Origin of the sequence: beta proteobacterium MWH-UniP1 (assembly GCA_036362785.1) — a bacterium.
Classification (GTDB): Bacteria; Pseudomonadota; Gammaproteobacteria; order Burkholderiales; family Burkholderiaceae_A; genus Lacustribacter.
The window spans coordinates 746165-861507 of sequence record CP143625.1; the positions used below are offsets into that span (position 1 = coordinate 746165).

The 115343-nt window shown below is 54.9% G+C and carries 105 protein-coding genes, 3 tRNA genes and 2 pseudogenes (1 of these 110 cut by a window edge); 71 read left to right on the forward strand and 39 right to left on the reverse strand.

From position 1 onward, the window contains the following. Window positions 1–797, forward strand: partial view of an exodeoxyribonuclease VII large subunit gene (xseA, locus tag AOB54_03620; GenBank protein ID WVN42476.1) — the 3' portion only. Its footprint begins 403 nt before the window's first position; only the last 797 of its 1200 coding nucleotides appear in the window; its start codon lies off the left edge, out of view; the stop codon is at window positions 795–797. Window positions 798–843: 46 nt separating this feature from the next. Further along, complete coding sequence (gene sodB / locus AOB54_03625) at window positions 844–1425, forward strand: superoxide dismutase [Fe] (protein WVN42477.1); 582 nt, start codon at window positions 844–846, stop codon at window positions 1423–1425. A gap of 107 nt (window positions 1426–1532) precedes the next feature. Here sodB and AOB54_03630 read toward each other — a convergent pair whose 3' ends face one another. Then, on the reverse strand, window positions 1533–1991 hold the full coding sequence (locus AOB54_03630; protein ID WVN42478.1) for a DUF192 domain-containing protein: 459 nt from the start codon (window positions 1989–1991) through the stop codon (window positions 1533–1535). 134 nt (window positions 1992–2125) lie between these two features. Next, window positions 2126–2308, reverse strand: coding sequence for a hypothetical protein (locus AOB54_03635; GenBank protein WVN42479.1), 183 nt, complete (start codon window positions 2306–2308; stop codon window positions 2126–2128). Window positions 2309–2468: 160 nt separating this feature from the next. Between AOB54_03635 and icd the strand changes: the two genes are divergently transcribed. Next, complete coding sequence (gene icd / locus AOB54_03640) at window positions 2469–3722, forward strand: NADP-dependent isocitrate dehydrogenase (protein WVN42480.1); 1254 nt, start codon at window positions 2469–2471, stop codon at window positions 3720–3722. A gap of 66 nt (window positions 3723–3788) precedes the next feature. On the opposite strand, the gene AOB54_03645 is transcribed toward icd, so the two are convergent. Continuing rightward, window positions 3789–3995 (reverse strand): cold-shock protein, encoded by a 207-nt coding sequence (locus AOB54_03645; GenBank protein ID WVN42481.1) that lies wholly within the window; start codon window positions 3993–3995, stop codon window positions 3789–3791. Between the two features lie 196 nt (window positions 3996–4191). On the opposite strand from AOB54_03645, the gene clpS reads away from it, so the two are divergent. The 6 genes from clpS to AOB54_03675 all read left to right on the forward strand — a co-directional run bounded on the left by clpS (window position 4192) and on the right by AOB54_03675 (window position 11892). Next, a complete protein-coding gene (clpS, locus tag AOB54_03650; protein ID WVN42482.1) occupies window positions 4192–4560 on the forward strand; it encodes an ATP-dependent Clp protease adapter ClpS in 369 nt (122 codons plus the stop codon). After that, window positions 4557–6887 carry an ATP-dependent Clp protease ATP-binding subunit ClpA gene (gene clpA / locus AOB54_03655; protein WVN42483.1) on the forward strand — a complete coding sequence of 777 codons (2331 nt, stop codon included), beginning with the start codon at window positions 4557–4559 and terminating at the stop codon, window positions 6885–6887. Before clpS ends, clpA begins: the two co-directional genes overlap by 4 nt. Before the next feature lie 161 nt (window positions 6888–7048). Next, on the forward strand, window positions 7049–7366 hold the full coding sequence (locus tag AOB54_03660; protein ID WVN42484.1) for a c-type cytochrome: 318 nt from the start codon (window positions 7049–7051) through the stop codon (window positions 7364–7366). A gap of 26 nt (window positions 7367–7392) precedes the next feature. Further along, on the forward strand, window positions 7393–8700 hold the full coding sequence (locus AOB54_03665) for an FCSD flavin-binding domain-containing protein (GenBank protein WVN42485.1): 1308 nt from the start codon (window positions 7393–7395) through the stop codon (window positions 8698–8700). Window positions 8701–8839: 139 nt separating this feature from the next. Continuing rightward, a complete protein-coding gene (tal, locus tag AOB54_03670; GenBank protein ID WVN42486.1) occupies window positions 8840–9808 on the forward strand; it encodes a transaldolase in 969 nt (322 codons plus the stop codon). Continuing rightward, a complete protein-coding gene (locus tag AOB54_03675; GenBank protein WVN42487.1) occupies window positions 9802–11892 on the forward strand; it encodes a fused MFS/spermidine synthase in 2091 nt (696 codons plus the stop codon). Before tal ends, AOB54_03675 begins: the two co-directional genes overlap by 7 nt. A gap of 90 nt (window positions 11893–11982) precedes the next feature. On the opposite strand, the gene dut is transcribed toward AOB54_03675, so the two are convergent. The 5 genes from dut to AOB54_03700 all read right to left on the reverse strand — a co-directional run bounded on the left by dut (window position 11983) and on the right by AOB54_03700 (window position 18118). Then, window positions 11983–12444 (reverse strand): dUTP diphosphatase, encoded by a 462-nt coding sequence (gene dut, locus AOB54_03680; GenBank protein WVN42488.1) that lies wholly within the window; start codon window positions 12442–12444, stop codon window positions 11983–11985. A gap of 33 nt (window positions 12445–12477) precedes the next feature. Beyond that, window positions 12478–13743 carry a bifunctional phosphopantothenoylcysteine decarboxylase/phosphopantothenate--cysteine ligase CoaBC gene (coaBC, locus tag AOB54_03685; GenBank protein WVN42489.1) on the reverse strand — a complete coding sequence of 422 codons (1266 nt, stop codon included), beginning with the start codon at window positions 13741–13743 and terminating at the stop codon, window positions 12478–12480. Window positions 13744–13763: 20 nt separating this feature from the next. Next, window positions 13764–14231 (reverse strand): signal peptidase II, encoded by a 468-nt coding sequence (gene lspA, locus AOB54_03690; GenBank protein ID WVN42490.1) that lies wholly within the window; start codon window positions 14229–14231, stop codon window positions 13764–13766. Window positions 14232–14244: 13 nt separating this feature from the next. After that, complete coding sequence (gene ileS, locus AOB54_03695) at window positions 14245–17097, reverse strand: isoleucine--tRNA ligase (GenBank protein ID WVN42755.1); 2853 nt, start codon at window positions 17095–17097, stop codon at window positions 14245–14247. A gap of 85 nt (window positions 17098–17182) precedes the next feature. Then, entirely contained in the window at window positions 17183–18118 is a 936-nt protein-coding gene (locus AOB54_03700; protein ID WVN42491.1) for a bifunctional riboflavin kinase/FAD synthetase, read from the reverse strand. A 68-nt stretch (window positions 18119–18186) separates the two neighbouring features. On the opposite strand from AOB54_03700, the gene purN reads away from it, so the two are divergent. The 3 genes from purN to AOB54_03715 all read left to right on the forward strand — a co-directional run bounded on the left by purN (window position 18187) and on the right by AOB54_03715 (window position 21358). Then, window positions 18187–18843 (forward strand): phosphoribosylglycinamide formyltransferase, encoded by a 657-nt coding sequence (gene purN / locus AOB54_03705; protein ID WVN42492.1) that lies wholly within the window; start codon window positions 18187–18189, stop codon window positions 18841–18843. After that, entirely contained in the window at window positions 18819–20171 is a 1353-nt protein-coding gene (locus AOB54_03710) for an RsmB/NOP family class I SAM-dependent RNA methyltransferase (protein ID WVN42493.1), read from the forward strand. The genes purN and AOB54_03710 overlap by 25 nt, the downstream gene beginning before the upstream one ends. A gap of 95 nt (window positions 20172–20266) precedes the next feature. Beyond that, the gene (locus AOB54_03715) at window positions 20267–21358 is read left to right on the forward strand and encodes a fatty acid desaturase (protein ID WVN42494.1); all 1092 of its coding nucleotides are present in this window, start codon (window positions 20267–20269) and stop codon (window positions 21356–21358) included. Between the two features lie 59 nt (window positions 21359–21417). Here the strand turns inward: AOB54_03715 and AOB54_03720 are convergent, their stop codons facing one another. Both AOB54_03720 and gloB read right to left on the reverse strand, forming a co-directional pair. Then, complete coding sequence (locus tag AOB54_03720) at window positions 21418–23016, reverse strand: transglycosylase SLT domain-containing protein (GenBank protein ID WVN42495.1); 1599 nt, start codon at window positions 23014–23016, stop codon at window positions 21418–21420. A gap of 9 nt (window positions 23017–23025) precedes the next feature. Further along, complete coding sequence (gene gloB, locus AOB54_03725; GenBank protein WVN42496.1) at window positions 23026–23778, reverse strand: hydroxyacylglutathione hydrolase; 753 nt, start codon at window positions 23776–23778, stop codon at window positions 23026–23028. Here gloB and AOB54_03730 point away from each other — a divergent pair. Genes AOB54_03730 through AOB54_03770 form a run of 9 tightly spaced genes read left to right on the forward strand, consistent with a single transcriptional unit; the run spans window position 23757 to window position 32345 of the window. Beyond that, window positions 23757–24587: a class I SAM-dependent methyltransferase gene (locus AOB54_03730; GenBank protein ID WVN42497.1), complete on the forward strand. Its 831-nt coding sequence runs from the start codon at window positions 23757–23759 to the stop codon at window positions 24585–24587. The two genes, gloB and AOB54_03730, sit on opposite strands and share 22 nt — an antisense overlap. Then, window positions 24580–25062, forward strand: coding sequence for a ribonuclease HI (gene rnhA / locus AOB54_03735; protein WVN42498.1), 483 nt, complete (start codon window positions 24580–24582; stop codon window positions 25060–25062). The genes AOB54_03730 and rnhA overlap by 8 nt, the downstream gene beginning before the upstream one ends. Before the next feature lie 2 nt (window positions 25063–25064). Next, window positions 25065–26255, forward strand: a complete 1191-nt coding sequence (locus AOB54_03740; protein WVN42499.1) for an efflux RND transporter periplasmic adaptor subunit — start codon at window positions 25065–25067, stop codon at window positions 26253–26255. A 9-nt stretch (window positions 26256–26264) separates the two neighbouring features. Further along, window positions 26265–29321, forward strand: a complete 3057-nt coding sequence (locus tag AOB54_03745; protein WVN42500.1) for an efflux RND transporter permease subunit — start codon at window positions 26265–26267, stop codon at window positions 29319–29321. Continuing rightward, on the forward strand, window positions 29302–29997 hold the full coding sequence (dnaQ, locus tag AOB54_03750) for a DNA polymerase III subunit epsilon (protein ID WVN42501.1): 696 nt from the start codon (window positions 29302–29304) through the stop codon (window positions 29995–29997). The genes AOB54_03745 and dnaQ overlap by 20 nt, the downstream gene beginning before the upstream one ends. A 12-nt stretch (window positions 29998–30009) precedes the next feature. Further along, a complete protein-coding gene (locus tag AOB54_03755) occupies window positions 30010–30375 on the forward strand; it encodes a hypothetical protein (GenBank protein ID WVN42502.1) in 366 nt (121 codons plus the stop codon). Window positions 30376–30390: 15 nt separating this feature from the next. Next, the gene (locus AOB54_03760; protein ID WVN42503.1) at window positions 30391–31062 is read left to right on the forward strand and encodes a hypothetical protein; all 672 of its coding nucleotides are present in this window, start codon (window positions 30391–30393) and stop codon (window positions 31060–31062) included. A 16-nt stretch (window positions 31063–31078) separates the two neighbouring features. Then, complete coding sequence (locus tag AOB54_03765; protein ID WVN42504.1) at window positions 31079–31828, forward strand: hypothetical protein; 750 nt, start codon at window positions 31079–31081, stop codon at window positions 31826–31828. Window positions 31829–31886: 58 nt separating this feature from the next. Further along, the gene (locus tag AOB54_03770; GenBank protein ID WVN42505.1) at window positions 31887–32345 is read left to right on the forward strand and encodes a BLUF domain-containing protein; all 459 of its coding nucleotides are present in this window, start codon (window positions 31887–31889) and stop codon (window positions 32343–32345) included. 54 nt (window positions 32346–32399) lie between these two features. Here AOB54_03770 and argA read toward each other — a convergent pair whose 3' ends face one another. Beyond that, window positions 32400–33773, reverse strand: a complete 1374-nt coding sequence (argA, locus tag AOB54_03775) for an amino-acid N-acetyltransferase (protein WVN42506.1) — start codon at window positions 33771–33773, stop codon at window positions 32400–32402. Window positions 33774–33794: 21 nt separating this feature from the next. On the opposite strand from argA, the gene hrpA reads away from it, so the two are divergent. Genes hrpA through AOB54_03800 form a run of 5 tightly spaced genes read left to right on the forward strand, consistent with a single transcriptional unit; the run spans window position 33795 to window position 41117 of the window. Next, on the forward strand, window positions 33795–37382 hold the full coding sequence (gene hrpA / locus AOB54_03780) for an ATP-dependent RNA helicase HrpA (GenBank protein ID WVN42507.1): 3588 nt from the start codon (window positions 33795–33797) through the stop codon (window positions 37380–37382). 28 nt (window positions 37383–37410) lie between these two features. After that, a complete protein-coding gene (locus AOB54_03785; protein WVN42508.1) occupies window positions 37411–38478 on the forward strand; it encodes a YncE family protein in 1068 nt (355 codons plus the stop codon). Beyond that, window positions 38441–39280: a polysaccharide deacetylase family protein gene (locus AOB54_03790; protein WVN42509.1), complete on the forward strand. Its 840-nt coding sequence runs from the start codon at window positions 38441–38443 to the stop codon at window positions 39278–39280. Before AOB54_03785 ends, AOB54_03790 begins: the two co-directional genes overlap by 38 nt. Beyond that, window positions 39277–40281 carry a sterol desaturase family protein gene (locus AOB54_03795; GenBank protein ID WVN42510.1) on the forward strand — a complete coding sequence of 335 codons (1005 nt, stop codon included), beginning with the start codon at window positions 39277–39279 and terminating at the stop codon, window positions 40279–40281. Before AOB54_03790 ends, AOB54_03795 begins: the two co-directional genes overlap by 4 nt. After that, complete coding sequence (locus AOB54_03800; GenBank protein WVN42511.1) at window positions 40278–41117, forward strand: molybdopterin-binding protein; 840 nt, start codon at window positions 40278–40280, stop codon at window positions 41115–41117. Before AOB54_03795 ends, AOB54_03800 begins: the two co-directional genes overlap by 4 nt. Window positions 41118–41146: 29 nt before the next feature. On the opposite strand, the gene AOB54_03805 is transcribed toward AOB54_03800, so the two are convergent. After that, window positions 41147–41677: a phasin family protein gene (locus tag AOB54_03805; GenBank protein WVN42512.1), complete on the reverse strand. Its 531-nt coding sequence runs from the start codon at window positions 41675–41677 to the stop codon at window positions 41147–41149. 88 nt (window positions 41678–41765) lie between these two features. Between AOB54_03805 and AOB54_03810 the strand changes: the two genes are divergently transcribed. Together AOB54_03810 and pbpG are read left to right on the forward strand one after the other, a co-directional pair. Beyond that, the gene (locus AOB54_03810) at window positions 41766–42662 is read left to right on the forward strand and encodes a histone deacetylase (GenBank protein ID WVN42513.1); all 897 of its coding nucleotides are present in this window, start codon (window positions 41766–41768) and stop codon (window positions 42660–42662) included. A gap of 112 nt (window positions 42663–42774) precedes the next feature. Beyond that, window positions 42775–43857: a D-alanyl-D-alanine endopeptidase gene (gene pbpG / locus AOB54_03815; GenBank protein ID WVN42514.1), complete on the forward strand. Its 1083-nt coding sequence runs from the start codon at window positions 42775–42777 to the stop codon at window positions 43855–43857. On the opposite strand, the gene AOB54_03820 is transcribed toward pbpG, so the two are convergent. Beyond that, a complete protein-coding gene (locus AOB54_03820) occupies window positions 43827–44633 on the reverse strand; it encodes an IclR family transcriptional regulator (GenBank protein WVN42515.1) in 807 nt (268 codons plus the stop codon). The two genes, pbpG and AOB54_03820, sit on opposite strands and share 31 nt — an antisense overlap. 137 nt (window positions 44634–44770) lie before the next feature. Between AOB54_03820 and AOB54_03825 the strand changes: the two genes are divergently transcribed. Together AOB54_03825 and AOB54_03830 are read left to right on the forward strand one after the other, a co-directional pair. After that, window positions 44771–45526, forward strand: a complete 756-nt coding sequence (locus AOB54_03825; protein ID WVN42516.1) for a (Fe-S)-binding protein — start codon at window positions 44771–44773, stop codon at window positions 45524–45526. Window positions 45527–45560: 34 nt separating this feature from the next. Continuing rightward, entirely contained in the window at window positions 45561–46997 is a 1437-nt protein-coding gene (locus AOB54_03830; protein WVN42517.1) for a LutB/LldF family L-lactate oxidation iron-sulfur protein, read from the forward strand. Here the strand turns inward: AOB54_03830 and AOB54_03835 are convergent. The 4 genes and pseudogenes from AOB54_03835 to AOB54_03850 all read right to left on the reverse strand — a co-directional run bounded on the left by AOB54_03835 (window position 46943) and on the right by AOB54_03850 (window position 50017). Then, window positions 46943–47983 carry a quinone-dependent dihydroorotate dehydrogenase gene (locus AOB54_03835; protein WVN42518.1) on the reverse strand — a complete coding sequence of 347 codons (1041 nt, stop codon included), beginning with the start codon at window positions 47981–47983 and terminating at the stop codon, window positions 46943–46945. The genes AOB54_03830 and AOB54_03835 overlap by 55 nt on opposite strands. A 25-nt stretch (window positions 47984–48008) precedes the next feature. After that, window positions 48009–48734: an arginyltransferase gene (locus AOB54_03840; GenBank protein WVN42519.1), complete on the reverse strand. Its 726-nt coding sequence runs from the start codon at window positions 48732–48734 to the stop codon at window positions 48009–48011. A gap of 79 nt (window positions 48735–48813) precedes the next feature. Further along, window positions 48814–49476, reverse strand: a pseudogene (gene aat / locus AOB54_03845) (leucyl/phenylalanyl-tRNA--protein transferase). Continuing rightward, window positions 49442–50017, reverse strand: a complete 576-nt coding sequence (locus AOB54_03850) for an NUDIX hydrolase (protein WVN42520.1) — start codon at window positions 50015–50017, stop codon at window positions 49442–49444. Before AOB54_03850 ends, aat begins: the two are co-directional and overlap by 35 nt. 21 nt (window positions 50018–50038) lie before the next feature. Between AOB54_03850 and AOB54_03855 the strand changes: the two genes are divergently transcribed. Together AOB54_03855 and AOB54_03860 are read left to right on the forward strand one after the other, a co-directional pair. Continuing rightward, window positions 50039–50115, forward strand: a tRNA-Met gene (locus AOB54_03855). A gap of 54 nt (window positions 50116–50169) precedes the next feature. After that, complete coding sequence (locus tag AOB54_03860; protein WVN42521.1) at window positions 50170–50496, forward strand: hypothetical protein; 327 nt, start codon at window positions 50170–50172, stop codon at window positions 50494–50496. Window positions 50497–50555: 59 nt separating this feature from the next. Here the strand turns inward: AOB54_03860 and AOB54_03865 are convergent, their stop codons facing one another. Next, on the reverse strand, window positions 50556–51422 hold the full coding sequence (locus AOB54_03865) for an EamA family transporter (protein WVN42522.1): 867 nt from the start codon (window positions 51420–51422) through the stop codon (window positions 50556–50558). Between the two features lies 1 nt (window position 51423). Continuing rightward, window positions 51424–52122 (reverse strand): dienelactone hydrolase family protein, encoded by a 699-nt coding sequence (locus AOB54_03870; GenBank protein ID WVN42523.1) that lies wholly within the window; start codon window positions 52120–52122, stop codon window positions 51424–51426. Between the two features lie 73 nt (window positions 52123–52195). Between AOB54_03870 and AOB54_03875 the strand changes: the two genes are divergently transcribed. The 6 genes from AOB54_03875 to aceA all read left to right on the forward strand — a co-directional run bounded on the left by AOB54_03875 (window position 52196) and on the right by aceA (window position 60456). Further along, window positions 52196–53320, forward strand: a complete 1125-nt coding sequence (locus AOB54_03875; protein WVN42524.1) for an efflux RND transporter periplasmic adaptor subunit — start codon at window positions 52196–52198, stop codon at window positions 53318–53320. Beyond that, window positions 53317–54003, forward strand: coding sequence for an ABC transporter ATP-binding protein (locus tag AOB54_03880; protein WVN42525.1), 687 nt, complete (start codon window positions 53317–53319; stop codon window positions 54001–54003). The genes AOB54_03875 and AOB54_03880 overlap by 4 nt, the downstream gene beginning before the upstream one ends. A 9-nt stretch (window positions 54004–54012) precedes the next feature. Continuing rightward, on the forward strand, window positions 54013–55170 hold the full coding sequence (locus AOB54_03885) for an FtsX-like permease family protein (GenBank protein ID WVN42526.1): 1158 nt from the start codon (window positions 54013–54015) through the stop codon (window positions 55168–55170). A 38-nt stretch (window positions 55171–55208) separates the two neighbouring features. After that, a complete protein-coding gene (locus AOB54_03890) occupies window positions 55209–56375 on the forward strand; it encodes an ABC transporter permease (GenBank protein ID WVN42527.1) in 1167 nt (388 codons plus the stop codon). Then, window positions 56366–58900, forward strand: a complete 2535-nt coding sequence (locus tag AOB54_03895) for an FtsX-like permease family protein (protein ID WVN42528.1) — start codon at window positions 56366–56368, stop codon at window positions 58898–58900. The genes AOB54_03890 and AOB54_03895 overlap by 10 nt, the downstream gene beginning before the upstream one ends. Before the next feature lie 233 nt (window positions 58901–59133). Continuing rightward, window positions 59134–60456, forward strand: a complete 1323-nt coding sequence (gene aceA, locus AOB54_03900) for an isocitrate lyase (GenBank protein WVN42529.1) — start codon at window positions 59134–59136, stop codon at window positions 60454–60456. Window positions 60457–60504: 48 nt separating this feature from the next. On the opposite strand, the gene rlmJ is transcribed toward aceA, so the two are convergent. After that, window positions 60505–61419: a 23S rRNA (adenine(2030)-N(6))-methyltransferase RlmJ gene (gene rlmJ, locus AOB54_03905; GenBank protein WVN42530.1), complete on the reverse strand. Its 915-nt coding sequence runs from the start codon at window positions 61417–61419 to the stop codon at window positions 60505–60507. Window positions 61420–61421: 2 nt separating this feature from the next. Further along, complete coding sequence (locus AOB54_03910) at window positions 61422–62063, reverse strand: DNA-3-methyladenine glycosylase 2 family protein (GenBank protein WVN42531.1); 642 nt, start codon at window positions 62061–62063, stop codon at window positions 61422–61424. A 115-nt stretch (window positions 62064–62178) separates the two neighbouring features. Between AOB54_03910 and aceB the strand changes: the two genes are divergently transcribed. Continuing rightward, window positions 62179–63768 (forward strand): malate synthase A, encoded by a 1590-nt coding sequence (aceB, locus tag AOB54_03915; protein ID WVN42532.1) that lies wholly within the window; start codon window positions 62179–62181, stop codon window positions 63766–63768. A gap of 103 nt (window positions 63769–63871) precedes the next feature. Here the strand turns inward: aceB and AOB54_03920 are convergent, their stop codons facing one another. The 3 genes from AOB54_03920 to cutA all read right to left on the reverse strand — a co-directional run bounded on the left by AOB54_03920 (window position 63872) and on the right by cutA (window position 65898). Continuing rightward, window positions 63872–64264, reverse strand: a complete 393-nt coding sequence (locus tag AOB54_03920; protein WVN42533.1) for a sulfur transferase domain-containing protein — start codon at window positions 64262–64264, stop codon at window positions 63872–63874. A gap of 46 nt (window positions 64265–64310) precedes the next feature. Beyond that, entirely contained in the window at window positions 64311–65312 is a 1002-nt protein-coding gene (locus tag AOB54_03925; protein WVN42534.1) for a tripartite tricarboxylate transporter substrate binding protein, read from the reverse strand. Between the two features lie 268 nt (window positions 65313–65580). Then, the gene (cutA, locus tag AOB54_03930; GenBank protein WVN42535.1) at window positions 65581–65898 is read right to left on the reverse strand and encodes a divalent-cation tolerance protein CutA; all 318 of its coding nucleotides are present in this window, start codon (window positions 65896–65898) and stop codon (window positions 65581–65583) included. A gap of 83 nt (window positions 65899–65981) precedes the next feature. Between cutA and AOB54_03935 the strand changes: the two genes are divergently transcribed. After that, a complete protein-coding gene (locus AOB54_03935; protein ID WVN42536.1) occupies window positions 65982–66491 on the forward strand; it encodes a TlpA disulfide reductase family protein in 510 nt (169 codons plus the stop codon). Between the two features lie 53 nt (window positions 66492–66544). Here AOB54_03935 and AOB54_03940 read toward each other — a convergent pair whose 3' ends face one another. Then, window positions 66545–68668: a TonB-dependent receptor gene (locus AOB54_03940; protein WVN42537.1), complete on the reverse strand. Its 2124-nt coding sequence runs from the start codon at window positions 68666–68668 to the stop codon at window positions 66545–66547. Between the two features lie 213 nt (window positions 68669–68881). On the opposite strand from AOB54_03940, the gene AOB54_03945 reads away from it, so the two are divergent. Genes AOB54_03945 through AOB54_03955 form a run of 3 tightly spaced genes read left to right on the forward strand, consistent with a single transcriptional unit; the run spans window position 68882 to window position 72038 of the window. Next, the gene (locus AOB54_03945; protein WVN42538.1) at window positions 68882–70093 is read left to right on the forward strand and encodes an efflux RND transporter periplasmic adaptor subunit; all 1212 of its coding nucleotides are present in this window, start codon (window positions 68882–68884) and stop codon (window positions 70091–70093) included. A 2-nt stretch (window positions 70094–70095) separates the two neighbouring features. Beyond that, a complete protein-coding gene (locus tag AOB54_03950) occupies window positions 70096–70818 on the forward strand; it encodes an ABC transporter ATP-binding protein (protein ID WVN42539.1) in 723 nt (240 codons plus the stop codon). After that, window positions 70815–72038, forward strand: a complete 1224-nt coding sequence (locus AOB54_03955; protein WVN42540.1) for an ABC transporter permease — start codon at window positions 70815–70817, stop codon at window positions 72036–72038. The genes AOB54_03950 and AOB54_03955 overlap by 4 nt, the downstream gene beginning before the upstream one ends. Before the next feature lie 28 nt (window positions 72039–72066). On the opposite strand, the gene AOB54_03960 is transcribed toward AOB54_03955, so the two are convergent. After that, window positions 72067–72669, reverse strand: coding sequence for a GNAT family protein (locus tag AOB54_03960; protein WVN42541.1), 603 nt, complete (start codon window positions 72667–72669; stop codon window positions 72067–72069). A gap of 51 nt (window positions 72670–72720) precedes the next feature. Then, window positions 72721–72918, reverse strand: a complete 198-nt coding sequence (locus AOB54_03965) for a hypothetical protein (protein ID WVN42542.1) — start codon at window positions 72916–72918, stop codon at window positions 72721–72723. A 162-nt stretch (window positions 72919–73080) separates the two neighbouring features. Here AOB54_03965 and AOB54_03970 point away from each other — a divergent pair, with 162 nt between their 5' ends. Together AOB54_03970 and AOB54_03975 are read left to right on the forward strand one after the other, a co-directional pair. Continuing rightward, window positions 73081–73413 carry a BrnT family toxin gene (locus AOB54_03970; GenBank protein WVN42543.1) on the forward strand — a complete coding sequence of 111 codons (333 nt, stop codon included), beginning with the start codon at window positions 73081–73083 and terminating at the stop codon, window positions 73411–73413. Further along, complete coding sequence (locus tag AOB54_03975) at window positions 73406–73699, forward strand: BrnA antitoxin family protein (GenBank protein ID WVN42544.1); 294 nt, start codon at window positions 73406–73408, stop codon at window positions 73697–73699. The genes AOB54_03970 and AOB54_03975 overlap by 8 nt, the downstream gene beginning before the upstream one ends. Window positions 73700–73800: 101 nt before the next feature. Here AOB54_03975 and AOB54_03980 read toward each other — a convergent pair. From AOB54_03980 to AOB54_03990, 3 genes are all read right to left on the reverse strand, one after another. Next, window positions 73801–73877, reverse strand: a tRNA-Arg gene (locus AOB54_03980). 61 nt (window positions 73878–73938) lie between these two features. Continuing rightward, window positions 73939–74589: a response regulator transcription factor gene (locus AOB54_03985; protein ID WVN42545.1), complete on the reverse strand. Its 651-nt coding sequence runs from the start codon at window positions 74587–74589 to the stop codon at window positions 73939–73941. After that, a complete protein-coding gene (locus AOB54_03990; GenBank protein ID WVN42546.1) occupies window positions 74586–76985 on the reverse strand; it encodes a PAS domain S-box protein in 2400 nt (799 codons plus the stop codon). Before AOB54_03990 ends, AOB54_03985 begins: the two co-directional genes overlap by 4 nt. 146 nt (window positions 76986–77131) lie before the next feature. Between AOB54_03990 and aceE the strand changes: the two genes are divergently transcribed. The 5 genes from aceE to AOB54_04015 all read left to right on the forward strand — a co-directional run bounded on the left by aceE (window position 77132) and on the right by AOB54_04015 (window position 85195). After that, entirely contained in the window at window positions 77132–79810 is a 2679-nt protein-coding gene (gene aceE / locus AOB54_03995) for a pyruvate dehydrogenase (acetyl-transferring), homodimeric type (GenBank protein ID WVN42547.1), read from the forward strand. Between the two features lie 27 nt (window positions 79811–79837). Further along, the gene (locus AOB54_04000; GenBank protein ID WVN42548.1) at window positions 79838–81235 is read left to right on the forward strand and encodes a dihydrolipoyllysine-residue acetyltransferase; all 1398 of its coding nucleotides are present in this window, start codon (window positions 79838–79840) and stop codon (window positions 81233–81235) included. Between the two features lie 17 nt (window positions 81236–81252). Beyond that, entirely contained in the window at window positions 81253–83124 is a 1872-nt protein-coding gene (lpdA, locus tag AOB54_04005) for a dihydrolipoyl dehydrogenase (GenBank protein ID WVN42549.1), read from the forward strand. A gap of 67 nt (window positions 83125–83191) precedes the next feature. Continuing rightward, entirely contained in the window at window positions 83192–83731 is a 540-nt protein-coding gene (locus AOB54_04010) for a TRAP transporter small permease subunit (GenBank protein WVN42550.1), read from the forward strand. Between the two features lie 3 nt (window positions 83732–83734). Beyond that, window positions 83735–85195, forward strand: coding sequence for a TRAP transporter large permease subunit (locus AOB54_04015; GenBank protein ID WVN42551.1), 1461 nt, complete (start codon window positions 83735–83737; stop codon window positions 85193–85195). Between the two features lie 17 nt (window positions 85196–85212). On the opposite strand, the gene dctP is transcribed toward AOB54_04015, so the two are convergent. Both dctP and argH read right to left on the reverse strand, forming a co-directional pair. Further along, window positions 85213–86301, reverse strand: coding sequence for a TRAP transporter substrate-binding protein DctP (gene dctP, locus AOB54_04020; protein WVN42552.1), 1089 nt, complete (start codon window positions 86299–86301; stop codon window positions 85213–85215). A gap of 58 nt (window positions 86302–86359) precedes the next feature. Further along, window positions 86360–87748 carry an argininosuccinate lyase gene (gene argH, locus AOB54_04025; protein ID WVN42553.1) on the reverse strand — a complete coding sequence of 463 codons (1389 nt, stop codon included), beginning with the start codon at window positions 87746–87748 and terminating at the stop codon, window positions 86360–86362. Between the two features lie 21 nt (window positions 87749–87769). Here argH and hemC point away from each other — a divergent pair, with 21 nt between their 5' ends. From hemC to AOB54_04045, 4 genes are read left to right on the forward strand one after another with little or no spacing between them, the layout of a single operon-like run. Continuing rightward, window positions 87770–88684, forward strand: coding sequence for a hydroxymethylbilane synthase (gene hemC / locus AOB54_04030; protein WVN42756.1), 915 nt, complete (start codon window positions 87770–87772; stop codon window positions 88682–88684). A gap of 16 nt (window positions 88685–88700) precedes the next feature. Then, window positions 88701–89594, forward strand: a complete 894-nt coding sequence (locus tag AOB54_04035; protein ID WVN42554.1) for a uroporphyrinogen-III synthase — start codon at window positions 88701–88703, stop codon at window positions 89592–89594. Next, window positions 89578–90552, forward strand: coding sequence for a uroporphyrinogen-III C-methyltransferase (locus AOB54_04040; protein ID WVN42555.1), 975 nt, complete (start codon window positions 89578–89580; stop codon window positions 90550–90552). The genes AOB54_04035 and AOB54_04040 overlap by 17 nt, the downstream gene beginning before the upstream one ends. Then, on the forward strand, window positions 90549–91637 hold the full coding sequence (locus tag AOB54_04045) for a heme biosynthesis HemY N-terminal domain-containing protein (GenBank protein ID WVN42556.1): 1089 nt from the start codon (window positions 90549–90551) through the stop codon (window positions 91635–91637). The genes AOB54_04040 and AOB54_04045 overlap by 4 nt, the downstream gene beginning before the upstream one ends. A 60-nt stretch (window positions 91638–91697) precedes the next feature. Here AOB54_04045 and AOB54_04050 read toward each other — a convergent pair whose 3' ends face one another. After that, window positions 91698–93749: a sodium-translocating pyrophosphatase gene (locus AOB54_04050; GenBank protein ID WVN42557.1), complete on the reverse strand. Its 2052-nt coding sequence runs from the start codon at window positions 93747–93749 to the stop codon at window positions 91698–91700. Window positions 93750–93895: 146 nt separating this feature from the next. On the opposite strand from AOB54_04050, the gene ppa reads away from it, so the two are divergent. The 3 genes from ppa to AOB54_04065 are packed head-to-tail and all read left to right on the forward strand — an operon-like array spanning window position 93896 to window position 96437. Then, entirely contained in the window at window positions 93896–94435 is a 540-nt protein-coding gene (ppa, locus tag AOB54_04055; protein WVN42558.1) for an inorganic diphosphatase, read from the forward strand. Further along, complete coding sequence (locus tag AOB54_04060; GenBank protein ID WVN42559.1) at window positions 94436–96088, forward strand: NAD+ synthase; 1653 nt, start codon at window positions 94436–94438, stop codon at window positions 96086–96088. A gap of 10 nt (window positions 96089–96098) precedes the next feature. Beyond that, window positions 96099–96437: a P-II family nitrogen regulator gene (locus tag AOB54_04065; protein WVN42560.1), complete on the forward strand. Its 339-nt coding sequence runs from the start codon at window positions 96099–96101 to the stop codon at window positions 96435–96437. Here AOB54_04065 and AOB54_04070 read toward each other — a convergent pair. Beyond that, window positions 96403–96957 (reverse strand): Smr/MutS family protein, encoded by a 555-nt coding sequence (locus AOB54_04070; GenBank protein WVN42561.1) that lies wholly within the window; start codon window positions 96955–96957, stop codon window positions 96403–96405. The two genes, AOB54_04065 and AOB54_04070, sit on opposite strands and share 35 nt — an antisense overlap. Window positions 96958–96990: 33 nt before the next feature. After that, window positions 96991–97953, reverse strand: coding sequence for a thioredoxin-disulfide reductase (trxB, locus tag AOB54_04075; protein WVN42562.1), 963 nt, complete (start codon window positions 97951–97953; stop codon window positions 96991–96993). 131 nt (window positions 97954–98084) lie between these two features. On the opposite strand from trxB, the gene AOB54_04080 reads away from it, so the two are divergent. The 12 genes and pseudogenes from AOB54_04080 (at window position 98085) to AOB54_04135 (ending at window position 111200) form a co-directional block, all read left to right on the forward strand. Beyond that, window positions 98085–100472, forward strand: coding sequence for a DNA translocase FtsK 4TM domain-containing protein (locus AOB54_04080; protein ID WVN42563.1), 2388 nt, complete (start codon window positions 98085–98087; stop codon window positions 100470–100472). Continuing rightward, window positions 100469–101137 (forward strand): outer membrane lipoprotein chaperone LolA, encoded by a 669-nt coding sequence (gene lolA, locus AOB54_04085; GenBank protein ID WVN42564.1) that lies wholly within the window; start codon window positions 100469–100471, stop codon window positions 101135–101137. The genes AOB54_04080 and lolA overlap by 4 nt, the downstream gene beginning before the upstream one ends. A gap of 43 nt (window positions 101138–101180) precedes the next feature. After that, window positions 101181–102473, forward strand: coding sequence for a replication-associated recombination protein A (locus tag AOB54_04090; protein ID WVN42565.1), 1293 nt, complete (start codon window positions 101181–101183; stop codon window positions 102471–102473). Between the two features lie 13 nt (window positions 102474–102486). Beyond that, on the forward strand, window positions 102487–103797 hold the full coding sequence (gene serS / locus AOB54_04095; GenBank protein ID WVN42566.1) for a serine--tRNA ligase: 1311 nt from the start codon (window positions 102487–102489) through the stop codon (window positions 103795–103797). 24 nt (window positions 103798–103821) lie between these two features. Next, window positions 103822–103911: transfer RNA gene (locus AOB54_04100), tRNA-Ser, on the forward strand. 76 nt (window positions 103912–103987) lie between these two features. Then, complete coding sequence (locus AOB54_04105; protein WVN42567.1) at window positions 103988–105289, forward strand: tyrosine-type recombinase/integrase; 1302 nt, start codon at window positions 103988–103990, stop codon at window positions 105287–105289. 96 nt (window positions 105290–105385) lie between these two features. Then, window positions 105386–106663 carry a DNA cytosine methyltransferase gene (locus AOB54_04110; protein WVN42568.1) on the forward strand — a complete coding sequence of 426 codons (1278 nt, stop codon included), beginning with the start codon at window positions 105386–105388 and terminating at the stop codon, window positions 106661–106663. After that, window positions 106656–107447, forward strand: a complete 792-nt coding sequence (locus tag AOB54_04115) for an endonuclease (GenBank protein WVN42569.1) — start codon at window positions 106656–106658, stop codon at window positions 107445–107447. The genes AOB54_04110 and AOB54_04115 overlap by 8 nt, the downstream gene beginning before the upstream one ends. Window positions 107448–108146: 699 nt before the next feature. After that, on the forward strand, window positions 108147–108539 hold the full coding sequence (gene mobC / locus AOB54_04120; GenBank protein ID WVN42570.1) for a plasmid mobilization relaxosome protein MobC: 393 nt from the start codon (window positions 108147–108149) through the stop codon (window positions 108537–108539). Next, entirely contained in the window at window positions 108536–109885 is a 1350-nt protein-coding gene (locus AOB54_04125; protein WVN42571.1) for a hypothetical protein, read from the forward strand. Before mobC ends, AOB54_04125 begins: the two co-directional genes overlap by 4 nt. 195 nt (window positions 109886–110080) lie before the next feature. After that, window positions 110081–110653 (forward strand): annotated as a pseudogene (locus tag AOB54_04130) (ArsA-related P-loop ATPase). Window positions 110654–110825: 172 nt separating this feature from the next. Further along, on the forward strand, window positions 110826–111200 hold the full coding sequence (locus AOB54_04135; protein ID WVN42572.1) for a hypothetical protein: 375 nt from the start codon (window positions 110826–110828) through the stop codon (window positions 111198–111200). 84 nt (window positions 111201–111284) lie between these two features. Here AOB54_04135 and AOB54_04140 read toward each other — a convergent pair whose 3' ends face one another. Beyond that, entirely contained in the window at window positions 111285–111824 is a 540-nt protein-coding gene (locus tag AOB54_04140; protein ID WVN42757.1) for a YSC84-related protein, read from the reverse strand. 225 nt (window positions 111825–112049) lie between these two features. Between AOB54_04140 and AOB54_04145 the strand changes: the two genes are divergently transcribed. Next, a complete protein-coding gene (locus tag AOB54_04145; GenBank protein ID WVN42573.1) occupies window positions 112050–113735 on the forward strand; it encodes a nitrite/sulfite reductase in 1686 nt (561 codons plus the stop codon). 6 nt (window positions 113736–113741) lie between these two features. After that, complete coding sequence (locus tag AOB54_04150) at window positions 113742–114173, forward strand: DUF934 domain-containing protein (GenBank protein ID WVN42574.1); 432 nt, start codon at window positions 113742–113744, stop codon at window positions 114171–114173. Window positions 114174–114254: 81 nt separating this feature from the next. On the opposite strand, the gene AOB54_04155 is transcribed toward AOB54_04150, so the two are convergent. The 3 genes from AOB54_04155 to AOB54_04165 all read right to left on the reverse strand — a co-directional run bounded on the left by AOB54_04155 (window position 114255) and on the right by AOB54_04165 (window position 115167). Further along, window positions 114255–114599, reverse strand: coding sequence for a hypothetical protein (locus AOB54_04155; GenBank protein ID WVN42575.1), 345 nt, complete (start codon window positions 114597–114599; stop codon window positions 114255–114257). Between the two features lie 95 nt (window positions 114600–114694). Then, a complete protein-coding gene (locus AOB54_04160) occupies window positions 114695–115012 on the reverse strand; it encodes a hypothetical protein (GenBank protein WVN42576.1) in 318 nt (105 codons plus the stop codon). Then, on the reverse strand, window positions 115009–115167 hold the full coding sequence (locus tag AOB54_04165; protein WVN42577.1) for a hypothetical protein: 159 nt from the start codon (window positions 115165–115167) through the stop codon (window positions 115009–115011). The genes AOB54_04160 and AOB54_04165 overlap by 4 nt, the downstream gene beginning before the upstream one ends. Window positions 115168–115343: the final 176 nt, after the last annotated feature.

The following is a 115343-nucleotide window of genomic DNA, read 5'->3' on the forward strand; positions in this document are numbered from 1 at the left end:
GCGTTGGCCTGGTGACCTCGCTGGGTGCGGCGGCCCTGCGCGATATCGTGGTCACGCTCACGCAAAGCGCCCCCAGGATTCGTCTGCGGCTCTATCCCTCTTTGGTCCAGGGCCAAGATGCACCGGCCATGCTGATCTCACAACTCGCGCGGGCCGATCAAGACCCAGATGTAGACGTGATTCTCTTGGCCAGGGGTGGTGGCAGCCTGGAAGATCTCTGGGCCTTTAACGATGAAGGCCTGGCGATGGCGATTGTCCAATGCCGGCACCCGGTCATCGTGGGGGTTGGCCACGAGACCGATGTCACGATCGCCGATCTGGTGGCCGACTATCGGGCGGCCACCCCAACGGCCGCAGCACAGCGAATCGCTGCGCCGGATATCGCTGCGCGCCAACGGCTTGCCGAGTTTTCGCGGGCCAATGCCGTGATGATGCGTCGTCGCTGGGAGGCGGCTCAGCAGCGGCTTGACCTGTCGGTCCAGCGGCTAAGAAGCCCATCGGAGCGTCTGCGTGAGCGTGTTCAACGGGTTGCAGCGTTGGGCCTTGCCATGCGGGCCGCCATGTCGGCCAGGGCCGCTAATGCGCGTGCGATTGCCCAGCGGCAGGCAGCACAGCTCACAGCCCTTGATCCCACTGCAATCTTGCGCCGGGGTTATGCCATGGTCTTAGATGAGACCGCCTCGGTGGTGACCGATGCTGGCCGGGTCGCAGACGATCAGGCATTAAAGGTTCAATTATCAAAAGGCCTGCTCGAAGTCCGGGTTCAGAAGCGCCATCTGCCCGACGATGCGGGATAAAATCCGTGGCTCTCTGACTGTCGGTCTACCCAAAGGATAACGATCAATGGAACACACTCTTCCCGCACTGCCTTACGCGCTTGATGCGCTTGCGCCGCACATCTCCAAAGAGACCCTGGAGTTTCACTACGGCAAGCACCATCAGACTTATGTCACCAATCTGAACAATCTGATCAAGGGTTCTGAGTTTGAGAATTCTTCGCTTGAAGAGATTGTGAAGAAATCGTCCGGTGGCGTATTCAACAACGCGGCCCAGATCTGGAATCACACGTTTTACTGGAACTCGCTTTCGCCCAAAGGTGGCGGCAAACCCTCTGGCGCCTTGGCTGCTGCGATTGATGCCAAGTGGGGTTCCTTTGATGCCTTTAAAGAAGCCTTTACCAAAAGTGCCGTCGGCAACTTTGGCTCAAGCTGGACATGGCTAGTGAAAAAAGCCGATGGCAGCTTGGATATCGTGAACACCAGCAATGCTGCAACACCCTTGACCACGGCTGACAAACCCCTGTTGACCTGTGACCTGTGGGAGCACGCTTATTACATTGATTACCGTAACCGTCGCCCTGACTATATGGGCGGCTACTGGTCTTTGGTGAACTGGGAATTCGCCGCAAAGAACTTCGGCGCCTAAGTCTTAAGGCGCTCTAAAGAAAAAGCCGCGAAGGGATCATTCGCGGCTTTTTTATTGGTGCTGTTTTGGGCGTGTCGATGACCAAAGAAACGTTGGCTTAAGGCTGTTTATTGGCGCGGCTTGATGGGCCCGCCGGTGATCGCGTCACCAACCAAGACACCGCGTTTTTTAAACCAACCTTGTTCCATTTCCAAGGCGTATTTCACAGGCTTAGCCGAACAGTGGGCCTGCTCTGAAAAGGGTGTCATGTCGGCAAAGTTCACAATCTTTCCGTCATCGGCGACAAAGGCAATAGTGAGTGGTAGCGGCGTGTTGCGCATCCAGAAACATTGCTGTTCGGCCTGCTCGAAGACAAACAACATGCCATGGCTTGGCGGCAGGGATTGCCTTCCCATCAGGCCCTTTGTTCGCTGAGCGTTGGTCTGGGCAATTTCAGCAGTGATTTGAAAAAACCGCACATGCAGTGTTTCGGTGGGAAGTGTCTGGGCCTGCAGGGGCTGGGTGGCGGCAGCCAGGGCCAATGCGGCGAGTACCAGGCGGCCAAGGAAATATTGGGGTCTTGTCATGATCCCGCTATTGTTTCTGACTTTTCAATTGTCGGGAAATCACTGGGGACAGACAATAAAAAAAGGCAGGTTTCCCTGCCTTTTTTGCCAAGCGTCCCGGCAAGGCCGGGATGACTTGAAGTAACAGTGCCAGATTACTTCTTGGCTTCTGCTTTCTTCTCGTCTTTCTTAGCTTCTGCCTTGGGAGCAGCTTTCTTCTCGTCTTTCTTAGCAGCAGGAGCAGCTTTTTTCTCTTCTGCCTTGGGGGCAGCAGGTGCTTGTGCGAAAGCAACGGTTGCGAAGGAAGCGGCGATAGCAGCAGCGATCAGTTTTTTCATGGTATTTCCTTATCGATAAGTCTTAAATGATCCCCGGGCGTGCCCGCCCAAGGGCCGGCTACGGAAATGCAGCCGACATAGGGAATAACGCGGCTGGCCCCTGGGGGTTGACGCCCACTCAGGGGTAAAATCACGAAAAATTATTAAATAGGGAGGTTTTGTGTACCAAAAGATCAAAGTGCCCAGCGTGGGCCAGAAAATCACTGTCCGCCCGGACTATTCGCTAGATGTCCCAGACAACCCCATCATCCCCTACATTGAGGGAGACGGCACGGGTGTGGACATTACCCCCGTGATGATCAAGGTGGTCGACGCGGCGGTGGCCAAGGCCTACGGCGGCAAGCGCAAGATCTCCTGGATGGAAATCTTCTGTGGCGAGAAGTCGACCAAGGTCTACGGCCCCGATGTCTGGCTGCCCGACGAGACCTTAGATGTGCTCAAAGAATATGTGGTGTCGATCAAGGGTCCCCTGACCACGCCCGTGGGCGGCGGCATCCGTTCGCTGAACGTGGCCCTGCGCCAGCAGTTGGACCTGTACGTTTGTCTGCGGCCGGTGCGTTATTTCAAAGGCGTGCCCAGCCCGGTGCGTGAGCCCGAAAAAACCGACATGGTGATCTTCCGTGAAAACTCAGAGGACATTTATGCCGGCATTGAGTATCAAGAGGGCAGTGCCGAGGCCAAAAAGCTGATCGATATTTTGATCAAAGAATTTGGCGTAAAGAAGATCCGTTTCCCGAACACGTCGGGCATCGGTATCAAGCCTGTCTCGCGCGAGGGCACTGAACGCTTGATGCGCAAGGCCGTGCAGTACGCGATTGATAACGACAAGCCTTCGGTCACCATCGTGCACAAGGGCAACATCATGAAATTCACCGAGGGTGGCTTTCGTGACTGGGCCTATGAGCTGGCCCAGAAAGAATTTGGCGCCAAGCCCATTGACGGCGGCCCATGGTGTTCGTTTAAAAACCCCAAGACCGGTAAAGAGATTGTGGTGAAAGACGCAATCGCCGATGCCTTCTTGCAGCAGATCTTGTTGCGCCCGAATGAGTACAGCGTGATTGCCACGCTGAACCTAAATGGCGACTACATCTCCGATGCACTGGCAGCCCAGGTGGGTGGTATTGGTATTGCGCCTGGCGCCAACCTGTCGGATAGCGTGGCCATGTTCGAAGCCACCCACGGTACTGCGCCGAAGTACGCTGGCAAAGACTACGTGAACCCGGGTTCCTTGATTTTGTCCGCCGAGATGATGCTGCGTCACATGGGCTGGGTCGAGGCTGCAGACTTGATCATCACGTCAATGGAAAAGGCCATCACCACCAAGAATGTGACTTACGACTTTGCCCGTTTGATGGAGGGCGCCAAGCAAGTCTCATGCTCTGGCTTTGGCGATGTCATGATCGGCCAGATGTAAAGCAGTAAAAAAAGCCAAAAAAAACCCCGATGAAATATCGGGGTTTTTTGTTACACCGTGGGGGAATTAACCCAGTGGTGTAATGTTCGATGCTTGCTTGCCTTTGGGGCCTTGCACGATATCGAACTGAACTTTTTGGCCTTCTTTCAACGAACGAAAGCCGCTCGTTGTGATTGCTGAGAAGTGCGCGAACACGTCCTCACCACCCTCATCGGGAGTGATGAAACCAAAACCTTTTGCGTCGTTAAACCACTTAACTGTACCCGTAGACATCAGTATTTCCTTAAAAAAATCGCGCACTTCTGTAACCCCAACCCTATGCCGAGGCACCACACATGCGTCAAAACAGCACCATTGCCAAAAGGCGACCAGGTTACTGTTTGCCTTTATGACTTCTCGAATATAGGGAAAAGCCTGTGGTTTGTCTACTCTCGCCAAACCTAATACATGACCGTAGAATCAAAAACCTATGAAAGTTAGATTTTCTGGCCCTTTTCGGGCCGGCCCAACAAAAAGGGACGACCCAAATCAGGGGCCGGACCGGGGCTCGACCGCCCTTTTGGAGCGCCAAGAGGCCAAGACCAAGCCGCCTCCGCTCTACCAGGTGTTGTTATTGAACGACGACTACACCCCGATGGAATTTGTGGTCGTTGTCCTGCAACAATTCTTTTCAATGGATTTAGAGAAAGCGACTCAGGTCATGCTCAAGGTGCATCGAGAGGGCCGCGGGGTGTGTGGTGTTTACACGCGAGACATTGCGGCCACCAAGGTGGAGTTGGTTAGTAGTTTCGCCCGGATGCATCAGCATCCATTGCAGTGTGTCATGGAGGAAGCATGATTTCCCAAGAACTCGAAGTAAGTCTTCATATGGCCTTTGTCGAGGCCAGACAGCAACGCCATGAATTCATCACGGTGGAACACCTGCTGCTCGCTCTGCTCGACAACCCATCGGCTGCAGAAATTTTGAAGGCTTGTGCTGCCAACGTTGACGATTTGCGCAAGGCACTCACCCAGTTCATTGCGGACAACACGCCCGTCATTCAGGGCCCAGAGGATGTGGATACCCAGCCCACGCTGGGTTTTCAGCGGGTGATCCAGCGGGCGATCATGCATGTGCAGTCCACCTCTAACGGTAAAAAAGAGGTAACTGGCGCCAATGTGCTGGTGGCGATTTTTGGTGAAAAGGATTCCCACGCAGTGTATTTCTTGCACCAGCAGGGCATCACGCGTTTAGATGTAGTGAACTTCATTGCCCATGGCATCACCAAGGCGCCACAGAGCGGTACCGAAGAGCCTGTGTCCAGTGAGCAGGCCGAGTCGGCCGCAGCCGCCAGTAGCCAGCCGCAGCAGCCCACGGCCTTGGATCAGTACACCACCAACATCAATGAGTTGGCGAAAAAGGGAAAGATCGATCCGCTGATTGGCCGCGAATACGAAGTCGAGCGCGTGATTCAGGTGCTCTGCCGTCGCCGCAAAAACAATCCGCTGTTGGTGGGCGAGGCCGGTGTTGGCAAGACCGCCATTGCAGAGGGCCTGGCGCGCCGCATTATCGACAAAGAAGTGCCCGATATTTTGGATCAGGCCACGGTCTATTCGCTGGACATGGGGGCCTTGCTGGCTGGCACCAAATACCGTGGCGACTTTGAACAGCGCTTAAAGGCGGTGTTAAAGCAGTTGAAGGCCGACCCCAATGCAGTCTTGTTTATCGACGAGATTCACACCCTGATTGGTGCAGGTTCGGCTTCAGGCGGCACGCTGGACGCATCGAATTTGTTAAAGCCTGCGCTCTCCTCGGGTGCGCTGCGCTGCATTGGCGCCACCACCTACAACGAGTACCGTGGCATTTTTGAAAAAGACCATGCGCTCTCTCGCCGCTTCCAAAAAATTGATGTGGTGGAGCCTAGCGTTGAGCAGACCGTGCAGATTCTCAAGGGCCTGAAGTCACGCTTTGAAGAGCACCATGGCGTGAAGTATTCTGCCGCTGCCTTATCCACGGCGGCAGAGTTGTCAGCCAAGTACATCAACGACCGTCACCTACCAGACAAGGCCATTGATGTGATCGATGAAGCGGGTGCCGCCCAACGCATCCTGCCCAAGAGCAAACAAAAACGCACCATTGGCAAGACCGAGATTGAAGAGATTGTTTCTAAGATTGCGCGCATTCCGCCGGCTACCGTCAATACCGATGATCGTGCGGTGCTGGCCCGTCTGGATCTGAATTTAAAGAGCGTGGTGTTTGGTCAAGATCCTGCGATCGAGGCCTTGGCTGCGGCTATCAAAATGTCGCGCTCTGGTCTGGGCAAGATTGATAAGCCAATTGGTTCGTTCTTGTTTTCTGGCCCCACTGGGGTCGGTAAGACAGAAGTGGCCAAACAGCTGGCCTATGTTTTGGGCATTGAGCTGATTCGCTTCGATATGTCCGAATACATGGAGCGCCACGCGGTGTCGCGCTTAATCGGTGCGCCCCCGGGCTATGTTGGGTTTGATCAGGGCGGCCTGCTCACGGAAGCGATTACCAAAAAACCGCATTCCGTCTTGCTGCTTGACGAAATTGAGAAGGCCCACCCGGATATCTTCAACGTGCTTCTGCAGGTCATGGACCATGGCACCTTGACGGACAACAACGGCCGCAAGGCAGACTTCCGCAACGTGATCATCATCATGACGACCAATGCGGGTGCCGAAACGCTGAATAAGCGCACGATTGGCTTCTCTAACGCCCGCGAGGCAGGTGACGAGATGGCGGACATCAAGCGCATGTTTACGCCCGAGTTCCGCAACCGCTTGGATGCCATTGTGTCCTTTAAGGCACTCGACACCGATGTGATCAAGCGCGTGGTCGATAAGTTCTTGATTGGTCTTGAGCAGCAACTGCAAGAGAAAAAAGTCGAGGTCAGCTTCTCGGAAGAGCTGCGTGATTTCTTAGCCAGAAAGGGCTTTGACCCCCAAATGGGCGCTCGGCCCATGCAGCGTCTGATTCAAGGCACCATTCGCAAGGCCTTGGCCGATGAATTGCTGTTTGGTCGTTTGGTCTCGGGAGGCCGTGTGCACATCGGTATGGATCCTGACAAAGAAGATCAGGTTTTATTGGAGTTTCCGAAAGACGATACGCCACCGCCTTCATCTGAAGGCCGCCGCAAAGACAATCCAGAATTGGTGGTCTAAGCGGTCCGCGTATCACAGCAGGTACAAAACGCCTCCTTCGGGAGGCGTTTTTGCTGCGCTGCAGGAATAATAAGCATTGCAGAAAACACGTATACGAGAGCGATTCTTTTTCTGCGAGAATCCGCATGTAGTTATAAATACACTTCCAAGGAGGAAAATCCATGCGAAAGCAAATCGCTCTCGCTGCCGCAATTGGCGCAGCGACACTGGCACTGAGCATTCCGGCTCAGGCCCAAGACTTTTCCAAGATTCGGTATCTCGCAGCGAACTGCGCCAACTGCCACGGCACGGATGGCCGCAGCGTGGGCGTTATGGAATCTCTTGCTGGCTATGACAAAGAGAAATTCGTGACCAACATGAAGGAATTCAGAAGCGGGGATAAGCCCGCCACCATCATGCACCAGCTCTCCAAGGGCTATTCCGATCAACAAATCGCTGACTTGGCCGCGTATTTCGCTGCTCAGCCTAAGAAGAAGTAATCAGGCCCAGGGATAAGGACAACAACATGACAATCGAATTTGAAAATCGCCGCAGTCTTTTAAAAGCAGGTGCTGCAGGCGTGGCAATCTCTGCAACGGCGGGCCTGGCAGGCTGTGCCACAACTGAAACCGCAAGTGCGCCTGTGAAGAAAATTGGCCGTGTCATCGTGATTGGTGGCGGTTACGGTGGCGCAACCGCAGCCAAATACATCAATGAGTGGTCGCGTGGCGCAATCGAGGTCTATCTGATCGAGCGTGAGCGCAACTTCATTTCTTGCCCCATTTCCAACTTGGTTCTGGGTGGCCATCAGTCGATGGAATTTATTACCCACTCCTATGCCAAGCTGCGTGAGCGTGGCATCATCGTGTTGAACGACGAAGTCACCGCAATTGATCCCGCCAAGAAAAAGATCTCGCTGAAAAAGATCGCCGATCTTGACTACGATCGTCTGATCGTTTCCCCTGGTATTGACTTTAATTTCCAGGCCATCAACGGTCTGGACGCAGAAGCCCAGAAAACCGTGCTGCACTCTTGGAAGGCTGGCCCACAGACCGTGGCGTTAAAAGCCCAGTTGGATGCTGTACCCAATGGCGGTGTGTATGTGATGTCGATTCCAAAGGCACCTTATCGTTGCCCCCCCGGCCCCTATGAGCGGGCCTGTCAGGTGGCCCACCTGTTTAAGAGCAAGGGCAACACCCGCAGCAAAGTGGTGATCATGGACGCCAACCCGGATATTCAATCCAAAAAAGGCTTGTTCATGAAGGCTTGGGCGGATCTGTACCCCGGCATGATCGAGTACAACCCGAACATGAACGTGACCGAGTTAGACCTGAAGGGCAAGCGTCTGTTGACCGAGACGGGCGATGCCATCAAGGGTGATGTGTTAAACGTGATTCCCCCACACCGTGCTGGTGACATTGCCCAGAAGACTGGCCTGATCACCGTGAACAACCTGTGGTGTGGTGTGGACTGGGTCACCATGGAATCTCTGGTCCATAAGAACATCCACGTGTTGGGCGATGCCACCTTCCCCGCTCCTGGCATGCCCAAGTCCGGCCACATGGCCAACCAACATGGCAAGGCCGCAGCCGCTGCCATTGTTGAACTGATGAATGGCCGCAGCCCGATTGCGCCCATGATGGCCAACACCTGCTACAGCTTCGTGGATGATAAGAACGTGGTCCACGTGGCCAGCGTCCATGCCTATGACCCCAACGACAAAACCATGAAGCCGGTGGCCGGTTCGGGTGGTGTCAGTAGCCGGTCTAGCGAAATGGAAGGCCGTTTCGCCCTGGGCTGGGCCCGCAATATCTGGGCGGATATGCTGACCTAAGGCATCTCTCGGGGGCCCCGTGGGCCGCTTAGGCGGCTCTCGACTGTGGCCTTCCGCAGCGCGCGGCGCCATAACTTCGGGCATGATTCGATTTTCGGGTCATGCCCGATTTTTTATGTCTATTTACTGAAACTCGACTATGAGCACGTCTTCATTAGCGCCAGCAGCCAATGCCCTCGAGGCCTTGAAACAGTTCACGACCGTGGTGGCCGACACCGGTAGTTTTGAATCCATACGGGCCTATCAGCCCCAAGACGCCACGACCAATCCGACACTGATTATCCGTGCCCTGGAGCTGCCGGCTTATGCCAGGATCGTGGATCAGGTCAAGGCCAGCACCAAAAGCACCAAGCTTGCCGATCGCACCCGTGGGGTGTTGGTTGCCTTCGGTACTGAGATTTTGAAAATTGTTCCTGGCCGTGTCTCGACGGAGGTGGATGCACGGCTATCGTTTGACACCGAAGCAACGATCGCCGAGGCTCAGAAAATCATTGCGGCCTACGCCGATCAGGGCATTGATAAGTCGCGGGTCTTGATCAAGATTGCGGCCACCTGGGAAGGCATTCGTGCCGTGCGTGAATTAGAAAAAGCCGGTATCGCCTGCAATGTCACGCTGATTTTTAGTCTGGTGCAGGCTGCTGCCGCAGCGGATGTGGGCGCTACCTTGATTTCCCCTTTTGTGGGCCGTATTAGTGATTGGTATAAAAAGGCGGGCACCACGTGGGATGCGCCGGCTGAAGATCCTGGCGTGCAGTCGGTTAAGAAAATTTATGCCTATCTGAAGCACCATCGGTTTCATACAGAAGTCATGGGCGCAAGCTTTAGAAACAAAGAACAGGTGCTGGCATTGGCGGGCTGTGACTTGCTTACGGTCAGCCCAGAATTGTTGGAGCAACTCAAGGCCATGGATCAAGAGGCCACCCTTGAGCGCGCACTGGATCCCGCTGCGCCTGCACAAGGCCAATCAACCGCAGCACTCAACACATCAGAGTCGCTTTTTCGTTTTGCACTGAATGAAGATGCAATGGCCGCAGAGAAACTCTCTGAAGGTATTCGGCTCTTTGTGGCCGACAGCCGGAAACTCGACGCAAAGCTGCTCGCATGCTGATCTATGCCCTGACCATTTTAGTTTCGAGTTTTCTGCTCTTTTTGGTCCAGCCGATTATTGCCAAGCAGATCATTCCCTGGTTTGGTGGGTCAGCAGCGGTGTGGACCACCTGTCTTACCTTTTTCCAACTGGTCTTGCTTGCAGGCTACGCTTATTCCGACTGGGTTCAGCGGCTGGCACCGAAAAAACAATCCACCTTACACATTGTGTTGTTGCTGGTGAGCCTTGCGGCCATGCCGATTTTGGCGGGTGAGCAGTGGAAGCCCTTGGGCGAAGAGGACCCCGTCTTTCGAATTTTGGGTTTACTTGCCGCCACCATTGGCCTGCCGTATTTCATGCTGTCTACCACGGGCCCACTGATTCAATCCTGGTTTGCCCGTGAGCAGACCAGTACTGCCGTGGCACAAAAAGCTTATCGGCTATTTGCGCTGTCGAACTTCGGTTCACTGATGGGCCTGCTGGCCTATCCGTTTGCGATCGAGACCTGGGTCACGACCAAAACCCAGGCCATGGTCTGGAGTGGTTTTTATGCAGTCTTCGTGGTGATCACCGTGGTCGTGGCGATTCGTGCCGGCCGCTCCACGCCAAGTCTGTATACGGTCAGCACGCTTGATCCAAATGCCTCGACCAGCACCAATGCGGCCGATCAGATTCATCCGCCGAAATTTGTTGATGTAGCGCTCTGGTTTTCTTTAGCAGCGCTGGCCACTATGATTTTGTTGGCGGTCTCAAACCACATCACCCAGAACATTGCCTCTATTCCTTTTCTCTGGGTCCTGCCTTTATCGCTGTACCTGTTGACCTTTGTCATTGCCTTTGAGGGCCGTCGTGGTCGGGGCTGGTATCTGCGCAACAACATGATGTTGCCGGCCATGGTGCTGGCCGCGGCGATGGCGTGGGGGTTGGTGACTGACGATGGCATTTTGAGTATTGATTACGCCATTCCGCTGTATCTGGCGGGCATGTTCTTGGTCTGTCTGTTTTGCCATGGCGAGTTGGCCCATGCCAAGCCGCATGCCCGGTATCTGACACGGTTTTATTTCATGATCGCCCTGGGCGGTGCGGTGGGTGGTTTGTTTGTCTCCACGATTGCGCCCCGTGTCTTTCCTTTTTACTGGGAGTTGCCTTTAGCGCTTCTTTTGGTCGGTGCGGCAGGGGCCTGGATTGGGCTCAAAGGATTGGTTGGTCCGCTAAAAGTAGTCTTTATTGGTGGCAGCCTGGTGAGCATGGCCGTCACGGGGCATTACGCGCGCCTGTATTACGCGGAAGCAGCAAGCGACAGCATTTATGCCTCGCGTAATTTCTACGGCACCCTGCGAATCAAGGAGCGCACACCGTTGGACACGGGGGAACCCATTCGTCGCCTGGTCCATGGTGTGATTCTTCATGGCCTGCAAGACATGAGCCCCGTGGGCCGGCAGATGCCCACCACGTATTACGGGCCTGACTCGGGTGTGGGCCTGGCCATCCATGAAATGGGCCGTCAGTCGCCGGCGGGTATTCGTGTTGGCGTGATTGGATTGGGTGTGGGAACGCTGGCCGCTTACGGTAGAAAAGGGGATCACTACCGGATGTATGAAATCAACCCCGAAGTCATCGAGGTGGCCAAACGCGAATTCACTTACATCTCAGATTCGCCTGCTGAAGTGAGCTTTGCCCTGGGGGATGCGCGATTGGTCTTAGAGCGCGAGGCTCCCAATCAGTTTGATGTTTTGGTCATTGATGCATTTTCAAGTGACTCTATTCCGATTCACTTGATCACCCGCGAGGCCCTGCAGGTCTATGGCAGACACATGAAGCCAGGCGGGGTGATTGCCTTTCACGTGACCAACCGTTATTTGAATCTGCCGCCAGTGGTGCGCCAGGTGGCCGAGCAGGCCGGCTATCAGGCCGTGTTGATTGCAGACGAAGCCGAGAGCGATACCCGTGGTCTATTGGCTTTATCCGACTGGGTCTTGGTCACCAAGAATGAAAAGTTCTTAAACGCCAAAGTGATTCAAGACCACCAGTATCCGTTTCAGACGATTTCGGGCCTGCAACTCTGGACGGACGATTTTAATAATCTCTTTAAAGTGCTGAAGTAAGCGCGCCTTGGCGTTTCGTTGATAACCCCCAGGTGTCGCTGCGTGGCTTAGCAGCGACGATCTGGGCAGGCGTTTTGAAATGTTGACGGCTTAGTTTTTGCCAGTGCTACCAAAGCCTCCGGTGCTGCGCTCGGTTTCAATCGAGAAGTCGTTCACAAAATGCAGGGCCACCTGGGCCACCGGCTGAAACATCAGCTGGGCAATACGATCGCCGGGCTGCACCACGTAGCTCTCGGTGCCATTGTTGGCCAGAATTACGCCGATCTCGCCGTGATAATCAGAATCGATCACGCCAACGCCCTGTGCCACACAAACGCCATGCTTCAGAGACAGGCCAGAGCGGGACGCCACAATGGCGACCAAGCCTGGGTCCATCATGTTGATGGCCAGACCGGTTTTAATCAGCTGTCGGCTGCCGGGTGCCAGCGTGATCGGTTCGGCAATGCAGGCCCGCAGGTCCATGGCCGCAGAACCATCGGTGGCGTAGCTGGGTGTCTCAATGGTGTTGCCAAGCAGGTCATTGACAATTTTGGCTTCGATCATTCTGCGCATAGAAAAACTCTCTAACCCGCGTTGGGCATTGGTTTAAGTGGAAGAGGGAAGTCGTTTTGAGATTTCAAAAATCAGCTCTGCCGCAAGCTGATCTTTGGTGCGGTCTGCCAATGGTGTTAAGCCATTGGCGTCGCAGAGCATGGCCTGATTACGGTCGGCGCCAAAGGTGGCTTCGCCGATATTGCCCACCAAAAGCGGCACTTGTTTGCGCGCACGTTTACTGGGCAGCAGATTTTTTAGATCGTTGTAGTCACCGCTTTCTGCGGCAAAGCCAACGCAAAAGGGCGGGTTGGGCAGCTGGGCCACATGGGCCAGGATGTCGGGGTTTTCAACCCACTCGATATCCGACAGATTGCCGCCCGTTTCTTTTTTAATTTTTCCGTTCAAGACTGATTTGGGCCGCCAATCCGCCACGGCCGCCACACCAATAAAGCAATCCGCTTGTTCTGTGTCGAGTGTCTGGCAGACAGCAGCCAACATCTCAACGGCAGTCGTGACATCTTTGCGCTGCACCTTGGCGGGTGTCTTTAGGCCAACAGGCCCTGCGATTAGGGTGACCCATGCGCCCGCCTGTGCTGCCGCCTGGGCCAATGCAAAGCCCATCTTGCCCGATGATCGGTTGGTGATGCCACGCACTGGATCAATCGGCTCAAAGGTGGGCCCAGCAGTAATCACCACATGCCGGCCTTGCAAGACACCACGGATGTTGGGCCCATCAAATGCGTGCGGTGGGGACGCCTCTTGTCCAAAACGCTCAATCATGGCGGCCAATAATTCTTGGGCTTCCAGCATGCGCCCATCGCCTGTCTCACCGCAGGCCTGTGCACCAGTGCCGGGGCCAAGCAGGGTTACGCCATCGGCACGCAGAAGATCGATATTGCGTTGGGTGGCGGGGTTTTGCCACATCTGCCGATTCATCGCCGGGGCAAGCAGCAGCGGTGTCTCGCGGGCCAGGCAGAGTGTGGTGAGCAGATCATTGGTCTGGCCGGTGGCCAGGCGCGATAGGAAGTCTGCACTTGCGGGTGCGACCAAAATGGCATCGGCCTCGCGCGATAAATCGATGTGCGGCATGCCATTGTCAGGGCCACTTTGTGGCGGTGACGACCAGGCATTGGTGTAGACCGGCCGGCCCGATAAGGCCTGAAAGGTGAGTGGGCTAACGAACTGTGTGCCGCCCTCGGTCATGACCACTTGGACGGTAGCCCCTTCATCTTGGAGTCGGCGCACCAGCTCACAGGTCTTATAGGCAGCAATGCCGCCCGTGACACCAATGACGAAATGGCGGTGGCGAAGTTTCATCTGGTCTGGTCCATGCGGGCCTATCCTCGCCGAACCCGTCGAATCTCGTCAAGAACGAAGAGTGCTGCACCCACCACGATAAAACTATCGGCAAAGTTAAAGGCAGGCCAATGCCAGCCCGAGACATGCAGATCAATGAAGTCAATCACCACGCCCCAGGTGAGCCGATCAATGGTGTTGCCAATGGCACCGGCAATAATCAGGGTTGCGGCAAAGGCAAACCAGGTCTGGGCCGCATGCCGAGACATGAGAAAGCCAAGATAAATCACGGCAGCAACGCCCAGTCCAATAAAGAACCAGCGTTGCCAGCCACCTGCGTCGGCCAGAAAACTAAATGCTGCACCACTGTTGTGGACCCGAACAATATTGAACCAAGACGTGACGGCGGTTTGCTGGCCGAGTTCGTACAGATTCACAATGGCGAGTTTCGAGAGCTGATCAAGCCCAACCAGCAAGACCGCCAGCATTAGCCAGCGGCTTGCGCTCATCTTTGCGCGGCCTCTAGGCGATGGCACGGGATTCACCTGTTCCAAAAAGATTGCTCACGCAGCGGCCACAGAGTTCAGGGTGGTTGGCATCGTGGCCAACATCGCTGCGCAAATGCCAGCACCGGGCACACTTGGGGGCGGTGAGTGGCGTGACTTGGATGCTGACCGCCTGGGGCTCGAGCCCTGCATCTGTGGACACGCTGGCCGCCGATGTGATCAGTACAAACTTCAGATCATCGCCAAGGCTTTGCAGCACGGCAGCGATCTCTTGGCCTGCTTCGATCTGCACGCCGGCCTGCAGTGACGAACCCACACGTCCTGCCTCACGTTCAACTTCAATGGCCCGCATGACGTCGGCCCGGACCTCGCGGATCTTGGTCCATTTGGCGGTGAGTTGGGCATTTTGTGATGCAGCGGGCATCTCATAAGCCGTCTGTTCAAACACCGTCTCTTTTGCGGCAGCACTATTGGGCAATGATGCGGCATGCAGAGACGACCAGGCCTCATCGGCCGTGAACGAGAGAAATGGCGAGAAGAGCCGAATCATGGATTGGGTGATATGCCACAGGGCGGTCTGGGCAGCACGGCGGGCAGGGGATGTTGCCGCACTGGTGTAGAGCCGATCTTTGAGCACATCCAGATAAAAGGCGCCCAGATCTTCCGAACAGAAATTTACCAGACGGGCGACTGCGGGATGAAAGGCATAGCGCTCATAGTCGGCCAATACTTCCTGTTGCAGATCAGCAGTCAGGGCCAGCATGTAACGATCAATTTCTAAGAGTTGATCATTGGGCAGCATGTGTTCGGCGGGCTGAAAATCACTCAGGTTGCCCAGTAAGAAACACAGTGTGTTACGCACGCGCCGATAAGACTCCACCACACGCTTTAAAATCGTGTCGGAAATCGACAGTTCACCTGAGTAATCGGTGCTGGCCACCCACAGGCGCAAGATGTCGGCGCCCATAGCGTCGGATACCTGCTGGGGCGCAATCACATTGCCCATCGATTTACTCATCTTGCGGCCCTGGCCATCCACGACAAAACCGTGGGTGAGCAATGCCTTATATGGCGGCACACCGTTCATCATGCAGCTGGTGAGCAGTGATGAGTGGAACCAGCCACGGTGTTGGTCGCCGCCTTCTAAATACAAATCCACAGGAAATGCAGACTGATTGGCATGTGAACCACGCAATACGGTTTCATGTGTGGTGCCTGAGTCAAACCAGACATCGAGTGTGTCGGGGTTTTTCACATAATCTTTGGCGTCATCACCGAGCAACTCATCTGCGGTGATCTTCTGCCAGGCCTCGATGCCTTCTTGCTCCACACGCTGAGCAATCTGCTCCAGCAGTTCTGGTGTTTTGGGGTGAAGCTCGCCGGTTTCTTTGTGAATGAAAAACGCCATGGGCACCCCCCACTGGCGCTGACGCGACAGGGTCCAGTCCGGGCGATTGGCGATCATGGCGTGGAGTCGGGCCTTGCCCCATGCGGGATAAAAGGCGGTCGCCTCGACACCGGCAAGTGCGAGTTCGCGCAGCGTTTTTCCGCCTGACTTGGGCGTGATGTCCATGCCGGCAAACCACTGGTTGGTGGCGCGAAAGATGATGGGTGATTTATGGCGCCAGCAATGCATATAGCTGTGGCCGTAGCGCTCGGAGTGCATCAGGCTTCCAACTTCGGCAAGCTTGGCCACAATTTTTGGATTGGCGTCCCAGATGGATAGGCCACCAAACAAGGGCAGGCTTGCGGCGTAGTGGCCATCGCCCATGACTGGGGTCAGGATGTCGCTGTCTTTCATGCCCGCTGCCTTGCATGACAAAAAGTCATCGACACCATAGGCCGGTGCGCAATGCACGATGCCGGTGCCTGACTCCAGGTTGACGTATTCCGCGGCCAAGGGTGCCGATGTTCTGGCAAAGCCGGCATCGGCATCAAAGAGTGGGTGTTGAAATGCAATGCCCACCAAGCTTGTGCCTGCACACTCTGCTGTAACAGTACCGGTTAGCCCCCAGGCTTTTAGGCAGGCCTCGACACGATCTTTGGCCAGTACCAACCACTGGAAGCCTTGATTCGGCGGAAATTTACGGGTGCCAGCTTCTTCGGTGACGCCAGTGATTCTCACCAGGGCGTAAGCGAATTCGGGGTGCACGTTGAGCGCCTGGTTGGCAGGCAGTGTCCAGGGGGTGGTGGTCCAGATCACCGTGGCCAATTTTCCCTCGAGTTTTGCCGCATCCACGCCAAAGGCCTTGGCAACTAATGCCCTGCTGGCTTCAGGTGCAGTAAAGGCAACATCAACGGCGGGATCTGTTTTGTCGGCGTATTCCACTTCGGCCTCTGCCAGTGCGGAGCCGCAATCAAAACACCAGTTCACGGGTTTTAATCCGCGATAGACAAAGCCTTTTTCAAGAATTTTTTTCAATGCCCGAATTTCATCGGCCTCGTTTTTGGGGGCCATGGTTTTGTAGGGCGCATCCCATTGGCCCAAGACCCCAAGGCGAATGAAATCTTTTTTCTGTTTCAGGATTTGTTCTTCGGCATAGGCGCGCGATTTCTTTTGCACTTCCTGCGTGGCTAAGCCCTTGCCAAATTGTTTTTCGATCTGAATCTCAATGGGCATGCCGTGGCAATCCCAGCCTGGCACGTAGCGGGCATCAAAGCCAGCCAGTGTCTTGGATTTCACGATCATGTCTTTCAAAATCTTATTCACCGCATGGCCAATGTGAATGTCGCCATTGGCATAGGGTGGCCCATCATGCAGAACAAAGAGTGGCCGGCCCGCCGTCTTGGCGCGAATCCTTTGATAAACCCCCTTGTCTTGCCACTGCTGGACCCAGCCGGGTTCGCGTTTGGCCAAATCGCCACGCATGGGGAAGCTGGTCTTTGGCAGATTGAGTGAGCTGTCCACGGCGGCGTTGCGGTCCGCAGCGGGTTTGTTGGAAGAGGGGCTTTGGTCAGTCGACATAGTGAGAGAAGTAGTCACGCGCCTGTCGGGCGTCGAGTTGGATTTGTTGGGTCATCGCGTGGATATCGGTGTAGCGAATTTCATCACGAAGTTTTTTGTGAAAAGTGACTTGCACGATCTTGCCGTAGGCATCGCCAGACCAATCAAAAAGATGGGCTTCCAGTAACAGTCTGCCTTGTTGCTCAACGGTGGGCCGATGGCCAAGGCTGGCCACGCCAGGGATCGGTTCTTCGGCCAGGCCCGACACACTCACCACGAATACGCCCGAAGTCACCAAGTTGTGATGAACCGGCACATTCAGCGTGGGAAAGCCAAGATTGCGGCCGAGTGCTCTGCCGTGAATCACGTGGCCAGATAAGCTGTAGGGGCGCCCCATTAATTGTTCCGCCTGCTGCAGGTCTCCTTTGGCAAGGCAGTCACGTAACAGTGAGCTGGATGCCCGCGACCCACCAACCGAGATGGTGGGCACACGGTGCACTGTCCAGCCATAACGCGCTTCAACGGATTTCAACAGTTCAAAGTTGCCCTGGCGTTTGGCACCAAAACAAAAGTCATCACCGATCACGATTACCTTGGCATTGACACCTTGGTGCAAAAACTTTTCCATAAAGTCGTTGGCACTCATGTCGGCCAGGGATCGGCGAAACCGCAGAATCCAGAGTTCGTTCACGCCAAGATCGGACAGCGCGTTGGCCTTGCCCCGCAGGCCCTGAATTTTTTTTGGTGCCTGGGCAGGAGCGAAAAATGCCTTGGGGTGGGGCTCAAACGTCACAACGGCGCTGGTGAGTTGCTGTTCGCGCGCCAGGCCCAGCGTCTGATTGATGAGTGCCTGATGGCCCATGTGAACACCGTCGAAATTTCCAATGGTGATCGCACGGCCCGAGCGGGACGCTTTCTGTGGCGAAATTCCTTGGAAAATCAGCATGTTGTCGGTGTTTTGGGGGCCGTGACGACAAACCTTGGATTATAGGGTGCCGGTAGAATGGCAAGCCTATGAAACGCCTCGTGATTCTGATTTCCGGACGTGGGTCCAACCTTGGGGCGATTCTCTCGGCCTGGCGCGCTGGCGGCTGGCCGATCGAGATCGCGGCAGTGATTTCCAATCGCCCTGATGCCGAGGGCCTGAAGCTTGCTGTGGCCCACAACATTACAACCCGTGTGGTGGATCACCAGGCGTTTGGCTCTCGCGAATCGTTTGATCAGGCGCTGGCCGCTGAGATCCAGGGGTTTCAGCCAGATCTTGTGGTTCTGGCGGGCTTTATGCGCATCTTGTCCCGGGAGTTCTGCGAGTCCTTTGCGGGCCGGCTCTTAAACATTCACCCATCACTGCTACCCGCCTTTCGGGGCATGCGGACCCACGAGCAGGCCTTGGCGGCTGGGGTGAAAGTGCATGGCTGCACGGTCCATGCGGTGACGCCCGATTTAGATCATGGGCCGATTCTGGCGCAGGCAGTCGTGCCGGTATTGGCCGGTGATGGCGCCAATACCCTCGCCACTCGCGTCTTAGAGATGGAACACATTCTGTATCCGATGGCGATTGCGGCCGTCTTATCGGGCCGTTGCCAGCTGCGGGCAAATCAATGGACAGACCTTGGCCGTGGAAATTTTTCTCATGAGTTTGCCCCATGTATCGTCCACCCAAGTCTGTAAAACGCGGCCCTATTCGGCCCTCGGCCGGTAAGCCCGCCGCCAATCAGCCCACTCGATTTGCCCAGCTGGAGCAGCTTGTCGCCGCTGTCTTGCAGCTTGATGCGCCCGCTGATCTGGTGATGTCGCGGTTTTTTAAAGAGCATCCAAAGCTTGGCTCGCGTGATAGGAATTTTTTTGCGGAATCGGCCTGGGCCGTGCTGCGCAATCGGTCCTGGTACAACCATCTGGCAAGCTCCGGCTCGGGTAGCCTGAATCGGCGCTACACGCTGCTGGCGGTTCTGGATCAGTTTGGCCTGCAGGCCTTAGAGCGTGAGCTCAATGAGCAAGAGCGCCAATGGCTGGACCATGTGGCCTTGGTGCGCTCTGCACAGATTGACCCAGTTGTAAAAGAGAGCATCCCGGATTGGCTCTTTCAGGAATGGGTGGACCAGATTGGGCAGGCCGAGGCGCTGGAATGTGCCAGGGCGATGAATCAGCCCGCACCCTTAGATCTGCGGGTCAATACCTTGTTGGCCAAGCCGGATGACGTCATCACCGATCTGAAAACACTGGGCATTGAAGGCGAGCCCATTGCCCTGATTCCAGAGGCGATTCGTCTTCAAGGCAAACCCTCTTTGCAGCGCGGTCAGGCGTTTCAAAAGGGGTGGATCGAGGTGCAGGACCTGGGCAGCCAGCTTTTGGCCAAACTTGTCGCCCCCAAAAGAGGGCAGTTCATTGTGGATTTCTGCGCCGGAGCGGGGGGTAAAACCCTGGCCATTGGTGCGGCTATGAAAAATACCGGCCGTCTTTATGCGCTGGATGTTTCGGCAACACGTCTTGCCCGGTTTAAACCGCGCCTGGTGCGAAGCGGTTTGTCGAACGTCTGGCCGTCGGCCATCAGCGGCCCCACCGATGATCGCGTGAAGCGCTTATTCGGCAAGGCCGATGCGGTCTTGGTGGATGCACCTTGCAGCGGTCTGGGCACGCTTCGGCGAAACCCCGATCTCAAATGGCGAATGTCTGCCCAGCGGGTCCATGGGTTGCTGGAGCAGCAGGCAGAAATACTCGCTGCCGCCGCCAAGCTGGTCAAACCCGAGGGCAGGCTCGTCTATGCCACCTGCAGTCCAATTGCCCGAGAAAACCAAGGGATTGTGGATGCCTTTTTAGCGGAACATCCCGAGTTTCGGCGAGTCTCATGTCAGGAAGTCTTCGCAGCCCAGCGGGTTGAACTGCCAGGCGACTGGCGGGTTTTTACTGGTCTTGGCGACTTAATGCTTTGGCCCCACCGAACCGGAACCGATGGCTTTTATGCCGCCTGTCTTGTCCGGGACATGACCGGAAAGGGCTAGCCCTGGCCCCCTTCGGGTGGGATAATCACCGGGTTTACCTTAATTAGATGCCCGAGAAACGGGCTAGGGAGTTGAATTTGGAAATTCTGTCGTCATTGTCCGCATCAGTTTGGGATTTTGTTCGTTATGGACTGACAGGCTGGGGCTGGCTAGGCATCCTTGCTTTTACCCTGGTGACTACCCACCTCACCATCATTGGGGTGACCTTGTATCTGCACCGCTGCCAGGCCCACCGGGCCCTGGAGCTTCACCCACTCGTGTCCCACCCCCTGCGGTTTTGGCTCTGGCTGGCCACCGGCATGGTGACCAAGCAGTGGGCGGCGATCCACCGCAAGCACCACGCCAAGTGCGAAACCGAAGAAGACCCCCACAGCCCGCAGACCCGTGGCATTGATAAGGTCTTGTGGCAGGGTGCTGAGCTCTATCGCGAAGCCGCCAAGGACAAAGAACTGGTGGAGCGCTACGGCCACGGCACACCAGATGACTGGATTGAGCGCAATGTCTACGCCAAGCACAGTGTCTTGGGCGTATCGATTTTATTGATCGTAGATGTATTGCTTTTTGGCGTGGTGGGCGCTGCGGTCTGGGCCGTGCAGATGGCATGGATCCCATTTCTTGCCGCTGGCGTGATCAACGGCATTGGCCACTTCTGGGGCTATCGCAACTTTAAAAGCCCGGACACCAGCACCAATGTCTCACCGATCGGCATTTTGATTGGTGGTGAGGAGCTGCATAACAACCACCATACCTTTGCCACATCCGCCAAGTTCTCGGTCAAGTGGTACGAGTTCGACATTGGCTGGTTGTATATCCGCATCTTGTCGCTGTTTGGTCTGGCCAAACCACGGGTGCCGGCTGCACTCACCGAGATGGTGATTGATCCATCGCGCAACCAGATCGACGCCGACACGATCGAGGCCGTGCTCAATCACAAATATCAGTTGATGGCGTCGTTGACCCAGGCCTTCAAAAAAGATGTTCGCCAATCTAAGGTCCAGCCGGCTTACGCGGAAAAGTGGAACGAACTATGCAAAGAGTTTGACGCCATGTGGAGTCGTCGTCACACATCGGTGGAGCATGCCGTGCACGGGCTGCAGTCTTGGTGTGCCAAGGCCGAAGCATCAGGCATTGCGGCAGCAGCGGAATTCTCGCGTCGTCTTCGTATGGTGAGCCCCCGCCGCGCCTAAATTAGACCGGTGGATGATGGGGTGCTTGTCAGCCCACAAAGAAAAACGCCCTGAAGTTCTCAGGGCGTTTTTTTCGTCGATTGTTTTCGCGGGGGGCGGGCCGGCTCGTCGGGCTCGCGGGAGGCCACCACCGTTTTCTTTCCCATATGATCGACCATCACGGTCTGAGTACGGGGGGCCCGAATTAACAGGCGTTGCCCAGCTTTGACTTCGCCTTCAAACTGCCCATTTAACTTACGGATGTTCGACGTGGTAACGCCGTAGCGTTTGGCGATTCGGGCAAGCGTGTCTTTCGATGTGACCTTGTGATACACCGCACTGATGTGCTCTTTTTCAATCACTTTCGAGCCGGTAAAGCTGGCCAGTGTGGTTTCGATGTGGGGCTCATCAATCGTGGTGTTAACTGGCGCAAGAATGGTGGTGCCGGGCAATGGCTGCGCGTTGCGTTTTAAGCTATTGGCGCGGATTAACTCTTGTGGGGTCGTGCCGCTGCGCTTGGCCACCGTGGCCAGTGTTTCTTTCGCTTTCAGCGTGTAGGGCTTCCATGTGACCAGGGGCAGGCCAGCGGCCTGGTGGGCCTGCAGGCGCTTTTGAAAACGCTCGGCACGGTCCACCGGCAAAATGATGCGATCGGTATGGCTAACGCTAATCACCGGCCGGTGGTGGGCTGGGTTTAACTCAATAAACTCTTCCACCGTCATGTCCGAAAACTTGGCGGCGAGCGCCAAATCAATCGACTCCTCTTTCTCAATCACGGCAAAAAATGGCTTGTTCGGGATGGCAGGAAGCGTCACACCATATTGACTCGGATTGGCCAGAATGTTGCGCAAGGCAATCAGCTTGGGCACATAGTTCGCCGTTTCCTTGGGCATCTTCAGGCTTTGGTAGTCAGTGGGCTTGTTGCGTTTTTTATTGGCCTTTCTGGCCCGCATGACCGCACCTTCACCCCAGTTGTAACTGGCGAGCGCTAAAAACCAGTCGTTGCCTTGAAGTTCATAGAGTTTTTGCAGATAGTCCAGCGCTGCGCGGGTGGACTCGATCACATCTCGACGTTGATCCGTCCACCAATTCTGGTTTAAGTCGTAGATGCGGCCGGTTGACGGAATGAATTGCCACAGGCCTGCTGCCTTTGCAGTGGATAAGGCCTGCGGATTAAAGGCGCTTTCCACGATGGGCAGAAGCGCCAATTCCATGGGCATTTTCCGCGATTCCAGCTCTTCAACAATGTGAAACAGATACTTGCCACCGCGATCGAGCACGCGATTGAGATATTCCGGGTTACTGACAATCCAGCGCTCGTGCTGCGTGACAAGCTTGGAATCTAATTCGGGCATGGCAAAGCCGGCCTGAATGCGTTCGACCAGGTTGGTAAACCGTGGGGTTTGCAAAATGGGTGCAGTGTTTGCACTTGGTTTTGGCGTGGTGCTGGGCAGGGAAGCTGCTGCACGTGGCGAGCCACTTGGCTTGATGGTGTCGGCCCGCGGTGCCGCTGGCGTTAGCGCTGGTGCTGGTGCAGCCTTGGGGCTGCTGCTCGCTACAGCATCTGCATTTGGAGCGATCGGGGTGCTCGGTAGATCTGGTCGCGCACTGCGATCGGGTGGGGCGACCACACAGCCGGTCAGTGCCAGTGTGGCCAAGAGAATTAGAAAATTTCGCATTGCCCCGAATTATCCGCGAAAGCTGTCTTTTTGTTTTCGCATTGTGGCAAAGGCGTCTGCATCTTTGCATCGCAAAAACGGATTGGTCTGTAGCTCCAATCCAATCGTTGACGGTACGGTGGGCTCTTGCCGCTGACGTTGAAGCTGCACGCGCTGTAATCGTTGCTGAATGGGGCTGTCGCTCGGAAAAAAATGTGCTGCGAATTTCAGATTGCCCAGCGTGTATTCATGGGCACAAAACACCAGCGTTTCTTCGGGCAGTGCAGCAAGTTTTTGCAAGGACGACCACATCTGTAACGCAGTGCCCTCAAAGAGCCGGCCACAACCGGCGGCAAACAAGGTGTCGCCACTAAAGAGTATTGGGCCGGACGGGCTTATTTCGTTGAAGTAAGCCACGTGGCCTGCGGTGTGCCCGGGGACATCCATCACCCGAAAGCTGATCCCTGTTTGGGGGAGATGGACCTGATCATTTTCTTTGACGCGATGGGTGATGCTGGGGATGGGCTCATCGCTTGGCCCAATCACTTGCACAGGCGCACTTGGGTCCGTGGCAAAGGCGTACTCGGACAGGCCCTCAACGCCGCCACAGTGATCGGCATGGTGGTGGGTGATCAAAATCGCCTCAAGCTGCAGGCCATTGGCCTGAAGGTGGGCAATCACCGGGCCCGCATCGCCTGGGTCGACCACGGTAGCGCTGGCCGTAGTCGGATTTTGGATGATCCAGATATAGTTATCCTGAAATGCCGGAACCGCAGAAATCACTCGCCAATCCTTTCCTTCACTGGGATGCCTGGAGTCAGACTCCGCTGGGCAAAAAATTGCTTGCCGAAGAGCAAGCCTGGTTAGATGCGACCCTGCAAGATGTGTTTGGCTATCACGCCGCCCAGATTAGCCCTGAGCCACTTGATGCGCTCAGAACGAATCGTATGTCATGCCGGGCAAAAATGGTCTGGCCCAAGGCTGGCGCAGCGCACCAAGTCGAATCACCAGTGCCGTGTGAACCAGAGCTTAGTCAGCAGTGCTGCTTTGTTGGTTCCACCCATGATCTTCCGTTTGCCACCGAGAGCCTGGATCTTTTGGTGCTGGCCCATACGCTCGAGGTTACCCAAGACCCGCATCATCTGCTGCGAGAAGCCCATCGGGTGCTGATTCCCGAGGGCAAGCTGGTCATCACGGGGTTTAATCCCTGGAGTCTCTGGCGGCTTCGAAAATCATGCCGATCCGTGAACCTGTTTCCGCCAGCGGGCCATCAATGGTTTTCGTTGCCGCGATTAAAAGATTGGCTCAGCCTTCTTAACTTTGATTTGGGTGCGGGTGGCGCGAGTGCTTATGGGGCCTATGTTCCGCCGCTCGATTCTGACAAGTGGCTTGATCGGATGCGTTGGATGGACCCAGCGGGCCGGCGATGGTGGCCAATGGCAGGTGGCACCTACTTTCTGATGTCGGTCAAACGCGTCCATCACATTCGTCTCATTGGGCCGAACTGGCGAGACCGAAAGGCACTTGCGGGAAGACGGGCAGCTGCTGCACCGTCGGTCCGAATTTCTCAGCAAAGGGGGGCTGATGTCTAAGCCAGCGCAAATCAACGACAAGACCGTGGTGATTCACACCGATGGCGCATGTAAGGGTAATCCCGGCCCTGGTGGCTGGGGGGCCTTGCTCGAATACGGTGGCGTTGTGAAAGAGCTGTTCGGCGGTGAGTCGGACACCACCAATAATCGGATGGAGTTGACTGCCGTGATTGAGGCCCTGCGGGCCCTAAAGCGCGACTGTGATGTGCGCGTGGTGACCGACTCCCAATATGTCCAAAAGGGCGTGGAGTCCTGGATGGACAATTGGAAGCGAAAGAATTGGAAAACCTCAGCGGGCAAGCCCGTGGCCAACCGAGATCTCTGGGAAGCCTTGGACCGGGAACTCCAGAGCCACCGGGTGGCCTGGGAGTGGGTCAAGGGCCACGACGGCCATTCGGGCAATGAGCGGGCCGACGAGCTGGCCAATCGGGGCGTTGAATCGATTACGCTATCGACCTCTCACCTGCAAAAATAACAATGAATCTCTCTTCTTTCTCAACACCCCGAGTCCTTCTGTTTGTGGTGGTCGCAGGGGGGCTGGTTGCAGCGAGTTATTTTGGCCTTCAGCTTAATTCAAAGAACCCAGCGCCCAAGGCCGCATCTGGCCCGGTCGTGGTCGAGACAGCCCAGGCCAAAGCCATTGATTTGCAAGATGCAATTACGGCAATCGGCACGCTACGTGCAGCCGAGTCGGTCGTGATCAAATCCGAGGTGTCGGGCCGAATCGAAAAGATTTCATTTGTCGATGGCTCCCGTGTGAAAAAAGGCGATCTCCTGATTGCATTCGACGCAGCGGTGCAGCGGGCCCAGGTGGATCAGGCCCGGGCCGAGCGCGATCTGGCCATTGCCAAGCTCAAGCGTACCCAGGAGCTCTTTGATAAGAAGTTTTTGTCTGCCGCTGCCTTGGATGATGCCAAGGCCACTGAGCAAATCGTGCAGGCTCGCCTGGCCCTGGCCCAGGCCAATTTTGAAAAGATGTCTCTGCGTGCCCCCTTCGATGGCGTGATCGGTATTCGTCAGGTCAGCGTGGGCGATTACATCAAAGAGGGTGTCGATCTCGTCAATGTGGAAGATGTCAGCTCGATGAAGGCTGATTTTCGGGTGCCAGAGCAGGTCTCGGGCCGGCTGCGTGTTGGCCAGTCTGTGAATCTCGAATCCGATGCGTATCCCGGCCAGCGTTTTCCCGCCAAAGTCACCGCCATTGATCCATCGGTCGATGCGGCCGGCCGTTCTGTGCTGATGCGGGCCGTGTTGAAAGATGCATCTCAGCGGCTCAAACCTGGCATGTTTGTTCGTGTGCGTTTGGTGCTAGAGACCCGACCGAATGCAATCGTGATTCCAGAAGAGTCGATCGTTACCCTGCAGGGCCGACTGATGATCTTCAAAGTAATTGATGGCATGGCGGTGTCGTCGTCAGTCAAGACAGGCCTGCGGACTGCTGTCGATGGCAAGGCTGTGGTGGAAGTGCTGGAGGGTCTGAGCGCGGGTGAGACCGTGGTGACCGCAGGCCAAATCAAAATTCGGGGCAACAACGTGCCGGTCAAGCAGGCCGAGGTGATCGGCAACGATGCCGCTATGAAGGGGCCCAACGCGACCAAAGATACCCCGACACCCGCGAAGACGGGCGAGGCTGCCAAGTCGGCTGAGCCTGCCAAGTCCTCGAAGTAAGTTAGGCCGATGGTTATCTCTGAAATCTGTATCAAGCGGCCGGTCTTTGCCACCGTGCTGTCTTTGATTTTGGTGCTCATTGGTGCGGTGTCGTACACCCGACTATCGGTGCGGGAGTACCCGCGTATTGACACGCCGGTGGTCACGGTCACCACCAGCTACACGGGTGCATCGGCCGAAGTGATCGAAACGCAGGTCACCAAGCCTTTGGAAGATTCCATTGCTGGTATTGATGCAGTCGATGTGATTACGTCGATCTCTCGGGCAGAGCAGTCACAAATCACAGTCACCTTTCGCTTAGAAAAAGATCCAGACTCGGCTGCAGCCGATGTGCGCGACCGTGTCTCGCGGGTGCGAGCCAAACTGCCACGCACGGTCGACGAACCCGTCATTGCCAAAGTCGAGGCAGATGCCAACCCAATTATCTGGCTTGCCTTTTCGAGTGCTACCCGTTCTGCGCTGGATGTGAGTGACATTGCCAATCGCATCGTGAAGCCAAGGCTTCAGGTCTTGCCGGGTGCGGCAGATGTGCGCATCAATGGCGAGCGCAAATATGCTATGCGGGTCTGGATTGATCGTGACCGCTTAGCGGGCTATGGGCTGACACCTGCCGATGTCGAGGCGGCGATTGGGCAGCAAAACATTGAACTGCCCGCAGGCCGTGTCGAGAGTCAGCGGCGAGAATTCACCGTCACGGCCAGAACTGACTTAAACAGCCCAAAGGAATTTGCCGACATTATTGTGAAGCAGGCGTCGGGCTTTCCGGTGCGGATACGGGATATTGGCCGTGTTGAAGTGGATGCAGCAAGTGTCCGCAGCAGCGTACGGTTTAATGGTGAAAGCGCTGTGGCCATTGGTGTGATCCGGCAGGCCACGGCCAATCCCTTAACACTGGCGCAGGCCGTCAGGGCCCTGGTGCCAATGCTGAATGAAGAATTGCGCGCCGAGGGCGTGCAGGTCAATATCAGTTACGACTCCACCGTTTTTATCGACCGATCCATTTCAGCAGTGTTTACCACCATCATGGAAGCGATCTTGTTGGTGGCAGTGGTGATTTTCTTTTTCCTGCGTTCGCTGCGTGCGGCCATCATCCCGCTGGTGACCATTCCTGTTTCTCTGATTGGCGCATTTACCATCATGTTGGTGGCAGGCTTTTCAATCAACACGCTCACGCTCTTGGCGCTTGTTTTGGCTATTGGCCTTGTGGTCGATGATGCCATTGTGGTTTTGGAAAATATTTATCGTCATATTGAAGACGGCATGAAGCCCATACAGGCTGCCTTCCAGGGTGCCAAAGAGATTGGCTTTGCGGTGGTGGCCATGACCTTAACGCTTGCTGCTGTCTATGCGCCGGTGGCCTTTACCACTGGCCGAATTGGCCGGCTCTTTATCGAATTCGCATTAACACTGGCCGGTGCGGTGATCGTGTCGGGATTTGTCGCGCTGACCTTGTCGCCGATGATGTGCTCGAAGTTATTGCGGCACGAGGAAAAGCATGGCCGTTTTTATAATTGGATTGAAAACTTTTTAAACGGCATGACCGAGGGTTACCGAAACGCATTGGATTGGGCGCTCAATCGACTAAAAATGGTGACCCTGGTTTTTGTGTTGGTGGCCAGCGCCAGTGGTGTGCTGTTTTCCATCATGAAGCAAGAACTCTCGCCAATAGAAGACCGCGGCGTGATTTTCACGGCCTTAAGTGGCCCCGATGGTGCTTCCCTGGATTACACCGAGGCGTATGCCAAACGCATCGAAGACATTGGCCGTTCGGTGCCCGAAATAGACCGAATTTTTGTGGTCTCAGGCAATCCAACCGTTGATCAGGCGGTGGCCTTTCTTCGCACCAAAGACTGGAACGAACGTGATCGCAAGACGTTGGACATCATCAAAGAGATTCAGCCGAAGATGGCAGCAATTCCTGGTGTATTGGCCTTTCCCAACGCCCCGCCATCACTTGGACAGTCGGCTCGCGAGCGGCCAGTGGGCTTTGTGGTGACGTCATCCGACTCGTATGAGTCGATGGCGAGAACTGTGGGCTTGATTGTGGCCGATGCCACCCGTAACCCCGGCTTTGTGGGCGTAGACACCGATCTTCGACTCAATAAGCCAGAGTTGAATATCACAGTGAATCGTGATCGTGCTGCCGATATGGGGGTGTCAATCGATGCCATTGGCCGAGCTGTCGAGACCATGATGGGTGGCCGGCAGGTGACGCGGTTTAAGCGACAGGGCGACCAATACGATGTGATTGTTCAGTTGGAAGCGACAGAGCGCAACACGCCTGATGACATCAATAAGATTTTTGTTCGCAACCGGGCCAATCAGATGGTGCCGCTTGCTGCCCTGGTGGATGTCAAGGAAACCATTGCCCCCCGTCAGTTGAATCACTTCGGCCAGCGCCGTTCGGTCACCATTTCGGCAAACCTGGCGCCCGGTTACACCCAGGGCGAGGCCCTGAAGTTTTTAGAGGCCTCGGCGGCCAAGCATTTAACTGCCGGCTATGCCACCGACTTGTCGGGTTCGATGCGCGAGTTCGTGCGGGCGTCGGGAAGTCTTGGGGTAACCTTTGTCTTGGCCTTGCTGTTTATCTATCTGGTCTTGGCGGCCCAGTTCGAATCGTTTAAAGACCCCTTGCTGATCATGTTGACCGTGCCTTTGTCGATGACTGGCGCACTTCTGGCCTTGCAAGCCACTGGCGGGACATTAAATGTCTACAGTCAGATTGGCCTGATTACCCTTGTGGGTCTCATTACCAAGCACGGCATTTTGATTGTTGAGTTCACCAATCAGTTGATGGCCCAGGGCAAGGCCCTGCGTGATGCCGTGGTGGAGGCTTCGGTGCTGCGGCTGCGCCCGATTCTGATGACCACGGGTGCCATGGTGCTGGGTGCTGTGCCGCTCGCCTTGGCCCGGGGGGCGGGTGCCGAGAGTCGTGCCCAGATCGGATGGGTGATTGTTGGCGGCATGACCTTGGGCACACTGCTAACTTTATTTGTATTGCCGGCGGTGATTCTGATTGCCGACCGTTTTAGAGCAAGGAGATTGCATGCGCCTGATCATGCTTGACACGGAGACCACCGGTCTGCGCGTGGAAGAGGGCCACCGGTTGATCGAGATTGGCTGCATTGAGTGTGTGGATCGGCGGGTGACCGAGCAACACTTCCACGTGTATATCAATCCTGAGCGTGAGATCGACGAAGGCGCCACACAGGTCCATGGCATGACGTGGGACCAGCTCAAAGACAAACCACGGTTTGCCGATATCGTCGACGACTTTTTGTCGTTTGTGCAGGGTGCACAGATTGTGATTCACAACGCCGAGTTTGATCGTGGTTTTCTCGATGAAGAACTCAAACGCATTGGCCGGCCACCCTTTGCAGAGCATGTGGATCGTATTGTCGATTCCCTGAGCCACGCACGTGATCTGCACCCGGGCCAGAGAAATTCTCTGGATGCTTTATGCCAGCGGTATGACATCAGCAATGAGCATCGGGTCCTGCACGGGGCCTTGCTCGACGCCAGGCTTTTGGCCGATGTGTATATGGCGATGACACGGGGCCAGGAGTCGTTAATCATGCTCAACGAAGACGATGCGCTTTCTGCTGACCAGGCGCCGCCCATCGATGTGAGCCGATTGATTGTTCGGCGTGCGACAGACCATGAACGGCAGGCCCATCAGGCTATTCTTGCTGACATTGACCGTGTCAGTTCTGGCAAGACCATCTGGCCGCGAGAGACATAAGGTGCAGTCCACATGAATCATTCTCTGCGTCTTTATCGGTCAGGCCTTCGTTACGACATTGCCCGTTCGTTGGTGCGTCGTGTGGTGGCCTGTCAGCAGGTGGTGTCAGTTGGTGATCGCGGTGCTTACTATGGCCTTTTCGAGGGTCTGCCTGGTCTGCTGGCTGAACCCATGGTCTGTGGCCTGGGGCCAGCTGGCATGCCGGGGCTGCCGATTGGGCCTCTAGAGCCGCCGTCTGTTGCCGTGATTGTGGGGGACTCTTCTGATTTGCCATTTGCGCTTGCGGCAGATCGGGTGGATATCTTGCCGGATGACGCGCCCGCCGATGTGTTGATCACCCCAGAGCAAGTGCACCAAGTCTTGCATCAATCCTCTTGATAACGGAATCGCGTGATGTCTTCGTCCCGACTGCTTCTTTTGCTTTCTGTCGTGTGTGCCGTCATCTCGATCACCCCGCTGGGTGATGAGTGGCAGGTATTGGTCCGGCTGGCACCCGACTGGACAGCACACCCGAATGGCTACCCCTTTGAAGCGCCGCATGAGTGGCTTGCTATGGCCATGGTGGATGCCTGGCAGGCGGCTGTGCAGGCTGCCGCCCACCGTGCCTGGCTGACAGATGCCCAGGCAGCGGCGCTCATCGCAGACGGTCTGCCCTTAAACGGTGTGCTGCAGACGGTGGCGGGCGTGAGTTTTGTCTTGGCGGCTTTTTTGTGGGCCATCGCATCGGTGCGCAGTCCGAAATCGGTACCGCTGGAAGTCGATGCGAAAGCTGCCGCGCCAGTTGGTGTTGAAGAACCTGTTATTGCTGCGGCTCAGCCCGAGCCCGTGATGGCAGCGCCTGTGGCCGTACATGTGTTGGCCCAGGCGGCGGCTGAGCCAGCGGTGGCACCCTCTGCAGTAGCACCAGTAAACACGCTTGAGAAGCGGCTTTCGGATTTGGAGTTGCAGGTTGGCAACTTGTTGCTCAACCCAAATGCGCAGCCAGTAGCGGAAGAGCTTGCAGACCTGAGTCGTGATTTGCGCGAAGTGTCTCGTGCATTGAAGTCTTCCGACTCCCATCAATAGGAAAGGCAAGATCGCGATGTCCTCGGATATGGAGCGTGCACTCGACGAGATTTTGTCTGGCGTGAATGCACTGATGCAGCAGGCACCCAAGCCGGGGGTGGCAGCGCCACCAACTTTTGCGCCTGTTCAACAAAAAACCGACCTAGCCCCCCCAATGTCGGTGTCGCTGCAGGCCGAACAGTTTGGGGCACTGTTGGCTTTGCTGGCCACACTCGAATCCAACGAAGAAGGCAGCCCTGTGGCGTCGGTGGCCTCTCGGCTGATCGGCCAGTTGCTGCTGACCCGATGTGTTCGCATGGACGAGATTTCCACAGATTTTGGTGAAATTACTGTCTCGCCCGTAATTTTTCCCGCATTTCAAACTCTGTCAGATCTCGGTGCAATATGGGCCGCTACCGATGCGGACAGCCTGTTGTGGCGGATGGATCAGGTCAATGTTGCGAAAGCGCAAATTTCTTTAAGAAAATTTTCATCGGTGATTTGTCCAGAGCAAATCAACGGCGTCTTGCATTGGCGGCTACCCAGGCTTCCTGAGCGAAGCCCGTTAAATTGGATCAAAGCGCCAGGCCATGGCGCTTCATCACAGCTTATTCGCGCTGAGCAGGTTGCAGTGATTGACCAAGACAGGCGCGGCAAAAAACTCTCCACCATTGTCTGGTCCGGCCAGCACGGCTTTGTCCCAGACTGGTGGTGTGGTTTGGCTTTTTATCAGGGCCAGTGGCGGCCCGTGTTGCACTGGGCGGCAGCGCTTTTGCCAAATTCGTAATTGCTTTTCAAAGCTAACGGCCATACTCTGAAGGTGTAGTAATTCTTTTGGAGTTGGCGTGACCCCCTTATCGACCATTGTTTACCACAGCAAGGCCTCTGTTGATTTCACAGAGTTAGATCTCTTGTACTTGCTGGCGGGCTCTCGCGCACGCAATCGTGATGAGGGCGTGACCGGTATCTTGGTCTATGACCGTGGTGCATTTTTCCAGTGGATCGAGGGGCCGAATCTCCCGCTGCAGCGTGTTTGGAATTCGATTCGTAAAGACCCACGGCATCACGATATTCAGGTCTTGGCCGACACATCCATTCCTATTCGTTTGTTCCAAGATTGGCACATGCAGTTTGCCCACCGCGACTGCAAGGCCGCCGATCATATCGAGGGGTTGATTCAGACATCGGATCAGGTCATGGATCGACTGCACGAATCGCCCAATGAAGCGCCAATGATTCTTGCTGAGTTCAGCGAGATCGGTGGCGGGCCGTTTTCACGACTCTTCGCTCCGAAAAACAAATAGCCAGGGCTTGGCGCTTGGGCAACCCATTGCAGCAGCGCTAGGCTTGGGTTGCGCTTACAGCCGTTTGATCAGAACTTGAGATTTTCTGGCCCAGTCATAGGCCTCTTTGCGCATGGTGGGCAACTGATCCACATTGCCCAAGGTAAAACCGCGTTTTAAAAACCAGTGGGCGGTTCTGGTGGTGAGCACAAAGAGTGTTTTGATACCGGCATGCCGCGCCTGTTGTTCCACACTTTTTAATAGCCGCTCACCGTCACCTGCGCCCTGGGTTTCAGGCCGCACCATCAGGCAGGCCAGCTCGGCCATGTCCGACTTTGGAAACGAATACAAGGCAGCGCAGCCGAAAATCACGCCGTCGTGTTCGATGACCGTAAACCGATCAATATCCCGTTCAATCTTGGCGCGGCCTCGTGTCACAAAGGTTCCGTCGGCCTCGAGTGGTTCAATCAGCGAGACAATCGCTGCCACATCGTCAATGGTGGCCGGCCGCAAAGCCTCGAGTGTTTCTTCCACGACCATTGCGCCAATGCCGTCATGGGTAAAGAGTTCAAGCAGTAGTGCGCCGTCACGTTCAAACGGAATGATGTGGGCCCGTTCAACTCCACCTTTGCAGGCACGCAGCGCATGTTGCAGTGTGAATGTGGCATCGGCATGAAGGCTGCCCCGTGCGATCAGCGCCTCGGCATCGTCTTCCGAGATTTCGGCAATGCGTTCGCCATCTCTGCTGGGAACACCAGTCTCTTCGGCCATGAAAATTAATTTGTCGGCATCTAGGCTAGCCGCAACGCTTGCGGCCACATCTTCCATGGCCAGATTGAAGACCTCTCCGGTTGGCGAAAAACCAAGCGGGGAAAGTAGCACCAATGCACCGCTATTGAGGGCATGCCGGATGGCCTCGGTTTCAATCTTGCGAACAATGCCGGTGTGTTCAAAATCAACACCATTGACAATACCAACGGGCCGGGCGGTGACAAAGTTGCCGCTGATCAACCGAATGCGAGCATTGCCCATCGGCGTGTTAGGCAGGCCTGCTGAAAACGCAGCCTCGATATCCAGACGCAATTCCCCCGAGGCCTCTTTGGCGCATTCCAGAGATGGCTTGTCGGTGATCCGCATGCCATCGACATAGCGGCTTTCCAGCTGGCGCAAGGTGAGCTGTTCGGCGACCTGTGGCCGGCTGCCGTGGACCAAGACGATGCGCATGCCCATGGCGGCAAGAAGTGCCACATCGTGGGCCAGGCTCTCTAATCGGTCGGCCTTCACCAATTCGCCGGGAAAGCCAATGACAAAGGTCTTGTTCCGAAAGGCATGGATATAGGGTGCGACGGATCGCAGCCAAGACACGAAGTCGACGGATTCCACGGAGACCCCCGACGATTCACTCGGGGCGGAAGCTGCGGGCACACGGCCAAGGGCTTTAGGGTTCATCGGCTGATTATAATTTTCTTGATGCAGATTGCGTTCCCTGAATCACTTCCTGTCAGCGCCCGTCGCGATGACATTGCGCTGGCCATACGGAATCACCAGGTGGTGATCGTTTGTGGGGAGACCGGCTCTGGCAAGACGACACAGCTGCCCAAGATTGCGCTTACCCTGGGCCGGGGGGCGGGCGGCAAGACCATCGCCCACACACAGCCCAGGCGGCTTGCAGCCGTCACCGTGGCCAAACGCATCGCCCAGGAGCTGGGCACCGAGTGTGGTGACAGTGACCAGGCCATGGTGGGCTATCAGATTCGATTCAATGACAAATCCCGGCCGGGCATGCCGATCAAACTCATGACGGATGGCATTTTGCTGAGCCAGACCCAGGCCGATCCCATGTTGTCTGCTTACGACACTGTGATCGTTGACGAGGCCCATGAGCGCAGTCTGAACATTGATTTTCTGCTGGGTTATCTCAAAAACCTATTGCCCAAACGGCCAGATTTACGTGTGGTGATCACTTCCGCAACAATTGATGCGGAACGTTTCGCCCGGCACTTTGGCAGCCCAGATCGGCCGGCGCCTGTGATTGAAGTCTCGGGCCGACTCTATCCCGTAGAGGTCCGCTGGCGCCCGCCCTTGTCTACCGACCAGGACTTGGTCGAGACCGTGGTGGCGGGCATTGAAGAATGTGAGCGAGATTGGAGTGGTCAGGGGCCTGGCGATATTCTGGTGTTTTTGCCGGGTGAGCGCGAGATCAAGGCTGTGGCCGATGAGCTCCGTGCGCGTCCCGCCCAGAGTCTATTGGCGCGTTCCGGCAAGCAGGCCCAAGAGGTGCTGCCGTTGTATGCACGGCTATCTCAGGCCGATCAGGACCGGGTCTTTCGCCGGTCGGGCCGCAGGCGCATTGTGTTGGCCACCAATGTGGCCGAGACATCACTTACCGTGCCCGATATTCGCTATGTGGTGGACAGTGGTCTGGCCCGTGTCAAACGCTATCGCTACAAAGGCAAGGTCGAGCAGTTGCAGATCGAAGCCATTCCCCAGGCTCAGGCCAATCAGCGCATGGGCCGATGTGGCCGTGTCGCCGATGGGGTCTGCATTCGCTTGTACGAGGAATCAGATTTTCTAACCCGCCCGCCATTTGCCGATCCAGAAATTCACCGCAGTTCGTTGGCGGCCGTGATGCTGCGAATGAAGGCATTGGGCTTGCCGGACATTCGCGCTTTTCCGTTTATTGATCCGCCTTCGGGTAAGGCCGTTGCTGATGGCCTGGTGGTCTTGCGCGAGCTGCATGCCATTGATGCGGCTGGCCATTTAACCGACATTGGCAAAACACTGGCCCGCTTTCCCATTGATCCAAAGATCGGTCGGATGTTGGTGGCCGCACGTCAGCACGGCTGCCTGACAGAAATCTTGGTCATTGCCGCGTTTTTGTCGGTGCAAGATCCACGTGATCGGCCCGAGGCCCAGGCGGGATCTGCCGATCGGGCCCACAGTAAATATGCCGACCCCAAGAGCGAGTTTTTATCAATTCTCAAACTCTGGGCGTATGTCAAAAATCTGTTCGATGCCAAAGAATCCAACCGAAAATTTGATCAGGCCTTGCGTGCAGAATTTTTATCGCCCTTGCGGGTGCGTGAGTGGCGTGAGGTCCATCAGCAATTAACGGAGTGGGTACACGAGTTTCGGTGGAAGGCCAATGGGCAGCCTGCCAACGACACGATGATTCACCTATCTATTTTGTCGGGACTGCTTTCGAATATCGGCTGCAAGTCCGCCGATGAGCCGATTTGGTTGGGCTGTCATGACGTGAAGTTTTTAATCTGGCCGGGTTCATTGCTTGCCAAGAAGGCGCCTCGCTGGCTGATGGCCGCCGAGCAGGTGGAGACTTCCCGATTGTTTGCAAGAACCATTGCCGCAATCGAGCCAGAGTGGGTTGAGCAGGCCGCAAGCCACATTCTGAAAAAAAGCCATGCCGAGCCCCATTGGGAAAAAAAGTCTGGCCGCGTGATTGGTTATGAACGGGCCACACTCTATGGATTAACGGTCTATCAGCGCCGAAAAGTCTCATGGGCGCAGTTGGGGGTCAATCAGCGCCAAGAAGCGCGAGAGATTTTTATTCGCGAGGCCTTGGTCGAAGGCGATTGGGAATGCCCCCACCGATTCTTTGCGGTGAATAAAAAACGCATTCGCGAAGTGGAGCTTTTAGAACACAAGGCAAGACGGCCCGACATCTTGGTGGACGAGACCCTGCTCTTTGCTTTTTACGATCAAAATATTCCCGAGCATGTGTTTGATGCGCAGAGCTTTGGTGACTGGTATACCGAAGCGGTACGACAGCAACCCGAACTCTTGTGCCTTCAAAAAGAAGACCTGATGCGTCACGAGGCTGCCGGCATCACCACAGATCAATTTCCAAAGCAGATGACCCTGCCAGTGGCTGGCCAGCCCCAGACATTTGCGCTGGAGTACCACTTTGATCCGGGGGATGCCCGAGACGGCGTCACGATACTCGTGCCTTTGGATCGACTTGCCGATCTGGATCCGATTGCTTTGGATTGGCTGGTGCCGGGCATGCGCAAAGAAAAAGTCTTGGCCCTTTTAAAAAGTCTTCCGCAAAAGATCCGCCGGCATTGTGTGCCACTCCCCGATTACGCGGCGGGTTTTTGTGATCGCTGGCGTGACAAGGCCGGCAGCATTGCGCTGATCCCGGCATTGATTGAGGACATCTCGCTTGAGACCGGTATTGCAGCCAAGCGTGATGACTTTAAGCTTGATGGCATTAGCCCCCATTGCCGCTTCAACATTCGTGTGGTGGATCCCCATGGCAGGCGTTTGGCCGAAGGCCGGGACTTAGAACCCTTGCGCGAGTCCTTGGGGGTGGTGTCGGCGCATGAGCAGGCCGCCGCGGGCCAGCCTGGCCGTGAGCAGTGGTTAGAGCAATTTGCGGCTGGCACCAAAGAGGCCCTAAAGGCGCTAGAAAAAGAGTTGCACGCTCGGCGTGAAATCGGCCTGCAATTCACGCCGTTTGGGGGCCATGAGCAGCTGATGGCCCAGGTCAAAGCCGTCACCCTGACCCGAGTCTTTCTTGTCAATGGATTGCCAACAGATCAGGCTGAATTCGATGATCGCTTGGCCAAGGGCCGATCGCGGGTGCTGCTTCTTGGCCAAGAGGTGCTTCGACAGGCCGCGGCCATCTTGGCGGAATACACCGTGGTCCAGAAAAAGCTTCCCACCATCCGAAGCTTTTCTTCAAGCCATGCGGATATTGAGCAGCAGCTTGGCCGGCTCATGCCAAAGGATTTTCTGGTGGCGATACCGGCTGAGCGGCTGGGACATCTGCCACGTTATCTCAAGGCGATTGCCGTGCGGATCGATAAATGCCGGGCCGATCCGGCCCGGGATCAGCGCTGGCAGCAAGAATACGCCGGCGTGGCGGCGCCCTTTTGGCGCTGGGCGGCCCAGTCCAAGGGGGGGTGGTCCGATCGCATGCAGGAATTTCGCTGGATGCTGGAAGAGCTGCGGGTGGCACTTTTTGCCCAGGAACTGAAAACACCCATGCCCATGTCCGTCAAACGGCTGCAAAAATCATGGGCTAGTCTGCAGGATTAGGCCTATAAATACAAAGATAATGCCCACCATGAGTACACCCAATTTATCGCGCCGCCATTGGTTGGCGGCCTCTGCATCGGTCTCGGCGATCAGCGCGTTAGCGCCGGCATCTGCGGTCTACGCACAGACCACCACTGCCAAACCGGCGCCCCCCAAAGCTGGGGTCCGTTACCCCATCATCGTGTTGAACTCAAAAGATGCAGATATCTCGCTGATTGATGCCACGAGCCACCAAGTCATTGGCCAGGTACCAACAGGCAAAGAGCCGCACCATTTGTACCCAACGCCAGACAACCGACATGTCTTGGTGGCCAATGCGGTGTCAGACACCTTGACGGTGATTGATCCACTTACGGGCAAGGTGGAAGATTCGATTCCGAATATTGTGGACCCATATCACTTGGGTTTTTCGCCGGACCAGTCACTCTTTGTGACCTGCGCCAACCGACTTGATCACGTGGATGTCTATCGTCGAGTGGGCGGTGCAGACAAATTGGCGCTCAAGAATGTTGCGCGTTTTAATCTTGCGAAAACGCCAAGCCATTTGATTTTTTCTGAAGACAGCAAGGTGGTGTATTGCACCCTGCAAGATTCCCACGAACTCGTTGCCATTGACCTGGTAAAACTTGCTGTCATGTGGCGTTTTAAAACCGGGCGACTGCCGGCAGGAGTGGCCATTTCCCCAGACTCCAAAACATTGTTTGTGGGTTGCATGGGTGAAAACTATGTGCAGGTGATTGATCCCCGCCCTGGCCACAAAGACGGCCCGCGCAGCATCGCCAACCTGGTCACCGGTGAGGGCGCCCACGCCTTTCGCAATCAGGGCAACAAACGCCATCTCTGGGTGTCGAATCGGGTCGCCAACACGATTTCGAAAATTGATATGAGCACACTGAAGATCGAGTCTTCAATTCCGGTTCCGGGCGGACCAGACTGCATGGACATTCATGCGTCGGGCAAGCAGCTCTGGGTGACCCAGCGTTGGACACGCTCGGTATCCATTGTCGATCTTGATCAGTCAAAGGTGGTCAAGCGTATTCTGGTGGGCCGCTCCCCTCATGGTGTCTACCTTCATGATCGGGCTGGGTTGGTATAGCGCCATGGCGATTGCGCGCCAGACTGGCGTAAGTGTGGCTTTAGCCTTGGCGGTGGTGTCGGCATTGTTGCCCAGCAGCGCTTTGGCCAAAACAAATTCGGCAGAGTGCGCCAAGCCGCTTTATCTCACGCTCGATACTGGCGGCATGCAGAGCGCTGAGTTAATTGCTGGCATCTTAAAAAAGCACGATGTCAAGGCCACTTTTTTTCTGGCCAATGAGAAGACTTTTCGTGGGGATTTTGTACTGGATGACTCTTGGGCAGCCTATTGGCGATCCAGAGTGCAAGAGGGGCATGCCTTTGGCAGTCACACCTGGCGCCATGGCCGCATTCTGAAATCAGAAGATGGCCGTATTCGTTATCGGCCGCAGTTTGGTGAGTCGGCGGGCCGCACACTGGCTTTATCGACAGCCGAGTTCTGTGCCGAACTCTCTCGTGTCGGTGATCAGTTCAAAGCCATGACCAACCGATCACTCGATCCGATCTGGCGTGCGCCTGGCGGACACACCACCGCTGCATCAGTATCGGCGGCAAGCGCTTGCGGTTATGCCCATGTGCATTGGAGCCCGGCCGGGTTTCTGGGCGATGAGCTCTCAAGTGAGACCCACCCCAATGCCTTGTTGCTAAAAAAGGCGCTGGCATCGATTCGCCCCGGCGATGTGTTGGTGGCCCACCTGGGGATTTGGTCGCGCAAAGAGGCATACGCCCCAACACTAGACCCGCTGATTGCTGGTTTGAAAGAAAAAGGATTTTGTTTCAAAACGATCACGGCAGCCGGGCCTAATGAGAAGATTCCCCGATGATTGATTTTTTAATTGGTTTATTTGCGCAGACGCACACAGCCCTGTTCGAGGCTGCCGTGATTCCAATGCTGTCGATGCTTGGCCTAGAGGCCTATATTGAAAACGCCTTTGATTTCACTGAATGGTTTTTGATCGGTGTGTTAGAGGTGACATTTTTGGCGCTGGTCTTGCTGCCGTTGGAGCGCCTGTTTCCCGCGGAGCGCCGCGGCCCGGGCAACCCCGGCGATCAGGCGAGAATCGATGTGGCCTACACCCTGCTGCATCGGCTCGGGGCCTTTGCTGTTTTTGTGTTCGCGGTGATGCAGCCGCTGGTCCTGAGTCTGAAAGATAGTCTGCGAAGCTGGGGCGTTCCAAGCCTGGAGTTAGACGCGGTGTTGGGCATTGCCTATTCACCGTTGCTGGCAGCTTTTGTCTATTTGCTCATTCTGGATTTTGTCGATTACTGGATGCATCGCGGCCAGCATCGTTGGAACTGGTGGTGGGCGCTTCATGCGGTCCATCATTCACAGCGGCGCATGACCCTGTGGACGGACAATCGCAACCATCTGGTTGACGATCTCATGCGCGATGCGGCCTTGGCGTTTATTGCGATTTTGATTGGTGTGGCACCGGGCCAGTTTCTTGGTTTCGTGGTCTTAACCCGGGTCTGGCAGAGCCTGCAGCATGCCAATATTGGTATTGCATTTCCAAACTGGCTTGCGCACACACTGGTCTCGCCTGGTTTTCATCGTTTGCACCATGGCATTGGTGTTGGCCACGAGGGGCCAGCGCGGGGTGTGAATTTTGCCGTGATCTTTCCCATCTGGGATTGGCTCTTTGGCACCGCCGATTGGTCTGCAGACCGGCGGTTGGCCAAAGGCGACACGCTAGAGGCCACTGGCATTCGTGATCAAGAGCAGGGCGTGAATTACGGCCGTGGCTTTTGGGAACAGCAGTGGGTGGGGCTTCAGAATCTGGGCCGCGCAGTGGTGAATGGGTTTCGTGGAAAGTCGATGTCATGAGCGGTGGTGAAAAGCGCAGCCGAAACTTTGGACTCTTTATTTTTGGCGATGAAATTCTGTCGGGCAAACGGCAAGATCGGCATTTCGCGCAGGTGAAATCAATTCTTGGCGCGCGCGGGCTCGCGCTGTCTTGGGTGAGTTACCTGGGCGATGATCGTGAGCGCTGTGTGCAGGCCATGCAGCAGTCTTTTGCATCTGGGGATGTGGTCTTTAGTTGTGGCGGCATTGGGTCCACGCCAGATGACCATACCCGTCAGGCCGCGGCCCAGGCACTTGGTGTGCCCTTGGCATTGCATCCGCAGGCCGAGGCCCTGATACGCGAGCGCGCTGCCGATACCGGCCAACCCGCCACACCAGAGCGGCTGCAGATGGGCGAGTTTCCGGTTGGGGCCAATATCATTCCCAATCCGTACAACAAGATTCCTGGCTTTTCGATTCAGGAGCATTATTTTGTGCCTGGCTTCCCGGTGATGGCCTGGCCCATGATCGAATGGGTGCTTGAGACCCATTATCGGGATTGCTTTCGGTCAGCGGCAGAGTTCGATCATTCCATGGTCGTTCACCATCTCTACGAGGCCGCCGTGACACCGCTGATGCGATCCCTTGCAGAGAAATATCCGCAACTCAAAATCTACAGCCTGCCTTCTGCAGGGGAAGACGGTAAACCCAAGCATGTCGAGCTTGGGTTGAAGGCATACGCGGATGCGGCCGCTGAACAAGAGGAGGGCGGCGAAATTCAGCCGCCAGAGAGTTTGCTGCAGGCCTACGAAGAATTTCGTCAGGGTGTTTTGGCGCTCCAAGGGGTGATTGTCGAGGAGCGCCAGGCCAGTCGCTGAGGCGACTGGCGCTGGACTGCAGGCGGGGTTTAGCCTTTTTTCTGAGTGGCGTCGGCGGCGGCCTTCATATTGCGCTCAGCCATCTCCACGACTTGGCGTGCGGCCTTATTCGCTGTTTCGTAGGCAGAGTTGGCTGCCGTGAGCGATGATTTCATCATGGCAATCACTGCCTCGGAGCCCGCTGGCGCGGTCTTTGCAAACTCATCTAAGGCATCGATAAGTTTTTTGTTTGCATCGGCAATCTGCGCATCGACCAAGCGCTGAACTTCGCTGCTGGTCTGTGTGGCGATGTCGTAAATGGTGCGGGAATAGGCCAGGGCCTGCTCAGTATTGGGCGTGGCCATGTCTTTGTTCAGATTGACCATGTCCTGGGCATCTTTCACACTCATCAAGGCCTTGAACTTTTCTGCGGTCTCTTGCAGTGATGTTCGGGCGGCATTGAGCTGCAGATCCACCATTTTCTCCACGCCCTCAAATGCCTTATGCGAGAGCTTCATCATGGCGTCTAGGTTTTCTTTTTGAGCAGCGCTCAGGCTTTCGGGTGTTGGGTAGAGTCCCACGGTACATCCTCCTTTTGGCTTTTATTTTTTAAACTGCAATTTTGTGCAACATACGCGCTTCCCAAGAAAAAGAGAAGCCGCCTGTCCCATGCAAGTATTTTATAGCGATCGATTCGTATTACCGCTACCTTCGGCCCATCGTTTTCCCATGGAGAAGTATCGGCTCTTGCGTGAGCGTGTTTCACAAGAGCTTCGTGGTGTCGACCTGCGGGAGCCCGAAGCCGCGTCCGACTCGGTCTTGGCACTGGTGCACACGCCCGACTATATCCGCAGGCTTTCTCAGGGTGATCTGTCCCACAAAGAAATGCAGAAAATTGGGTTTCCCTGGTCACCAGAGATGGTCGAGCGATCCAGGCGCTCGACCGGCGCCACGATCATGGCCTGCCGTGCCGCGCTTACCGATGGGGCCTCGGTCAATCTTGCAGGGGGGACTCATCACGCCTATGCGGATCGCGGCGAGGGGTTTTGTTGTTTCAATGACGCTGTTGTGTCGGCCAGGCTGATGCAGTCAGAGGGCCGCGCGAAACGGGTGGCCATTGTTGATCTCGACGTTCACCAGGGCAATGGCTCTGCCGCAATCACTCGCAACGACGACTCCATCTTTACCCTGTCGATCCACGGCGCAGAAAACTATCCCTTCATCAAAGAGCAATCGGATTTGGATATTGAACTGCCCGATCGCACGGGGGATGAGGACTATCTGCGGGTCTTGGATGCGGCCTTGGCCGATCTTCGTTCAAGGTTCACTGCAGATCTTGTTATCTATCTTGCCGGTGCTGATCCTTATTTCGATGATCGACTTGGTCGCCTGGGCTTAAGTAAGGCTGGCTTACTGGCCCGGGATGAGCGGGTGTTTTCCTTTGCCCGGCTGGCCGGTTTACCGGTGGCGGTTGCCATGGCGGGGGGCTACGCGCGCAATATTGCGGATACCGTCGATATTCACTTTGGGACCGTAAATTGTGCGCTGCAATACAAAAACTCATAAGACTGAGAATGCATATCGGTGTTTAACCTATTGAAATTATTGATTTTTCACTTGGCGAAATAAAAATCCTTTGTTAGCATGGCCGCTTCGATAGCAAGGGAGAGCCGGTGTTATGGCGACAACAGCGATAAAACACATAATCGCGGCAGTGGTTTCAGGTGTATTTTTTTCGGGTAGCGCTGCCTTTGCGCAGTCCAGCACCAACGCTCCCACGGCCAATGCCACCAAGAAGCCCAGCGCCAACGCGGGCGGTGCCAAACCCGCCAAAGCCTCGAACCAATCGAAGACCCAGGCGCCCAAAAAACGCACTGTCTCTGTAAAAAATCAAGACGCCAATTCGGCTGAGAAACGGAAATCATTTGCCCGTTCCGAGCCAGGCTACAACTCTATGGGCACGCGGCTGGGGCTGCGTTCCGAACTCACTGAAATTTCTCTCAATTCCAGCGCCGTGTTGGTGGTGGATCAGGCAAGCGGCCGGGTTTTGTTGGACAAAAATGCCGACGTGGCCCTGCCGATTGCGTCGATTACAAAGGTCATGACCGCCTTGGTGGTCACAGAGGCGGATCTGCCTTTGAAAGAGATCATCACCATTTCAAAAGAAGATACCCAGCTAGAGAAGTATTCCAGCTCGCGGCTTCGCGTTGGGTCTCAGTTCACACGCGCAGAGCTCTTGCATCTGGCCCTGATGTCTTCTGAAAATCGCGCCGCCCATGCCTTGGGTCGCACCTATCCCGGTGGGCTAGAGGCCTTTGTGAAGGCGATGAATGACAAGGCCAAAGAACTCGGCATGACCAATTCTAGTTTTGCTGAGCCAACGGGCCTGAGCAGCAAAAACATGTCAACGCCGCGGGACTTAAGTCGCCTGGTCAACGCAGCCTATGAAGTGCCCCTGATTCGCGAGTACTCCACCACAACCAATGCCATTGTTCGGGTGGGTGGTCAGCAGCAGCAGTTTCGTAATACCAATGCCCTAACGCGCAGCGACAATTGGGAAATTGGTTTGTCGAAAACTGGTTTTATTCGTGATGCCGGTAAGTGCCTGGTGATGCAGGCCACCATCGATCAGCAAGACGTGATCATCGTGATGTTAGATGCGCAGGGCAGCGCGAGCCGTCTGTCCGATGCTGAGCGTATCCGTCGTTGGCTATCTGCCGACAAAGATCGTCAGGTGACGGCGTCGGCAGCCCGCTCATAACCGAGCGCTGTCGAGATCGATTTGGCCGTGTCCATTAGGGCCTGAATCCAGCCGTCGTTGGCGCGATCGGCTGGTGCTGAAAGCGACAGGCCGGCGACCAATTCGCCGCTGTCATCGTAAATACCTGCCGCGATACATCGCACACCAATCTCAAGCTCTTCGTTGTCTCGTGCAAAGCGGCGCCGGCGGACCTCTTCGAGTTCTTGTTCCAGTTTCGCTAAATCAGTAATGCTGTTTGGCGTGTGGCCGGCTAGGCCTGTTCGCATGCTGTAAGAGCGTACGGCTCGAATATCATCATTGGCCAGAAAAAGCTTGCCTGTAGACGTCAGATGCAGCGGGGCACGGCCACCAATTGCGCGCACCACCTGCATGCCTGAACGCTCACTCACAGTGCGTTCCACGTAAACAATTTCGTCACCTTGGCGGACTGACAGATTAATCGTCTCGCCAGTTAACCGGTGCAGTTCGCGCATGGGGCCTGCAGCAGCATCGCGAACGTTAAGCCTTGCCTTGACCAGGTTACCAAGTTCTAAAAGCCGCATGCCCAACTGATAGCTGCCCGGCTCCGTGCGATCCACCATTCGGGCAAGGACCAGATCGTTTAGGATCCGATGTGCGGTCGAGGGGTGCAGTCCGCTAGACTGGGAGAGTTCTTTCAGCGACACTGGTTCAGATTTTTTTGCCAAGGCATCCAATAGCGTCATCATGCGTTCAATGACTTGGATTGCAAGGCTGGGGGGCTTGACGGGGGGCGCGATCAAACGACGCGACGACATGTCTGGTGTCGTTGCGGTGCTGTTTTTTGACGCTCCAGAGGACGGATCTCTCATGCTGCCCATATCAAGTGGCAAAATGTCATTTTATTGCATGAAATGGCCGGCGAAGTAGCCCCGATTAACGGAATACGACAACAATGAGCCAATCCCACCCCAGAATTGCACTTTTCGTGACCTGCCTTGTGGACTTGATGCGTCCGGAGATTGGGTTTTCGGCCCTAAAGCTTTTGGAGCATGCTGGCTGCGAGGTGGTCGTCCCCGAAGACCAGACCTGCTGTGGGCAGCCGGCCTACAACGCTGGGGATCGCCGCACCGCCCATCAGCTGGCGGTACGGGTCTTGGCCCAGCTCGAGGGTTACGACTATGTGGTGATTCCGTCGGGCTCTTGCGCCGGCATGATCAAAGTCCATTATTTTGATTTGTTTGCCAATGACCCGCAGATGAAGCGCCGCATGGCAGACCTGGCCCCCAAGGTCTATGAACTCACAGATTTCTTGGTCCGTGTCATGAAAGTGACCGATGTGCCTGGCCGATCCGAGGGCACGGTCACCTATCACGACAGCTGCAGTGGCCTGCGTGAACTGGGGGTGTCAGCCCAACCGCGTGAATTGTTGGCCAAGATTCCGGGCCTGCAGCTCAAAGAGATGAAAGACTGCCGGGCCTGCTGCGGATTTGGCGGCACCTTTGCCATGAAGTATGGCAATGTCTCGGCGGCAATCGTCGACGAAAAAGTCCACAACATTCAAGATACCGGTGCACAGGCGGTTGTGTTGGGGGATTTGGGTTGTATGCTCAATATCGAAGGCCGTCTGCGTCGTTTGGGGGATGAGCGCACGCAGGTCTTGCATGTGGCCCAGGTGCTGGCCGGCGATGTATCCCCCAGCAGTAAATAAACGCCACTAGCAAAAATCGGAGACAGAGGCAGCCATGCGCGTTCAGTCGATGCACTTTCAAGCCCGGGTAGGTGAAAAACTTGCCGACACACGCCTTCAGCGCAACCTAAAAAAGCTCGCTGAAAAGTTCGTGACAGCGCGGGCCAATGTCATGACCGAGATCGATTTCGCAGCGACTCGGCAGGCCGCGATCGAGCGCCGTAATCGTGTGTTGGATCGCTTAGATGTTTGGATCGAGATGTTTGAGCGCAATGCCCAGGCTCGTGGCGCTACTGTTTTGTTTGCCGAGACACCGGCCCAGGCCTCGGAGTTGGTGGTCAAAATTGCCAAGCAGCATCAGGTCAAGATGGTCACCAAATCAAAGTCAATGGTGTCTGAGGAAATGGCGCTCAATGCTGCGCTGGCCAAAGAGGGCATTGAATCGGTGGAGACCGATCTTGGCGAATACATTTTGCAAATCAATGATAACGAGGCCCCCAGCCACATCATTGCGCCGGTCATTCACAAAGACAAAGAAGAAATCTCTGATCTTTTTTCCAAAGTCCACAATAAGCCCAGACTCACCGATATTCCTGAGCTCACTCGTGAGGCCCGAGAGACCCTGCGTCCGAAATTCTTGAAATCCGATATGGGAGTGACAGGGGGCAACTTCTTGATTGCCGAGACGGGCTCGGTTGGCATTGTCACCAACGAGGGCAACGAGGGCATGTGCACCGTGTTGCCGCGTGTTCATGTGGTGGTCACGGGCATTGAAAAAATTCTGCCCACCTTTGAAGACTTTGCCACGGTGGCGCGCTTACTCACGCGTAGCGCCACCGGCCAGTCCATCTCCAATTACATCTCGCTTCTCACCGGCGTGAGAGCGCCGGGCGAGCCCGATGGCCCTGACCACATGTATTTCGTGTTGGTTGATGGCGGCCGATCCAGTCTGTTGGGCAGCGAGTTTCAAGAGATGCTGCGCTGTATTCGCTGCGGGGCCTGCATGAACCACTGTCCGGTCTATCAAAAGATAGGCGGCCATGCCTATGGCTGGGTCTATCCCGGCCCGATGGGCTCGGTGCTCACGCCAAGTTATGTGGGTTTGGAAAATGCGCTCGATCTGCCGCAGGCGGCCACCATGTGTGGCGAGTGTCACGTGGTCTGCCCGGTGGGCATTCCTTTGCCAGACCTGTTGCGTAAATTACGAGAGCGCCAGTTCGATCGGCACCTGCGACCAAAAGCAGAGCGTATGGCCATGGCCATTTGGGGTTTTGTGGCGGTTAGGCCCAACCTGTATGCCTTTTTGACAGGTCTTGCCAACCGGATCTTGCGTGGCCTGGGCCGCAAAAAAGGCCGAATCGTCAGCCTGTCGATGGCCAAAGGCTGGACGGATTTTCGTGACCTGCCAACGCCGGCCACCAAGACCTTTCGGGCCCTTTATGCAGAACGGGTAGCCAGTACCGCTTCTTCCACCAAGGCCGGCCCGCGATAAATTAAACCGGTGTAAATCTGCACCAGGTCGGCGCCCGCCTGCAGTTTGGCAACGGCATCAGCACCGGACATCACGCCACCCACGCCAATGATCGGCACAGATGGGCCAAGCGTTGCACGCAGGCTGCGAATCACCGCGTTGGATTTTTCCAAAAGGGGCGCGCCGGAGAGTCCGCCCGCTTGATTCGCGTTTGGATGTTGGGCCACCGCATCACGGGAGAGCGTTGTGTTGGTGGCAATCACGCCATCCATGCCATGACGTTTAATCGCCTCGCCAATGTGGGCAATCTGCTCGTTATCTAAATCAGGTGCAATTTTTAAAAACATGGGCACATGCCGGCCATGATGCTGGGCCAGGTGACGCTGCCTTTCGGTCAGCCGGCCCAGCAGTCGGTCTAAGGCCTGGTCTTGCTGGAGATCGCGAAGATTTTTAGTGTTCGGTGAGGAGATGTTGATTGTGACGTAGTCCGCCCAGGGGTAGACGCCGTCTAAGCACCATAAATAATCCTGATCGGCCTGTTCAATTGGTGTGTCTGCATTCTTGCCAATGTTTAATCCCAGAACGCCGCGTTTTTCTTTGACCCACTTGGAGTGCTGAACATTTTCAATAAAGTTTGCTAGACCGAGATTATTAAAACCAAGCCGATTGATCACGGCCTGGTGCTCGGGCAATCGAAACATGCGCGGCTTTGGGTTGCCGGGCTGTGGCCGCGGGGTAACCGTGCCCACTTCGATAAAACCAAATCCAAATGCACCCAAGGCATCCAGATGTGCCGCGTTTTTATCCAGGCCTGCAGCCAATCCAATTGGGTTTGGAAACGTTAATCCCGCCAAGCGCACGGTTCGGCCGGGGATGGGTGCTGATTTGGGAAGCAGGCCAAGCGCGCGGCTTGATTCCAGGGCGCGAAAGGTGAATTCGTGGGCGGTTTCGGCATCCATGGCAAAAAGCATTGGACGCAGCAAGGCGTAGCTGGAAAAAAAATTCATAAACTGGGGTGGTGATGAATGACGATTAAGACGGCCGAACCCAAATACCATTTGAGAGTACTTCGTTTGGGCGGAAGTTGGTTTTGTAAGACATTTTTTGGCTTTCTTTAATCCAGTAGCCAAGATACAAGTAAGACATGGATTGGCGTTGGCATTGATCGATTTGCCACAAGATTCCGTAGGTTCCCAGGCTGCGTGCTGCGTCGTGGGGATCGTAAAACGTGTAGACCGAGGACATGCCGTCGGTGAGCAGGTCAATGATTGAAATCATTTTCAACTGACCACTGGCCGTGCGGAATTCGACAAGCCGTGATTCCACACGGCTTTGCAAAAGAAATTGCGCGTATTGCTCGCGGCTATCGTGATCCATGCCACCACCTGCGTGGCGGGCGGATTGATAAGCCTGGTAGAGCCCGTAGTGTTCGTCTTCAAAACGAAGCGGAACAATCTCTGCACGCAGGTCTGAGTTTTTGCGCCAGATCTTGCGTTGGGTGCGGTTTGGCTCAAATTCGTTGACGGGAATGCGCAGCGGTACACAGGCCTTGCAGCCATCGCAATAGGGCCGATACGCAAAGACGCCGCTTCGACGAAAGCCAATCTGTACCAAGTCGCTGTAGACCTGTGCTGTGATCAAATGATTGGGCGTGGCCACCTGCGAGCGAGCCTTGTGCTCGTTGAGGTAACTACAGGGGTAAGGCGCGGTCACGTAAAACTGAAGCGCCACAACGGGAAGGTCTTTGAGGTGTGCCATTGGATTAGAGCCCCTCTAGGTCTTGCTTGCAAAGTGGCGCGCTGCGCCAGGGCAGCTCTTCCAGTCGAGTCAGGTGGTGGACATGTGCTTCAAAGGCCAAACGATCGATTTCTCTTCCCCCCAGCGACGCCAGATGGTCTGTTCGCTGCTGGCAGTCTATCACCACGGCCTGGTGTTGTTTCAGCCAAGCCACAAGGGTTGCAAGGGCAAGCTTAGAGGCGTCTGTCTCTTTTGCAAACATCGACTCACCAAACACCATTTTTCCAAAGGCAACGCAGTAGAGCCCACCAATGCGTTGGCCATTGCGAAAGACTTCAATGCTGTGCGCATGGCCGGTTTGATGAAGTTGGTGATAGGCAGAAATCATTGGTTCGCTAATCCAGGTGCCGGCCTGCGTCTGGCGTGGTGCCGCACAGGCGCGCATCACTTCCGTAAAGTTGTTGTCTGCACAAATCTCAAGGCTGGGGTCTGCAATCGCTCGGGTGATGGTCTTTCGAAAAGACTTGGAGATCTTGAACTCATCTAACATCAGCACCATGCGCGGCGATGGCGTCCACCATAAGACGGGCTCGCCCCTTGAGAACCAGGGAAAGATACCTCTGCGATAGGCTTCGGTTAGGCGCTCAGGGCTTAAGTCGGCCCCGGCGGCAAGCAGACCATTGGCGCCCTCGCTAATCGCGAGTGCGCGATCCGTTGGGGGCAGGGGGTCAGTTGCTTCGACCCAGGTCAGCTGACGGTTCATGTGGCAGTTGAATCTCTCGGATATCGCCGGTGTGAACGGACATAACACCTTTGCGCCGATCATGAAAATAAAACTTCAGTGTCGCCGTGATCGTGCGAAACGCAATGCTGTCCCAGGGAATCTCGTCTTCACGAAACAATCGCACTTCAAGGCTTTCTGGCCCGGCAGCAAAGTCCAGGTCTTGGAGCTTGGCCAGATAAAAAATATGGACTTGGTCAACATGCGGAATATCGAAGACTGAGTAGAGTTCGCCAAGCACTACCCGCGCTCCGGCCTCTTCCATGGTCTCGCGCATGGCGCCTTGGGCAGTGGATTCATTAATTTCCATAAACCCAGCGGGCAGGGTCCACAGCCCCAATCGCGGTTCAATCGCGCGGCGGCATAGCAAGACCTGATCGCCCCATACAGGAATGGTGCCAACGACCATCTTGGGGTTCACGTAGTGAATTTCCGAGCAGGCCGTGCACACCGCGCGCAGCCGCGTGTCGCCCTCGGGGACACGAATTTCAACGGGGGAGCCACATTGGGAGCAGAATTTCATATATACTCATTATCTCTCTGACGCGGGGTGGAGCAGTCTGGCAGCTCGTCGGGCTCATAACCCGAAGGTCGTAGGTTCAAATCCTGCCCCCGCTACCAATCTTTGTCTTAGCATTGGGTGCCCGCCACAACCAACAGGCAGTCGAGCCGATCATGACAGAAGCCCAGCCGTTTTATCGCAACCCAATCAAGATCTCTTTGGCCGCTTTGGCTGTCGTCCTGGCAGGCTGTGCCAGCACTACCCAGTGGGTCAACACCACTCGGCCTGGTGCCCAACTATCGGTGGATATGGAATTTTGCCGTGTCGAGGGCGAAGGTAAATTGCCCAGGCCCGATGTCAGCCACCCATCGGTGGAACTGACTGGCCTGGCGGCATTGATCACGATCTTCGAGCGTAAAAGTGCGGAGCGCCAATACCAAGCCGACCTAAACGCTTACATCAATGAGTGTCTGAGGACCAAGGGCTGGAAGCCCCAGTAATGTCTTGCCTGGTTGTTTGCCCTGGCGGTGCAAGCGGCCCTGGACCAGCCTGGTCCAACTCAGGACCACCCTAACGCCGTAATTCCCAAGACCATCAGGCCAGCTGCACCTAAACGGGACAGCATGTTTCCCTCTTGCAAAAATTTTGCCCCAGCGATCACCCCCAGCAAGATACTGATCTCTCTTGCGGGAGCCACCAGACTCAAGGGCGCAATGGTCATGGCGCCCAGCACCAGCACGTAGGCGGCAGGTGAAAGCACCGCCACGGTGAGCATGATCTTGCCGTCTTGTTGTATCTGTCTGGCGATGGATTGGCGGTCAAGCCAGAGTGCAGGTGCTGTTATCGCGACCCGCATCACGATAGAGCCCCAGTAAAAGAGCAGCACGGGCACGCCATATTTGGTGACCGATTGCTGATCCCATACCGTGTAGGCGGCAATCATCGTGCCGCAGAGAACTGCAAAACCAATCCCCTTGATTTGTGCTGGCCCCAGGTGGGTGGCCTTCGATCCCGACAAGCCAATCCAGATGGATCCGGCGATGATCAGCAGAGCCCCCGCCATGGCCGCATTCGACGGGGACTCTCCGAGTATAAAAATCGCTGCCAGCACAGATAAAAGGGGGCCTGTTGCGCGGGCAAGCGGATAAGCCAGTGATAAGTCAGCCACTTTATAGGCCCGCTGCAATAGCCAAAAGTAGGCGATGTGCACGATGGCGCTGCCCAGCATGGCAACAAGCCATGACCGTTCGATTTCTTCAAACGCAGGAAAGAAGACAAATACGGGAAGGGCCCAGACGAGAATCTCAAATAGACCCAGCAAGGCGAAAAAAGAAAGCCCACTACCGTGGGCTTTCTTGAGTGCGAAGTTCCATCCGGCATGGCAGACCGCAGCTGCCAGCACCATCAGAAGCGCGGCAGTGGGCAAGTTAGCTCAGACTTTCCGACAAATGCACCAGGCTCTGACCGCGGGCACGCGCTGCGGTGACCTGGTGCCAAGCGGGCCTGCGCCAGCAGTTAAAGCCGTGATCCACGCCGGGGTGGACCACAATGCGCACATTGTCGCGGCCTGCCATGGCCTTGCGCACGGCCTCGACCGCATCGGCGGGAATATAGCCATCCTTTTCAGCGAAGTGAAAGAGCACAGGGCATTTGATTTTTTTGGCCCGTGACAATTGTTGGTGAATTCCGCCGCCGTAGTAGCAGACAGCGGTATCGACGCCAGCCTCGGCGGCGGCGACAAAACTCAGTAAGCCGCCCATACAAAAACCAACGGACCCCACCTTACCGGTGCAGGCCCGATGCTGACGAATGGTCTTGACCGTGGCCTTTAAATCTTGCGCGATCTGATCCAGGTTCATTTTTCCCAGTAAAGCCAGACCCTTATCAAATCCTGCCTGGTCATAATTTAAGTCCAGGCGTTTTTCATCGCGCCAGAAGATGTCCGGTGCGATCACGCAGTAACCATCTGCCGCGTACTGATCGGCAACCGCACGAATGTGTTCGTTGACGCCAAAGATTTCCTGGATCAGCAGCAGGCCTGGTCCCTTTCCCGTTGGGGGAAGGCTGACATAGGCGTCAAATGTTTCGCCGGCGTCGTTGGTCACAGAAATCCATGATTGACTCATGTCGATGGTCTCCTTTGGTGGGCTGGGGTTTTCCCCGTAAGATCAAGGTTTCAACGAAAGAACATTATCAAATATGGCGGTGTTGTCGGGATCAGGGCTTTTACGATTGTGGAAGTGGTGGGTTGGGCTTGGCATCGGCGTGCTGGTCGTGGTGTACAGCTGGTCCGGATCGGCCATAGAAGTCCAGACAACTCCTGTCGTGCAGGCCTATCCATCGCAGACCGTATCGGTCTTAAACGCCACCGGCTATGTCGTTGCCCAACGCAAGGCGGCCTTGTCGTCCAAGGCCACGGGCCGCCTGGAATGGCTCGGGGTGACCGAGGGCTCCGTGGTGAAATCCGGCCAGATCATTGCCCGCTTAGAGAGCCGAGACACCCTGGCCCAGTTTGAGCAGGCCCAGGCCCAGGTGGGTGTGGCCCGTGCCGAACTGGTCGAGGCTGAGCAAAACGCCGCCCGAAGTGAGCAGCTCTTGGCCAAGAAATTTATCTCGCCGTCTTCCCATGACACCACGATTGCAAAGTTAAATCGTGCCAAGGCGGCCTTGGCCTCAGCCCAGGCCAATGAGCGGGTGGCCGCAGCCAACCTGGCCCAGACCGAGATCCGTGCGCCGTTTGATGGCGTTGTACTGACCAAGAATGCCAACGTGGGCGATAACATCACGCCGTTTTCCTCTGCGGTGGATTCCAAGGGTGCTGTCGTCACGATTGCCGACATGAGCACGCTTGAAGTGGAGACCGATGTATCGGAATCCAACATTGGTAAATTAAAAATTGGCCAGCCGGCAGAGATTGCCTTAGACGCACTTCCGGGTGAGCGTTTCCCCGGCACGATCGCCCGCATGGTGCCCACCATTGATCGGTCCAAAGCTACCCGTTTGGTGAAGATTAAGTTTGATGCGATCGATGCACGGGTCTTGCCCGACATGTCGGCCAAGGTGGTTTTTCTTGAGCGCCAGTTATCCGACGCGGAACGCAAACCGATTGTCGCGGTGAGCCGGCAGGCCTTGGTCGAGCGCGATGGCAAGCATTATGTTTATGTGGTGGACAGTGGCCGCGTGAAAGAGGTGGCCGTTGAACTAGACCCCGCCGCCAAGCCGTCTGATTTAGTACCGGTGGCCAATCTCAAGCCAGGCCAGCGGGTGGTGATTCGACCGGCTGGATTACGTGACGGAAGTCGCATCAAAGTTATTTCGGCATGATTGAACTTCGGCATGTCACTAAAACCTACACCCGTGGCGGCCAGATTGTTCCGGTCTTAAATGACCTGAGTCTGCTGGTGCAGTCGGGCGAGTTTCTTGCCTTGATGGGCCCCTCGGGCTCTGGCAAAAGCACCTTGCTTAATTTAATCGCTGGCATCGATCGCCCAGATCAGGGCGAGATTCTGATGGACGGTCGCGACATTGCGAAACTCTCAGAATCGGAATTGGCCAAGTGGCGCGCCAACAATGTTGGATTCATTTTTCAGTTCTACAACTTAATCCCTGTTTTAACAGCATTTGAAAATGTCGCGCTGCCATTGCAGCTCACATCGCTTTCCGAGTCAGAAAAGAAATCTCGCGTGGCCAAAGCGTTGGCCATGGTGGGCCTATCGGATCGTATGGATCACACCCCCAATGAATTGTCTGGTGGGCAGCAGCAACGGGTGGCCATTGCTCGGGCCTTGATCACGGACCCATCGTTGATTGTGGCCGATGAGCCAACGGGGGACTTGGATCGGCAATCGGCCCAGGACATTTTGACCATGCTGGGCCAATTGAATCGTGACATGGGCAAGACCATTGTCATGGTCACGCATGACCCAAAGGCGGCAGAGTCGGCCCGCGCGGTCGTGCATCTGGAAAAAGGCCAGCTTGAAAGTGACCCGTCTCATCGGGCCACGTAAGCATTCAGCATGCTGATTCTGAATCTCATGCTGCGTAATGTCTGGCGCCACAAGGGCCGGGCGGTCTTAACACTGCTTGGGTTGGTGGTGGCCACACTTGCTTTTGGCCTGCTGTCCACGGTGGTGAGCGCCTGGTACGCCGGTGCCGAGGGGGCCTCCAACGCCCGATTGATCACCCGCAATTCAATTTCTTTGGTGTTTCCCATTCCAGTGAGTCACTATGACCGCATTCGTCAGGTCGATGGTGTGAAGCGTGTGTCGTGGGCCAATTGGTTTGGTGGTGTGTACAAAGAGCCCAAGAATTTCTTTCCGCAGTTTGCCGTCGACCCCGAGTCTTATCTGGCGCTTTACCCGGAATATGTCTTGAGCGATGCAGAGCGCGATGCCTTTATCAAAGATCGCCGTGGCGCGATTGTGGGCAGAAAAATTGCCGATACCTATGGCTTTAAGGTTGGCGATATGGTCACGCTTAAGGGCCAGCTCTATCCTGGCAACTGGGAGTTTCAGATTGCAGGCATTTACGAGGGCCGAAGTCCCTCGACGGATACCGCCCAGATGCTTTTTCATTGGAACTATCTCAATGAAGAGGCCAAACGTCGGGCGCTACCACGGGCCGCCAACACCACGGGTGTGTTTGTGGTGGAAATTTCTGAGCCAGCCCGTGCGGCCGAGATCAGCGTGCAGATTGATTCACTGTTTCGAAACTCTGCCTTTGAGACACTTACCGAGACTGAGAAAGCCTTTCAGTTGGGCTTTGTGGCCATGACGGAGGCGATTGTTCTGGCGATTCAGATTGTGTCGTATGTGGTGATTCTGATTATTCTTGCGGTGATGGCCAACACCATGGCCATGACGGCTAGGGAGCGTACCGGTGAGTACGCAACACTGAAAGCACTCGGCTTTTCGCCGCTCTTTGTTGCCGGCCTGATCACGGGTGAGTCACTATTGTTGGCCATGATGGGCGGTGTCTTGGGCATGCTGTTGACGTTTCCAGTGGCGGAGTGGTTTGCTGCCAGCATGGGCACATTTTTTCGGGTCTTTGAGGTGGCCCGTGAGACCAGCCTGATGCAGTTGGTCTTAGCAGTGGCGGTGGGACTGTTGGCGGCCGCGGTTCCCGCAGTGCGATCTTCTCGTGTGCGTATTGTGGAAGGCCTGCGCGCCATCTAATCCATGTCGATAAACCTACACCCGCACACGACCCATTCATGAATACGGCAATACCGCTGTCTTACAGTTTGCGAAATCTCTGGGTGCGTCGGGTCACCACATTGCTCACCGCCGGTGGCATGGCTTTGGTGGTGTTTGTGTTTGCCACATCGCTGATGTTGGATGCGGGGCTAAAAAGTACGCTTGTGGCCACCGGTGAGCCCGACAACGTGATCGTGACTCGCAAGGGGGCCATTACAGAGGTTCAAAGTGCGGTGGAGCGCAGTCAGGCGGCACTGGTGGGCGCCTTGCCTGAAGTTGCGGTCATTGGTGAGCCATTGGCGTCTCGCGAAGTCGTGATGCTGATTAGTCTCCCGAAAAAAATAAATGGCAAGATTTCCAACGCCATGATTCGCGGCATGGAGCCCGCCGGCGTGACACTGCGCCGTAAAGTCAAACTCATGGAAGGCCGCATGTTTCGACAAGGGTCCAACGAGATTGTGGTGGGCCGAAGTGTGCATGCGCAGTTTGCTGGCGTGGAAATCGGCGAGACCCTGAGCTTCGGGGGCCGTGATTGGCAGGTGGTGGGCGTGATGGATGGCGGGCGTAGCGGGTTTGATTCCGAGATCTGGGGCGATGTGGATTCCCTGATGCAGGCCTTTCGCCGCAATGCCTATTCGTCGATTGTGGTGCGACTCACTGACCCCAGCAGTTTCGATGCCTTGGCCGCCCGGTTTACCGAAGACCCACGAATTACATTGGCTGCGCGCAGAGAATCCGCCTTTTACGAAGAGCAGTCGGCTGGCCTGTCTCGTTTCATACAGATTCTTGGTTTGACTCTGGCCGGCATTTTCTCAATCGGTGCGATCATTGGCGCCACGATTACCATGCAGGCGGCAGTCGCCTCTCGCACGGCCGAGATCGGCACGCTGCGGGCCTTGGGTTTTCAGCGCAGTTCAATCCTTCTGGCTTTTTTGGCGGAATCAGTGGGCCTGGCGATTCTGGGTGGGCTTGTTGGGCTGGTGATGGCCTCTGGCATGCAGTTCGTTGAGTTCTCAACAACTAATTTTCAGAGTTTTTCTGAACTCGCCTTTGGTTTTGAGCTCTCATGGGGCATTGCGGTAGCGGCCATCTTGTTTTCGGTCGTCATGGGGGTAGCCGGCGGCATGATTCCTGCCGTTCGGGCTGCCCGAATCGGGATTGTTGAGGCATTGAGATGCAGTTAGCGTGGTTTTTGACATGGCGCGACATCCGTCAGGGTGGCGCCAATCTGTTGTGCCTGGCCTTGATTATCTCGGTCACTGCGGTGAGCGCCGTGGGGCTATTGGCCGATCGGGTCCGTCAGGCCTTGGCCACCGATGCCCAGGCCACGCTTGCGGCAGACTTAGCCCTGATTTCTGATCGGACCACACCCCAAGCCTGGGTGGATGCGGCAAAGACCTCTGGCCTGCGGATAGCCCTTGGGGCCCAGTTTCCCAGCATGGCTCAGGCGGGCAGCGGAGACGACGCCCGCAATCTGTTGGCCGCAATTAAAACCGTGACTGCCGAATACCCCTTGCGTGGCGCGGTGCAGATTCAAACGGCCAGCGGCCCGGCCCAAAACCCAACGTTGGGCCTTGATGACACCTGGATTGATCCCACTCTGGCCGCCACGTTGAATGTGGCCATTGGGGATCGACTCCGTATTGGTGCCCTGGAGTTTCGAGTTACTGGCCTGATTCTGCAAGAACCCGACCGCGGCATGAACTTCGTGAACCTATCGCCACGGGTCATGATTCGGCATGAACGTTTGGCTCAGACTGAACTGGTGCAGCCGGGAAGCCGTATTCGTTATCGACTCTGGGTGGCGGCACAGCCTGGGCAATCAGCGGCGGCGGTCAAGAGTTTTGAGAATCAAGTAGCACCGACCCTGGGCCAGGGCCAACGCATGGAAACACTGGATAACGCCCGGCCAGAGTTACGCAATGCACTTGATCGGGCCTATGCCTTTTTATCGCTCACTGGCATGCTGGCCTCACTAACCGCAGCGGCAGCAGTGGCACTTGCATCACAGCGCTTTGTTAATCGCCATCTGCAGACCTGTGCGGTCTTGAAGTCACTTGGCACCACGCAATCGAAGCTGGTGCGGTGGTGGGCCCTGGAGCTCTCCTTGGCAACCTTGGTGTCGATTGCGATTGGCCTGGTGTTGGGCTGGCTCATTCAACTATCGCTTGCCGCACTCGCGGCGAAATATCTGGCCTTGCCGCTTGCGGGCGTGTCGTTCACACCGTTTGTTCAGGCCGCAGGGGTTGCCGCGGCAATGGTGCTTGGCTTTGCCGTACCGCCATTGTTCGGCCTGAAAAAAGTCCCAGCGGTTCGCGTGCTTCGCCAAGACACAGCGGTGTTTTCTGTTTCTGGAAAACTCTGGGCCGTGGTGATGTTGGCCGCCGTCTGGCTGTTGTTGTGGCTGGGCACTGGGAATGCGCAGCTCTCGCTGATTACTGCGGGTGGCTTTGCCATTGCAGGCCTGTTATTTGCGCTGCTGTCATGGCTTATTTTCCGTCTTCTTCCCGCATCAATCGGGAGTTCACAAAACGCATCCAAAGGGTATGGCCTGCTGGCCTGGGCCTGGCGCAGCACGCGGCGAAGTCTAAGTCGCCGTGGTGGATCGTTGGCCCTGCAGATTCAGGGGGTGGCCATGGCGCTTACGGCTTTGTTTCTGCTCACCATTGTTCAGGCCGACTTGGTCAATGCCTGGAAGTTATCAACCCCGCCAGATGCGCCCAATCGTTTCGTGCTCAATATCCAAACCGATCAGCGTTTTGAAGTGGCCGACGCAATTCGCAATGCAGGTCTGGCGAAGCCCACGGTATTTCCAATGGTCCGTGGCCGATTGGTTGCGGTGAATGGTAGAGCGGTTCAGGTCTCAGATTACCAAGACGATCGTGCGCAGCGTCTGGTGGATCGTGAATTCAATCTCACCTATTCCAAAACCATTCCGGAACACAATCGCGTCATCGCGGGTCAGCCCATGGATCCCGATCTCAAACAGGTGTCTGTCGAATCGGGAATTGCAAAGACACTGGGCCTGCGCCTGAATGATCGGCTGACCTTTGAAGTGGGCGGTGAGCCTGTGGAAGTTGTGGTTCAGAATATGCGCGCACTGCGTTGGGATTCCATGCAGGTGAATTTCTTCATGATTCTTACGCCGAGCGCATTAAAAGATGCGCCACAGAGTTGGATCACATCTGTGCACGTTCCGCTCAATGCCCAGGGGCTGCCTTCGGTGGATCTGACCAAGCGTCTCTTATCCAAATTTCCTGGCCTGACGGTGTTCGACTTAAGCGATCTGGTGAATCAGCTGCAGCGGATTTTGTCGCAGGTGATTGCAGCGGTTCAGATGCTCTTCGGGTTTGCATTGGCCAGTGGCATCTTGGTGTTGTGGGCGGCATTGCTGTCCACACGCGATGCACGACTTCGCGAGGCCGCAGTGCTGCGGGCGCTTGGCGCAAGCCGTGCGCAACTCTCTTTGGCGCAGGTCATCGAGCTTCTCATCGTTGGTGGGGTAGCGGGGCTTTTGGCGGCAGGCGCAGCGCTCTCGATCGGAACGGTCTTGGCTGATCGGGTGTTTTCTTTGTCGCTGGATGTGCGCTGGTCGGTGCTTTTGATCGGTGCGGGTGTCGGTGCGGCGATCTCACTTCTGGCGGGTCTGCTGGCCCTTCGGCCTGTCCTAAAGACCCCCGCCTGGCGCACCCTGCGCGAAGCGGTCTGATGTCAGGCCCCTTTTTTTGTAATACGAAAACCTAATTTCACAATACGGAAAACAGGTGTTGCGAAGCCGCATTTTTGCTTTTCATTGGCAAAAATATCGTTTCGTATAGAGAAATTTAGGTGTAACTCACTGTTTCCAAACAACTTTTTTCAAGAAAAAAAAGTTTTGAAAAAGTATTGCGAAGCAGCAGATCTCTCTAGGATGGATCCACTAATTTCCTTGGGAGAAGCTGCATGTCAACTCGTGAACTAGAAGCACAAAAACTACAACAAGAGTGGTCCGAAAACCCCCGCTGGCGTGGTATCAAGCGCGGCTACACCGCCGCCGATGTGGTCCGTCTGCGTGGCTCGATTCAGCCTGAGCACACCCTGGCCAAGCGCGGTGCTGAAAAGCTCTGGAACCTGGTCAACAACGAGCCATTCGTCAACTCTCTTGGTGCACTCACGGGTAACCAGGCGCTACAACAGGCCAAGGCAGGTCTAAAGGCGGTTTATCTCTCAGGCTGGCAGGTAGCAGGCGATGCCAACCTAGCCGGCGAAATGTATCCCGACCAGTCGCTCTATCCCGCCAACTCTGTGCCAATGGTGGTCAAGCGCATCAACAACACGTTTACCCGTGCTGATCAAGTTCAGTGGATGGAAGGCACCAATCCTGGCGACCCAGGCTATACCGATTATTTTCTGCCGATCGTGGCCGATGCCGAAGCCGGCTTCGGTGGCGTGTTAAACGCCTTTGAACTCATGAAGTCCATGATCGACGCTGGTGCTGCCGGCGTTCACTTTGAAGACCAATTGGCCTCGGTGAAGAAGTGCGGCCACATGGGCGGCAAGGTCTTGGTGCCATCACGTGAAGCGGTTGCCAAGCTTGTTGCTGCACGTCTGGCTTCTGATGTGTTGGGCGTGCCCACGGTGTTGCTGGCCCGTACGGATGCCGAGGCAGCTGACTTGGTGACATCGGATGTAGACGACAACGATCGTGCATTCTTAACCGGTGAGCGCACTGTTGAAGGTTTCTTCCGCACCAAGCCGGGCTTAGAGCAGGCCATCTCCCGCGGCCTGGCCTATGCCCCGTATGCCGACATGATTTGGTGTGAGACCGGCAAGCCGGACCTTGCCTTTGCCAAGGCATTTGCTGAAGCAATTCACAAGCAGTTCCCGGGCAAGCTTCTGGCTTACAACTGCTCGCCATCGTTTAACTGGAAGAAAAATCTGGACGACGCCACGATTGCCAAATTCCAGCGCGAACTTGGCGCCATGGGTTACAAGTTCCAGTTCATCACCTTGGCTGGCTTCCACAGCTTGAACTACTCCATGTTCAATCTGGCTTACGGTTACGCTCGCAACAACATGAGTGCTTTTGTCGAGTTGCAGCAGGCGGAGTTCGCAGCCGCAGAAAAAGGCTTTACAGCAGTCAAGCATCAGCGTGAAGTGGGCACCGGTTACTTCGATGCCGTCACCACAACGATTGAGCGTGAGGCATCGACCGCTGCATTGAAGGGCTCGACCGAAGATGAGCAGTTCTTTGACAGCAAGTCGTCGATCAAGCGCGTTGCTTAATCACGTGTGAAGACGGGACCAGCCGAAAAGTGCTGGCCCGTTTGGAAATTAGTCTCTCGGAGGAGGGGTAGATGCGGTGCTTGGTGGTTTAACCCCAAGCACCGTTTTTACATCGGCTGGGCCTGAGGATTGCTTCACACTCGCGGCTGCGTGCCGATCTTGTCCAAGCGTTTGGGCAAGAAACGCAAAGGCCAACTCCAGTAATTCTTTTAGCCCATAGGGTGGGTTAATCACGACCAGCCCGCTGCCTTGCAAACCAAGGCCATCTTTCAGTGGGCCGCGCACAGTCAGCGTGGCGTGCAACACCTCTTTCACCGGAAGCCCCGCGATTTGGCGAAGCAGGCGCTCCACTTGAAAGCGGCCAATCTGTGGGTACCACAGCATGTACACCCCAGTGGAAAAACGACTCAATCCCTCGCGTAGTGCTGTGATCACATGACGATAGTCGTCCCGCATCTCATAGGGCGGGTCCATCAACACCAGGCCGCGACGCGATGGCGGTGGCAGCAGGGCCCGCAGTTGTTGAAAGCCATCTTTGCGTTCTGCTTTGACCTGCCGTGGCGCACCTTTTAAGCATTGTTGAAGTGGCCCGATATCGGAAGGATGCATCTCAAAGGCACGGAGTCGATCTTCTGGCCGCAGGCCCATTTGCAGCAATAAAGGCGAGCCCGGGTAATGGGTTAGGCGACCGCTTTTATTAAAGGTTTTGATGCGGTTGACATAGGCCGCGATCGGCTCAGGCAGATCCGTCATAGACCATAACTTGCCGATACCGCTTGGCCATTCGGCCTTGTCGCGCACGAGCGGGCTATTGAGCGCGTAAAGACCGGCCCCTGCATGTGTATCGATCACCCAGATGGGGGTCTCTTTTTTTTGAAGTAGGTCTAAGGCGGCAATCGCAGCAACGTGTTTCATCACGTCAGCATGATTGCCCGCATGAAAGGCGTGGCGATAAGCGAACATGCTCAGTACTCTACCGGTTCTGGATCAAGACTGCGCCACAGGTACCAAGTCGCCACTGAGCGCCATGGCTGCCAGGGCTGGGCAATGCGCTGCGCAGTCTTGGCATCAATGGGGCTGCCTTTTCGGTAGTGAAGCGAGATGGCCTTCATCAGGCCAAGATCAGCCACGGGCAGCACATTGGGCCGCATAAAGGCAAAGATCAGTGCCATTTCGGCGGTCCATCGGCCAATCCCACGAATCTGTGTGAGCCGTTCAATAATGGCCTCGTCATCGGCTAAAGCCAGTTGATCGGCAAGGTCTGGCTCACGATCAAAGTGAAAGGCAAGGTCCATCAGGTATTCGATCTTGCGCGCCGACAATCCAAGCCCCGAAAACGCACTTGAGCGCAGCCGCGCAATCTTTTTCGGCTTGATCGGCCCAATTTCAGACTGGACTCTGTCCCAGACCGAGGCCGCGGCCTTCACCGAGATCTGCTGTCCAACAATCGCTCTGGCCAAAGTGAAAAAAGGGTCTCCTCGGGGCACCAGCCTTGCGCCGGCGTGCCGTTCAATGATCTTGGCCAAGACTGGATCGGCCTGACAGAGCGCCTGGCAGGCGGTTTCCCAGAATTTCGGCACGGCAGCAGTAGGGGTTTGGGTGGGCATGATCCAATATAATCGCGGGCTGACACGGAATTTTCCACGAAAATTTGCAGGCGCTACAGCGACTGCGGAGTGCGAGTCTTCCACCAATAAAAAAATCCGAAATGAGGAGTCTGGTATGTCCCAAGCTTTTCCCGCTGGCGTTGAAATCAAAGCTGAAGTGTCGCCCGCGTTTGCAGAGATCTTGACCCCTGAAGCCTTGGCACTCGTTGCCAAGCTGCATCGTGCTTTCGAGCCACGTCGTCAAGAATTGTTGGCCAAGCGTGTAGAGCGTGCCAAGCGCCTAGACGCTGGTGAGCGTCCTGACTTTCTGGCCGAAACCAAGTCGGTCCGTGAAGGCGACTGGAAGGTTGCACCGCTGCCCAAAGACCTGCTGTGCCGTCGTGTTGAGATCACCGGCCCAGTCGACCGCAAGATGGTGATCAATGCGTTGAACTCCGGCGCCGATTCCTTCATGGCCGACTTTGAAGACTCGAACACCCCCAACTGGTCTAACCAGGTGCAGGGCCAGATCAACATGAAGGATGCGATCCGCCGCACCATCTCATTGGAATCCAATGGCAAGCACTACAAACTAAACGACAAAGTTGCCGTGTTGCTGATTCGCCCCCGTGGCTGGCATCTGGACGAAAAGCACGTGCTGGTCGATGGCAAACGTGTTTCCGGCGGCATTTTTGATTTGGCGCTCTACATGTTCCACAACGCCAAAGAACTCTTGGCACGTGGCTCTGGCCCTTACTTCTATCTGCCGAAGATGGAAAGCCACTTGGAAGCCCGCCTGTGGAACGACATTTTTGTGATGGTGCAAAACGAGCTGGGCATTCCCCAGGGCACGATCCGGGCGACTGTCTTGATTGAGACCATCGTGGCGGCCTTTGAGATGGACGAAATCCTTTATGAATTGCGCGACCACAGCGCGGGTCTGAACGCTGGCCGTTGGGACTACATCTTCTCTTGCATCAAGAAGTTCAAAGTCGACCGCAACTTCTGCCTGGCGGACCGCAGCAAGGTCACCATGACGGCGCCCTTTATGCGGGCTTATGCACTGTTGTTGTTAAAGACCTGCCACAAGCGCAATGCGCCCGCTATTGGCGGCATGAGCGCGCTCATTCCAATTAAGAATGACCCCGAGAAAAATGCCGTGGCCATGCAGGGCATCATTAATGATAAGAAACGTGACGCAACCGATGGTTACGACGGCGGATGGGTGGCCCACCCCGGTCTGGTGGAAGCCGCGATGAAAGAGTTTGTGGCGGTGCTGGGCGACAAGCCCAACCAGATCGAGAAGCAAAAGCCCGAAGTCAATGTCGCGGCGAAAGATCTGTTGGACTTCCAGCCCGAGAGCCCCATTACCGAAGCCGGCCTGCGCATGAACATCAACGTGGGTATCCACTACCTGGGTTCTTGGCTGGCTGGCAATGGCTGTGTGCCCATCCACAACCTGATGGAAGATGCGGCGACTGCCGAGATCTCCCGTTCACAGGTGTGGCAGTGGATCCGCTCGCCCAAGGGCAAGCTGGAAGATGGCCGCAAGATCACGGCAGAGATGGTCCGTGGTCTGGTACCCGAAGAGCTCACCAAGGTGAAAGCCGTGCTCGGTGGCGACACCAAGACTTATGACCGTGCAGCGCAGATCTTCGAGCAGATGTCGACATCAGAAGACTTCGCAGAGTTCTTGACCCTGCCGCTCTACGAAGAAATCGCCTAAAGCGACTTCAGCGTCTGCAACAACAAAAACCCCAGTCGATTCGGCTGGGGTTTTTTGTTGTCGTAAGGCTTTTTGATAGGTGGTTGGTGATCGACAAGGATGGTCAGCCGAAACTTTCCGGGTGATATAGATCAAGTAGCGCTTCGCCTGCCTGGATTAGCCTTGTGGAGCGACGGCCAGTGCGACAGTAGACCAAAACAGGCTTTGGTGCTCGGTCAATGTATTCACGCATGTCTCTAACCTGCTGCTCGGTGTGTTCTCCTGAGCCAACCGGAAAGTATGTAAAGGTCAGTCCGTGCCGGGCGCAGGCCAGGGCAATATCGCGGTGCGGCGTTTGCCCATCCCCGTTTTCTTCATCGGGGCGATTGCAGATGATGGATCGGTATCCGAGCTCAGCGGCAATTTGAACGTGGGCAACGTTGATTTGTGCGGCAATCGAGATCTCATCACTCGCCGGTTCGCCATGCGCAATGAGTGGAAGTTCATGAATCGTCATTGGAAACTCCTGTGTGCGGATAGGATTGACTTCGGCTTAGCGACACTTAGTTCTGCTGAAGCTTGCGTGCTGTAACCACTTTTCGCCAGCGCTCGTATTCGGCCGCAATTTCTTTTGCAAAATCTGCGGGCGTATTGCCGACAGCCGTCATGCCAAGTTGTCCTAACCGTTCTTTCACTTCTGTGTCATTGAGGGCTTTCGCCGTGTCAGCGTAAATCTTGTCAATCACCGATTTAGGTGTGCCAGCAGGCACCATAAAGCCAAACCAGCCTGCGTTTTCAAAATTGGTCAAGCCAGCTTCGTGTAAGGTCGGAACATTGGGTAGCTGGGGTGAGCGGGTTTTGCTGGTCACACCTAACGGACGCACGCGACCCGCATCAATATGCGCCTTGGCGCCCGCAATGTTGCCAACGACGAATTGCACTTGTCCACCCGCTAAGTCTGTATACGACGCGGCTTCGCCTTTATAGGGAACATGCTGAGCGTCGATGCCAGCCGCATAGACAAACGATTCGGCGGCCATATGCACTTGGCTGCCGACACCAGCGGACCCAAAGTTAAGTTGGCTAGGGTTCTTTTTTGCAAGAGCGATAAACTCTTTTAGCGTCTGAGCAGGCACGGCGTTATTGACGACCAGTACTTGTGGGCCGCTTGCCAAATTGGTCACGGGCAGCAGGTCAGCTCGCGCATCGAATGGCATGGTTTTATAGACGTGCGGATTAACCGTCACAATGCTGCCCGATGTCACCAATATGGTGTACCCATCACCAGCCGATTTGGCGACTGCGTCTGCGCCGATATTGCCACCTGCGCCCGCACGATTTTCCACAACGACTGATTGGCCCCAGATACCGGAGAGCTTTTGGGCGACCAAACGCGCCACGATGTCTGTGGCGCCGCCAGTGACAAACGGTACAACGAGCTTGACGGGTTTGTTCGGATACCCCTGAGCGAAAGACTCTTGTGGGTTAACGAGCGTGGCTAAAGCAATGGTGATGACGGCGGATAGAAACCCACGCCGGACTAGTTTTGATGTGTGGTTTTGCATAAGAAATCCCTCAGATTTGTTAACACAACGATGATCTTTCTTTAAGAGAGATCAAAGCGTGTTTGTTTGGTGCTATTCGAAGCAGAGAGGAACTCTAACTGCAAGCAAGTCCAGAAAGTCTTATTTTTTTCTGAAATAAATATTCAGAAAAATGCTATCGCTTTATTAATGCGTGTCACGCTAAGGTTGATGGCTGACACAAATGATGTTTATTCTTAGTCGCTGACCTGCGGGCTGCTACACCGTGTTTGAGGGAAGAAGGTGCTGATCACGTTGTTTCCTTGTGGACCCAGTTCAGATACTTTTCTAGCCCATCAGCAATTGGCAGGCAGAGAAGCTCTGGCGTGTCGTAGGGGTGGTGAGTGCTGATAAATGACTTAAGCGATTCGACCTGGGCGCTGGTGGTTTTGATAAGTAGCAAAAATTCTGCCGATGTCTCTAACTTTTCTTCCCACCAATACATTGACTCCACGCCGGGCAGGGTACTGACACAAGCCGCCAATTTGGCCTGCAGCAGTCCTTGGGCCAGAGATTTCGCGGTTGCCGCATCGGGCGCAGTGGTCAAACAAAGCATGACGTGATTCATGGGGCAGGCCTATAATTTTTGGTCGGTGCCAGGAAAGGATGCACTGACCGTAATCATAGACTTCAAAATACGTGGCGGGATAAATGGCACAGCTTCAATCGTTTTCTTGGTTTCGCCGGGCAACCGTGGTGGCGGCCTTATCGCTTGCTTTGCCGCTGCCGGTGATGTCACAGGCGATTTGGAAAGTCGGTGACCGGGTAAGCCTGCCACCACTGGAGCTGCTAGATGGTCAGTCCGTCGACTGGGCGAAGCTTTCTGGGAAGGTGATTGTGTTGGAGTTCTGGGGTACTTGGTGTCCATTCTGTGCCCGGCAAAACCCAGTGCTGGATAAGTTCTACCGGGACTATCAGACCAAGGGGTTAGAGGTCATCACCATTAGTTTGGATAAAACTAAGGATGCGGCGAGCGCTTATATGAAAAAGGGCGGCTATGCCTTTAAGGCTGGCATGGCCACACCTGCATGGCAGGCGATTTACAAACAGCGCCGTGGCCTGCCGCAGTTGATGGTGATTGATCGCAGCGGCAAGCTCGTCATGATCGAAGTCCGCGAGATGCTGGAAGACGACATTCGCGACATCGCCAAGTTTTTGTGAAAACGTTTGGTGGGGGTCCCGCGCTAGGCGCTGCAAGGCGCGGGTCCCCTACATCACATCTGAACGGTGTACTTCAGGCCAAGTAGCCAGTTGCGTGGGGCGCCGGGTTCGTAATAAAACTTGTTTTCCCGATCTGAGATAACTGAACCAACATATTTCGTATCAGCTATGTTGTCCAGCCTGGCTATAAAACCCAAGGTTCCTGCGCCTATTTTGATATGGTGAGATGCCTTGAGATTAAGTAATTCGTAAGAGTCCGCTTGCGTATCAATATTTGAAGAGTCTACCCATGTTTTTCCAGTGGCGGCAATTTCAATTCCTGCCTCTGAGAACGCTGAGTTCGGTTTGCTGGTCCAGCCTATAGATCGCCAAGTTAAATCGCCAAAGATTCGATATTTTGGGATGCCCGGCATATTTTTGCCGTCTTGGACGCGACTGCTTGATGCGCTGCCGTTACTTGTGTATTCCGCGTCAATCGCTGTGTATGCGAGACGTAAAACTATCGATTTGGAAAGAAGAGCTAGTGCGCTAATTTCGACGCCTTGGCGGAACGTGTCTGCATTTTGCCAAGTAGAGCCTGAGGTACTTACAGAGTCGGGAACGATGTCGTCCTTGGTTTTTGCTGCAAATAAAGCGCCATCTATCTTGGTTGAGGCTGTCGGACGCCATTTGAACCCAATTTCTATTTGATTACTTTTGGCTGGGTCAATTGCCGAATAGAATTTGTTTGCAGATGAGCCGCCAGGCGGTGAATAAAGCACTTCGTTTAAAGTGGGTGTCTCGAATCCGCGACCATACTGTACGTAGGTGTTGAGACTTGATGAGTGGTGGCGGGTTAGTCCAAGTACAGGAGAAATGCCTGTGTAGGTTTTTCGACCAGAGCTGTCAGGGTTAGAACCCGATACCGGAAATTGATCCTCTACTTTTAACGTCACTCTTGACAGGCGTGCGCCCAGTAATCCGGTGTACTTTTCATTAAAAAACCACTGAGACTGAACAAAGGCATCTGTGTTGTACGCGATGTTGTCTTCGTCGCGCCCTAAGTCACCTGTTGGTATCCCGGCAACGTTTTGTTTTGCGGTCCTCTTGTCGATGACATAATCTAGATCGATCCCGCCTGTGTATTGAACCGGAATGCCATTGAAGGCGTCACGTCGAGTTAAGGATGTGGCTGCGCCATAGAAGGTTCGCTCGATCATTGAATAACCGGTCCGATTAATCGTGCCGCTGGTGCAATTTGTAAAGTTTGGGCACGACAGTGGATTGTCCAAATTTCGTACGCCAAAGTAGGCTCGGTAGTCTAGTTGGCTGTTTGAGTTTAGTTTTCGATCGCCGCTTACGCCCAGCATGCCTTGAGTAAACTGCTTGCCAAATTTTTGGTTGATGTTGTCTGATCTCGCTTGGTGCGGGTTTGATGCGTACTCATCTGCAGTTAACGACCCCGGCTCCTCCGAATCATTTTTCAGAATATTCGCAACAAACGTCGTCTTGCCATGCTCGGTGACATGTTCGAGCTTGCTGTTGAAGTGGTCCCGTCGGGCCTTGCTGTAATCCCGAAAGCCATCGCTACTCATGTATGCGTAGTCGACGACCAATCCATATGGGCCCTTTTTCTCCGAGTACTGCAGGCTGGACCGATACAGATCATCGCTTCCCGCATAGCCCACCGCTGAAAACTCAGGTTTGTCCCCCGCACTGCGTGTAAAGACCTGCACCACGCCACCGGCTGCGTTTCCGTAAAGAAGCGAGACGGGTCCTTTCAGGACCTCGATCCGGTCTGCCGAAGTCAATGCAAACTGGGACGACTGGCCCTGGCCATCGGGCAGAGTCTGGGGAATACCGTCGATCAGCAGCCGCACGCCACGCACACCAAATGGGGCCCGTGAACCAAATCCACGGATGGAGACCTGCAGGTCCTGGGAATAGTTATTCCGGTTGGCCACATTGATACCCGGCACACCGGCCAACGCCTCGCTGATATTGATCTGGGGGCCTGCGGACTCAATCACATCCCGATTCACGGACTGAATGGAGCCGGGGGCGTCGAAGCTGGCCTGTTCGGTCCGGCTGGCAGAGACCACCACCGCATCCAGGGTCTGACTATTGCCGGGCAGGGCGATTGCAAAAAGGATTGCTGCGGCGAGCTTGGAGATCCTGGGGGAGGGACTTTTTTTCATTTTTCTATTGTCTGAATAGCGAAAAGCGGGGTGGTTCCGAAAAAATACGCCTCGTTTCCTGGGGAACGAAGGCGCGATTGACGACTCCAATCTAGTTCCGACATTACATTGGTTTGATATATATCAAGGCTATACGCGGCGCAGCAAAAAAAGTGGCTAAGTCCTTGAAATTAGGGAAAGTCCGGGTGCGTTGCGATGCGGCATACTTCACACATGGCACTTCCTTCTTTTGTTTCTAAAAAATCTCTCGCAGTCGGTTCGGTTCTTATCGGGTTGGTCGTTGTGGCCGCTTGGTTGTGGTCCGGTAATCAGGCTGAGGAGCCCAAGTGGGTGACTGCGTCGGTGGACCGCGGGGCGATCGTTCAGCGGGTGTCCGCCAATGGCACGCTCAATCCAGTGGAGCTGGTCAACGTGGGTACCCAGATCTCGGGCACGGTGATTAATCTGCACACAGACTTTAATCAGCCCGTGAAGGCTGGGCAGCTGCTTGCTGAGTTGGATCCGGCGATCCTGGAGGCCCAGATTCGGCAGACCGAGGCAAATTTGGCTTCGGCCAGGGCTACATTGAATAACGCAGAGCTTTCACTGAAGCGAAACGAGAATCTGAAAGCCAAGGGTTTTATTTCAGATGGAGCGCTAGATGGCCTGCGAAAAGATGTAGAAACCGCCCGGGCCCAAGTTATGCAGATCGAAGCTCAGCTCTCTCGTGACAAGACCAATCTGGGCTACAGCAAAATTAAGTCGCCGATCAACGGCATTGTGGTGAACCGTGGGATTGATGTTGGCCAGACCGTAGCGGCAAGTTTTCAAACCCCGACGCTCTTTCAGATCGCGCGAGATCTACGCCGCATGCAGATTGATACCTCGGTTGCCGAGGCAGACGTTGGCGCCATACAAACGGGTCAGCCCGTTCGCTTTACGGTAGACGCGTTTCGGGATCAGGAATTTAATGCCAAGGTGCGAATGGTCCGATTGAATCCAACCACCGTTCAAAACGTCGTGACCTACAACGTTGTCATAGATGTCGATAACAAAGACGGTACCTTGTTGCCTGGCATGACCGCTCAGGTGGCGGTTGTAACAAACAAAAAAGACGATGTCTTGCGTGTCCCATCGGCGGCTCTGCGTTTTCGTCCGCCCGAGCAAGCGACTCCCACAAATGGTGGCGCGCCAGAAAAAGCTGCTGACAAAAACGGCTCTGCCAAATCCGGCAAGGGGAAGGGGTCGCGTGCGGGCACTGCTCCCACCGTTTATCTGGCCGGGCCAGACGGAGCGCTTCAGCCCAAAGAGATCAAAATTGGCATTACTGATGGCCGGTTTACGGAAGTGATTGAGGGTCTGAGCGAGGGTGAGGCTGTGGTGACCCGTGCGGCGCCAACATCGAAATCCAGTCAGACGAGCGGTTTCCGTTTCCGCATGTTCTGAGCATGGCAGCACCGCTCATTCGGCTTGTCGATATTCACAAGCAGTACGAAACACCGGGTGCGCCTGCGGTACCGGTTTTGCACGGCATTTCTTTTGAGATTCGTCAGGGCGAGTTTGTTTGTTTAATGGGTCAGTCGGGCTCGGGCAAATCGACTTTGATGAATATTCTGGGCTGCTTAGATGCGCCCACCAGTGGCGAGTATTTTCTGGATGGCCAGCTAGTGAGTGGGCTCTTGCCAGACGAATTGGCAGCGATCCGCAATAAAAAACTCGGCTTCGTCTTTCAGGGGTTCAATTTACTGAAGCGTATGACTGTCTTGGATAACGTGGCGCTGCCCTTGATCTATGCCGGCAAGCCACGCGCAGAGGCCCGGCTGCTTGCCCAGGAGAAGTTAGATTTAACGGGCTTGGGTGGGTTTTCGGAGCGGCTTCCGAATCAGTTGTCGGGCGGTCAGCAACAGCGTGTGGCAATCGCCCGGGCGTTGGTCATGAACCCGCCGGTATTGCTGGCCGACGAACCCACGGGCAACTTAGACACCGCCACTTCCAACGAGATCATGACGCTGATCCAACGACTGAATAAAGAGCAGGGGATCACGGTCATTTTGGTGACGCACGAGCCGAATATTGCAGAATTTGGTGCCCGGCTGGTGCGATTAAAAGACGGTCGGGTTGTGTTTGACGGTGATGTGCGTGCCGGTCTTGAACGGCGGAGTGCGGCATGAAGGCACCACAGGTTTTAGAGGAAGCGTTTCGGGCCCTGTCCACCAATCGCATGCGCACATCGCTCACCATGCTGGGCGTGATTATTGGTGTCTGTGCGGTGGTGGTGATGTTGGCCGTGGGTCGCGGCACTCAGGCTCTGGTGAACCAGAGTATCAGCACCATGGGCAGCAATCTTTTGGTGGTATTCCCCGGCTCTCAAACCTCTGGTGGTGTTCGATTCGGGGCAGGCGCTGCACAAACGCTAACGCTTGCCGATGCCCAGGCGATGGAGTCGGTTCCTGGGGTGCAGCGTGTTGCACCAATCGTGATGCGGACTTTTCAAGTGGCCTATGCCGGTAATAACTGGAGCACGATGGTCACCGGTATTACGCCGGAATACTTTCCGCTGCGCTCTTGGGATCCTGAAGAGGGTGATTTTTTCGCCGATAACGATTTACGCTCTTATGCGCGGGTGGCAGTCATTGGGCAAACCACGGCCCGGCAGTTATTTGGTGATGACACGGCCATTGGTAAAACCATCCGGATTCGAAACATTCCCTTCACGGTGATTGGGATACTCACCAAAAAAGGGCAAAGCCTTGATGGCCGTGATCAAGACGACGCTGTGTTTATTCCGCTAACGACGGCAAGGCAGCAGTTGATTCGGAGCAGCTTTCCGGGGAGTGTAGGCATAATTTTTGTGCAAGCCACATCGGCAGACACAATGCCTCAGGCGGAGATTGAGCTCAACGATTTATTAAAAGTCCGACATCGCATTGCGCCGGGTCAAGATAGCGACTTCACCATTCGTAACCTAACCGCTATCGCAGAGACGGCAGCAATCGCCGCGGGCGCCATGGCGGTCTTGCTGGGCGCAATTGCTGGTGTCTCGTTATTGGTGGGCGGGATTGGGATCATGAACATCATGCTGGTCAGTGTTACCGAGCGAACCCGAGAAATTGGCATACGGATGGCAATTGGTGCCCGGCAAAAAGATATCCTGCGGCAATTTCTAATCGAGGCCATCACGATCTGTTTGGTGGGCGGTCTGGTGGGCACCCTGTTGGGCGTGCTGGGCGCCTGGGCGATTGCGTCTTTTTCTGGGTTGCTCGTTGAAATTTCTATGTCGTCGATTGCGATCGCCTTTGGTTTCTCGGCAGCCATTGGCGTGTTTTTTGGCTGGTACCCTGCCGCGAAAGCATCCAAATTGAAGCCGGTAGAAGCGCTTCGGATCGAATAATCGTCTCGGCCACTGTCAGGCTCGGGGTTTAACGGGCTTTTTCCAGTTGGTAGGTGAGGTGGGCCCGCACCGCTGGAAACTCGCTTGCCAAAATACTGTAAACACAGGTGTCTCGCATGCTACCCATGGCATCGGGGTGTCGGTTGACCTGGTGGTTGCGCAAAACACCGTCAAGCTTTGCGCCAAGTCGTTCAATGCCTTGTCTGCTCTGAAAATTAAAGAAATGCGTTCTAAATTCGACAGCAATGCAATTTAGCGTGTCAAAGGCATGCTGAAGTAACATCAATTTGCACTCGGTGTTTACTGCTGTTCGCTGTACTGACCTGCGATACCAGGTCGACCCAATTTCGACGCGTCGGTTCTCTTCGTCAATATTCATGTAGGTGGTCATGCCGACTGGCTTGCCGTTTGCACCAAGTACACAAAATGGGTTCATGGAGCCCGCCCGTTGCAGGTCCAAACGCCGGTTAATCTCTTTGGCCATGCCCTCTGGCGATGGAATACTGGTGTACCAGTGTTTCCAAAGTTCGCCGTCACGTGTGGCCTCACAAAGCCCGTCGTGGTGGTTCATGGCAAGTGGCACCAGGCTGGCATGCTTGCCTTGGAGGGTGATCGAGTCTGTGAATTTCATGGCAGATCTAGTGGTTGGGCAGGTTTGTGATTGAACCAGCGTGCGTTTGGCTTAATTTTGCAGAACTGCAAACACGCCGAGTAGTGCGATGAGTACATAAAACGTACCGAAAATCATCACGTTCTGACGGATCTCAGTTTTGGCGACTTTCTTCTTGCTTTTCAGGTAGGCGATATAGATGACGGGCGACAGAAGAATCACCGAATAGTAAAGGCCGATCTCAATCAAGGGGAGCGTCTTGTCTTGCATCTTTTCATTAAACCAGGGCGCAATGCGGTGAGCAAACAGACGTGGGCGGGAAGGCTAGCAAAGTCATGCGCGTCATTGCGAGCTGCCGCTTGGGCCGCGTTGCAATCCATAGGCTATTTGGCTGATTTTCAGGTGGGTGAGTCTTCGTAAAGATGCAGGGTCTTGACAGCCCTATTTTTTGCATCTACATTAATTGTGTCCAAAAACCTCTATTCGTGGGACGAGTCGAAGCGTGTGGCCAACCTTAAAAAGCACGGCTTGGATTTTGCGAGCGCATCGCTTGTGTTGGAAAGCGAGTATCGGCTTGATGTTTTAAGCGAACGTAATGGTGAGTCGCGCATTCAATCATTTGCTTATGTGTTTGAGCATTTGACGGTGTTAACCGTGGTTCATTTCGATGGGCAAAGCATCCAGATCATCAGTTTTAGGAATGCAAGTAGCGAAGAAAGGGAGACCTATCATGAGTGGCTCGAAAAAGACTTTGACCGTGCGTGAAAAAATTCTTGTGGCTACCCGAAAGCCACCTGCCACCGGTGATTACGTTTGGGATGGTAAAGACGAATCAGATCGCCCTCTCTCGCGCGCTGAGATGCTTAAGGGTATTGAAGATTTTAAGCGCACAAGAGGGCGACCAGCGGGCTCTGGAAAGAAAGAGCAGGTAGCCATACGTTTTGATCGCGATGTACTCGATGCTTTTCGTGCGCATGGCCCCGGTTGGCAAACACGCATGAACAATGCGCTTCGCGATTGGCTCAAACGACATTCGCCAGCAAAGCTTTAGTTATCACGACCAGCGTCGGCGCTAGCCCGTCGTGTATCGATCGGCGTCACTACCCCAAAAAGAAAAAGGGATCTGATTTCTCAGACCCCTTTTGGTGTTTTTGGCGCGGCTGGCAGGAATTGAACCCACGACCCCCTGGTTCGTAGCCAGGTACTCTATCCATCTGAGCTACAGCCGCGCGGCAAGGCGCGAATTATAGCACCATCCGCCCCTGTTTTCTCCTGCTCGGCCGCAGCGCCTTATCCCTGGCGGGCGGCCAGGGCGGTCTTCATCAGGTCGGCCATGGTCCGGGCTTCAATCTTGTCCATGATGTTGGCCCGGTGGGCTTCCACCGTCTTAATGCTGATATCCAGGTCGTCGGCGATCTGTTTATTGAGTCGGCCAGCCACAATCCGGTCCAGCACCTGTTCTTCGCGCGGCGTTAGGCGTGAGAGCAGCTCTTGGGCGCGCTTGGCCAGCACACCCTTGGAGCCTTCGTCTCGCACCTTTTGAAAGGCGCTGGCAACGCGCATACAGAGCTGCTCATCGTTAAACGGCTTTTCCAGAAAATCGACGGCACCTTTTTTCATGCTGGCTACCGCCATTGGCACGGAGCCGTGGCCGGTAATGAAAATCAGCGGCAGCTGGATATTGCGGCGAAGGAGTTCGTCATGGAGTTCGGTGCCCGACATGCCGGGCATACGCACGTCTGCGATCAGGCAGCCGCTGACTGGGCCAGTGGTGCCAGGGGGCAGCGAGTTCAGAAACCGTTCGGCACTATCAAAGGACGAGACCTGAAAGCCTTGGCCTTCGAGCAGCCATCGCAGAGAGTCGCGAACGGCCTCGTCATCATCCACAACATAGACAATTTCAGCGTTTTGCGAGCGAAATGCGCTTGCGTTTGCATTCATGTGTTCGGTGCCTCCGATTGCGTCAATTGGGTTTCGGGCGGGGTTGCCGCTGATACCGGTAATGTAAACCGAAACGTGCACCCCCCCTCGGGATTGTTCTCAAACCATAGCCGGCCATGGTGGGACTCAATGATGGAGCGGCAGATATTTAGGCCCATGCCCATGCCATCGTCTTTGGTGGTGTAAAACGAGTCAAACAGCATGCCACTGATGGAGCTTGGCACCCCATGGCCACGGTCTTTCACCGAGAACATGACTTGGTGGCCGTCGTGGGTCACGCTGACCACTAGCGTGCGCTCCTGGCTGTCTTTCATAGCCTCCAGGCCATTTTTCAATAAGTTCATCAGCACCTGCTCAATCAAAATGCCATCGACATTGAGCTTGGGAAGATTGGGTTCAATTTCCTGGGCAATCTGAAGTCCCCGCTCACGGGCGTCAATCTCTGCCAGTACCAGGGCATCGGCCAAGATCGTGGTGGCCTCGATCTCTTTTCGAATGGGGTCGCTGCGTTTTACAAAACCCCGGATTCGCCGAATCACTTGACCGGCGCGCTCCGCCTGTCGGGCCGTTTTCGAAAGCATGTCGATTAGGTCGTCGCTGGGCACCTGCTCGCCGCGGGCAGCGGCAGCGCGAACACGGGATGTTGCCCCTGATGTGTAATTCGCAATGGCCGTCAGCGGTTGGTTTAATTCATGGGCCAAAGAAGAGGCCATCTCACCCATGGTGATCAATCGCGCGGTTTGCTGGATGCGATTGTGCTGCTCTCTCTGGGCCTGCTCGGTCGCGCGCTCTTGGGTAATGTCGGTGGCCACCATCAGCTCAACGTCACGCCCATCCACCCACTGTATGTTACGAACTCGCACCTCAAACCAACGTTGGACCGCTGGACTATAGACCTCTTTCACGTCGAACCACGGACCGCGTGCGCCTGCGCAAAGGTCGCGATGCCCATTGACCAAAGAATTCCCAAACCATTTCTTGTAGGCCTGGTTGGCAAAAAGAAGTTCGTCTTGTGGAGAAGGGGTTGCTACGGATACCGCTGCATCAAGTGCCTGCAGCACCGTGATGAAACGCTCCTGGGCCTGGGCCAGTTCCTGTCGAATACGATTTTGCTCGCTGATGTCTGTCACCGATGTCATCCAGCCGGTCTGCTTGCCATTTTGGTCAATGAGTGGCGATGTATACATGCGCACAGTTAGCCGAGTGCCATCTTTGCGCATGATGAGCAGGGGCTGCGCCGAAGGAGGTATCGCGCCCGAGAGCATGCCTTGCAGGTTTTGGGTGAGCTGCTGCTGAGACTCGGGTGGCCAATAGGGATAGGGCGGAGCGCAGCCAGTTAATTCGCTGTTGGTGAAACCGACCATGCGGCAAAACGCTGGGTTGACATAAGTGATCACGCCAGTGAGATCGATCACGCGCATGCCGGTCGACATGGAATTTTCCATGGCCCGCCGAAAGGCAGTCTCTTCGGCAAGCTCGCGTTCCACACCAAGCCGTCGCCGGGTATTGCGCCAGATCTGAATTTGTCCAATGACTGCGAGTGTGATTAGTCCTGCAATCAGCGTGATCACAATATCGTTAAACGGTGAGCTGACCGGCAACAGGTTGTAACCACGCAGTTTGATGGCGCGTGACAGTGGATCCAGGCTTACTTCATGAAACGATTTGCCAGAAAAAACTGCTGTTGCTCGGGTCTGAGCAACGAAGTCTCCATTTGGGTCCACCAGGCTAAAGGCAAGTCGGTTACTGACATCGGCCGGCAAAGAACCCAAGAGCACTGCAGGAAGGGAATAAGTGGCCACCAGAGTGCCCTGCGGCGTGTCATCGATCAAAAGCGGGATATGCAAATCCACTTCCACATCACCTTCACGCCGCTGCATTGCCGAGGAGTAGCTGGGCTGCTTTAGGTTGATGGCGTTTGCATAGGCATCAAGGCTGGCGCTCCGGGCGAGTTTGCTGCCGACGCTACCGAAGCTCTGCCTTGGCCAGCGAGCCGAGGTGTATACCCCCCGAATAATCTGGTCTTGATCAACCCAGGCGAGATAAGACACTTCGGGGTTCTTGCTCAAGAAACCAATGGATAGACGACGTAACTCCGTGGCGGAAGGGGCAATAGCAAATGGCGTTGCAAGTTCGGATAGCTCGGTCTGATTCACCCGAAGCTTTTCCCGAATCGTGCGTTGCATGCTTTCAACGTCGCGCATCAGGGCTTGTTCGCGTTGGCTTTCTTCGCTGTCTGTGAGATACCAGATCGTCACGCCCATCAAAACGGCGAGTGCGATCATGGCCAGGACAGGTGTAATCAGCGCCCAGCGTTGTGCCCCCCTGGTCGGGATCTTTGCGTTGGTCTGGAAGTCGATGCGACGACGTCTGGGGTGGGCGGCGGGTTTTTCCATGAGGCGGGGCTTGTCTGGATGAGCAGAGTGTAGCTATTGATCAAATTTTTGTAATATGAAATGACGTGCCGCATCATGAAAAATTGCTTGCCAGAAATCTGGGGGCGTCGAACAATCACAAAAGTTAAAAAAATCAGGAGACTAGGATGGCAGAGCCACAACGTTTGGATATGGACGAAGTTGAGACTCGGGAATGGCTGGACTCACTCGAGGCCGTGATTGAGCGTGAAGGACCCGAGCGGGCTCAGTTTCTGTTGGAAACCCTGATCGACAAAACCCGTCGCACGGGCGGATTCATTCCATTTTCTGCCAACACTGCCTACGTCAATACCATTCCGGCGGCCCATGAAGAGTCATTCCCCGGCAACATGGAATATGAAGAGCGGCTGCGTTCATGGATGCGTTGGAATGCCATGGCCATGGTGGTTCGCGCCAATCGTGCCGATGGTGATCTTGGCGGCCATATCTCAAGCTTTCAATCGCTTGCCAACATGCTGGGTATTGGCTTTAACCATTTCTGGAAGGGCCCTGAGCATCCGCGTGGGCAGGATCTGCTGTTTATTCAGGGCCATTCATCGCCTGGTATCTATGCCCGGGCTTTTCTGGAAGGCCGTATCGGTGAAGAGCAACTGAACAATTTCCGTCGTGAAGTCGACGGTAAAGGACTGTCTAGCTATCCGCACCCCAAACTCATGCCAGATTTCTGGCAGTTCCCCACCGTGTCAATGGGCCTTGGCCCCTTGATGGCGATTTATCAGGCGCGTTTTTTAAAGTATCTGAATGCACGCGGCATCGCCGATACGGAAGAACGTAAGGTCTGGGCCTTTTTGGGCGACGGCGAAATGGACGAGCCCGAATCCATCGGCGCGATTAGTCTGGCTGCGCGCGAAAAGCTCGACAACTTGGTGTTCGTTGTGAACTGTAACTTGCAGCGTCTTGATGGCCCGGTGCGCGGCAACGGCAAGATCATTCAGGAATTGGAAAGTGAATTCCGTGGGTCTGGCTGGAATGTCATCAAGGTGATCTGGGGTTCCTATTGGGACCCGCTCTTGGCCAAAGACAAAGATGGTATTTTGCAAAAAGTCATGATGGAAACCGTTGACGGTGAATATCAGAACTGCAAGGCCAACGATGGTGCCTATGTACGCAAGCATTTCTTTGGCAAGCACCCCAAACTCTTAGAGATGGTCTCGCGCATGAGCGACGAAGACATCTGGCGCTTAAACCGTGGTGGCCATGATCCCCACAAAATTTACAGTGCGTTTTCGCGTGCTTCAAAGCACAAGGGGCAGCCCACAGTTATTTTGGTGAAGACCATCAAAGGCTATGGCATGGGTAAGGTCGCCGAGGGCAAGAACACGGCCCACCAGACCAAGAAGCTTGATGACCTGACCATCCATGAATTCCGTGATCGGTTTGGCATTCCAATCCCGCAAGACAAACTGCAAGATATTCCTTTCTATAAACCCTCGGAAGATCTGCCCGAGATGAAATATCTGCATGAGCGCCGCAAGGCCCTGGGCGGCTATCTGCCGCATCGTTTGGCAAAATCGACTGAAAAATTCAATGTGCCTGCGCTTACGGATCTGTTTGCCCCGGTGCTTGAGGCGACTGCCGAAGGCCGCGAGATCTCCACAACACAGGCCTATGTCCGCTGCCTGACGCAGCTGTTGCGCGACAAAGAGCTGGGCCCACGTCTGGTCCCAATTTTGGTGGACGAAGCGCGAACCTTTGGTATGGAGGGCTTATTCCGCCAGATTGGTATCTATTCGGTTGAGCCGCAGAAATATGAACCCGTCGATCGCGATCAGGTGATGTACTACCGTGAAGACATTAAGGGCCAGATTCTGCAAGAGGGCATCAATGAAGCCGGTGGTATGAGCTCTTGGATTGCTGCGGCAACCAGCTACTCGACCAATGACCGGATCATGATTCCGTTTTATACGTACTACTCGATGTTTGGTCTGCAGCGTGTTGGTGACCTGGCATGGGCCGCAGGCGACATGCGGGCCCGTGGTTTCTTAATGGCGGGTACTGCTGGCCGCACCACCTTAAATGGCGAGGGCTTGCAGCACGAAGATGGTCACAGTCATGTCTTGGCATCGGTCATTCCGAACTGTGTGGCCTATGACCCAACCTTTGCCCATGAAGTCGCAGTCATCATTCACTCAGGCCTAAAGCGTATGGTCGTTGATCAGGAAGATGTGTTTTTCTACATCACGATCATGAACGAGAACTATGCGCACCCCGGCCTCAAACCCGGAAGTGAAGCCGATCTGCTGCGTGGCATGTATCTGCTACAAGAAGGCGATAAGAAGTCCAAATTGCGTGTTCAGCTCTTGGGTAGTGGCACGATTTTGCGAGAAGTCATGATGGCGGCCGAGATGCTGCAGGCCGACTTCGGTGTTGCCGCTGACATTTGGAGTTGCCCAAGCTTTACGGAGCTGCGCCGCGATGGCATGGAGTGCGAGCGCTTCAATCTGCTGAACCCGACTGCCAAGCCCAAGGTGCCCTTTGTGACACAAAAGCTGGAAACGCACGAGGGACCTGTGGTTGCAGCAACCGATTACATGCGCATCTTCTCGGATCAGATTCGCCCGTATATGCCCCAGGGTCGCCGCTACATTGCCCTGGGTACGGACGGGTTTGGCCGCTCTGATACGCGTGCCAAGCTGCGCGAGTTCTTTGAAGTGGACCGTCGTTATGTTGCCGTTGCCGCACTGCGTGGGCTTGCCGACGAGGGCAAGATCAAGATGTCGGTGGTGGAAGAGGCCATCAAGAAATATGGCATCAATCCGAATCGGCCAAGCCCGATGTCGGTGTAACGCACGCGGCCAACAGGAGACAAAGACATGGCAACGATTGAACTGAAAGTCCCGGATATCGGTGACTTCAAAGAAGTAGAAGTAATCGAGGTGTTGGTCAAGGCGGGGGACACGCTGGCGGTTGAGCAGAGCGTGATCACGGTCGAGTCCGACAAGGCGTCGATGGAGATTCCTGCAAGCACCGCGGGCAAGATTGTGGAGATGAAGGTTAAGCTCGGTGACAAGGTGTCGGAAGGTTCCGTCTTGGCGATCATCGAAGCTGCGGGTGCGGCGTCCGTATCGGCTCCAGTGGCCGGGGCCAGTGCAGCCAAGGCTGAGTCCGCTGCACCAGCACCAACCACCGCCGTACAAGCGCCGGGCGTGGTAGCCAGTGGCGGTGCGGAAGCGGGGCAAGGCGAGGTAAGCGGAGCGTCGAGCCGAGCCCCGGTTTCGCAGGCGTCGACGCCTGCACAGGGATCCGCCCCAGCAGCATCTGTTGGCCCCGCCCATGTATCGCCTGTAGATGATGCCTTGGTGGTTAAACCCCACGCATCCCCGGCAGTGCGTGCATTTGCTCGCGAACTCGGTGTCGATCTTGCCAAGGTTCGTGGTTCTGGTCCGAAGCAGCGCATCTTGAAAGAAGATGTGCAGTCCTATGTGAAGGGTGTGCTTGTTAACGCCGCCGCACCCGCAGCTGCAGGGGATGGCGCAGGCCTTGGCCTGATTCCCTGGCCAAAGGTGGACTTTGCCAAGTTTGGTCCGATTGAGCCTAAGCCCTTATCAAGGATTAAGAAACTCTCAGGTGCGAACCTGCATCGCAACTGGGTCATGATTCCGCACGTCACCAACAACGACGAGGCTGACATCACTGATCTCGAAGCATTTCGTGTGTCTTTGAACAAGGAAAGCGACCAGACAGGCGTGAAGTACACCATGTTGGGCTTTTTGATTAAGGCAGTCGTTGCCGCACTCAAAAAGTATCCTGAGTTCAACGCGTCACTCGATGGTGATCAGCTGATTTACAAGCACTACTACCACATCGGTTTTGCGGCGGATACGCCCAACGGTCTGGTGGTCCCTGTGCTGAAAGACGCCGACAAAAAAGGCCTGTCTGAGATTGCGAAAGAGATGGCTGATCTGGCCAAGCGCGCCCGAGATGGCAAGCTCTCGCCAAGCGATATGCAGGGCGGCACCTTCTCTATTTCGTCTCTGGGCGGCATTGGTGGCACCCATTTCACGCCGATTATCAATGCGCCCGAAGTCGCAATTCTGGGCGTGTCGAAGTCGTATATGAAACCCGTCTGGAATGGCAAAGAGTTTGTGCCCCAGCTGACATTGCCGCTGTCGCTGTCGTATGACCATCGTGTGATTGATGGCGCCGCAGCAGCACGCTTTAACAATGTCTTGCGCACATTGTTGGGTGATTTTCGCCGCGCAGTCCTTTAATTTCTGGAGACAGTCACATGGCAGCTATTGAGCTTAAGGTCCCAGATATTGGGGATTTCAAAGAAGTGGAAGTCATTGAGGTCTTGGTCAAGGTGGGTGACCAGATTTCGGTGGAACAAAGTCTGATCACAGTGGAGTCCGACAAAGCATCAATGGAAATTCCTTCCTCGATGGCGGGAAAGATTGTTGAAATGAAAGTGAAACTCGGCGACAAGGTCTCCGAGGGCACGGTGTTGGCGATGGTGGAAGCAGCGGGGGCTTCTGCCGCCGCACCTGCGAGTGCTCCCACTGCGAAGGTGTCAGACACCGTGCCTAGTGCGCCCGCTGGTGACATTGCGGAACCGGGGCGAGGCGAGTCAAAAGCGGGGTCGAGCCGAGACCCGGTTTCGCTGGCACCAGCACCAGCGCCAAGCTCAGCCGCCCCCGCGCCATCAGCCGCCGCCAGCAACGCCCCCCGCCGTTTCGCAGGCACCGCTGACATCACCTGCGACATGATGGTCTTGGGTGCCGGCCCCGGTGGTTATTCCGCCGCATTCCGTGCTGCAGATCTGGGTATGAACACGGTTTTGGTGGAGCGTTACTCCACACTCGGTGGTGTCTGCTTAAACGTGGGCTGTATTCCATCCAAGGCACTCTTGCATGTCGCCGCCGTGATGGACGAGGCCAAAAACTTTGCATCCCATGGCGTGAGCTTCGGTGAACCCCAAGTTGATCTGGATAAATTGCGTGGCTGGAAATCACAGGTTGTGAATAAACTCACAACCGGCCTGGCCGGCATGGCCAAAGCCCGCAAGGTGCAAGTCATCAATGGCGTGGGCAAGTTCTTAGACGGTTATCACTTAGAAGTGACTGCCGAAGACGGCAGCAAAAAAGTGATTGGTTTTCAAAAGGCCATCATCGCTGCGGGTTCGGAAGCCGTAAAACTTCCGTTCTTGCCTGAAGACGAACGGATTGTCACTTCCACGGGTGCATTGAAATTAAAATTCCGGCCCAAACGCATGCTGGTCATTGGCGGCGGCATTATTGGTCTAGAGATGGCCACGGTGTATTCGACGCTCGGCGCAAAAATTGATGTGGTCGAAATGCTCGATGGTCTGATGCAGGGGGCAGACCGCGACCTGGTCAAGGTCTGGCAAAAATACAATGCCCATCGCTTCGATAAGATCATGTTGAAGTGCAAAACCGTTGGTGCCGAGGCCAAAGCCGATGGCATTCATGTGCGGTTCGAGGGCGAGGGCGCACCAGCAGAGCCCCAGGTCTATGACTTGGTGCTGCAGGCCGTTGGCCGCAGGCCCAATGGCGGTGCGATCGGCGCCGACCAAGCCGGTGTCAACGTGACCGATCGTGGGTTTATTGAAGTGGACGCCCAGATGCGCACCAACCAGCCCCACATCTTTGCCATTGGTGACTTAGTCGGCCAGCCCATGCTCGCGCATAAGGCCGTGCACGAGGGTCATGTGGCCGCCGAAGCCGCCTTTGGTGAAAAGTCCTTCTTCGATGCGCGGGTGATTCCATCAGTGGCGTATACCGATCCCGAAGTGGCCTGGGTGGGTGTGACCGAAGACGAGGCCAAGGCCAAGGGCATGACGATTGAAAAGGCGGTATTCCCCTGGGCGGCTTCTGGTCGGGCGATTGCCAATGGTCGGGATGAGGGCTTGACCAAGCTCATCGTTGACCCACAGAGCCACCGGGTCATTGGTGGGGCAATGGTGGGTACCCATGCGGGCGACATGATTGGCGAACTGGCCCTGGCCATTGAGATGGGCTGTGATCCCCACGATATTGGCAAGACCATTCACCCGCACCCAACCCTGGGCGAGTCGATCGGCATGGTGGCCGAGGTCTTCGCGGGCACTTGTACCGATCTGCCGCCCATGCGTAAGAAATAATCAGCATCACTGCTGTTATTCAAAGGCCGGCTATGCCGGCCTTTTTCTTGCACAATCGCGGTTGTCTATGAAATCACTCTTGGCCATCAGTCAGCACATTGATCGCGCAAGCCGCGTGGCGGCTCGTGTGGCGATCTGGCTTGTGCTGATTTGCGCTCTGGTATCAGCACTGAATGCCATCTCGCGTTATGCCCTGGATCTAAGTTCCAATGCTTGGCTGGAATTGCAGTGGTACATGTTTGCGGGCACGGTCTTGCTTGGCGCACCGCACCTGTTGGCCACCAATGGCCATGTTCGGGTGGATCTGTTCTATGCCCGGCTCAATTCCCGGCAGCGCAATTGGCTAGATCTGGCTGGCCTGATTCTTTTTCTGCTGCCGTTTTCAATTTTCATGCTCACAACATCGTGGCCTTGGTTTGTTGAGTCGTGGCAGATTCAAGAGATTTCCAGTAACGCGGGTGGCCTGCTGCGTTGGCCGGTGAAATTGCTTCTGCCGATTGGTTTTGCGCTACTCATCGCCCAGGGCGTTTCGGAAATCATTAAACGTATCGCAGCGCTCAGTGGTGAGATCACACTGGATTCTCACTACGAGAAGCCCCTGCAATAAGCCATGAACCCGATCGATTTCATGGCCCCCGCAATGTTCGCCGCCCTGGTGGTGGTGTTGCTGTTGGGCCTGCCGGTGGCTTTTTCACTGGCGGCCTTGGGGCTAGCCTCTGGTTTTGTAGCCATTGAGTTGGGGCTGTTTCCGCCACAGTTCATGGCGAATCTGCCGTATCGGGTCTTTGGCATCTTATCGAATGAGCTGTTGCTGGCGATTCCGTTTTTTACCCTGATGGGCGCGATTTTGGAGCGCAGCGGGCTTGCCGAAGATCTGCTCGAAGGCTTTGCACAACTCTTTGGCGGGCTACCGGGCGGCCTGGCCTATGCGGTGATCGTGGTGGGTGCAATTCTTGGTGCGATTACTGGCACCGTGGCTGCATCAGTGATTGCCATGGGCGTGATCGCATTGCCGATCATGATGCGCTACGGCTATAACCATCGGCTTGCCACAGGGGTCATTGCCGCATCAGGCACCATCACTCAGGTGATCCCACCATCGCTTGTGTTGATTGTTCTTGCCGATCAATTGGGCCGCTCGGTTGGCGATATGTATCTTGGGGCCGTTGGTCCGTCGCTTGCCCAGATTGCGATCTTCTTACTCTTTATTTTCTTGGTGTCGATTTTTTCGCCCAAGATGATGCCGCCGTTACCCGCGCAGGCCAGAACACTGCGCGGCTGGCCCCTGGCCAAAAAAGTGATCAAGGGTGTGGTGCCATCTATGGGCCTGATTTTCGTGGTGCTAGGGACGATTTTCTTGGGCCTGGCCACCCCTACCGAAGCCGGTGCCATGGGCGTGTTGGGGGCGATTGGGCTGGCCGCACTCTATCGCCGCCTGAAGTGGGGCATTGTGTATCAGGGCATGACATCCACCATGACCATCACCGTGATGGTGATCTTCATTCTGATTGGTGCCACCGTATTTACCTTGGTCTTTCAGGGTGTCGATGGTGGCATTTGGGTGGAGCATCTGTTTACTAGTGTGGGGGCGGATGATGCCGTCACCTTTCTGATTGTCGTCAATATCCTGATTTTCTTTTTGGCGTTTTTCTTAGATTTTTTTGAGATCGCCTTTATCGTGATTCCGCTCTTGGCCCCCATGGCCGATAAGCTTGGCATTGATCTCATTTGGTTTGGTGTCCTGATCTGCGTGAACATGCAGACATCTTTCATGCACCCACCGTTTGGCTTTGCGCTTTTTTATCTGCGGGGCATTGCACCCAAATCCATCAAGAGCAGTGACATCTACATGGGCGCTATTCCGTGGGTGGGCATGCAACTGATTCTGGTGGCGATTTTGATTTTCTTTCCAGAGCTGGTCACAGGCTTTTTAGACAAGCCTGCCGCGGTGGATTTACAAACGATTGAAATCCCCCTAGACCCTGCTGCAGCGGATCCGGCTCTACACAATGAAACGGGTGGCAAATCGCCACCCGCTGATGATCCGGCGGATTACTTCAAACAGAAGTAGTCCCCATAAGACCCGTCTTAGAGTTTTTGCCGGGCAATAAAGTTATCGAAGCTGGCCTCGGCCACCCGGAACCAGGCCTGCTGGTCTCGGTGAAAGCCACGTTGTTGATCAAAGATCTTTTTAAATGCGGGGCTCTTGGCATTGGTCTCGGCCAGCAGCTCTTGATTTGCTTTAAAGCAGGCCTCTAACACCGCCTGCGGATAGGCGCGCAGTACTGCGCCACCTTGCACCAAGCGCTTAAGCGCCACTGGGTTGAGTGCATCGTATTTGGCCTGCATCCAGGTATTGGCCTCAGCGGTTGCGGCCTGCAGTGCCGCCCGATAACTCTCTGGCAAGGCATCCCATGCTTTCGCGTTCACCTGAAAGCCGAGCGCTGCGCCGCCCTCGTTCCAGCCGGGGTAGTAATAAAACTTGGCGATCTTATTTAGACCAAGCTTTTCATCATCGTGCGGTACCGTAAATTCAGCCGCGTCAATCGTGCCTTTTTCAAGTGCTGAATAAATCTCACCGGCTGGAAGCTGCTGGGTGACGACGCCAAGCTTGGTCAAGACCTGGCCGCCCATACCGCCCGTGCGGAACTTCAGGCCTTTTAAGTCTTCGACCGATTTGATTTCTTTTTTAAACCAGCCGGCCATCTGTGAACCTGTGTTGCCACAAAGCAGACTCACGACACCAAACTGCCGGGTGAATTCGTTAAAGATTTTTTCACCACCACCATGCAGCCACCAGGCGTTGTACTGTCGGCTATTTAGGCCAAAGGGAATGCATGTGCCAAAGGCCCAGGCGGGGTCTTTGCCAATGAAGTAATAGGGTGCGGTGTGATTGCACTCAATCGTGCCTTTTTCCACGGCATCTAACACTTGTAGCGGGGGCACAATCTCGCCGGCCGCATGAACCGTGATTTGAAATTTTCCACCTGTGATCTGGCTGACCCGCCGGGCCACTAATTCAGCAGTACCAAACAGGGTGTCCACGCTTTTGGGAAAGCTTGAAGCGCAGCGCCAGCGGATTACATCGCTTTGCGCCATGGCGGGTGCGGATACGGCAGCAGCACCGCTGGCCAGTGCAACGGCGCTGCCTTTGGTCAGAAAGTCACGACGGCTCATGGTTGGGGTCTCCAGTTTTTAGTTATCACAACATTAAGGTGGCCGCGTTCGGCGCACTTTATTTACTGCGGTGTGCTTTCACCTGGGCACGGACTTGATCGGGCGCTGTCCCGCCAATGTGGTTGCGGGCCGATACCGAGCCCTCGACTTGTAGCACTGTAAAGACATCTTCGCCAATCTTGGGGTGAAAGGCCTGCAGCTCGGCAAGCGACAACTCTGACAAATCTTTTTTCTTCTCGACCGCTGCCCGCACGGCAAGGGCCACCGCCTCGTGGGCATCCCGAAAGGGCAGGCCTTTTTTCACCAAATAGTCCGCCAAATCAGTCGCGGTCGCGTAGCCCTCAAAGGCTGCGGCCCGCATGGCTTCTTTTTTCACCTGAATACCGGCCACCATGTCGGCAAACACCCGCAGGGTGTCAAGCACTGTGTCGGCAGTATCGAAAAGCGGCTCTTTGTCTTCCTGATTGTCTTTGTTGTAGGCCAGTGGCTGGCCCTTCATTAGCGTAAGCAGGCCCATCACGTGGCCATAGACTCGGCCAGTCTTGCCGCGGGCAAGCTCGGGCACATCGGGGTTTTTCTTTTGCGGCATGATCGATGAACCCGTGCAGAACCGATCAGGAAGATCAATCAGCCCCATGCGTGGTGTCATCCACAAGATCAGTTCTTCCGATAGCCGCGAGATGTGGGTCATGATCAGGGCGCAGCAGGCCGTGAACTCAATGGCAAAGTCCCGATCGCTTACGGCATCAAGTGAGTTTTGGCAGACACCATCAAAGCCCAGTGTCTTGGCCACCCGCTCACGGTCAATCGGGTAAGACGTACCTGCTAATGCGGCTGCGCCCAAGGGCAGGCGATTCACACGCTTTCTGCAGTCGGCAAGCCGCTCCTGATCACGCGAAAACATTTCCACATAGGCCAGCATGTGGTGGCCAAATGTCACCGGCTGTGCCACCTGCAAGTGCGTAAAGCCCGGCATGATCGTGTCGGCATTGCTGTCGGCCTGTGCCAGTAAAGAATCCTTCAATGCGGTAAGCGCTGTCTGAAGGTCATCAATTGTGGCCCGCACCCACAGACGGATATCGGTGGCCACCTGGTCGTTGCGGCTTCGGGCCGTGTGGAGCCGCTTGCCCGCATCACCGATCAGGTCGGTGAGTCGTTTTTCAATATTCAAGTGAACATCTTCAAGCGCTAAGGACCACTGGAACTGTCCGGACTCGATCTCTGACTGGATCTGGGTTAAGCCGCGCTCGATATCTTTTAAGTCCTGGCCAGAGATTAGCCCGACATGCGCTAGCATCTCGGCGTGGGCTTTTGATCCTTGGATATCGAAGCGGGCTAGTCGGTGGTCAAAAAAGACCGAACCGGTGTAGCGCTGCACAAGTTCCGAGACAGGTTCGTTAAACCGGCCGGACCAGCCTTCGTTTTTCTTAGAGAATTGTTCGGTCATTTGATTGATACACTTGGAAATATGTGGATTATTGCATCGCGTGAAAGTCGTTTGGCCATGTGGCAGGCCGAACATGTACAAAAGCTGCTTGGCCAGGCCAGCGGTCAGCCCGTTGAGATTCTGGGCATGACCACCCGGGGGGACCAGATCCTGGATCGCACCCTGTCTAAAGTGGGCGGTAAGGGCCTCTTTGTCAAAGAGTTAGAAACGGCCTTGGCCGAGGGCAGGGCGCATTTGGCGGTCCACTCGCTCAAAGACGTGCCCATGGAACTGCCTGATGGCTTTGAGCTGGCCTGCGTTATGGAGCGGGAAGACCCCCGTGACGCCTTTGTATCCAATGATTTTGCAAGCCTGGATGACCTGCCCCAGGGTGCGGTGGTGGGCACATCAAGCCTTCGCCGCGAGGCCCAGTTAAAGGCCCGTTATCCCCATCTTCAAATCGTGCCGCTGCGCGGCAATTTGGACACCCGGCTATCAAAACTGGACCGTGGCGATATGCAGGCCATTATTCTGGCTGCCGCTGGTCTGAAGCGGCTGGGTATGGCCCAAAGAATTCGCCAGATCATTGCGCCAGAGGTGTTACTGCCGGCTGCTGGTCAGGGCGCACTTGGAATCGAAATTCGCCAAGACGGATCTGGCATTCGTCAGGCCCTGCAGCCCTTGGTCGACCCAAAGACCTTCCGTGAAGTGCGCGCTGAGCGTGCGCTGTCTCGTGCCCTTGGGGGCAGTTGTCAGGTGCCTTTGGCCGCGTATTGCGTGACCGAGCCCGATGGCAAGACCCTGCGGCTTCGTGCCTTGGTGGCGATGACCGACGGATCGAAAGTCCTAAGAGCCGAGTGTTTTGGCCAAGACCCCGAGGCCCTGGGCCTTTCGGCCGCCAAAGAACTCTCCGATCAAGGCGCCCAGCAGATTCTTCAGTCGCTGGGCGTGGCCTAAGCGGGGGTGGCAGGGCATGGGCTCTGCTAACCCTTTGATTCGCTGCGCTCTGATTGCCCGCCCGCAGTGGGATTGGTCAAGTCCAATTGGTGCGGGCAGCGATCACATTCCCAGCGTTGCCTCGTCGGCGTCCATTCAACAGGAGTCCTTGGGTGACCCGCGGCTGGTTGGCGCACCATTGCAGCATCTTTCTCTGTGTCCGCCAGATCGACGGATTTTGGATCGGTTTCGGTGGGCCCAGCAGCAGTGGCTGGTCTTAACCAGCCCAGCCAGTGTCCAGGCCTTGGATCAGTGGCTCTTTCACACTGGAATCAATGTGATGTTCAACCCCGATATGCGGGTGGCAGCGGTTGGCAGTGGTACCAATAACCAGCTTGCGCATTACATCAGCCAAAACGCCGCAGATCCGGCCCGGGCGTGGCGTATTAATGCCAATCGAACCATCACCTCTGCAGTCGATGAAAAGGCTGATGCCGTGGGTCTTTTGGCGGCGATGGACGCTGTCTGCAGGCGAGACGGTTTTTATTGGCAAGAACAGATGGTGCTGATTGCGCAGGGTATGGGCAGCCGCACCACACTCGTTGACGGGCTTCGCGCACGCGGCGCGACTGTCCTGGTGGCGAATCTGTATCAGAGAATTGATGTGCGTTGGCCAGACAGAATCTGGGCCATGCTTGCTAATGCCGCACCAAATGAAATTGCAGTCGTGGTGACCTCGACCACCGTAGTGGATCGCTTAATTCAAGATTGTGGCCAACACCAGCTCGATCTGGCGCGCGTGGCATGGGCGACTCAGCATGCTGCAGTTGCGGAACGTTTAAAGAGCCGGGGTATCCAACCGATTCGGCGTGTGCGTTTAGACCCTGACCATCTCTCGGGCGATTTATTTGATCATGAACAATACTGGTAAGGCGGTTGCAGCGGGGCTGGCCATGGCCGTTCTTTTGGGGGCTGGCTGGTGGTTGATTGATCGCGGGCCAGGCCAGTCGGTGTTCTCTACTGGTGGGTCCGTTGGCCCAAATCCTGCGGCCGATTCTGCGCTAACGCTGCCAAGCCGCGCAGAGCCCAGCACCCTATCCGCAGACTGGCTCAACGAGATTGATGCTTCTGTGCGTTTGTTAAACGAATCGTTGTTCATGAGTGCCAATGTTGCCGGCAGTATTGCCTTGCTTGACATTTTGGATGCGCGCATTGCCCGCCACGAGGCAAAAAGCCTGCTGGCACCATTGCGTGCCGCGCTGGCCAGCGACCGTGACAAGCTCATGGCTGCCCGAGCGCTGGATATCGCTGCAATTGCCTCTACCCTTGATCGGCTGGTGATCGATTTGGACTCACTGCCGCAGTTGGCCTTAAAAAAGCCGATGTTAAACCCCAGCAAATCAGGCACGGTGTCAGACACCTCGTCGGTGTCTGACACCTCAACATCACTGAGTCTGCCGAGTTGGCAAGAAATCGCTGATCGCTTGATGGACAAGATCGCCGAGGTGGTGCGCGTTCGTCGTGTGGATGATCCCCGTGCAATTCTATTAACGCCTGAACAAAGTTCTCTTACGGTCGAGCGTCTGCGTTTGCGGTTGCTATCGGCGAGGCTTGCACTTCTGTCCCGACAAGAACCCATCTTTTTGCAAGACATTGCCCAGGCACAACAGTTGCTCACGCAGATTTTTGATCCACAAGATTCCCGTGTGCTGGCCTATCAGCAGATACTGGCGCAGTTTGCACAGCTGGGGGGTAAGGTGGCCATCCCCGTTGGTCTCAAAGCATCGGCAGCAATTGAACAATTGAAAAAACAGCCTGGTGCGGCTAGTTCATCAACGCCTGCACTGAACTCGCCCGCGGCGCCTGCGGCATCGCGGCCTGGCCCATGAAAAAACTCTTTGTTCTTTTGCTTCTGATTGGCTTGGCAGTGCTGGCCGACATGCTCTTTGGTCTGACCGATGGCAATGTCACGCTGTGGGTGCCGCCTTACCGAATCGACTTAACGTTGCAGGCGGCGATTATTGGCCTGCTGGTGTTGGTGATTTTGCTGTTGATTGTGGGCCGTTTTCTTGGGCTCTTACTTAGCCTTCCCAGTCGTTTGCGGCAGTTTCGCAGGCGGCGCACACAGGCCACCCGGCTTCGGTCGCTGTCCGAATTGATTGTGGACTATTTCGAGGGTCGGTTTGCGCGGACGGTGAAGTCTGCCAAGTCGATTCAAGAAGATCGGGATTTGCTTGAAGAGGTGCCCCATGCCGTTGCTGCGGCGACTGCGATTGCAGCCAGTGCCGCCCACCAATTGCGGGACAGTAATTTGCGCGATCAACTCATCATGGCGCTACGCCAGCACACCAAGACGGGTGATGAACAGGCCTTGGCGGGGCTGCTGGAAGCGGAATTTGCCGTCGATGATCACCGGGGTGGCCGCGCATTGGCCTCGCTAGCGCCGCTCACCAGGGGCGACCGCCGGCATGTTCACACGCTGCGGCTAGCGTTGAAAGCCAATACGCAGGAATCGAATTGGGAAGAAGTGCTGCGGCTCACCAAGCTTTTGGAAAACCGCAAGGCCATTGCGCCGATTGTCGCCATTCATTACAAGCGATTGGTGGTTCAGGCATGGATTGAAAGTGCGCGCTATGAGCCAGCGATTGAGTTGATTGAATCCACGTTGAAGTCGAACTGGGATTCCAGTCTGGCCATGCTGTATGGCCGCTGCCTGGGCAATGCAAAAGATCAGCTCGTGAAACTGGAGTTGTGGTTACAACAGCACCCCTCTGACGCAGAATTAAATTGGTCTTTGGGCCGAGTCTGTCAGCGTCAGCGGCTGTGGGGCAAAGCCCGTCAGCACTTTGAGTTGTCGCTTCGGCTCAAACCCATGATCGCAACCCACTTTGCTTTGGCCGAGATTGCAGAAGCCTTGTCTGAAAAAGAAACCGCCGCACTTCATTGGAAGGCGGCGGCCACGATGGCGGTCTAAACCGCCGGTGTTTTGGCCTGCTCAAACGGCAGCAGGGCCAAAACAGGTTTCGATCACAACTTACTTCGCTGCCATGGGCAGAATTGGCACGATCAAGAGCGCCACAATGTTGATGATCTTGATCAAGGGGTTCACAGCCGGGCCAGCGGTGTCCTTATAGGGATCGCCAACCGTGTCCCCCGTTACCGCGGCCTTGTGGGCGTCAGACCCTTTACCACCGTAGTGACCATCTTCAATGTACTTCTTGGCGTTGTCCCACGCACCGCCACCGGTACACATGGAGATTGCGACAAACAGACCGGTCACAATCGTACCCATCAGCATGCCACCGAGCGCTTTGGGGCCAAGAATCAATCCAACAGCAACCGGCACCACCACGGGCAGCAGAGAAGGAATCAGCATCTCTTTGATCGCAGCCTTGGTCAGCAGATCTACCGCAACGTCGTATTGCGGTTTACCGGTACCGTCCATGATGCCTTTGATTTCCCGGAACTGTCGGCGCACTTCAGTCACGACCGAACCCGCACAGCGGCCAACGGCCTCCATGGCCATGGCGCCAAACAAGAAGGGAATCATGCCGCCAATGAATAGGCCGATGATGACTTCATAGTCCGACAAGTCAAACTTGATGGTGTGACCTGCACCCTCGAGTGCGTGGGTGTAGTCAGCAAACAAGACCAACGCAGCAAGACCAGCAGATCCAATGGCATAGCCTTTGGTCACGGCCTTGGTGGTGTTGCCAACGGCATCCAGCGGGTCGGTCACGTTGCGAACCTCTTTGGGAAGTTCGGCCATTTCTGCAATACCACCGGCGTTATCGGTAATCGGGCCATACGCATCAAGTGCCACGATAATGCCCGCCATTGACAGCATGGCGGTGGCGGCAATGGCAATGCCGTAAAGGCCAGCCAGCTGGAATGCCACCCAGATGGCCACGCAGACCGACAGCACGGGCAGTGCAGTCGAGCGCATGGACACAGCGATACCAGCAATGATGTTGGTGGCGTGACCCGTTTCAGAGGCAGCGGCCACATGGCGCACTGGGCCGTATTCTGTGGCGGTGTAGTACTCGGTAATCACCACCATGGCGGCGGTGAGTGCAATGCCCACAATCGCCGACAGCCAGAGATTCATCACCGTCATGCCGGGTACGACTGCTGCAGCACCCGCCATGATCCAATTGGTCACAAAGTAAAAGGCAATGATCGACAACACGGCAGCAACAATCAGGCCTTTGTAAAGCGCCGTCATGATCTTGCCAGTACCGGAATACTTCACAAAGAAGCAGCCAATGATCGATGCGATCACCGACACGCCGCCAAGTGCCAAGGGGTAGATCGCTGCCTCTGCTGCGATGCCTTTCATAAGAAGGGCACCCAACAACATGGTGGCAATCACGGTCACCGCATAGGTCTCAAACAAGTCGGCGGCCATACCAGCGCAGTCACCCACGTTGTCGCCCACGTTGTCGGCAATCACGGCGGGGTTGCGGGGGTCGTCTTCCGGGATACCGGCTTCAACCTTGCCCACCAAGTCCGCGCCCACGTCTGCACCTTTGGTGAAGATGCCGCCGCCAAGACGGGCAAAGATGGAAATTAGCGAGGAACCAAAGGCCAGACCGATCAGGGGGTGCAGCGCCTTCATCACGTCGCCAGTTCGGGCCAGTTCAAAGGCATAAAAGCCAGCCACGCCGACCAGGCCCAGACCGATCACGAACATGCCCGTGATGGCGCCGCCTTGGAAGGCAATCGCCAGTGCTGGGTTGATACCGCCGCGGGCGGCTTCCGCCGTGCGCACGTTAGCCCGAACGTTGATGTTCATGCCAATAAAGCCGGCAGCGCCTGACAGAACGGCGCCGATGGCAAAGCCGATGGCGGTGTCTAGGCCAAGGCCCGGCACGATGGCAATCAAAATAAAGATGGCAACACCAACGATGGCAATCGTTCGGTACTGCCGGCCCAGGTAGGCCGAGGCACCGGCCTGAATGGCGGCTGCAATCTCCTGCATACGGGCGTTTCCTGCAGATTTGGCCAGGATCCAACGGCTAGCCACAATGCCGTAGACGATGGCCAGCAGGCCACAGATCAACGCCAGATTTAGTCCCATTGACATGGGGTTTCTCCTTTTTTATTAAAAATTCCCTTAGAACTTCACGTAAAACCCACTAAATATGGCTGAGATTCGACACTGACTGGCCATGGGGGAATCCCTTAGAATGGCAGGGCCTCGCGTTGCCCCCTCAACTATGGAGACCTGAGATGGCCCTGAAAAATGTCACTGCCGGCAACAAAGCGCCGGAAGAGTTTAACGTCATTATTGAAATCCCCGCCCATTCCGACCCGATCAAGTACGAAGTGGACAAGGAGACCGGCGCGCTCTTTGTCGACCGGTTCATGATGACCTCCATGCATTACCCCTGTAACTACGGCTACATCCCCGAGACGATCTCGGACGACGGTGACCCTGTCGATGTGTTGGTCATCACCCCGTTTGCAGTGGCTGCCGGCGCGGTGGTCCGTTGCCGCCCCATTGGTGTCTTAAAAATGGACGACGAGGCGGGTGGCGATGCCAAGCTTCTCGCGGTCCCTACCGACAAGATTCTTCCCATCTATAAGCGTTGGAAAGAACCATCCGACATTAACCAGCATGTCTTGGCGCAGATCCAGCACTTCTTTGAACACTACAAAGACTTGGAAAAGGGAAAGTGGGTCAAGGTCAAAGGTTGGGCCGGCTCCGATGCAGCGAAAAAAGAAGTCACCGACGGCATGAAGCGCTATCAAAAGGAAAGCGTGAAATAAATGTTCCGGGTCGCCATTGCGCAAATCAACAGCCGTGTTGGCGACCTAGCAGGTAACGCAGACAAAATCTTTCAAGCGGCGCAAGAGGCGCAGGCCCAGGGGGCTCAGGTCGTTCTTACCCCAGAGCTCTCGCTAACGGGCTACCCCCCAGAAGACTTGCTGCTTCGCGCCGCATTTCTGGCGGCCTGTGATCAGGCCCTGCAAGACCTGGCCGAGCGGCTAAAGGCCCTGTCAGACATCACGGTGGTGGTGGGTCATCCCCGTGCCCGAGAGCATCATGTGTTCAATGCCGCATCTGTTTTTCGTTACGGCAAATTGATTGGCAGTTACGGAAAGCTTGAGCTGCCAAACTATGCGGTGTTTGATGAGCAGCGATATTTCTCGCCCGATGGTGCCCCCTGTGTGGTTGAAGTCAACGGGTTAAAGCTGGGGATCAATATCTGTGAAGACGTCTGGGCCAGCCGAGCGCCCGCCATGGCCAAGGCCAGTGGTGCCCAGGTGTTGTTATCGCTTAACGCATCGCCTTTTCATCTGAACAAGCAACGCGAACGGCTGGATGTCCTTCGTGCGAATGTCTCCAAGCTGGGCCTGCCCGTGGTCTTTTGTAATTTGTTAGGTGGCCAAGACGAACTGCTTTTTGACGGTGGCTCATTTGTGCTGAATAGCCGTGGCGATGTGGTGGCGCGGGCCAAGCAGTTTGAAGAAGACCTGCTGGTCGTGGATATCTTTTCCAGCGCACTGGCAGACGAACAAATTCCAGCGCGCTTAGAACCCGAATTGTCGATTGAGCAGCAGGCCTATCAGGCCCTGGTGTTGGGCACGCGCGACTACGTCACGAAAAATGGTTTCAAGGGTGCAGTCTTGGGGCTATCGGGTGGGGTTGATTCAGCCTTGGTCTTGGCCGTTGCTGCCGATGCACTCGGCCCAGAAAATGTCCGGGCAGTCATGATGCCGTCGCCTTATACCGCCCAGATCAGCATTGATGATGCCAAGGCCTGCGCACAGGCACTTGGTGTCCGGTTAGATCAAATTGATATCGAACCGCTTTATGGTCAATTTAAGGAATCGCTAGCGCCGATTTTCTCTGGTCTACCTGCCGACACGACTGAAGAAAATATCCAGGCCCGTGTTCGTGGCACGCTCTTGATGGCCATCTCGAATAAGACATCAGCACTGGTGTTGGTGACTGGAAATAAATCAGAGATGGCGGTGGGCTACTGCACGCTCTACGGTGATATGGCCGGTGGCTTTGCGGTGATCAAAGATCTATTCAAAGGCATGGTCTATCGGCTTTGTCATGAACGTAATCAGATGGGGCTGGCCCAAGGGTCTGGCCCCGTGATTCCTGAAAGAATTCTGACTCGTGCACCGAGTGCGGAGCTTCGTCCCAATCAGACCGACCAAGACAGTCTGCCGCCCTATGACCTGCTCGACGACATGCTGGCCCGTTACATTGAAAATGGCGAGACCCGTGCCGAGATCATTGCCGCAGGTCATGCGCCGGCCGATGTCGATCGGGTATTGCGGCTGATCCGAATCAATGAGTACAAGCGCCGTCAGGCGGCCCCTGGGGTGCGGATCAGTCAACGGGCATTTGGCCGCGATTGGCGCTATCCTTTAACAAATGGATTTTCTGAACCAACAAACCAATAGGTGAAAGACTGTGAAGCTAGTGACCGCGATCGTAAAGCCCTTCAAACTCGACCAAGTCCGAGAGGCCCTTGCAGATGTTGGGGTGAGCGGCCTGACCGTGACGGATGTAAAAGGCTTTGGCCGCCAAAAGGGCCATACCGAGGTTTATCGTGGCGCCGAGTACGTGGTGGACTTTCTGCCCAAGATCAAGATCGAGGCGGTTGTGGCCGACGAGCTCTGTGAGCGTGCGGTGGAGGCGATCGTCACGGCGGCCAGAACGGGGCGCATTGGCGATGGCAAGATTTTTGTTACCCCGATTGAGCAGGTGATCCGAATCAGGACCGGCGAGACGGGTGACGCGGCTGTCTAAGTAGTACCCGAACGGCGCCGCTGCCGCCATCGTTGGCCGGCGCCTGGCAAAACGCCAATACCTCTTCTTTTTGCATGAGCCAGGCCAGCACCTTGCCTTTGAGCACGGGCTGGCGGTTAATCGACCCCAGGCCTTTTCCGTGAATGATCCGCACACAGCGGATCTCTCGGTGGGCGCAGTGTTTTAAAAACTCAGCAAAGGCATCACGCGCCTCGTCGGTGCGAAGGCCGTGCAAGTCAAGACTCGCCTGCACCACCCAGTGGCCACGCCGAAGTTTCTTCAGTGTGTCGCTGGAAATGCCATGCCGCGCAAAGGAAAGCTGCTCATCGCTATCAAGAAGGCTCTCGGGCGTCATGTCCGAGAGCCTGGAATCCATCAGGGCCTGATTCTCGTCTTCAAGCCGCTTAACAGGAATGGGTTTTGGTTTCGGCTTGGCCTGGACCGATGGCGGCATAGGCGTTGCGGGCAAGGGCTTTGCGCCCGCAACGGCAGCCAGAAAGAGTTCGCGCTCGTCGGTCATATGGTTTGGCCATTGTGGTGCTGTGGCGTTTAATTACTTTTCAAGCGCCTCAAGGTAGCGCTGGGCATCGAGCGCTGCCATACAGCCCGTACCGGCGCTGGTCACAGCCTGGCGATAGATGTGATCTTGCACATCGCCTGCTGCGAAAACACCCGCGATGTTGGTGGCTGTTGCATTGCCTTCTAAACCGCTCTTGGTCTTGATGTAACCATTGGTCATGTCCAACTGGCCTGCAAAGATGTCGGTGTTGGGCTTGTGGCCAATGGCAATGAAGACACCATGCACGGCAAGCTCTTTGGCCTGACCACTTTCGGCGTGTTTGATTCGAACACCGGTAACGCCAGAGTCGTTGCCCAAGACTTCATCAAGCACATGGTTGAACTCCACGCGGATATTGCCCCCCTGGGTCTTGGCCATAAGGCGATCGACCAAGATGGGTTCTGCGCGGAACTTGTCACGGCGGTGAATCAAGGTCACAGTTTTTGCAATGTTCGACAAATAAAGGGCTTCCTCTACCGCGGCGTTGCCACCGCCCACCACGCAGACGTCTTGGCCTTTGTAGAAAAAGCCGTCGCAGGTTGCGCAGCCGGAGACACCCCGGCCCATAAAGGTCTCTTCAGATGGCAGGCCCAGGTATTGGGCAGAAGCGCCGGTGGCGATAATCAGCGCATCGCAGGTGTATTCACCCATATCGCCCACCAGGCGAACTGGCTTTTCGGTCAGCTTGGCAGTGTGGATGTGGTCAAAGATCATCTGGGTCTTGAAGTGCTCTGCATGCGCTAAAAATCGCTGCATCAGGTCTGGGCCCTGCACACCGTGGGGTTCGGCAGGCCAGTTTTCAACATCGGTGGTGGTCATGAGCTGGCCGCCCTGGGCCAATCCAGTGATCAGCACGGGGTTCAGGTTGGCGCGAGCCGCATAGATGGCGGCGGTGTAGCCGGCAGGGCCTGAGCCGAGAATGATGAGTCGGTGGTGTTGGGGGGCAGCATTTGCCATCTTGAGGGAGCCTTTCTGTCAGGGGCGCGGGGGAGTAAAACGGGGCCGTGCAGGCGAGAATCCCGTCGACACGGCACAATTATAGAAATTTAGACCGAAGCCCGTTGGACCCCCAGCGGAAAAAGGAGTTCATGGCACTACGCAATACCCGATCTTCAGGCCGCACCAACGCCGGATCAGCCGGCCGCAGGGCCTTGTCCGCAGACAGCACCCCCCAGGTCTCCGGGTTTGGGGCAGAGCTGCGCTGGTTTGGCTATGGTGCTTTTTCCATCTGGATGTTTCTCTCCTTGGTCTCCTGGTCACCCAACGATGCGGGCTGGTTCCAGCAGGGCTCCCAAGTGGAGCCCTCGAATTGGCTGGGCCGCTTTGGCGCCTGGACATCAGACTTCATGCTGTTTGGCTTTGGGTTTTCTGCTGCCTGGTTCGTGGTGTTGTCTGCGTCGCTGGCGTATGCCAGCTGGTTTTTGGCTCGCGCTGTCCGAGAACAGCAGCAGCTTGGGGTTGGCACGGCGATCGAAGAGGGTGGCCGAAAAGCATTGATGAGTCCTGTCCGGTGGGCGGGCTTTGTTCTATTAATGATTGGCAGCTGCACTCTGGAAGCCCAGCGCATTAGCTGGGGGTCCAGCCCGATTTCATTTCAGGCGGGTGGCGCCCTGGGCAGTGTGGTGGGAAGTTTTGGCGACTGGGCCCTGGGGTCCATCGGCCTGACGCTGCTGTGCTTGGTCATGATCGTGGCCGGCCTGGCCATGTTTTTTCGCTTCTCTTGGCTTGATGTCACCGAGCGCGTGGGCCGCACCGCCGAGGCACTGCTCTTTCAGGCGCGCGCCAAGATTGCTGCCCGTGAGGACCGCAAACTCGGTGAGTCGGCAGCCATTGAGCGGGCCGAGACCTTGGAAGAAAAACGCCGTCAACGTGAAGTTGAGCACAGCCTGGAAATCAAGCCTGTGGCGGCACCGCAGGTGTCTAAAAAAGTGGTCGAGGCCAAGCAGCGGGAAAAACAACGTTCGCTTTTTTCAGACGTCGCCGCAACGGGTGGTCTGCCGCCGCTGTCGCTTTTAGACGAAGTGGGTGAGCAGATTGAAACTGTGTCCGCCGAGACGCTGGAATTCACATCGCGGCTGATTGAAAACCGGCTGGCCGACTTCGGTGTTCAGGTCAAAGTGGTGAGTGCCCAGCCCGGCCCGGTGATTACGCGTTATGAGATTGAACCGGCCTTGGGGGTAAAGGGCTCGCAGATTGTGAACCTTGCGCGCGATCTTGCCCGTGCGCTTTCGGTGGTGTCGGTGCGTGTGGTGGAAACTATTCCGGGCAAGACCTTTATGGGCCTGGAGTTGCCCAACCCACGCCGTCAGATGGTGCACCTGTCAGAAATTATCGGATCAACGGCATTTCAGGATCACCATGGTGTGTTGCCCATGGCCCTGGGTAAAGATATTTCGGGCGCACCCACGGTGGTGGATCTGGGCCGGATGCCACATCTGTTGGTGGCAGGGACCACGGGTTCAGGTAAGTCGGTTGGCGTAAACGCCATGCTGTTATCACTTTTATATCGATCCACGCCGTCTGAAGTTCGGCTGATCATGATCGATCCGAAGATGTTGGAGTTCTCGATGTACGAGGGCATCCCCCATCTGCTCACGCCCGTGGTCACCGACATGAAGCTTGCTGCCAATGCGCTGCATTGGTGTGTGGGTGAGATGGAGCGGCGCTACCGCACCATGAGTAAGCTCAACACCCGCAATCTGGCTGGCTTTAACCAAAAGGTGGAAGAGGCCATCAAAAAGGGTACGCCGCTTAAAGACCCGCTGGCCAACCCTGAAGACCCCGATGCACCCACACTGGTGCCGCTGCCACAGATTGTGGTGGTGATTGATGAGCTGGCCGATTTAATGATGGTGGCGGGTAAAAAGATTGAAGAGCTGATTGCGCGTCTTGCGCAAAAGGCCCGTGCTGCCGGCATTCATTTGATTTTGGCCACGCAGCGGCCATCGGTGGATGTGATTACGGGATTGATCAAGGCCAATATTCCGTCGCGAATTTCATTCCAAGTCTCTAGCAAAATTGATTCACGCACGATCCTGGATCAGATGGGTGCCGAGGCCCTGCTTGGTCAAGGTGACATGCTCTTTTTGGCCGCGGGGTCCGGCATGCCAACCCGGGTGCATGGCGCTTTTGTGGCAGACGATGAAGTGATGCGCGTGGTCAACTTTGTGAAGCAGACGGGCGAAGCCCAGTATGACGACAGCATTTTGGATGGCGCAGACACAAGCGGTGGTGGCGGCACCTTTACCGCAGGGCTTTCCCCCGAGGGGGTCAGCGGTGAGGCCGATCCGCTGTATGACGAAGCTGTGGCGATTGTGTTGAAGCACCGCCGCGCATCGATTTCGTTGGTGCAGCGGCATTTGCGGATTGGCTATAACCGTGCGGCCCGGCTGCTGGAAAGCATGGAGCAGGCAGGCGTGGTTTCGACCATGCAAAGCAACGGTAACCGCGACATCTTGGTGCCGACATCTCAATGATGACCAACACCTTCAGCAAATGGTTTGGTGGGGCACTGATCCTGGTAACCCTGGTGTCAGGCACGGTGTCAGACACCGTGCAGGCGCAGTCGGTCGCGGTGGATCGCATGATCGAGAGTCTTGCGTCGACTCAGACATTGAGCGCCGATTTTTCTCAGACCACGGCGGCAAAATCTGCCCGGGTGCGTCAGTCTTCGGGAACGTTTTGGATGGCTAAGCCTGGCATGCTGCGTTGGGAAATTAAAAAACCATACGCACAACTGCAAATCCTAAATGACAAAGAGTTCTGGGTGTTTGATCCGGATTTGGCCCAGGCATCGGTTCGGCCCGTGGCCGCAGCGAGTCTTACAGGGATTGCGGCGCTTTTACTAAACAGCAATACATTGACACGCGAGCAGCTATTGGAGCGCTACGAGTTTTCCGACGCCGGGCAGCGTGATGGCTTGACCTGGATTGGGGTGGCGCCTAAAAAACCGGAGCCAGGTATCAAGCGGTTGGCCGTGGGTATGGATGCCGATGCGCAGTTGCGCAAGTTTGAAATTACCGACAGCCTGGATCAAATCACCCGAGTCGATTTAATCAGGATTTTTAAAAACGGCACCATTGATCCAAAGCTCTTTCAATTTTCAGTGCCTGCTGGCGTGAGTGTGTTGCGCGCACCGTGAAGTTGGTTCGCGGTATTCACTTGGGCTTTCCTTCAACTTAGACATGTCGACTGCGCTTTCGATACCACTTGCTGAACAGCTGCGGCCGCAGTCAATTGATGATGTGGTGGGCCAGTCTCACCTGTTGTCGCCAGGGGCGCCACTTGCAGCGGCAGTTGAGAGCCAAAAGCTCCACTCGATGATTCTCTGGGGCCCACCCGGTGTGGGTAAGACCACGCTGGCCCGCCTGTTGGCCAAGGCCTGTGGTGCCGAGTTAATTACGATCTCGGCAGTGCTGGGTGGTGTCAAAGAAATTCGAGATGCCGTGCTACTTGCCGAACAGAATCGCCAACTGCAGCGACAGTCCGTGGTCTTTGTCGATGAAGTCCATCGGTTTAATAAAGCGCAACAAGATGCGTTTTTGCCGCATGTCGAAGCAGGCCTCTTTGTCTTTGTGGGTGCCACGACTGAGAACCCTGCCTTTGAGGTCAACAGCGCACTGTTGTCACGGGCCAGTGTCTATGTCCTGAAGCCCTTAGATGAAGCAGCGCTCACCATCTTGTTGGAGCGTGCCCTGCGCAGCTATCAAGCACCTGCTGATCTGATGCAGTCGGATGCGCTTAGTCGATTGATGACGAGCGCGGATGGCGACGCCCGCCGTTTCTTAGGCGCCTTAGAGCTTCTGATTCCGCGGGCGCTGCAGACCAAGGCCGTCATTGACAACGCCTTGCTCGATCAGTTGCTGCCGCAGTTGATGCGCCAGTTCGATAAAGGGGGCGATGCCTTTTATGACCAGATCTCGGCCTTGCATAAGTCGGTGCGTGGCAGCGACCCCGATGCAACGCTGTATTGGTTTGCCCGCATGATCGATGGGGGCTGTGACCCACGTTACATCGCCCGGCGGATGATTCGCATGGCGGTGGAAGACATTGGTCTGGCTGATCCCCGGGCGCTCACCATGACGCTAGAGGCCGCTCAGGCCTATGAGCGGCTTGGTTCGCCAGAGGGTGAGTTGGCCTTGGCCCAGGCCCTGGTCTTTTTGGCCTGTGCTGCCAAATCCAACGCGGTGTATGTCGGCTACAAGGCCGCAACCAAGTTTGTGCAAGAGCGCGGCTCCATGCCGGTGCCAGACCATTTAAGAAATGCGCCAACCAAACTGGCTAAAGCGATGGGCCATGGTGCGCAGTACCGCTACAGCCACGATGAGCCGGGCGGTTTTTCTGCAGGCCAGCGCTACTTTCCAGAAGCCGTGGGGAAAGACCCCCAGTTTTACCAGCCGGTCGACCGCGGAATGGAAAGTAAAATCGCGGAAAAGCTCGCCGAACTGCGGCGACTCAATAAAACCAAGCCTTCATGAAAAGCCCTTTCTTATGATCGATCCCCAGTTACTTCGTAAAGACCTAGCCGGCACTGCAGCGGCGCTCGCCCGCCGTGGTTACACCCTGGATACCACCGCGTTTGCCGAGCTTGAATCCCAGCGCAAAGCGGTTCAGGTCGAGACCGAACAGCTGCAGTCTCAACGCAACAGCCTGTCGAAACAAATCGGTATGGCCAAAGGCAAGGGCGAAAATGCAGACGCATTAATGGCGCAAGTCGCACAGATTGCAGCCAAACTTGATGCAGGCGCCAAGCAACTCGAAGAAATTCAGGCCAAGCTGAATGATTGGTTAATGACGATCCCCAACATTCCGCACGCGTCCGTACCCGAAGGGGCGGATGCTGATTCGAATATGGAAGTCCGCCGGGTGGGCGAGCCGAAGCCATACCCATTTGACGTAAAAGACCATGTGGATGTGGGTGCCAAGCTTGGTTTGGATTTTGAAGTGGCTGTGAAAATCACGGGCAGTCGGTTTGCGGTGATGCGCGGTGATGTGGCCCGCCTGCATCGGGCCCTGGCCCAATACATGTTGGACACACACACCCAGTTTCATGGCTATCAGGAGTGCTACACCCCGTACATCGTGAATGCAGACAGCATGCGTGGCACAGGCCAGCTGCCCAAATTTGCAGATGATTTATTTGCAGTAAAAAAGGGCGGTGTTGAGGGTGAGGGCGAGACGCTTTACTTAATACCAACTTCGGAAGTCTCGCTCACCAATATCGTGCGTGATGAGATTCTTGACCCTGCGCAGCTGCCGCTGCGGCTAACAGCCCACACGCCTTGCTTTCGGTCAGAGGCGGGCAGCTATGGCCGCGATACCCGGGGCATGATTCGGCAACATCAGTTTGATAAGGTCGAGATGGTCCAAGTGGTTGACCCGGACCATAGTTACGCGGCGCTTGAAGAGATGGTGGGCCATGCCGAAGCGATTTTGAAAGGACTGGAATTGCCTTATCGGGTGATGGCCCTGTGTACCGGCGATATGGGCTTTGGCGCGGCAAAGACCTATGACTTGGAAGTCTGGCTGCCTTCTCAGAACACTTATCGGGAAATTTCGTCGGTTAGCAACTGCGAGGCCTTCCAGGCCCGCCGCATGCAGGCCCGGGTCCGTAAGGTAGGCGAGGGCGGCAAGGCCCGCCCGGAATTGGTCCACACCCTAAATGGCTCTGGTCTGGCCGTGGGCCGGGCCCTGGTCGCGGTGCTTGAGAACCATCAGCAGGCCGACGGCAGCGTGGTGATCCCGAAGGCCCTGGTGCCCTATATGGGCGGCAAGACGGTGATCGCGCCGGCGCAGGTATAATTCGCGCTCGCATTTCGAGATCGCGGAGAGGTGGCAGAGTGGTCGAATGTACCTGACTCGAAATCAGGCGTGGGCGTTAGTCCACCGTGGGTTCGAATCCCACCCTCTCCGCCAATCCAAAAAAAGCCTTTAAGATCAATGACTTAAGGGCTTTTTTGCTTTTGGGTGGTAGCACAACTGGTAGCAAAACGTGCTCAACATACCCGTCTATCTCCGTGGCAGTACTTACTATCTACACATTCGCATTGGTAATAAACAGTTCAAGAAATCCCTTGATACCGGAAAGAAAAAAATCGCCAAAATAAGAGCGATACACCTCTTAGGGCAACTGATGGCAAAGCAACCTTTTGATATCAACAGCATTAATCTGAAGGAAACCAAATCCTTTGAGATAGACCTGCAAAGGGGGATTCTTAAAAGTGATGGACCCGAGGACCACCAACGAATGATGGAAGCCTTGGGGGTTCTGAAAAGCATTCACAAAGCCCCTAAAACAGAAGAGCAGGACCTAAAACCTACCGCCACCAAAAAACAAGGACTGACTGTTCCCCAGGTGGTAGATAAGTTATTTTTGCTAAAAAAAGACCTGAAGGAAGCAACACGGATTTCTTACGGAAATACTGCAAAAGAATTCTCCACGTTCCTCAAAAATCCTTTGGTCTTTGAAGTCCAGCCAAGTGATATCACCCGCTATCAAGAATATCTTGCAGAGGAAATAAAGGTCCCAGGTAAAGAGAAAAAGGCAAACAGCACCCGGACCATTGACAACAAAATCTCCGCTTTAAGAACGATTTTTAATTTTGCAATCACACAGGGCTACTCAAACGGGGCTAATCCAGCCCAAAACCGTCAGTTAATGAGTAGCAAAAAACGAAAGCAAAGCAATGGCTATGCAATTTTTGAATTAGACGAAATTAAATCTCTGTATCACTCGGATTATTTCAAAGAGCAGAAACAGAAGGACCCTGACTATTACTGGGTGCTTATGTTGGGCATTCACACAGGGTGCAGGATTTCAGAAATTACAGGGCTAAAAGCAACGCAGTTCAAGAAAACAGATTCCGGAGTGAATTACATACAAATCAGGGATAGCAAAACTTCTGCAGGCATAAGGTCGGTACCAATACCGGATGAATTGCTTCAGTCCGGCTTGGCTGATTTTATTAAAGACAAAGACCAGCTCTTCAAGTACACCTTAAGGCTTGGGAGAGGGTCTGGGAATGCTGTAGGAAAAAAGTTTAAACGACACTTGGAGACTGTAGGAATTACCCGAGACAAGCTTGTCTTTCACTCAATTCGTAAGTTCGTAAACGATTTCTTAAAACAAAATGGGATTCCGTACGAAGTCCGTTGTCAGTTTATTGGGCACGAGATTGAAGATATTAACAACCGTGTCTATGCCAAAGACTTCAATGTGGAACAAATTGCATTGGCGTTAGACTTATTAAAAAAGGAATGGCAAATCATTTCAGGGCTTTCAGTAAAGGGCTAGTTAATCGGTATAGGAAGAATGTCTGATAGCGTTTTTTTACCGGATTCGCGAAACTGAAAGCTTCAGAAGCTGACCAAACAATAGAATTAGACTTAAATGACAAACAGAACAAAATTCGAAGTAACGAGAGGAAGGCCCATAGGGATAGATTTATTCGCCGGGGCAGGTGGAATGTCTTTGGGGTTTGAGCAAGCAGGTTTTGACATAGTTGCTGCAGTAGAAATTGACCCGATTCACTGCGCAGTACACGAATACAACTTTCCATACTGTAAAACAATCTGCGCGAGCGTAACGGATTTGACGGGAACTCAGATTAGAGCGCTAGCCGGAATTGGAGATAAAGAAATTGACGTTGTATTTGGGGGGGCGCCGTGCCAAGGATTTTCGTTGATAGGGAAAAGGGCGCTTGACGACCCAAGAAACTCGTTGGTTTATCACTATGTACGAATAGTTAAGCAACTATCGCCAAAATATTTTGTCTTTGAAAATGTCAAGGGCTTGACGGTTGGAAAACACAGGCAGTTTTTGCTGGAAATTATTGAGGCGTTAGGTCGAGCTGGGTACGATGTGCTGGCGGACTACAAAGTACTAAATGCCGCTGATTTTGAAGTACCCCAAGACAGAAAGCGATTATTTTTATTGGGTGCAAGAAAGGGTCAAAAACTTCCAGCGTATCCAAAACCAACGGGTTCGGTAACTGTTGCTGAGGCTATTCTGGATTTACCAAATGCCGATGATTTTCCTCAATTGTTAGCCACTGACACAGTTAAGGTAAGGTACAAATCAAAGTCTGTTTACTCAAAACAGATGAGGGGTGAAATAACTGAAAATCTAGATTTTAGTTACTTAAGACAGTTTGACCCTAATCTTTTGACTTCCAGCTTTCGTACAGAGCACACTGACATATCTCGGTCACGGTTTTCAAAAACAGAACCTGGAAAAGTTGAACCGGTTAGTAGATTTCTTAAGCTAGACCCAAGTGGGGTTTGCAACACATTACGAGCAGGGACGGGTAGTGATAGGGGGGCGTTTACTTCTCCAAGACCCATACATCCAAATTACCCGAGGGTTATCACAGTAAGGGAGGCGGCACGATTGCATTCATATCCTGATTGGTTCCGCTTTCATATCACCAAGTGGCATGGATTTAGGCAGATAGGGAACTCTGTTCCGCCACGGTTGGGAAGAGCTGTGGCGAGTTCAATAATATCAGCGCTTGGCCGTAAGCCCTCAAAACCTTCTCGTGTCTTAAATACAGGAGATGAGGCGCTTTTGACTTTTGTGATGTCAGAAGCAGCGGAGTTTTATACCGTCTCAAAAACCGTTATTCCGCAGCGACAGAGAAAAATATCTTCGGGGGCTACAAGTGGCTAAGAAATCAGCAAACCGATATGAGTTGCTAATTGAAAAAATCTTTCAAAATCATTACAAAAAACAAGCAACCTTTGAGTTTGCGCGCTCTGAGATTGAGACAGAAGCAGCGAATCTCAAGGTTACATTGCCCAAGAATTTAGGCGACTTAATCTATTCTTTCAGATATCGGAATCCGTTGCCAAAAAGTATCTCTGCCACTGCGCCAAAGGGACAAGAATGGATTATTGAGGCGGCAGGACGAGCGAGGTACGCTTTCAAGCTTGTTAAGATAAATCGTATTCTTCCGAATAATAATTTGGTGACTGTAAAGGTCCCAGATTCAACGCCAGAAATTATTAATGCTTACGCACAGGGGGACGAGCAGGCTCTTCTGGCAAAAGTTCGTTACAACCGGTTGATTGATATCTTCCTAGGGATTGCGACCTACTCATTACAGAACCATCTCAGAACCACTGTAAAGGGAATAGGCCAAATAGAGATAGATGAGATATATGTTGGCGTGGATCGGCAGGGCAGACAATACGTAATTCCTGTTCAAGCAAAGGGAGGGGCGGATCAGTTGTCAGTGGTGCAAACCAGACAGGATATTGAGTGTTGCAAAGAAAAGTTCTCAGCATTAATTTGCAGGCCCGTATCAGCACAGTTTTTAGACGACAATCGAATTGCCCTCTTTGAATTAACAATAGAAAACGATTTGGTAAAAGTCGTTGAAGAGCGCCACTATAAATTAACAGCTGCTGAGGAAATTACGGTCCAAGACCTCGAAAAGTATGCCAACAGATAGTTCACCCTTGACTATTGCAAATTTTCTTGTAACTTAAAAAGTGAGCGTTCTAAATGTCCTTTGTGTTTGTGCACTTTGACACTCTTCAGCGCTCAGCTACTAGCAAGTTAAATGTTGAAGGCGGAGAGTAAACAAAACTGGCAACCTGCAAAAGCAGTCTCCTCATAACGAACTAGAGCAATGGCTATAGCAACAAAGAGAAATCAATGTTGTGAAAGTGGTAGAAGAGGGAGAGCAAACCACCAAACGAAGGCGAAATCTGGACCGTGCTCAATGGGGTTTTGGAACCCTGAACCAGAAAGCAACTTAATCCAAAAATATAGTTGCCCGTTTATAGGTGAGATAACCGAGAAATGGCTAAGCAGGTCCTTGAATGAACAGCATTCAGGGAAAGGAAAAAGCTTTCCAAAAACGGTGAGCTATTCCGGGTACACCAAGAGCAAAAACCAAAGAAAAAACCAAGATAAATTGGGCCGAAGGCTTGATTGCCTTTGGCAACCCAAAAAAACGTAAGAATAGAAAAAATGGACGGCGGGGGATATTCCGTCTTTTTTCCAATCTCTTGACTTCTGATTTTAATTTTGTATGTACAGAAGAAGCGGTTGGAACTCCTAAGCGAGGTTAACCATTCAAGGAACAGTTGTTCCTGATTGGTACTCGTTCAAGGGTGCCCTAGCCCTTGAATAGAAAAGGAGTGTTATGGAAAAAAGAGAAAAAGTATCCACTGGTCAGTCCGGTGCTGACCAGAACCAGTATGTCAGGACCAAGACAATAAAGTTTTTGTGTACCGAAGAAGAGCAAAATCAAATTACGGAACTAGCTCACCAAATGGGCTACAAGACCGTAGCACAGTATGTGAGAGAAAAAGCCCTTGCTAATCTTGAGCAAGACCACCCAAAGGCCGTTAGGAATGCATTGTACAAATGCTTCACAGCTCTAAACCGTATTGGCAACAACATTAACCAGATTTCTAGGCTACTCAATTATGGGGTTGAAGTGGATAGGGCTACTTATGGAGCTATGAAAGATATCAAGCGAATGGCTTATGACCTTTTGGAGGAGGCAAAAAAGGGAAACTGGGAGCAGAAGTGATAGTCCGTTTTTTCAAAACTGGCACCTCAAATGGTGAAGCCCCAATTAATTATTTGCTAAGAGCGAAGAATCATAACGGTGAACCAAGAGCCGAAACTCCAGAAATTATTGAAGGTACTCCAGGGCTGACGATTGACATTATTAACAGCATCCACAGAAAGCATAAGTACAGTAGTGGCTGTATTGCCTTCAGACCGGAGGAGCAACCTACAAGAGAGCAGATTCACCAGATTGTTGAAAACTTTAAATTGGTGGTTGCTCCTAACTTATCACCGGATAGCATCAATAGTCTTTTTGTGCTTCACAGGGACAAACCCAATCCTAAAACAGGTTTTGCTGGTTTTCATATCCATTTCATTTTGCCAATGGTGCAACTGACCGGGAGAAATGCTGGAAGGAGGTGGAATCCACACCCGCCAGGAAAAGAGAGCATTGAAATAATGAGTCTTTTCACCAGTATCACTAACCACCAGTACGGCTGGAAACAGGTTCAGCCCAACCCTTTGAGAGTTAATGTTTCCAGCTTCTGGAAAAAGGTGGAGGGTAAACCCATCACCAGAAAAGCTGAGTTATTACAGCAAGAACTCCAAATTGCTATTACATCAGGCCAGATTAAAAGTCGTAAACAACTTTCCAACTTTCTAGCCGACACACTTGGAATGGAAATCACAAGAAAAGGGGTGGATTACCTTTCGGTGAGATTTCCTGGAACAGGAAAAGCAATCAGGTTGAAGGGACCAATGTTTGGTGCTGACACCAATTTTGAAAAATTGCAGACAGCAACTGTTCAAAAAAATAAGGCCATTAGTCTTACAGAAAGTGACTATCAAACCAAAACACACAGGCTCTCTGAACTATTAAGTAAAAGAGGCCAAATGCTGACCGACTCAGCAATCAGAAAAACAAAATTTGAGGAGATTAAGTATGATAAACAGTCAATCAGAAACACCAGCAGAAAAACCACAGTCAGAAGACCTAAGCCTTCTAGAGAGCCTGCTTCAATCCGACGTGGAGCAAAAGCAAGCCATTCTCCACACTCAGCAGGTTCTTTATGGGGTGATGGAGCACTTGGGAATGATTCAAAAGAAACCCGAGCCCTTTTGTCCACTAACCCCGGAACAGGTGAAAGAGAGAATATTATTGTTAAGAAACCAAACCCACAGCCAAGGCCAGGGGGAGGGGCAGTTTGGTTCGGCAAAACCCCAACCACTTCAGCCGAAATAGACGACCAAATCCGTCAGCTATCTATTGCATTAAGTCAGGCTTCAGATTCTGGGTACAGGGAGATTCAGGACCACATAAATCGGTTGGTTGGCAAAAAGGAGAACCTACCTAAGCCCAAATAATTTAGGACTTGGCCCCAGAGAATGGGGCTGGTAGCATTCCTGGTAGCAGAAAAAAAGAGATTTTTAACCCCAACCCCTACCAAACCCAGGGCTGGTGCGGGTTAGCGGAGAGTGTCAGGTTTGTCCCACCCTCTCCGCCAAAATTACCTGTACTAACTTGCTCATGGCCACGTGAGCATGCCCGGAGCCCGCACTCGCGAACATGTGCTGTCCACCAAAGGAGCGACCTTGGATGCGGAAGGTCGGGCCATGCTCGAAGAAGATCTGCGTTCTCCATGTACCGAAGAGATCGCCGTGTTCCAGGCGTTCTCCCGCATCATCAGGGAAGCTGGTAAGAAGTTCGTGGTCATGGACACCGCACCAACCGGACACACCTTGCTGCTGCTGGATGCCACGGGCGCCTATCACCGCGACATTGTGCGTCAGATGGGTGAGACCGGCGTCCACTTCACCACGCCCATGATGCAATTGCAGGATCCCAAACAGACCAAGGTCTTGATCGTGACACTGGCGGAGACCACGCCGGTACTTGAAGCGGCTAACCTGCAGGACGATCTTCGACGTGCGGGTATCGAGCCATGGGCCTGGGTCATTAACAACAGCCTGGCTGCCTGCGCACCCGCTTCACCTTTGCTGCGTCAGCGTGCCCTCAACGAGTTTCGAGAGATCGAAGCTGTTGCCACCCGGCACGCGCAGCGGTATGCGCTGGTGCCCTTGATGAAAAACGAACCAGTCGGTGTTGATCGTCTGCTGGACTTGGCGCTTTGATTCGCAGCGGGCACATGCCTCTTGTTTAGGTCTAACGAGCTTAATTTTTTGCGTTTACATCTAGTGTTGTGTAGTTAAAAGTCAGGAGTAAGATGAGGGACGTGCGGAGCGAGCCTTCTGGCGAGCGTCTAGGCTCGAACTTCTCCTTTCAGACGCCTTTTGGAGATCAAACATGGACTTTTCAAGTAGCGTGGTGCGCAAAAGGGTATTAGCTGTTGCTTTGGCGGTTGGCCTTGGCGCCATCGGCAGTGCGGGGTTCGCGCAAGCCCAAGAGGAACCAATTTTCGGCAGGCAACTCATGACTGAGCAAGAGCGGACTGAGTACCGAGACAAAATGAGAAACGCCAAGACCAAAGAAGAGCGTGACAAGATTCGAGCTCAACAGCATGAAGAAATGAAGGCCCGTGCGAAAGCCCGTGGCGTAACGATTCCCGATGACCCACCGCCCAAGGGCATGGGCTATGGTCGCGGTGGGCCAGCCGGTAAGGGACCCGGTGGTGGCGGGCCTGGCGGTGGTGGGCCTCAGGGCCCAGGTGGTGGTCGCTAAGCCACGCGCGGCAAAGAAGTTTGAGTTTGTTAGCGGCGGCCGCGTGATGGACCGCCGCTAGTGCAACAAGTCAGGTTAGAAGCCTCAGTTTAGATCTGAGTCTTTGAAGTATTTTGTGCCCTTTAACGTGGCTTGAAGCGCCAGGCCGTGTTCGGTGAGTTGATAAATGGTGATTCCATCAATCAACACCTCGCCAGACACGGCAGCCCCAGCACTGCCGGTCTTTGCTGCCGCATCGGCGTGTCCGCCAAATTCCCAGCCACTTTCGATAAATTTACGCATCACCTCAGGGCTGTGGAAAACGAAGACTGCCCGAAAGTCTTTAATGCCTAAGCCAAGGCCAATTCCGACTTCCCCCATTTTCATGTAGGTGTCTTTGCCGGTTCGGTTGTCTCGTACCACACCGTAGCCACCCCCAAAGCTGGCGATCAGGACATTGACATTCTTATTATTAAAAACGGCGTAACCAGGGCTGGCAGCAATCTGGGCCTTGGTATCTGGCTTGATGCGATAAAGATCTTTTAGCACTGTTGCGCGCATTGACTGTATTTCAGCCCGGCGCTCCTGTTTAGAGTCGCTGCTGGCCGCCAGTGCGGTGTTGGTCACGGCACCAACCATCAGCATTGCAGCGAGAATTGATTTGGATCGCATCATGTTTCCGAGCCCCCCTTAGATGAGAGCGGCCAGTCTAACGGGCTTTTCCCGGTTTGTGCATTACCCGTGCGTGGAAATAGTGGCCCCACAAAGCCGTAGGCCTATATTCTGAAAGCTGGAATGCTTTTCGAAAAAGAATGCTTCCGCTGGGAATTAGAAGCAGTAACCTTCTTTCTTCTTTGAAAGGGGCGCTTTATGTACCAACCTGTTGAGACCGACCTACAGCTTTTGCGTGAGCGGGCGGCCCAATTGGCTGGCCAGATTGCCCGGCATCGTGCTGGCGCCCTTACAGACGAAGAATTGCGCCCTTTGCGGCTTCAAAATGGCTTGTATCTCCAGCGCCATGCCCCAATGCTCCGTATCGCCATTGCCTATGGAATGCTCAACAGCAGGCAGCTTCGTGCCCTGGCGGCCGTTGCACGCCGCTATGACCGGGCCTATGGGCATTTCACTACCCGACAGAATCTGCAGTTAAATTGGATCTCGGTCGATGACACCCCCGCAGCACTTGCCGATCTCGCGGAAGTGGGGCTGCACGGCATCCAGTCCAGTGGCAACTGCCTGCGTAATATTACGAGTGATGTGCTTGCCGGTATCGCCCCCGACGAAATCCTGGATCCCAGGCCGTATGCCGAGTTGTTGCGTCAGTGGAGCACCTTTCACCCGGAGCTGACTTACCTGCCACGAAAATTCAAGGTGGCGCTGACCGGCACGCCGGAGGATCGGGCCCTGGCGCAGGTGCATGATCTTGCCTTTGAGGTGGTGCGTGCGCAGCCCCGTGCTGTCTTCCGAGTTCGGGTTGGGGGTGGCCTTGGGCGCACGCCGGTACTCGGCCCGGTGATTCGTGAGGAATTGGATTGGTCTGATCTGCTCACCTATACCCATGCAGTGATGCGGGTCTATAACGAGTTGGGCCGCCGAGACAACCTCACCAAAGCCCGGATCAAAATTCTGGTGCGCACGGTGGGGCTGGATGTGTTTCGGGAACTTGTTGAGGCAGAGTGGGCCCATCTGCGATCTGGCCCATCGAAGCTCACCGAGTCTGATTTACAGCGTGTGATTTCGTCGTTTATTGAGCCGGACTGGTCTCGGGGGCAGCAATTAACCAAGCCAGATCAGGAGCGATCAGAGATACAGCGGAAGGAGTGGCACAGGTGGTTCACAAGAAACCGGCTGCCCAATAAGCACCCTGGTTACGCTGCAGTTTTAATTCCACTGAAGTCCGTGGGCCGTGCGCCTGGAGACATGACTAGTGAGGAAATGGAATACTTGGCTGATCTTGCGGATCAGTTTAGCCAAGGATTTATCCGGGTTGCCCATAGTCAAGACCTGGTGTTGCCAGCGGTGATCGAGGCCGATTTACCCGCGCTTTTTCAGGCGCTGAAATCCAAAGGCCTGCACCACGCTGTTGGTGGGCTGATTGGCGATATGGTGAGCTGCCCCGGGGGCGACTATTGCTCACTGGCCAACGCCAGATCAATTCCGATTGCCAAAGATATTGCGGCACGGTATGCCAATCTAGATGCCCAAGAGAGTATTGGACCACTCGATTTACGCATATCAGGTTGTATGAACAGCTGCGGCCACCATCATATCGGCCATATTGGAATTTTGGGGGTGGATAAAGACGGTGCCGCGTTTTATCAACTCTTGCTGGGCGGCCACTCGGGGCATGGTGCGCCTGCAGCGCTCGGCACTGTGATTGGCAAGGCCTTTGCCGAAGATGAAATCGCTGACGCGGTAGAGGAAATTCTTGATCTCTATCTTGAAGTTCGTGAAGACGGCGAGACATTTCGGCAGGCAGTAGCACGGTTGGGCAAGGAAGTCTTTGCCAATGCCGCTGAGCGGGCCCGTAAATCTTCGTTAATCAAAGAGATTTAATACATCATGAGTGCGCAACTAAAAGAGGGAGCCTCTCCCGTTGATCTGCCAATTACACGAGTTTTTGACAACCAGGGTGTATCGGCTAAGCACTACGTGAAGCCCGATATCACAATTGAGCCAGAGGACTTTTATGGCTCGATCACAAAGGGTTATACCGCTGATATTCGGGCAAAGTTGGAACCCCTGTTGGCACTTTCATCGATTGCGATTCTCTTTGGAAAAATAACCGAGGGGCGCCCATATACCCTGGCGCTTCGGCTGCGCGAGCTGGGGTATGCGGGGGAGTTGCACGCTGTGGGGGCGGTTAATCGAGAGCTGATGCACCATCTGATTCGAGTGGGCTTTACGCACATTCATTTGAACGAAGATGGCCGCCTCATTGCACCCGCTATTGTGTTTCCTTTTTCGACGGCCTATCAGAGACTCGGCGTGTGACTGTCCGAGTGTAAAGTCAACTTGCAAGGAGCCGGACTATGCGCCGGTCTTACCGATAAAGGCGATTAACAGCCCGGCAATTTAGTCATCGTGTTTTCGTTCACGACCATTGCCGCCGCGGTTTTCGCCGCGACCATCGCGGCCCGGCCGACGAATATCGTTTTCGTTGGCGTTTCGGTGGCACTCCACGCAATTGTCGAAGTCGCGGATGCCTTCTTCGATGTGTTCTTGGCGAATTTTCTGTGGGGTGTGTTCATGACAGCCATAACAGGTGTAGCGACTATAGTCGTTTCGGATGTGACACGTCACGCACTGCACGTTGTGATCACGGTCAAGCTCGAAATACTTTCTGTGATCAAAAGTGGCCGGAACCCATTTGTCTTGGCTGTGGCACTGGCTACAGTTCCCGGTAATTTTCTGGTGCAAACTGTCTTTGGGCGCTTGATGACAACTCTGGCACTCTGCGCGGGCCGTTTTTTCCAGCAGTTGATGGTTGAAGTGGCCCGTGGTGCGAAACCGTTTTACGCCAGCATGATCGCTATGACACGAAATACAGTCGTTGCTGATGAGCTTTGGTGAAATGGCGTGGAGGTCAGCGGCTTTTCAATTGGCAGGCCCACCGAAGTCAGTTTGCCAATTTCCTCTGGTTTGTGGCAGGTCACGCATTTCTCTGACTCTGCCCCCGTGAATGTGGTGTGGCAGGCAAAGCAATCCGAATCCAGTTTGGCATGGCCAGGAATCAATTTTCCTGGGCTTACCATCAGATGCGGGTAGACCAAGACGAGCACCACCAACACAACCAAATTCGCGGCAATGACCCACTTGGCGAATCGATTCATTTCCAGCCCCAGAACATGAAGATACTCAAAATGTGCCCCAAGGATAAAACAGCAAAAACCATGAAGATTGGAATGTGCACCTTACGCCATTTATTCATTGCATCCAGCGTTACGGTGTCCCAGAACACTGCTTTTTCAATATCATCTTTGGACATTCCCCTGAGCAGCCTCAGAGACAGGTTGAATCGGTTCGCGAGTCGGTAATGCACCGGCATCTTCGGCAGGCAAACCGGTTTTGAGTGCTTGATAGGCGCCCCAGTGGCGTGAAAAGCTGATCGCCAGCCAGAGCCCAATTTATAAGATGATCCCGCCCAGTATCCATAAAGATAAC

Bases quoted from the DNA above. Each gene is read 5' to 3' on its own strand.
- AOB54_03800 (WVN42511.1), top strand. From the start codon at position 40,278: ATGAGCGGTGGTGAAAAGCGCAGCCGAAACTTTGGACTCTTTATTTTT.
- sodB (WVN42477.1), top strand. From the start codon at position 844: ATGGAACACACTCTTCCCGCACTGCCTTACGCGCTTGATGCGCTTGCG.
- AOB54_04160 (WVN42576.1), bottom strand. From the start codon at position 115,012: ATGAATCGATTCGCCAAGTGGGTCATTGCCGCGAATTTGGTTGTGTTG.
- AOB54_03760 (WVN42503.1), top strand. From the start codon at position 30,391: ATGTCTTCGTCCCGACTGCTTCTTTTGCTTTCTGTCGTGTGTGCCGTC.
- AOB54_03825 (WVN42516.1), top strand. From the start codon at position 44,771: ATGAGCCAATCCCACCCCAGAATTGCACTTTTCGTGACCTGCCTTGTG.
- AOB54_03730 (WVN42497.1), top strand. From the start codon at position 23,757: ATGCCGGAACCGCAGAAATCACTCGCCAATCCTTTCCTTCACTGGGAT.
- pbpG (WVN42514.1), top strand. From the start codon at position 42,775: ATGGCGACAACAGCGATAAAACACATAATCGCGGCAGTGGTTTCAGGT.
- AOB54_03710 (WVN42493.1), top strand. From the start codon at position 18,819: ATGTATCGTCCACCCAAGTCTGTAAAACGCGGCCCTATTCGGCCCTCG.
- AOB54_03790 (WVN42509.1), top strand. From the start codon at position 38,441: ATGGTGTCTACCTTCATGATCGGGCTGGGTTGGTATAGCGCCATGGCG.
- dctP (WVN42552.1), bottom strand. From the start codon at position 86,301: ATGAGCCGTCGTGACTTTCTGACCAAAGGCAGCGCCGTTGCACTGGCC.
- AOB54_04080 (WVN42563.1), top strand. From the start codon at position 98,085: ATGGCACTACGCAATACCCGATCTTCAGGCCGCACCAACGCCGGATCA.
- AOB54_03880 (WVN42525.1), top strand. From the start codon at position 53,317: ATGATTGAACTTCGGCATGTCACTAAAACCTACACCCGTGGCGGCCAG.
- dnaQ (WVN42501.1), top strand. From the start codon at position 29,302: ATGCGCCTGATCATGCTTGACACGGAGACCACCGGTCTGCGCGTGGAA.
- lpdA (WVN42549.1), top strand. From the start codon at position 81,253: ATGGCAGCTATTGAGCTTAAGGTCCCAGATATTGGGGATTTCAAAGAA.
- dut (WVN42488.1), bottom strand. From the start codon at position 12,444: ATGCGCAGAATGATCGAAGCCAAAATTGTCAATGACCTGCTTGGCAAC.
- trxB (WVN42562.1), bottom strand. From the start codon at position 97,953: ATGGCAAATGCTGCCCCCCAACACCACCGACTCATCATTCTCGGCTCA.
- AOB54_03645 (WVN42481.1), bottom strand. From the start codon at position 3,995: ATGTCTACGGGTACAGTTAAGTGGTTTAACGACGCAAAAGGTTTTGGT.
- AOB54_03765 (WVN42504.1), top strand. From the start codon at position 31,079: ATGTCCTCGGATATGGAGCGTGCACTCGACGAGATTTTGTCTGGCGTG.
- AOB54_03910 (WVN42531.1), bottom strand. From the start codon at position 62,063: ATGCCCACCCAAACCCCTACTGCTGCCGTGCCGAAATTCTGGGAAACC.
- tal (WVN42486.1), top strand. From the start codon at position 8,840: ATGAGCACGTCTTCATTAGCGCCAGCAGCCAATGCCCTCGAGGCCTTG.
- AOB54_04000 (WVN42548.1), top strand. From the start codon at position 79,838: ATGGCAACGATTGAACTGAAAGTCCCGGATATCGGTGACTTCAAAGAA.
- AOB54_04165 (WVN42577.1), bottom strand. From the start codon at position 115,167: ATGTCCAAAGATGATATTGAAAAAGCAGTGTTCTGGGACACCGTAACG.
- AOB54_04010 (WVN42550.1), top strand. From the start codon at position 83,192: ATGAAATCACTCTTGGCCATCAGTCAGCACATTGATCGCGCAAGCCGC.
- AOB54_03635 (WVN42479.1), bottom strand. From the start codon at position 2,308: ATGAAAAAACTGATCGCTGCTGCTATCGCCGCTTCCTTCGCAACCGTT.
- AOB54_03755 (WVN42502.1), top strand. From the start codon at position 30,010: ATGAATCATTCTCTGCGTCTTTATCGGTCAGGCCTTCGTTACGACATT.
- AOB54_04145 (WVN42573.1), top strand. From the start codon at position 112,050: ATGTACCAACCTGTTGAGACCGACCTACAGCTTTTGCGTGAGCGGGCG.
- AOB54_04150 (WVN42574.1), top strand. From the start codon at position 113,742: ATGAGTGCGCAACTAAAAGAGGGAGCCTCTCCCGTTGATCTGCCAATT.
- aceA (WVN42529.1), top strand. From the start codon at position 59,134: ATGTCAACTCGTGAACTAGAAGCACAAAAACTACAACAAGAGTGGTCC.
- hrpA (WVN42507.1), top strand. From the start codon at position 33,795: ATGCAGATTGCGTTCCCTGAATCACTTCCTGTCAGCGCCCGTCGCGAT.
- AOB54_03850 (WVN42520.1), bottom strand. From the start codon at position 50,017: ATGAAATTCTGCTCCCAATGTGGCTCCCCCGTTGAAATTCGTGTCCCC.
- AOB54_04110 (WVN42568.1), top strand. From the start codon at position 105,386: ATGACAAACAGAACAAAATTCGAAGTAACGAGAGGAAGGCCCATAGGG.
- purN (WVN42492.1), top strand. From the start codon at position 18,187: ATGAAACGCCTCGTGATTCTGATTTCCGGACGTGGGTCCAACCTTGGG.
- AOB54_04090 (WVN42565.1), top strand. From the start codon at position 101,181: ATGTCGACTGCGCTTTCGATACCACTTGCTGAACAGCTGCGGCCGCAG.
- AOB54_03630 (WVN42478.1), bottom strand. From the start codon at position 1,991: ATGACAAGACCCCAATATTTCCTTGGCCGCCTGGTACTCGCCGCATTG.
- AOB54_03985 (WVN42545.1), bottom strand. From the start codon at position 74,589: ATGAATGCAAACGCAAGCGCATTTCGCTCGCAAAACGCTGAAATTGTC.
- clpS (WVN42482.1), top strand. From the start codon at position 4,192: ATGAAAGTTAGATTTTCTGGCCCTTTTCGGGCCGGCCCAACAAAAAGG.
- AOB54_03720 (WVN42495.1), bottom strand. From the start codon at position 23,016: ATGCGAAATTTTCTAATTCTCTTGGCCACACTGGCACTGACCGGCTGT.
- AOB54_03895 (WVN42528.1), top strand. From the start codon at position 56,366: ATGCAGTTAGCGTGGTTTTTGACATGGCGCGACATCCGTCAGGGTGGC.
- AOB54_03870 (WVN42523.1), bottom strand. From the start codon at position 52,122: ATGAGTCAATCATGGATTTCTGTGACCAACGACGCCGGCGAAACATTT.
- AOB54_03830 (WVN42517.1), top strand. From the start codon at position 45,561: ATGCGCGTTCAGTCGATGCACTTTCAAGCCCGGGTAGGTGAAAAACTT.
- AOB54_03820 (WVN42515.1), bottom strand. From the start codon at position 44,633: ATGTCGTCGCGTCGTTTGATCGCGCCCCCCGTCAAGCCCCCCAGCCTT.
- AOB54_03945 (WVN42538.1), top strand. From the start codon at position 68,882: ATGGCACTTCCTTCTTTTGTTTCTAAAAAATCTCTCGCAGTCGGTTCG.
- AOB54_03740 (WVN42499.1), top strand. From the start codon at position 25,065: ATGAATCTCTCTTCTTTCTCAACACCCCGAGTCCTTCTGTTTGTGGTG.
- cutA (WVN42535.1), bottom strand. From the start codon at position 65,898: ATGAATCACGTCATGCTTTGTTTGACCACTGCGCCCGATGCGGCAACC.
- coaBC (WVN42489.1), bottom strand. From the start codon at position 13,743: ATGAAACTTCGCCACCGCCATTTCGTCATTGGTGTCACGGGCGGCATT.
- AOB54_03965 (WVN42542.1), bottom strand. From the start codon at position 72,918: ATGCAAGACAAGACGCTCCCCTTGATTGAGATCGGCCTTTACTATTCG.
- mobC (WVN42570.1), top strand. From the start codon at position 108,147: ATGGAAAAAAGAGAAAAAGTATCCACTGGTCAGTCCGGTGCTGACCAG.
- rlmJ (WVN42530.1), bottom strand. From the start codon at position 61,419: ATGTTCGCTTATCGCCACGCCTTTCATGCGGGCAATCATGCTGACGTG.
- AOB54_03885 (WVN42526.1), top strand. From the start codon at position 54,013: ATGCTGATTCTGAATCTCATGCTGCGTAATGTCTGGCGCCACAAGGGC.
- AOB54_03860 (WVN42521.1), top strand. From the start codon at position 50,170: ATGACAGAAGCCCAGCCGTTTTATCGCAACCCAATCAAGATCTCTTTG.
- AOB54_03935 (WVN42536.1), top strand. From the start codon at position 65,982: ATGGCACAGCTTCAATCGTTTTCTTGGTTTCGCCGGGCAACCGTGGTG.
- AOB54_04045 (WVN42556.1), top strand. From the start codon at position 90,549: ATGAAAAAACTCTTTGTTCTTTTGCTTCTGATTGGCTTGGCAGTGCTG.
- AOB54_04040 (WVN42555.1), top strand. From the start codon at position 89,578: ATGAACAATACTGGTAAGGCGGTTGCAGCGGGGCTGGCCATGGCCGTT.
- AOB54_03785 (WVN42508.1), top strand. From the start codon at position 37,411: ATGAGTACACCCAATTTATCGCGCCGCCATTGGTTGGCGGCCTCTGCA.
- AOB54_03990 (WVN42546.1), bottom strand. From the start codon at position 76,985: ATGGAAAAACCCGCCGCCCACCCCAGACGTCGTCGCATCGACTTCCAG.
- AOB54_03660 (WVN42484.1), top strand. From the start codon at position 7,049: ATGCGAAAGCAAATCGCTCTCGCTGCCGCAATTGGCGCAGCGACACTG.
- AOB54_04060 (WVN42559.1), top strand. From the start codon at position 94,436: ATGTTCCGGGTCGCCATTGCGCAAATCAACAGCCGTGTTGGCGACCTA.
- AOB54_04140 (WVN42757.1), bottom strand. From the start codon at position 111,824: ATGCTGATGGTTGGTGCCGTGACCAACACCGCACTGGCGGCCAGCAGC.
- AOB54_03890 (WVN42527.1), top strand. From the start codon at position 55,209: ATGAATACGGCAATACCGCTGTCTTACAGTTTGCGAAATCTCTGGGTG.
- AOB54_04015 (WVN42551.1), top strand. From the start codon at position 83,735: ATGAACCCGATCGATTTCATGGCCCCCGCAATGTTCGCCGCCCTGGTG.
- AOB54_03925 (WVN42534.1), bottom strand. From the start codon at position 65,312: ATGCAAAACCACACATCAAAACTAGTCCGGCGTGGGTTTCTATCCGCC.
- AOB54_03875 (WVN42524.1), top strand. From the start codon at position 52,196: ATGGCGGTGTTGTCGGGATCAGGGCTTTTACGATTGTGGAAGTGGTGG.
- AOB54_03675 (WVN42487.1), top strand. From the start codon at position 9,802: ATGCTGATCTATGCCCTGACCATTTTAGTTTCGAGTTTTCTGCTCTTT.
- aceB (WVN42532.1), top strand. From the start codon at position 62,179: ATGTCCCAAGCTTTTCCCGCTGGCGTTGAAATCAAAGCTGAAGTGTCG.
- AOB54_03700 (WVN42491.1), bottom strand. From the start codon at position 18,118: ATGCTGATTTTCCAAGGAATTTCGCCACAGAAAGCGTCCCGCTCGGGC.
- AOB54_03840 (WVN42519.1), bottom strand. From the start codon at position 48,734: ATGGCACACCTCAAAGACCTTCCCGTTGTGGCGCTTCAGTTTTACGTG.
- AOB54_03920 (WVN42533.1), bottom strand. From the start codon at position 64,264: ATGACGATTCATGAACTTCCACTCATTGCGCATGGCGAACCGGCGAGT.
- lspA (WVN42490.1), bottom strand. From the start codon at position 14,231: ATGAGCGCAAGCCGCTGGCTAATGCTGGCGGTCTTGCTGGTTGGGCTT.
- clpA (WVN42483.1), top strand. From the start codon at position 4,557: ATGATTTCCCAAGAACTCGAAGTAAGTCTTCATATGGCCTTTGTCGAG.
- argA (WVN42506.1), bottom strand. From the start codon at position 33,773: ATGAACCCTAAAGCCCTTGGCCGTGTGCCCGCAGCTTCCGCCCCGAGT.
- ppa (WVN42558.1), top strand. From the start codon at position 93,896: ATGGCCCTGAAAAATGTCACTGCCGGCAACAAAGCGCCGGAAGAGTTT.
- AOB54_03665 (WVN42485.1), top strand. From the start codon at position 7,393: ATGACAATCGAATTTGAAAATCGCCGCAGTCTTTTAAAAGCAGGTGCT.
- AOB54_03960 (WVN42541.1), bottom strand. From the start codon at position 72,669: ATGAAATTCACAGACTCGATCACCCTCCAAGGCAAGCATGCCAGCCTG.
- ileS (WVN42755.1), bottom strand. From the start codon at position 17,097: ATGCGTGGCGATTTGGCCAAACGCGAACCCGGCTGGGTCCAGCAGTGG.
- AOB54_03745 (WVN42500.1), top strand. From the start codon at position 26,265: ATGGTTATCTCTGAAATCTGTATCAAGCGGCCGGTCTTTGCCACCGTG.
- AOB54_03940 (WVN42537.1), bottom strand. From the start codon at position 68,668: ATGAAAAAAAGTCCCTCCCCCAGGATCTCCAAGCTCGCCGCAGCAATC.
- AOB54_04135 (WVN42572.1), top strand. From the start codon at position 110,826: ATGGACTTTTCAAGTAGCGTGGTGCGCAAAAGGGTATTAGCTGTTGCT.
- AOB54_04035 (WVN42554.1), top strand. From the start codon at position 88,701: ATGGGCTCTGCTAACCCTTTGATTCGCTGCGCTCTGATTGCCCGCCCG.
- hemC (WVN42756.1), top strand. From the start codon at position 87,770: ATGTGGATTATTGCATCGCGTGAAAGTCGTTTGGCCATGTGGCAGGCC.
- AOB54_03955 (WVN42540.1), top strand. From the start codon at position 70,815: ATGAAGGCACCACAGGTTTTAGAGGAAGCGTTTCGGGCCCTGTCCACC.
- serS (WVN42566.1), top strand. From the start codon at position 102,487: ATGATCGATCCCCAGTTACTTCGTAAAGACCTAGCCGGCACTGCAGCG.
- rnhA (WVN42498.1), top strand. From the start codon at position 24,580: ATGTCTAAGCCAGCGCAAATCAACGACAAGACCGTGGTGATTCACACC.
- AOB54_03810 (WVN42513.1), top strand. From the start codon at position 41,766: ATGCAAGTATTTTATAGCGATCGATTCGTATTACCGCTACCTTCGGCC.
- argH (WVN42553.1), bottom strand. From the start codon at position 87,748: ATGACCGAACAATTCTCTAAGAAAAACGAAGGCTGGTCCGGCCGGTTT.
- AOB54_03950 (WVN42539.1), top strand. From the start codon at position 70,096: ATGGCAGCACCGCTCATTCGGCTTGTCGATATTCACAAGCAGTACGAA.
- AOB54_03835 (WVN42518.1), bottom strand. From the start codon at position 47,983: ATGAATTTTTTTTCCAGCTACGCCTTGCTGCGTCCAATGCTTTTTGCC.
- AOB54_04050 (WVN42557.1), bottom strand. From the start codon at position 93,749: ATGTCAATGGGACTAAATCTGGCGTTGATCTGTGGCCTGCTGGCCATC.
- aceE (WVN42547.1), top strand. From the start codon at position 77,132: ATGGCAGAGCCACAACGTTTGGATATGGACGAAGTTGAGACTCGGGAA.
- lolA (WVN42564.1), top strand. From the start codon at position 100,469: ATGATGACCAACACCTTCAGCAAATGGTTTGGTGGGGCACTGATCCTG.
- AOB54_03795 (WVN42510.1), top strand. From the start codon at position 39,277: ATGATTGATTTTTTAATTGGTTTATTTGCGCAGACGCACACAGCCCTG.
- AOB54_04070 (WVN42561.1), bottom strand. From the start codon at position 96,957: ATGACCGACGAGCGCGAACTCTTTCTGGCTGCCGTTGCGGGCGCAAAG.